General features: G+C 72.1%; 104 protein-coding genes, 1 tRNA gene and 1 other RNA gene (2 of these 106 cut by a window edge). 64 read left to right on the forward strand and 42 right to left on the reverse strand.

Going from position 1 to position 113,069, the window contains the following annotated elements:
* Positions 1–1,609: the 5' portion of a valine--tRNA ligase gene (valS, locus tag NE234_RS09250; protein ID WP_252778474.1), read on the reverse strand. It extends 920 nt beyond the left edge of the window; 1,609 of the gene's 2,529 nt are visible here — the first part of the coding sequence; the start codon lies at positions 1,607–1,609; the stop codon falls past the left edge of the window.
* A 116-nt stretch (positions 1,610–1,725) separates the two neighbouring features.
* Between valS and NE234_RS09255 the strand changes: the two genes are divergently transcribed.
* Complete coding sequence (locus NE234_RS09255; protein WP_252778475.1) at positions 1,726–2,034, forward strand: DUF4235 domain-containing protein; 309 nt, start codon at positions 1,726–1,728, stop codon at positions 2,032–2,034.
* A 93-nt stretch (positions 2,035–2,127) separates the two neighbouring features.
* Here NE234_RS09255 and NE234_RS09260 read toward each other — a convergent pair whose 3' ends face one another.
* Together NE234_RS09260 and NE234_RS09265 are read right to left on the reverse strand one after the other, a co-directional pair.
* Complete coding sequence (locus NE234_RS09260) at positions 2,128–2,880, reverse strand: hypothetical protein (protein WP_252778831.1); 753 nt, start codon at positions 2,878–2,880, stop codon at positions 2,128–2,130.
* A gap of 72 nt (positions 2,881–2,952) precedes the next feature.
* On the reverse strand, positions 2,953–3,249 hold the full coding sequence (locus tag NE234_RS09265) for a DUF4193 domain-containing protein (RefSeq protein ID WP_252778476.1): 297 nt from the start codon (positions 3,247–3,249) through the stop codon (positions 2,953–2,955).
* A gap of 332 nt (positions 3,250–3,581) precedes the next feature.
* On the opposite strand from NE234_RS09265, the gene NE234_RS09270 reads away from it, so the two are divergent.
* Both NE234_RS09270 and NE234_RS09275 read left to right on the forward strand, forming a co-directional pair.
* A complete protein-coding gene (locus tag NE234_RS09270; protein ID WP_252778477.1) occupies positions 3,582–5,165 on the forward strand; it encodes a serine/threonine-protein kinase in 1,584 nt (527 codons plus the stop codon).
* Positions 5,166–5,208: 43 nt separating this feature from the next.
* On the forward strand, positions 5,209–8,025 hold the full coding sequence (locus tag NE234_RS09275; RefSeq protein WP_252778478.1) for an ABC transporter substrate-binding protein: 2,817 nt from the start codon (positions 5,209–5,211) through the stop codon (positions 8,023–8,025).
* Positions 8,026–8,082: 57 nt separating this feature from the next.
* Here NE234_RS09275 and NE234_RS09280 read toward each other — a convergent pair whose 3' ends face one another.
* Both NE234_RS09280 and NE234_RS09285 read right to left on the reverse strand, forming a co-directional pair.
* Positions 8,083–9,210, reverse strand: coding sequence for a sensor histidine kinase (locus NE234_RS09280; protein WP_252778479.1), 1,128 nt, complete (start codon positions 9,208–9,210; stop codon positions 8,083–8,085).
* Complete coding sequence (locus tag NE234_RS09285) at positions 9,207–9,860, reverse strand: response regulator transcription factor (RefSeq protein ID WP_252778480.1); 654 nt, start codon at positions 9,858–9,860, stop codon at positions 9,207–9,209. The genes NE234_RS09280 and NE234_RS09285 overlap by 4 nt, the downstream gene beginning before the upstream one ends.
* Before the next feature lie 158 nt (positions 9,861–10,018).
* Here NE234_RS09285 and NE234_RS09290 point away from each other — a divergent pair, with 158 nt between their 5' ends.
* On the forward strand, positions 10,019–10,189 hold the full coding sequence (locus NE234_RS09290) for a hypothetical protein (RefSeq protein ID WP_252778481.1): 171 nt from the start codon (positions 10,019–10,021) through the stop codon (positions 10,187–10,189).
* A gap of 143 nt (positions 10,190–10,332) precedes the next feature.
* Here NE234_RS09290 and NE234_RS09295 read toward each other — a convergent pair whose 3' ends face one another.
* The 3 genes from NE234_RS09295 to NE234_RS09305 are packed head-to-tail and all read right to left on the reverse strand — an operon-like array spanning position 10,333 to position 13,382.
* Complete coding sequence (locus NE234_RS09295; RefSeq protein ID WP_308206864.1) at positions 10,333–11,130, reverse strand: inositol monophosphatase family protein; 798 nt, start codon at positions 11,128–11,130, stop codon at positions 10,333–10,335.
* A 59-nt stretch (positions 11,131–11,189) separates the two neighbouring features.
* Positions 11,190–12,173: a ferrochelatase gene (locus NE234_RS09300; RefSeq protein ID WP_252778482.1), complete on the reverse strand. Its 984-nt coding sequence runs from the start codon at positions 12,171–12,173 to the stop codon at positions 11,190–11,192.
* A 42-nt stretch (positions 12,174–12,215) separates the two neighbouring features.
* Positions 12,216–13,382, reverse strand: coding sequence for a lytic transglycosylase domain-containing protein (locus tag NE234_RS09305; RefSeq protein WP_252778483.1), 1,167 nt, complete (start codon positions 13,380–13,382; stop codon positions 12,216–12,218).
* 187 nt (positions 13,383–13,569) lie between these two features.
* Between NE234_RS09305 and NE234_RS09310 the strand changes: the two genes are divergently transcribed.
* The 4 genes from NE234_RS09310 to NE234_RS09325 all read left to right on the forward strand — a co-directional run bounded on the left by NE234_RS09310 (position 13,570) and on the right by NE234_RS09325 (position 18,935).
* Entirely contained in the window at positions 13,570–14,880 is a 1,311-nt protein-coding gene (locus NE234_RS09310; RefSeq protein WP_252778484.1) for a D-arabinono-1,4-lactone oxidase, read from the forward strand.
* 396 nt (positions 14,881–15,276) lie between these two features.
* Positions 15,277–16,692, forward strand: coding sequence for a septation protein SepH (sepH, locus tag NE234_RS09315; RefSeq protein WP_252778485.1), 1,416 nt, complete (start codon positions 15,277–15,279; stop codon positions 16,690–16,692).
* Positions 16,693–17,193: 501 nt separating this feature from the next.
* The gene (locus NE234_RS09320) at positions 17,194–18,432 is read left to right on the forward strand and encodes an IS110 family RNA-guided transposase (RefSeq protein ID WP_308206865.1); all 1,239 of its coding nucleotides are present in this window, start codon (positions 17,194–17,196) and stop codon (positions 18,430–18,432) included.
* A gap of 11 nt (positions 18,433–18,443) precedes the next feature.
* On the forward strand, positions 18,444–18,935 hold the full coding sequence (locus tag NE234_RS09325; RefSeq protein ID WP_252778487.1) for an SMI1/KNR4 family protein: 492 nt from the start codon (positions 18,444–18,446) through the stop codon (positions 18,933–18,935).
* Positions 18,936–19,726: 791 nt separating this feature from the next.
* On the opposite strand, the gene NE234_RS09330 is transcribed toward NE234_RS09325, so the two are convergent.
* Positions 19,727–20,329 (reverse strand): TetR/AcrR family transcriptional regulator, encoded by a 603-nt coding sequence (locus NE234_RS09330; RefSeq protein ID WP_252778488.1) that lies wholly within the window; start codon positions 20,327–20,329, stop codon positions 19,727–19,729.
* A 130-nt stretch (positions 20,330–20,459) separates the two neighbouring features.
* Here NE234_RS09330 and NE234_RS09335 point away from each other — a divergent pair, with 130 nt between their 5' ends.
* From NE234_RS09335 to NE234_RS09345, 3 genes are all read left to right on the forward strand, one after another.
* On the forward strand, positions 20,460–20,861 hold the full coding sequence (locus NE234_RS09335; RefSeq protein WP_252778489.1) for a nuclear transport factor 2 family protein: 402 nt from the start codon (positions 20,460–20,462) through the stop codon (positions 20,859–20,861).
* 276 nt (positions 20,862–21,137) lie between these two features.
* Positions 21,138–21,284 carry a hypothetical protein gene (locus NE234_RS09340; RefSeq protein WP_252778490.1) on the forward strand — a complete coding sequence of 49 codons (147 nt, stop codon included), beginning with the start codon at positions 21,138–21,140 and terminating at the stop codon, positions 21,282–21,284.
* A 93-nt stretch (positions 21,285–21,377) separates the two neighbouring features.
* Positions 21,378–22,349, forward strand: coding sequence for a M29 family metallopeptidase (locus tag NE234_RS09345; protein ID WP_252778491.1), 972 nt, complete (start codon positions 21,378–21,380; stop codon positions 22,347–22,349).
* A 146-nt stretch (positions 22,350–22,495) separates the two neighbouring features.
* Here NE234_RS09345 and NE234_RS09350 read toward each other — a convergent pair whose 3' ends face one another.
* The 3 genes from NE234_RS09350 to NE234_RS09355 form a co-directional block, all read right to left on the reverse strand.
* Positions 22,496–23,716, reverse strand: a complete 1,221-nt coding sequence (locus tag NE234_RS09350) for a SpoIIE family protein phosphatase (protein ID WP_308206878.1) — start codon at positions 23,714–23,716, stop codon at positions 22,496–22,498.
* A gap of 131 nt (positions 23,717–23,847) precedes the next feature.
* Positions 23,848–23,988 (reverse strand): DUF397 domain-containing protein, encoded by a 141-nt coding sequence (locus NE234_RS45860; RefSeq protein WP_406566962.1) that lies wholly within the window; start codon positions 23,986–23,988, stop codon positions 23,848–23,850.
* Positions 23,970–24,800 (reverse strand): helix-turn-helix domain-containing protein, encoded by an 831-nt coding sequence (locus tag NE234_RS09355; protein WP_252778493.1) that lies wholly within the window; start codon positions 24,798–24,800, stop codon positions 23,970–23,972. Before NE234_RS09355 ends, NE234_RS45860 begins: the two co-directional genes overlap by 19 nt.
* A gap of 94 nt (positions 24,801–24,894) precedes the next feature.
* Between NE234_RS09355 and NE234_RS09360 the strand changes: the two genes are divergently transcribed.
* The 3 genes from NE234_RS09360 (at position 24,895) to NE234_RS09370 (ending at position 27,240) form a co-directional block, all read left to right on the forward strand.
* Positions 24,895–25,338, forward strand: coding sequence for an ATP-binding protein (locus NE234_RS09360; RefSeq protein ID WP_252778494.1), 444 nt, complete (start codon positions 24,895–24,897; stop codon positions 25,336–25,338).
* 115 nt (positions 25,339–25,453) lie between these two features.
* Entirely contained in the window at positions 25,454–26,431 is a 978-nt protein-coding gene (locus tag NE234_RS09365) for an ATP-binding cassette domain-containing protein (protein WP_252778495.1), read from the forward strand.
* Complete coding sequence (locus tag NE234_RS09370; protein ID WP_252778496.1) at positions 26,428–27,240, forward strand: ABC transporter permease; 813 nt, start codon at positions 26,428–26,430, stop codon at positions 27,238–27,240. The genes NE234_RS09365 and NE234_RS09370 overlap by 4 nt, the downstream gene beginning before the upstream one ends.
* Positions 27,241–27,329: 89 nt before the next feature.
* Here NE234_RS09370 and NE234_RS09375 read toward each other — a convergent pair whose 3' ends face one another.
* Complete coding sequence (locus NE234_RS09375) at positions 27,330–30,566, reverse strand: BTAD domain-containing putative transcriptional regulator (RefSeq protein WP_252778497.1); 3,237 nt, start codon at positions 30,564–30,566, stop codon at positions 27,330–27,332.
* A gap of 233 nt (positions 30,567–30,799) precedes the next feature.
* Entirely contained in the window at positions 30,800–32,134 is a 1,335-nt protein-coding gene (locus NE234_RS09380; protein WP_308206866.1) for an NAD(P)/FAD-dependent oxidoreductase, read from the reverse strand.
* A gap of 360 nt (positions 32,135–32,494) precedes the next feature.
* Between NE234_RS09380 and NE234_RS09385 the strand changes: the two genes are divergently transcribed.
* From NE234_RS09385 to NE234_RS09430, 10 genes are all read left to right on the forward strand, one after another.
* On the forward strand, positions 32,495–33,073 hold the full coding sequence (locus NE234_RS09385; RefSeq protein ID WP_252778498.1) for a YbhB/YbcL family Raf kinase inhibitor-like protein: 579 nt from the start codon (positions 32,495–32,497) through the stop codon (positions 33,071–33,073).
* Positions 33,074–33,303: 230 nt separating this feature from the next.
* Positions 33,304–35,157 (forward strand): hypothetical protein, encoded by a 1,854-nt coding sequence (locus NE234_RS09390; RefSeq protein WP_252778499.1) that lies wholly within the window; start codon positions 33,304–33,306, stop codon positions 35,155–35,157.
* Between the two features lie 252 nt (positions 35,158–35,409).
* Entirely contained in the window at positions 35,410–35,652 is a 243-nt protein-coding gene (locus NE234_RS09395; protein ID WP_252778500.1) for a hypothetical protein, read from the forward strand.
* A complete protein-coding gene (locus tag NE234_RS09400) occupies positions 35,624–36,139 on the forward strand; it encodes a DUF6879 family protein (RefSeq protein WP_252778501.1) in 516 nt (171 codons plus the stop codon). The genes NE234_RS09395 and NE234_RS09400 overlap by 29 nt, the downstream gene beginning before the upstream one ends.
* Positions 36,120–37,022: a DUF5753 domain-containing protein gene (locus NE234_RS09405; protein WP_252778502.1), complete on the forward strand. Its 903-nt coding sequence runs from the start codon at positions 36,120–36,122 to the stop codon at positions 37,020–37,022. The genes NE234_RS09400 and NE234_RS09405 overlap by 20 nt, the downstream gene beginning before the upstream one ends.
* A gap of 178 nt (positions 37,023–37,200) precedes the next feature.
* Positions 37,201–37,512: a hypothetical protein gene (locus NE234_RS09410; protein ID WP_252778503.1), complete on the forward strand. Its 312-nt coding sequence runs from the start codon at positions 37,201–37,203 to the stop codon at positions 37,510–37,512.
* A gap of 128 nt (positions 37,513–37,640) precedes the next feature.
* Positions 37,641–37,817 carry a hypothetical protein gene (locus NE234_RS09415; protein ID WP_252778504.1) on the forward strand — a complete coding sequence of 59 codons (177 nt, stop codon included), beginning with the start codon at positions 37,641–37,643 and terminating at the stop codon, positions 37,815–37,817.
* Positions 37,818–38,028: 211 nt separating this feature from the next.
* On the forward strand, positions 38,029–38,694 hold the full coding sequence (locus tag NE234_RS09420) for a lytic polysaccharide monooxygenase auxiliary activity family 9 protein (RefSeq protein WP_252778505.1): 666 nt from the start codon (positions 38,029–38,031) through the stop codon (positions 38,692–38,694).
* 120 nt (positions 38,695–38,814) lie between these two features.
* Entirely contained in the window at positions 38,815–39,660 is an 846-nt protein-coding gene (locus NE234_RS09425) for a metallophosphoesterase family protein (protein ID WP_252778506.1), read from the forward strand.
* Positions 39,657–40,322: a 4'-phosphopantetheinyl transferase family protein gene (locus NE234_RS09430; protein WP_252778507.1), complete on the forward strand. Its 666-nt coding sequence runs from the start codon at positions 39,657–39,659 to the stop codon at positions 40,320–40,322. Before NE234_RS09425 ends, NE234_RS09430 begins: the two co-directional genes overlap by 4 nt.
* Positions 40,323–40,627: 305 nt before the next feature.
* Here the strand turns inward: NE234_RS09430 and NE234_RS09435 are convergent, their stop codons facing one another.
* The 3 genes from NE234_RS09435 to NE234_RS09445 form a co-directional block, all read right to left on the reverse strand.
* Positions 40,628–41,020: a VOC family protein gene (locus tag NE234_RS09435; RefSeq protein WP_252778508.1), complete on the reverse strand. Its 393-nt coding sequence runs from the start codon at positions 41,018–41,020 to the stop codon at positions 40,628–40,630.
* Between the two features lie 125 nt (positions 41,021–41,145).
* Complete coding sequence (locus NE234_RS09440; protein WP_252778509.1) at positions 41,146–41,733, reverse strand: DUF4126 domain-containing protein; 588 nt, start codon at positions 41,731–41,733, stop codon at positions 41,146–41,148.
* A 90-nt stretch (positions 41,734–41,823) separates the two neighbouring features.
* Positions 41,824–42,894, reverse strand: coding sequence for an acyl-CoA dehydrogenase family protein (locus NE234_RS09445; RefSeq protein WP_252778510.1), 1,071 nt, complete (start codon positions 42,892–42,894; stop codon positions 41,824–41,826).
* Positions 42,895–42,999: 105 nt separating this feature from the next.
* Here NE234_RS09445 and NE234_RS09450 point away from each other — a divergent pair, with 105 nt between their 5' ends.
* Both NE234_RS09450 and NE234_RS09455 read left to right on the forward strand, forming a co-directional pair.
* Entirely contained in the window at positions 43,000–43,905 is a 906-nt protein-coding gene (locus NE234_RS09450) for an AraC family transcriptional regulator (RefSeq protein WP_252778834.1), read from the forward strand.
* A gap of 9 nt (positions 43,906–43,914) precedes the next feature.
* Entirely contained in the window at positions 43,915–44,403 is a 489-nt protein-coding gene (locus NE234_RS09455; protein ID WP_252778511.1) for an AAA family ATPase, read from the forward strand.
* A gap of 25 nt (positions 44,404–44,428) precedes the next feature.
* Here the strand turns inward: NE234_RS09455 and NE234_RS09460 are convergent, their stop codons facing one another.
* Complete coding sequence (locus NE234_RS09460) at positions 44,429–45,985, reverse strand: hypothetical protein (RefSeq protein ID WP_252778512.1); 1,557 nt, start codon at positions 45,983–45,985, stop codon at positions 44,429–44,431.
* A 180-nt stretch (positions 45,986–46,165) separates the two neighbouring features.
* On the opposite strand from NE234_RS09460, the gene NE234_RS09465 reads away from it, so the two are divergent.
* Positions 46,166–47,017 carry a phosphotransferase enzyme family protein gene (locus tag NE234_RS09465; protein ID WP_252778513.1) on the forward strand — a complete coding sequence of 284 codons (852 nt, stop codon included), beginning with the start codon at positions 46,166–46,168 and terminating at the stop codon, positions 47,015–47,017.
* A 32-nt stretch (positions 47,018–47,049) separates the two neighbouring features.
* On the opposite strand, the gene rnpB is transcribed toward NE234_RS09465, so the two are convergent.
* From rnpB to NE234_RS09485, 4 genes are all read right to left on the reverse strand, one after another.
* Positions 47,050–47,433: RNase P RNA component class A (gene rnpB / locus NE234_RS09470), an RNA gene on the reverse strand.
* A 17-nt stretch (positions 47,434–47,450) separates the two neighbouring features.
* Positions 47,451–48,575, reverse strand: coding sequence for a bifunctional RNase H/acid phosphatase (locus NE234_RS09475; protein WP_252778514.1), 1,125 nt, complete (start codon positions 48,573–48,575; stop codon positions 47,451–47,453).
* A complete protein-coding gene (locus tag NE234_RS09480; protein WP_252778515.1) occupies positions 48,572–49,315 on the reverse strand; it encodes a zinc ribbon domain-containing protein in 744 nt (247 codons plus the stop codon). The genes NE234_RS09475 and NE234_RS09480 overlap by 4 nt, the downstream gene beginning before the upstream one ends.
* A complete protein-coding gene (locus tag NE234_RS09485) occupies positions 49,312–50,136 on the reverse strand; it encodes a Nif3-like dinuclear metal center hexameric protein (protein ID WP_406566979.1) in 825 nt (274 codons plus the stop codon). Before NE234_RS09485 ends, NE234_RS09480 begins: the two co-directional genes overlap by 4 nt.
* A gap of 111 nt (positions 50,137–50,247) precedes the next feature.
* Here NE234_RS09485 and NE234_RS45235 point away from each other — a divergent pair, with 111 nt between their 5' ends.
* Both NE234_RS45235 and NE234_RS09495 read left to right on the forward strand, forming a co-directional pair.
* Positions 50,248–50,598, forward strand: a complete 351-nt coding sequence (locus tag NE234_RS45235; RefSeq protein WP_252778517.1) for a DUF6191 domain-containing protein — start codon at positions 50,248–50,250, stop codon at positions 50,596–50,598.
* A gap of 31 nt (positions 50,599–50,629) precedes the next feature.
* Positions 50,630–50,998: a hypothetical protein gene (locus NE234_RS09495; RefSeq protein WP_252778518.1), complete on the forward strand. Its 369-nt coding sequence runs from the start codon at positions 50,630–50,632 to the stop codon at positions 50,996–50,998.
* Between the two features lie 25 nt (positions 50,999–51,023).
* On the opposite strand, the gene NE234_RS09500 is transcribed toward NE234_RS09495, so the two are convergent.
* Positions 51,024–53,894 (reverse strand): ATP-binding protein, encoded by a 2,871-nt coding sequence (locus NE234_RS09500; RefSeq protein ID WP_252778519.1) that lies wholly within the window; start codon positions 53,892–53,894, stop codon positions 51,024–51,026.
* A 151-nt stretch (positions 53,895–54,045) separates the two neighbouring features.
* On the opposite strand from NE234_RS09500, the gene NE234_RS09505 reads away from it, so the two are divergent.
* Together NE234_RS09505 and NE234_RS09510 are read left to right on the forward strand one after the other, a co-directional pair.
* Entirely contained in the window at positions 54,046–54,816 is a 771-nt protein-coding gene (locus tag NE234_RS09505) for a class I SAM-dependent methyltransferase (protein WP_252778520.1), read from the forward strand.
* A 105-nt stretch (positions 54,817–54,921) separates the two neighbouring features.
* Complete coding sequence (locus tag NE234_RS09510; protein WP_252778521.1) at positions 54,922–56,646, forward strand: serine/threonine-protein kinase; 1,725 nt, start codon at positions 54,922–54,924, stop codon at positions 56,644–56,646.
* Between the two features lie 21 nt (positions 56,647–56,667).
* Here NE234_RS09510 and NE234_RS09515 read toward each other — a convergent pair whose 3' ends face one another.
* Positions 56,668–57,555: an NAD(P)-dependent oxidoreductase gene (locus NE234_RS09515; protein WP_252778522.1), complete on the reverse strand. Its 888-nt coding sequence runs from the start codon at positions 57,553–57,555 to the stop codon at positions 56,668–56,670.
* Positions 57,556–57,582: 27 nt separating this feature from the next.
* On the opposite strand from NE234_RS09515, the gene NE234_RS09520 reads away from it, so the two are divergent.
* Both NE234_RS09520 and NE234_RS09525 read left to right on the forward strand, forming a co-directional pair.
* Entirely contained in the window at positions 57,583–57,939 is a 357-nt protein-coding gene (locus tag NE234_RS09520; protein WP_308206867.1) for a winged helix-turn-helix transcriptional regulator, read from the forward strand.
* Between the two features lie 212 nt (positions 57,940–58,151).
* Positions 58,152–59,729 carry an alkaline phosphatase D family protein gene (locus NE234_RS09525; protein ID WP_252778523.1) on the forward strand — a complete coding sequence of 526 codons (1,578 nt, stop codon included), beginning with the start codon at positions 58,152–58,154 and terminating at the stop codon, positions 59,727–59,729.
* Between the two features lie 121 nt (positions 59,730–59,850).
* On the opposite strand, the gene NE234_RS09530 is transcribed toward NE234_RS09525, so the two are convergent.
* From NE234_RS09530 to NE234_RS09540, 3 genes are all read right to left on the reverse strand, one after another.
* On the reverse strand, positions 59,851–61,224 hold the full coding sequence (locus NE234_RS09530; RefSeq protein WP_252778524.1) for an FG-GAP repeat protein: 1,374 nt from the start codon (positions 61,222–61,224) through the stop codon (positions 59,851–59,853).
* Positions 61,225–61,409: 185 nt separating this feature from the next.
* On the reverse strand, positions 61,410–62,615 hold the full coding sequence (locus NE234_RS09535; RefSeq protein ID WP_252778525.1) for a L,D-transpeptidase: 1,206 nt from the start codon (positions 62,613–62,615) through the stop codon (positions 61,410–61,412).
* A 191-nt stretch (positions 62,616–62,806) separates the two neighbouring features.
* Positions 62,807–63,589 carry a TenA family transcriptional regulator gene (locus NE234_RS09540; protein ID WP_252778526.1) on the reverse strand — a complete coding sequence of 261 codons (783 nt, stop codon included), beginning with the start codon at positions 63,587–63,589 and terminating at the stop codon, positions 62,807–62,809.
* Positions 63,590–63,699: 110 nt separating this feature from the next.
* Here NE234_RS09540 and NE234_RS09545 point away from each other — a divergent pair, with 110 nt between their 5' ends.
* Positions 63,700–65,049 carry an NAD(P)/FAD-dependent oxidoreductase gene (locus NE234_RS09545; protein ID WP_252778527.1) on the forward strand — a complete coding sequence of 450 codons (1,350 nt, stop codon included), beginning with the start codon at positions 63,700–63,702 and terminating at the stop codon, positions 65,047–65,049.
* Positions 65,050–65,139: 90 nt separating this feature from the next.
* Here the strand turns inward: NE234_RS09545 and NE234_RS09550 are convergent, their stop codons facing one another.
* Positions 65,140–68,178: a hypothetical protein gene (locus NE234_RS09550; protein WP_252778528.1), complete on the reverse strand. Its 3,039-nt coding sequence runs from the start codon at positions 68,176–68,178 to the stop codon at positions 65,140–65,142.
* A 208-nt stretch (positions 68,179–68,386) separates the two neighbouring features.
* Between NE234_RS09550 and NE234_RS09555 the strand changes: the two genes are divergently transcribed.
* Positions 68,387–68,989, forward strand: coding sequence for an RNA polymerase sigma factor (locus NE234_RS09555; protein ID WP_252778529.1), 603 nt, complete (start codon positions 68,387–68,389; stop codon positions 68,987–68,989).
* Positions 68,982–69,941, forward strand: a complete 960-nt coding sequence (locus tag NE234_RS09560) for a CU044_5270 family protein (RefSeq protein ID WP_252778530.1) — start codon at positions 68,982–68,984, stop codon at positions 69,939–69,941. The genes NE234_RS09555 and NE234_RS09560 overlap by 8 nt, the downstream gene beginning before the upstream one ends.
* Positions 69,942–70,027: 86 nt before the next feature.
* Here NE234_RS09560 and aceE read toward each other — a convergent pair whose 3' ends face one another.
* Positions 70,028–72,814 carry a pyruvate dehydrogenase (acetyl-transferring), homodimeric type gene (gene aceE, locus NE234_RS09565; protein ID WP_406566964.1) on the reverse strand — a complete coding sequence of 929 codons (2,787 nt, stop codon included), beginning with the start codon at positions 72,812–72,814 and terminating at the stop codon, positions 70,028–70,030.
* Positions 72,815–73,013: 199 nt separating this feature from the next.
* On the opposite strand from aceE, the gene NE234_RS09570 reads away from it, so the two are divergent.
* The 8 genes from NE234_RS09570 (at position 73,014) to NE234_RS09605 (ending at position 78,469) form a co-directional block, all read left to right on the forward strand.
* Complete coding sequence (locus NE234_RS09570) at positions 73,014–73,199, forward strand: DUF1918 domain-containing protein (RefSeq protein ID WP_252778531.1); 186 nt, start codon at positions 73,014–73,016, stop codon at positions 73,197–73,199.
* Positions 73,200–73,208: 9 nt separating this feature from the next.
* Entirely contained in the window at positions 73,209–73,622 is a 414-nt protein-coding gene (locus tag NE234_RS09575; protein WP_252778532.1) for a secondary thiamine-phosphate synthase enzyme YjbQ, read from the forward strand.
* A gap of 155 nt (positions 73,623–73,777) precedes the next feature.
* Positions 73,778–74,200, forward strand: coding sequence for a DUF3052 domain-containing protein (locus tag NE234_RS09580; RefSeq protein WP_252778533.1), 423 nt, complete (start codon positions 73,778–73,780; stop codon positions 74,198–74,200).
* Between the two features lie 149 nt (positions 74,201–74,349).
* On the forward strand, positions 74,350–74,811 hold the full coding sequence (locus NE234_RS09585) for a peroxiredoxin (protein WP_252778534.1): 462 nt from the start codon (positions 74,350–74,352) through the stop codon (positions 74,809–74,811).
* A 53-nt stretch (positions 74,812–74,864) separates the two neighbouring features.
* Positions 74,865–75,191: a hypothetical protein gene (locus NE234_RS09590; protein ID WP_252778535.1), complete on the forward strand. Its 327-nt coding sequence runs from the start codon at positions 74,865–74,867 to the stop codon at positions 75,189–75,191.
* Between the two features lie 184 nt (positions 75,192–75,375).
* Positions 75,376–77,475, forward strand: coding sequence for a PIG-L family deacetylase (locus tag NE234_RS09595; protein ID WP_252778536.1), 2,100 nt, complete (start codon positions 75,376–75,378; stop codon positions 77,473–77,475).
* Between the two features lie 65 nt (positions 77,476–77,540).
* Positions 77,541–77,613 (forward strand) — tRNA-Val (locus NE234_RS09600).
* 94 nt (positions 77,614–77,707) lie between these two features.
* Positions 77,708–78,469 (forward strand): glycosyltransferase family 2 protein, encoded by a 762-nt coding sequence (locus NE234_RS09605; protein ID WP_252778537.1) that lies wholly within the window; start codon positions 77,708–77,710, stop codon positions 78,467–78,469.
* Here NE234_RS09605 and NE234_RS09610 read toward each other — a convergent pair.
* Entirely contained in the window at positions 78,454–79,395 is a 942-nt protein-coding gene (locus NE234_RS09610) for an NADP-dependent oxidoreductase (protein ID WP_252778538.1), read from the reverse strand. The two genes, NE234_RS09605 and NE234_RS09610, sit on opposite strands and share 16 nt — an antisense overlap.
* Positions 79,396–79,498: 103 nt before the next feature.
* On the opposite strand from NE234_RS09610, the gene NE234_RS09615 reads away from it, so the two are divergent.
* From NE234_RS09615 to NE234_RS09625, 3 genes are all read left to right on the forward strand, one after another.
* The gene (locus tag NE234_RS09615) at positions 79,499–80,062 is read left to right on the forward strand and encodes a TetR/AcrR family transcriptional regulator (RefSeq protein WP_252778539.1); all 564 of its coding nucleotides are present in this window, start codon (positions 79,499–79,501) and stop codon (positions 80,060–80,062) included.
* A 104-nt stretch (positions 80,063–80,166) separates the two neighbouring features.
* A complete protein-coding gene (locus NE234_RS09620; protein ID WP_252778540.1) occupies positions 80,167–80,784 on the forward strand; it encodes a TetR/AcrR family transcriptional regulator in 618 nt (205 codons plus the stop codon).
* Between the two features lie 238 nt (positions 80,785–81,022).
* Positions 81,023–81,739, forward strand: a complete 717-nt coding sequence (locus NE234_RS09625; RefSeq protein ID WP_252778541.1) for a hypothetical protein — start codon at positions 81,023–81,025, stop codon at positions 81,737–81,739.
* Positions 81,740–81,749: 10 nt separating this feature from the next.
* Here NE234_RS09625 and NE234_RS09630 read toward each other — a convergent pair whose 3' ends face one another.
* Positions 81,750–82,451, reverse strand: coding sequence for a helix-turn-helix transcriptional regulator (locus tag NE234_RS09630; RefSeq protein ID WP_252778542.1), 702 nt, complete (start codon positions 82,449–82,451; stop codon positions 81,750–81,752).
* A gap of 189 nt (positions 82,452–82,640) precedes the next feature.
* On the opposite strand from NE234_RS09630, the gene NE234_RS09635 reads away from it, so the two are divergent.
* A complete protein-coding gene (locus tag NE234_RS09635; RefSeq protein ID WP_252778543.1) occupies positions 82,641–83,018 on the forward strand; it encodes a hypothetical protein in 378 nt (125 codons plus the stop codon).
* A gap of 18 nt (positions 83,019–83,036) precedes the next feature.
* Here the strand turns inward: NE234_RS09635 and NE234_RS09640 are convergent, their stop codons facing one another.
* The 3 genes from NE234_RS09640 to NE234_RS09650 form a co-directional block, all read right to left on the reverse strand.
* A complete protein-coding gene (locus NE234_RS09640; protein WP_252778544.1) occupies positions 83,037–84,038 on the reverse strand; it encodes a cation diffusion facilitator family transporter in 1,002 nt (333 codons plus the stop codon).
* A 48-nt stretch (positions 84,039–84,086) separates the two neighbouring features.
* Positions 84,087–84,710, reverse strand: coding sequence for an ACT domain-containing protein (locus tag NE234_RS09645; RefSeq protein ID WP_252778545.1), 624 nt, complete (start codon positions 84,708–84,710; stop codon positions 84,087–84,089).
* A 105-nt stretch (positions 84,711–84,815) separates the two neighbouring features.
* Positions 84,816–85,838 (reverse strand): PHP domain-containing protein, encoded by a 1,023-nt coding sequence (locus NE234_RS09650; protein ID WP_252778546.1) that lies wholly within the window; start codon positions 85,836–85,838, stop codon positions 84,816–84,818.
* Positions 85,839–85,944: 106 nt separating this feature from the next.
* On the opposite strand from NE234_RS09650, the gene NE234_RS09655 reads away from it, so the two are divergent.
* The 10 genes from NE234_RS09655 to NE234_RS09705 all read left to right on the forward strand — a co-directional run bounded on the left by NE234_RS09655 (position 85,945) and on the right by NE234_RS09705 (position 96,603).
* Positions 85,945–87,198: a sensor histidine kinase gene (locus NE234_RS09655; protein WP_252778547.1), complete on the forward strand. Its 1,254-nt coding sequence runs from the start codon at positions 85,945–85,947 to the stop codon at positions 87,196–87,198.
* Positions 87,199–87,237: 39 nt separating this feature from the next.
* Entirely contained in the window at positions 87,238–87,897 is a 660-nt protein-coding gene (locus NE234_RS09660; protein WP_252778548.1) for a response regulator, read from the forward strand.
* Between the two features lie 244 nt (positions 87,898–88,141).
* Positions 88,142–89,056, forward strand: a complete 915-nt coding sequence (locus NE234_RS09665; RefSeq protein ID WP_252778549.1) for an alpha/beta hydrolase — start codon at positions 88,142–88,144, stop codon at positions 89,054–89,056.
* Entirely contained in the window at positions 89,046–90,344 is a 1,299-nt protein-coding gene (locus tag NE234_RS09675; RefSeq protein ID WP_308206868.1) for an acyltransferase family protein, read from the forward strand. The genes NE234_RS09665 and NE234_RS09675 overlap by 11 nt, the downstream gene beginning before the upstream one ends.
* Positions 90,345–90,417: 73 nt before the next feature.
* Entirely contained in the window at positions 90,418–91,539 is a 1,122-nt protein-coding gene (locus NE234_RS09680; RefSeq protein ID WP_252778838.1) for a PucR family transcriptional regulator, read from the forward strand.
* Between the two features lie 102 nt (positions 91,540–91,641).
* Positions 91,642–92,574, forward strand: a complete 933-nt coding sequence (locus tag NE234_RS09685; RefSeq protein ID WP_252778550.1) for an ACP S-malonyltransferase — start codon at positions 91,642–91,644, stop codon at positions 92,572–92,574.
* Positions 92,571–93,536 (forward strand): beta-ketoacyl-ACP synthase III, encoded by a 966-nt coding sequence (locus tag NE234_RS09690; protein ID WP_252778551.1) that lies wholly within the window; start codon positions 92,571–92,573, stop codon positions 93,534–93,536. Before NE234_RS09685 ends, NE234_RS09690 begins: the two co-directional genes overlap by 4 nt.
* An 81-nt stretch (positions 93,537–93,617) precedes the next feature.
* Positions 93,618–93,875, forward strand: coding sequence for an acyl carrier protein (locus tag NE234_RS09695; protein ID WP_252778552.1), 258 nt, complete (start codon positions 93,618–93,620; stop codon positions 93,873–93,875).
* A 29-nt stretch (positions 93,876–93,904) separates the two neighbouring features.
* Entirely contained in the window at positions 93,905–95,158 is a 1,254-nt protein-coding gene (gene fabF / locus NE234_RS09700; RefSeq protein ID WP_252778553.1) for a beta-ketoacyl-ACP synthase II, read from the forward strand.
* Positions 95,155–96,603, forward strand: coding sequence for an acyl-CoA carboxylase subunit beta (locus NE234_RS09705; protein ID WP_252778554.1), 1,449 nt, complete (start codon positions 95,155–95,157; stop codon positions 96,601–96,603). The genes fabF and NE234_RS09705 overlap by 4 nt, the downstream gene beginning before the upstream one ends.
* 408 nt (positions 96,604–97,011) lie before the next feature.
* Here the strand turns inward: NE234_RS09705 and NE234_RS09710 are convergent, their stop codons facing one another.
* Positions 97,012–97,602 (reverse strand): class I SAM-dependent methyltransferase, encoded by a 591-nt coding sequence (locus NE234_RS09710; RefSeq protein WP_252778555.1) that lies wholly within the window; start codon positions 97,600–97,602, stop codon positions 97,012–97,014.
* Between the two features lie 161 nt (positions 97,603–97,763).
* On the opposite strand from NE234_RS09710, the gene NE234_RS09715 reads away from it, so the two are divergent.
* Positions 97,764–97,946: a hypothetical protein gene (locus NE234_RS09715; RefSeq protein ID WP_252778556.1), complete on the forward strand. Its 183-nt coding sequence runs from the start codon at positions 97,764–97,766 to the stop codon at positions 97,944–97,946.
* 118 nt (positions 97,947–98,064) lie between these two features.
* Here the strand turns inward: NE234_RS09715 and NE234_RS09720 are convergent, their stop codons facing one another.
* Positions 98,065–99,003, reverse strand: coding sequence for a DMT family transporter (locus NE234_RS09720; RefSeq protein ID WP_252778557.1), 939 nt, complete (start codon positions 99,001–99,003; stop codon positions 98,065–98,067).
* A gap of 82 nt (positions 99,004–99,085) precedes the next feature.
* On the opposite strand from NE234_RS09720, the gene NE234_RS09725 reads away from it, so the two are divergent.
* Complete coding sequence (locus NE234_RS09725) at positions 99,086–99,991, forward strand: LysR family transcriptional regulator (protein WP_252778558.1); 906 nt, start codon at positions 99,086–99,088, stop codon at positions 99,989–99,991.
* 52 nt (positions 99,992–100,043) lie between these two features.
* On the opposite strand, the gene NE234_RS09730 is transcribed toward NE234_RS09725, so the two are convergent.
* On the reverse strand, positions 100,044–101,267 hold the full coding sequence (locus NE234_RS09730; protein ID WP_252778559.1) for an amidohydrolase family protein: 1,224 nt from the start codon (positions 101,265–101,267) through the stop codon (positions 100,044–100,046).
* Between the two features lie 100 nt (positions 101,268–101,367).
* Between NE234_RS09730 and NE234_RS09735 the strand changes: the two genes are divergently transcribed.
* Positions 101,368–101,826: a MarR family winged helix-turn-helix transcriptional regulator gene (locus NE234_RS09735; RefSeq protein WP_252778560.1), complete on the forward strand. Its 459-nt coding sequence runs from the start codon at positions 101,368–101,370 to the stop codon at positions 101,824–101,826.
* Positions 101,827–101,977: 151 nt separating this feature from the next.
* On the opposite strand, the gene NE234_RS09740 is transcribed toward NE234_RS09735, so the two are convergent.
* From NE234_RS09740 to NE234_RS09755, 4 genes are all read right to left on the reverse strand, one after another.
* Positions 101,978–102,337 (reverse strand): cupin domain-containing protein, encoded by a 360-nt coding sequence (locus NE234_RS09740; protein ID WP_252778561.1) that lies wholly within the window; start codon positions 102,335–102,337, stop codon positions 101,978–101,980.
* Positions 102,337–102,771 (reverse strand): hypothetical protein, encoded by a 435-nt coding sequence (locus tag NE234_RS09745; RefSeq protein WP_252778562.1) that lies wholly within the window; start codon positions 102,769–102,771, stop codon positions 102,337–102,339. Before NE234_RS09745 ends, NE234_RS09740 begins: the two co-directional genes overlap by 1 nt.
* A 51-nt stretch (positions 102,772–102,822) precedes the next feature.
* Positions 102,823–108,066 (reverse strand): FHA domain-containing protein, encoded by a 5,244-nt coding sequence (locus NE234_RS44225; protein ID WP_256528501.1) that lies wholly within the window; start codon positions 108,064–108,066, stop codon positions 102,823–102,825.
* 584 nt (positions 108,067–108,650) lie between these two features.
* Positions 108,651–109,145 carry a DUF3145 domain-containing protein gene (locus tag NE234_RS09755; protein ID WP_252778563.1) on the reverse strand — a complete coding sequence of 165 codons (495 nt, stop codon included), beginning with the start codon at positions 109,143–109,145 and terminating at the stop codon, positions 108,651–108,653.
* Between the two features lie 224 nt (positions 109,146–109,369).
* Here NE234_RS09755 and NE234_RS09760 point away from each other — a divergent pair, with 224 nt between their 5' ends.
* Entirely contained in the window at positions 109,370–109,729 is a 360-nt protein-coding gene (locus tag NE234_RS09760) for an FxLYD domain-containing protein (protein WP_252778564.1), read from the forward strand.
* Here the strand turns inward: NE234_RS09760 and lnt are convergent.
* Complete coding sequence (lnt, locus tag NE234_RS09765) at positions 109,689–111,197, reverse strand: apolipoprotein N-acyltransferase (protein WP_252778565.1); 1,509 nt, start codon at positions 111,195–111,197, stop codon at positions 109,689–109,691. The two genes, NE234_RS09760 and lnt, sit on opposite strands and share 41 nt — an antisense overlap.
* Positions 111,198–111,376: 179 nt before the next feature.
* Between lnt and NE234_RS09770 the strand changes: the two genes are divergently transcribed.
* A complete protein-coding gene (locus tag NE234_RS09770; RefSeq protein ID WP_252778566.1) occupies positions 111,377–112,540 on the forward strand; it encodes a S8 family peptidase in 1,164 nt (387 codons plus the stop codon).
* 217 nt (positions 112,541–112,757) lie between these two features.
* On the forward strand, positions 112,758–113,069 hold the 5' end (the start) of the coding sequence (locus NE234_RS09775) for a GH12 family glycosyl hydrolase domain-containing protein (RefSeq protein ID WP_252778567.1). It continues 447 nt past the right edge of the window; the window shows 312 of its 759 coding nt (coding positions 1–312); it begins with the start codon at positions 112,758–112,760; its stop codon lies beyond the right edge, outside the window.

A 113,069-nucleotide genomic window follows, 5' to 3' on the forward strand; every position in this document is an offset into this window, starting at 1 on the left:
CGTGCCCCTGCGGCCGCAGGTCGTACGGGAAGACCCGGCCGAAGAGGTCCTGATCCCGCTCCCAGCCGCCCGCGATCTGCGGCGTCAGCGACGAGGTCGCCCAGGTGTCCATGACGTCCGGGTCGGCCGTGAATCCGTGCGGCTTGCCGCGCTGGTCCTCGGCGAAGCCGGGTGGGACGTCGGAGGAGGGGTCGACCGGCAGGGCGTCCTCCAGCGGCGTGATCGGCCGGTCGTAGACCGGCTCGCCGTCGGCGTCGAGGGGGTACCACACCGGGATCGGCACGCCGAAGAACCGCTGCCGCGAGATCAGCCAGTCACCGGCCAGCCCCTCGACCCAGTTGTCGTACCGTCCCTTCATGTACGCCGGGTGCCAGGCCAGCTCGGCCCCGCGGGCCAGCAGCCGCTCGCGCAGCTCCGGGTCGCGCCCGCCGTTGCGGATGTACCACTGGCGGGTGGTGACGATCTCGAGGGGCTTGGTGCCCCTCTCGTAGAACTTGACCGGCCGGGTGACGGGCCGCGGCTCGCCGTCGAGGTCGCCGGAGACGCGCAGCAGTTCGACGACGCGCTCGCGGGCCGCCTGGGCGGTGAGCCCGGCCAGCTCGGCGTACGGCTCCGGGGCGACGCCGGCGGGCGGCTCGGTCAGGATCCGGCCGTTCCAGTCGATGATCGCGCGCGTGGGCAGCTGCAGCTCCCGCCACCAGATCACGTCGGTCAGGTCGCCGAACGTGCAGATCATCGCGATGCCGGACCCCTTGTCCGGCTCGGCGAGGTGGTGCGCGACGATCGGCACCTCGACGCCGAACAGCGGCGTGCGCGCCGTGGTGCCGAACAGCTCGCGGTAGCGCTCGTCGTCCGGGTGGGCCACCAGCGCGACGCAGGCGGGCAGCAGCTCCGGCCGGGTCGTCTCGATGTAGATCGGGCGGCCCCCGGACCCGTGGAAGCGGAGCCGGTGGAACGCGCCGGGCTGCTCGCGGTCCTCCAGCTCGGCCTGGGCGACCGCGGTGCGGAACGAGACGTCCCACAGCGTCGGGGCCTCGGAGACGTACGCCTCGCCGCGCGCCAGGTTGCGCAGGAACGCCCGCTGGGCGGCGGCGCGGGCGGGCGCGCCGATCGTCGTGTAGAGCAGGGACCAGTCCACCGACAGGCCCACGCGGCGCCAGACGTCCTCGAAGGCCTTCTCGTCCATCCGGGTCAGCCGGTCGCACAGCTCGACGAAGTTGCGCCGGGACACCGGGATCTGCCGGCCGGGCTTGTCCGGAGGTTCGAACGCCGGATCGTAGGGCAGGGACGGGTCACATCGGACGCCGAAGTAGTTCTGGACGCGGCGCTCGGTGGGCAGGCCGTTGTCGTCCCAGCCGATCGGGTAGAAGACCTCGCGGCCGCGCATCCGCTGGAAACGGGCGATCGTGTCGGTATGGGTGTAGGAGAAGACGTGACCGACGTGCAGGGAGCCGCTGACCGTGGGCGGAGGCGTGTCGATCGAGTAGATCTCCGAGCGCGCCTTCGACCGGTCGAACCGGTAGGTGCCGCGCTCGTCCCAGAGTACGGCCCACTTCTCCTCGAGACCGTCGAGCGTGGGCTTCTCCGGCGGACGCGGCTTGTCAGTCATGGCGCCAATGGTATTGGCGTCGACGGCGGAGTCCGTCCTCGTCAGGTGATCGCCTGTGAGAGGGTCGGACGAGCAGAGCCGGAAACCACACCGATAACGCGGAAGAGGGAGAACGCATGCCGGACAAGGGAGAGCTGGGCTGGCGGCTGGTGGCCGGCGCGGCGGCCTTCGGCGCCGGATTCGCGGCCCGGAAGGCGATCACCTTCGGGTGGAAGCGGGCCATGGGCAAGGAGCCCCCGTCCAACCCGGAGTCGCCGGAGGTCGAGCTGAAGGAGGCGATCGCCTGGGCCGTCGTCGTGGGCGTCGGCATGGAGGTCGCGCGGCTGCTGGCCACCCGCGCCGCCGCGAACCGCTGGCACAAGAGCACGGGCGAGCTGCCCGCCGCTCTGCGCACGGCGGTGGACAAGGCCAAGAGCGTCGCCTGACCGAGGTCGGTCGCGTCCGGCGCCCCACGGATCTCCGGGGGCGCCGCTCTCATGTTCGCGGGGACCCGACCGCGAGGGGGACGGAGAGGCGGATCAGGCCGGATCGGCCGGGTCGTCGTCGACGACCGACGGGGGCGGGGGTGCGCCGATGGCGCGGCGGAGGTCCTTGCGCACGGTGTCGGCCAGCCGCTTGGTGGCCGTGCGGTTGAGCGTGGCGCCGGCGACGGCACCGGTCAGGAAGGGGCCCATCGTGGTCAGGTGCCGGCCGAGCGTGCGCATCAGGCGCTTGCGCAGGCCGGTTCTGGCCGCCAGGCCGAGCGCGGCGGCGACGCTACCGGGCTGGAGCGGGTCGAAACCCCGCTGCTGGGCCCAGAGCTGCAGGAAGACCGCGCCGCGGGCGGTGCCGCTGCCGGGCACCTGTACGCCGTAGACCTCGTGCAGCTCGGCGAGCAGCTTGATCTCGATCGCGGCGACCACGACGGTCTCCGCCACGATCTGGGCGGGCGCGGACAGCAGGAGCGGCGGCGCGACGAACTCCACCGCCGCCAGCGCGCCTCCGGCCGCGCCGACCGCGGTCGTCGCGTGCTGCGCGGAGCGCACGAGCGAGTCGGCCAGCCGCTCCCCCGTGAGCCCGCGGTGATGGGCGCGAAGGGTCTGCAGGTCGCGTACGGGGATGTGCGGTCCGATCTCCGCGACGACGTCCGTCAGCCAGCGTCCCCGCGCGAGACCCGCGGCCCTCGCCCGGCGCGCGCTCGCCGCCAGCAGGCGCGCGAGCCGGCCGAGCAGACGACCGCGGGTCTCATTGTCGATCTCATCGTCGGACAGCCGGGCGACCAGCTCCGCCATCTCCTGGCCGAGCCGGTCGTCACCGTTCTCCGGGCGGGCGAGCTCTCCCTCGGACACGGGTGAACCCCGGCGTCAGGCGGCGCACTCGCGGCAGATCAGCTGGCCGTTCTTCTCCTCCGCCAGCTGGCTGCGGTGGTGCACGAGGAAGCAACGAGCGCAGGTGAACTCGTCCGCCTGGCGCGGCAGAACGCGGAGGCTCAGCTCCTCGTTCGACAGGTCCGCGCCCGGCAGCTCGGTCACCTCACCGGCGTCCAGGTCCTCGTCGATGACACCCGTGCTCTTGTCCGCCCGGCGCGCCTGCAGCTCCTGCAGGCTGTCCTCGCTGAGGTCGTCGTCAGTCTTGCGTGGGCTGTCGTAGTCGGTGGCCATCTTCTGTCTCCATCCCCCTCGGTCCTTAGTTATGCGCCCCGTCGCGCGGGTCTAACGCTCGGGAGGCCCATCTTGTGCCCGATCCGGGCGGGAAATTCTGTCACGGGATTTGACCCCGAACACGCAAGGCGCGTCGTATCACTCCGTGACTCCCCTCACCGCGCTTCCGAGTTGTCCGATGTGGTGTAAATCACACGGCGCGTGGCGAAGCGGTGACCGCCCTCCCCCTGAACCGGATGATGACGGCGAACGTCACAGGTAACGCGATATGGTTTCCCGCCTGTACGGACCTGGCGGGTGCACAGGATAAGGGTTGTGGGAAGGGGTCACACATGCCGGATGCCGCTCCCCTGGAGCCGGGCGATCCGGCCGCGCTGGGGCAGTATCGCGTAGTCGGAAGGCTCGGAGAGGGCGGCCAGGGGGCGGTCTTCCTCGGCCGGTCCCCGTCGGGGGACCCAGTGGCGATCAAGCTGCTGCACGAGCAGATGAACTCCGACTCCTCCGCCCGGACGCGGTTCGCGCGCGAGGCCCAGGCGGCCCAGAAGGTCTCGGCCTTCTGCACCGCGCGGGTCCTGGACTATGACCTGAACGGCCGGCCGCCGTACATCATCAGCGAGTTCATCGATGGGCCGCCGCTGTACGACGTGGTCCTTCAGGAGGGCCCTTTCGAGGGGGCGGCGCTCGAGCGGCTGGCGATCGGCACGGCGACCGCGCTGGCGGCCATTCACGAGGCCGGCATCGTGCACCGCGATTTCAAGCCGAACAACGTTCTGCTGGCCTCCGACGGCCCGCGGGTGGTCGACTTCGGCATCGCCCGGTCCGTGAACTCCGAGCAGAGTTCGGTGACCGCGACCGGCATGGTCGTCGGCACGCCCGGATACCTCGCCCCGGAGCAGCTCACCGGTGAGCCGCTGACGCCGGCCGTGGACATCTTCGCGTGGGGCGCCACGATGGTCTTCGCGGCGACCGGGCGGTCGCCGTTCGAGGCCGAGACGCTCCCGATCATCATCAACCGGATCCTCAACGAGGAGCCGGACCTGTCCCGGCTGCACGGCACCATGCGTGAGCTGGTCGCCTCCGCCCTGGACAAGAACCCGCGCCGCCGCCCCGCCGCGCACCAGCTCCTGCTGCGCCTGCTCGGCCAGGTCGGCGCGGCGCCCGGCCCGGCGGCCGACCGCAACGACCTGCTCGACAAGGGCACCCAGATCGCCGCGCAGCTGCCGCCGCCTCCGCCGATCGTGACGCCGCCGCCCGCGATGCCGTCCATGGGTCCCGGCCCCTCCACCCCGCCGCCGATGATGCACCCCGGCCCCTCGACGCCGCCGCCGATGATGCATCCCGGTCCGGCGACGCCGAACCCGATGATGCGGCCGGGCCCCCAGACGCCTCCGCCGTGGCAGGGGCAGGGGCGGCCCACGTACCCGCAGGGCGGCGGGTACGTCCCTCCGCCTCCGCGGAAGAAGAGCAACGCCCCGCTCTTCGTCGGCATCGGCTGCGTCGCCGCGCTCCTGCTCGTCATCGGCGTGCCGATCGCGATCGGCGCGGGCCTGATGCACAAGGTCAACACGAGCGGGCTGCCGTCGGGCTTCGACGGCAGCTGGGCGGGCAACGCCAGGCCGACGAGCAACCTGGCGTTCGGCACGAGCAAGTCCCACGAGGTCGACCTCACGCTGTACCGCCTCATCAAGTCGGGCAACGTCCGGTACGAGACCTGCTCGGGCAGCCTGGACAACCCCCAGGTCTCCGACGACGGCAAGCAGGTGACGTTCCAGCAGACCCTCACGTCGTACGGGACCGACCAGTGCCTATCCCCCGCGTACGTGACGCTGATCCTGAACGGCTCGTCGATGACCTGGCAGATGAGCCAGACCGCCGGTGGCGTTCCGCTCGCCAACGGGACCCTCACCAAGCAGTAGGCCGCGAGAAAGGCCCCCAGAACCAGTCCCAGGGAGGACGCCCATGCCCGGAAGCCCGCTGCGGGCCGGCGACCCCGAACGCGTGGGGTCGTACACCCTCACCGGCCGCCTGGGCGAGGGCGGCCAGGGGGCGGTCTATCTCGGCGACGCCCCCGACGGCCGGCAGGTCGCGGTCAAGCTCCTGCACGCGCAGTTCAGCGGGGACGCGAAGGCGCGGGCCCGGTTCGCCGGGGAGCTGGCCAGCGCCAAGCGGGTGGCGCCGTTCTGCACGGCCCGGATTCTCGACGCCGACGTGGAGGGCGACACCCCCTACCTCGTCAGCGAGTACATCGACGGGCCGTCGCTGCGCCAGGTCGTCGACGCGGAGGGCCCCCGGTGGGGCGACACCCTGCAGCGCCTGGCGATCGGCATGGTCACCGCGCTGGCGGCGATCCACGAGGCGGGGATCGTCCACCGCGATTTCAAGCCCTCGAACGTGCTGCTCGCCTCCGACGGCCCACGAGTGATCGACTTCGGCATCGCCCGTGCCCTCGACGCCACCGGCACCCTGTCGAGCACGGCGGTGGGCACGCCGTCGTACATGTCGCCCGAGCAGATCTCCGGACTCGGGGTCGGCCCGGCGACGGACGTGTTCGCGTGGGGCTGCACGATCGTCTTCGCCGCGACGGGCTCGCCGCCGTTCGGCCAGGACTCCATCCCCGCCGTGATGAACCGCATCCTGCACCAGGAGCCCTACCTCGGGATGCTCACCGGGCCGCTCCGGGAGCTCGTCGCGGCCTGCCTGGCCAAGGACCCCGGCCGGCGGCCCACCGCCCAGCAGATCCTGCTGCGCCTGCTCAGCCAGGAGGGGCTCGTCCTGCCGGGCGCGGGCGCGCCGGCGCCCACGACCATGCTGCAGGAGGGCGCGCAGGTCGCGGCCGAGGGGGCGCCGTCCGGCGGGTCGGCGAGCCCCGGCCCGTTCGCGGCGCCGGACACCCCGCCGCCGGGCCCCTATCCCCCGGCGGGCGACACCCCACCGCCCGGTCCGTACGCCCCGGCCGGTGACACCCCGCCGCCGAATTCGCCGCCCGGGCCCGACACGGCGCCGTACGGCCGTGAGCCGGACACCGCGCCCGGCGGCCCGTACGGCCCACCGGCGCCCTACGGCCCCTATCGCCCCGGCGGCAACCCGGTGCCGTCACCGTACGCGCCGGCCGGGACCGCCCGGCGGAGGATCCGGCCCCGTGTCGCCGCGGCCATCACGGCGGGCGCCGTGGTGATGGTCTCCCTCACCGCGATGGGGGTGTACCGGGCGGTCGACGACTACCGCACGCACTCGGGGCCCGGCCCGACGCCCCGCCCGACGGGCCGGATGGGCGGCGGCTTCCGGATCGCGATGTACGCCCCGGAGTCCATCGACCCGTCCAACGCCGTGCTCACCTCGGACGTGTTCGTGGCCGAGAACCTCTTCACCGGGCTCACCAGGATCCAGCCCAACGGCTCGCTCGCCAAGGCGCTGGCGACGGAGATGACGCCGAACGCCGGCTGCACGCAGTGGCACTTCACGATCAAGCAGGGCACCACCTTCACCGACGGGAGCGCCGTCGACGCCGCCGCCTTCGTCCGCGGCTGGAACCGCGCCGCGCGCGGCCAGGGCATGGGCTACCTGATGACCGGCATCCAGGGCTACGCCGACGTCGCGGCCGGGAAGAGCAGCACGATGTCGGGCGTGGTGGCCGAGGGCGCCGCCGGGCTGCGGGTCACGCTGGCCAAGCCCGACTGTGACTTCGCCATGCGGGTGGCCACCCCGCCGTTCGCGCCGGTCCCGCCGTCCGCCGGCGCCCCGACCAACACCGCGTTCAACGAGCGGCCGATCGGGAACGGCCCGTTCAAGGTCGGTGGATACACCGCACGCCAGCGGCTGAGCCTCGTCCGGAACACCTCGTACGCCCTTGCCCGGCCCAAGCTCGACACGGTCGACGTCACCTTCGTCTCCGACCTCGACCAGGCGCTGACGGGCTTCGACGCCGGCCAGTACGACTGGGTCCAGGTCGACGGGGCGACGACGATCAACAACGCCCGGTCCCGCCACTCCGCGGACCACAAGCTCATCCAGGTCGCCTCGACCACCATGACGTACCTGACGCCGATCACGGATCAGGGGCCGATGAAGTCCAAGGAGGCGCGGCTCGCCGTCTCCTACGCGCTGGACCGCAACGCCCTGGCCGGGACGTTCGGCCCGGGCTACACCCCGGCCACCTCCCTGGTACCGCCGGCGGTTCCCGGCGCCTACGTGGGCGGCTGCACCGCCTGCACCTTCAACGCCGGCCAGGCCCAGTCGCTGGCGAGGCAGGCGGGGATGGGGCCGGGCACGAAGGTGACCCTCACCAGCTCCGACCTCCCCTCCTACACGCCGCTCATGACGCTGGTGCAGAACCAGCTGCACAACGTGCTGGGCTGGGACGTCCAGGTGCGGCGCCTGCAGACCGGCACCTTCTACAAGGACATGTCCGGCAAGAACCCGCAGGGCATGTACCGGCTGTCCTGGGCCGCCGACTACCCGTCGGCCGAGAACGTCCTCGATGCGCTGCTGTCGAGCGACGCCATCCAGCGCAAGAGCGACGGCTCCACCACCGGCTCGAACTACGCGCGTTACAGCAGTTCGGCCTTTGACGCCGCCATGAACACCGCCCGCGCCACCCTGGACCAGGCCCAGCGGACCGAGCGGCTGCACGCGGCGGAGAAGATCGCGCTGGACGACATGGCCATGATCCCGATCTGCTCGCATCCGGTGTACCGGGTCGCCGACACCGCGTCCTTCATCGGCATGGACCTGGACTACACCGGCTTCCCGGTGCTCACCACGACCGCGCACAAGTGAGGCCCACGACCGCGCACGTGAGACTTACGACCGCGCACGCGTGAGGCGCCGCGCGGGTTAGGCGAGCGGCAGCCGCACCGTCACGATCAGGCCTCCGTCCTCGCGCGGCGTGGCGATCACCGTGCCGCCGTGCGCGCCGACCACCGACCGCACGATGGACAGGCCCAGGCCCGCGCCCTTGGACGACTCGACCCGGTCGGTGTTGAGCCGGCGGAACGGCTCGAACAGGCTCTGCACCTCATAGGCGGGCACCACCGGTCCGGTGTTCTCCACCTGGCAGGTGGCCCAGCCGTCCAGCACTCCGGTGCGGACGACGACCATCCCGTCGTCGACGTTGTGCCGGATCGCGTTGTCGACGAGGTTCGAGACCAGGTGCTCCAGCAGCACCGGGTCCCCCACCGTCGGCGCCTCGGTGAGCTCCGGCTTGATGTCGATGTCCGGCCGGTCCGCCCGGCCTCCGGTCTTGAGGACCGTGGACGCGACCTCGCCCAGGTCCACCTCGGTACGGGTCGTCAGCTCGCGCTCGCTCCGGGCCAGGAGGAGCAGCCCCTCGATCAGGCGTTCGTGGCGGGCGTTGTTCGCCAGGAGGGTCTTGCCGACCGTCTTCATGTCCTCCGACGCCTCGGGGTCGGTGACCGCGACCTCCAGCAGGGTCCGGTTGATGGCGAGCGGCGTGCGCAGTTCGTGCGAGGCGTTGCTGACGAACCGGCGCTGGGTGTCGAACGCCTGGCTGAGGCGGTCGAGCATGGCGTCGAACGTGTCGGCCAGCTCCTTGATCTCGTCCTCGGGCCCCTGCATGGCGATCCGCTGGTGCAGGGTGCTCTCGGAGAGCTTGCGCGCGGTCGCGGTGACCTTCTGCAGCGGCGCGAGCGCCCGGTCGGCGACGAACCAGCCGAGGGCCAGCGCGATCAGGCCGACGCCGAGCAGCGCGAACGCCGACTGCACGATCAGCCGGTGCTGCACCTCGTCGATGAAGGCCCGCCGGATCGCGTCCGCCTGCTGCTGCGTCAGCCCCGGCTCGGCCGACTGCACGGTGAACGGGAGGCTCTCGAGAATGTTGGTGACCAGGACGTACGCGACCGTGAGCAGCAGGAACCCCGCCGCGAAGAACAGCCCGCCGTACAGCAGCGTGAGCCGCAGCCGCACCGTCAGGCGGCGCGGCAGCGAGCCGGGCGAAGGGATCAAAGACGGTACCCCGCGCCCGGAACGGTCTCGATGACCTGCGGCTCACCGAGTTTCTTGCGAAGCGTCATCATCGTCACCCGCACCACGTTGGTGAACGGATCGATGTTCTCGTCCCAGGCCTTCTCCAGCAGGTGCTCGGCGCTGACGACGGTGCCCTGCGCCCGCATCAGCACCTCCAGGACGGCGAACTCCTTGGGCGTCAGGTCCACCGGGCGGCCGTCGCGCGTGACGGAGCGGCGAGCGGGATCCAGCCGCACGCCGGAGCGCTCGAGGACGGGCGGCAGCGGCGGCGCGGAACGCCGGCCCAGCGCGCGGATCCGGGCGATCAGCTCGGCGAAGGCGAACGGCTTGGCGAGGTAGTCGTCGGCCCCGATCGACAGCCCCTCGACCTTGTCGTCCAGCTCCCCCGCCGCGGTCAGCATGAGGACCCGCGCCGTGGCCCCGTCGGCGACGAGGCTCCGGCAGACCTCGTCGCCGTGGACCCGCGGCAGGTCGCGGTCCAGCACGACCACGTCGTAGTCGTTGACGCTGGTCCGCTCCAGCGCGCTGGCGCCGTCGTACGCGACGTCGACCGCCATCGCCTCGCGCCGCAGCCCGGTGGCGATGGTGTCGGCGAGTACGCGCTCATCCTCGACGACCAGGACTCTCACCCGTTTCCACCCCCTGGAAAGCCACGCGCTGGACCGGCAGCATCAGTTATGTCACAGCGCGTGTAAGCCCCTGATAAGCCGCGTCCAGGATATTCGGAGGTTTACCGCGAAGACCGTCTTGGGTAGGGGTGCCTGGCGAACCATTGAAAGGAGACCGCGTGGGCGAGTTGACGGCCACGATCCACCAGCGCCTGTCCGATGCGTACGATTCGCTTCGGACGGCCCGCGACACGGGCGACGATCTCCTGATCGACGCCCAGCAGGCCGAGATCGACGACCTGCGGCGCACGGCCGCGGACCACGGGATCGACCTCCCGCGCTGCGACTGAGCGGTTCAGGCGCAGGCGACTTCGAAGACGTACGGGGGCCCCGCACCGGATCGGTGCGGGGCTCCGCGTACTCGGTGAAAGGGACCGGACCCTCCGACGGCCCGCGCCGTCGGCCCGCGGCGTCGCGGCGTCGGCTCGCGGCGTCAGCTCGCGGCGCCGGCCTCGTCGAGGAGGTCGTGCAGCGGGCCGAACAGGTCGGGCGCGGCGGCCATCGTGAGGTCGACGCTCGGCGGGCGGCCGTTCAGGCCGCCGATCGACCCGCCGGCCTCCTGGACGATCAGCCCGCCGGCGGCGAAGTCCCAGAGGTGGGGGCCCTGCTCGTAGTAGGCGTCGACCCGGCCAGCGGCCACGGAGCACAGGTCCACGGCCGCCGAGCCGCCGCGCCGGATGTCCCGGACGCGGGGCAGCACCTGGCGCAGGGTCTCGGCCTGCCGGGCGCGTCGCTCGGCGGCGTACCCGAACCCGGTCGCGACCAGGGCCTGGTCCAGGGAGACGCCGGTGTTGCACCGCAGCCGCCGGGTCGAGCCGTCCTCGCGCACCAGATGGGAGCCCCGGCCGCGGGCGGCGGTGTACAGCTCGCCGCGCGCGGGCGCCGCGACGACGCCGACCACGACCTCGCCGTCCACCTCGGCGGCGATGCTGACGGCCCAGTCGGGCAGGTCGTACAGGTAGTTGACCGTGCCGTCGATCGGGTCGATGATCCAGCGGACGCCGCTGGACCCGCCGGTCTCACCGCCCTCCTCGCCGAGGAAGGCGTCACCCGGCCGGGCCGCCCGGATGCGGTCCACGATCAGCCGCTCGGACGCCTTGTCCATCTCGGTGACGACGTCGGTCGAGCTGCTCTTGGTGTACGCGACGCCGAGATCGGCCGGCCGCTTGTCGATGAGCATGACGGCGGCGACCTCCGCCGTGCTGATCGCCAGCTCCAACAGGTCCTGCACGTTCCCCCCTCACGGATCGGGACTGGTACGGCGTCGGGCGCGCCGTGGTCGGCCGGTCGTCAGCCCGCGCGGCGGCAGTGGCCCGCGGCGCAGTGGTCCGGGCGCGGTCCGAGGCTCCCGAGCGCGGGGCGTTCGGCGCCGTCGCGCTCGAGGACCAGCTCGCGGACCATCGCGACGAACCGGGGATGCGTCCCCGGCGTGGCCGCCCGCTCGATTCGCAGGCCCAGGCGGCCGGCGAGCTCCGCCGCCTCGACGTCCAGGTCGTACTTGACCTCCATGTGGTCGGAGACGAACCCGACGGGCACGATGACCGCCGCGCGGACGTCCTTGTCGTGGATCTCGGACAGGTGGTCGAGGACGTCCGGCTCCAGCCACGGCACGCTCGGCGGGCCGCTGCGGCTCTGGTACACGAGGTCCCAGGGCCGGCCCTCCGCCACGACGGCGGAGATGTCGTTCAGCTCGGCGACGTAGTCCTCCCGGCCGGGCTGGGCCAGCGGCACGCTGTGCGCGGTGAAGACCAGGCGCGCGTCGTCCCGCAGCTCGGCGGGCAGCCGGTCGAGGGCGGCCCGGGTGTTCTCGATCATCGGCTCGACGAAGCCGGGGTGGTTGTAGTAGATGCGGAGCTTGTCCAGCTCGGGGGCGTCCCCGACCTCGGCGCAGGCCCGGGCGATGTCCTCCAGGTACTGCCCGCAGCAGGAGTAGCCGCTGTAGGCGGAGGTCACGAACACCACCGCCCGGCGTACGCCGTCGGCCTTCATCCGCCGCAGCGTGTCGGCGAGGAACGGGTGCCAGTTCCGGTTCCCCCAGTAGACCGGCAGGTCGAGGCCGTTCGCGGCGAAGTCGGCCTCGATGGCGGCCTTGAGGTCGCGGCACTGCTGGTTGATGGGGCTGGCGCCGCCGAAGTGGTGGTAGTGCTCGGCCACGCTCTCGAGGCGGGCGCGCGGGACCCCCCGGCCCCGCGTGACGTTCTCCAGGAACGGCATGACGTCCTCGGGCCCCTCCGGCCCACCGAAGGACAGCAACAGCAGCGCGTCGTACGGCATGTCCACCATCCAACCAGCCGTCCGGCGCCGCCCGGCACGCCCCTATGAGTACCGGCGGGCGTAGGCCTGGGCCAGGGACAGGACATTGTTCACGTACGCCTGCGAGTGGTTGTAGGCCCAGACCGCCCGGGACAGGCCGCTGCCGCCGCGGCCCGCGCCGCTCGCGCACAGGTACTTCGCCGCCGCGGGGACGGCGTCGTAGGGGTCCATGATGTCGGCCTTGCCGTCGCCGTCGCCGTCGACGCCGTAGATCCGCCAGGTGGCCGGCATGAACTGCATCGGGCCGAGCGCGCCCGCGCTCGACGGGCCGGTGTTGCGCCCGTGGTCGCTCTCGATCTGCCCGATCGCGGCCAGCACGGTCCACGACAGGCCCGGGCAGAGGCGGGCCGACTGCTGGTACAGGGCGAGGTACGTGCCGGGGCGCCCGGCCGACGTCCGTGGCTGCTGCGCGGGCTGTCCCTTCGGCGGCGTCGCGGACTGGTGCAGGTCGATGACCTGGCTGTGCGCACCGACGAGCTTGCGCAGCCGCGAGCCGAGGTCCGTGAGGTCGGCGCCGGGCGCGTTGACGAGGAGGGCGAGGTCGTGGACGAGGCCGATCCGGCGTCCCATCTCGCGGCCGACGAGGACGTTGATGCCGGGCAGGCCGAGCGGGCCGGAGCCGCCCATGGTGACGAACAGCTGCGTGCGGCCGATGACCGGGTACTGCATCGACTCGCGCAGCCCGTACTGCTGCTGCACCTCGTCGGTGACGACGAACCGGTCCTGGGCGAGGGCGTTCCACAACGCGTCGTTCTTCGCGGTGCCCGGCGGGGTCCAGGCGCGGAACGCCGACGGGTCGACGGCGAACATGTTCACCCGGCCGCCCTGCAGCTGTACGGCCCCGGCGTCGGCGGTGATCACATCCCGTACGTGCTTGACGTGGGACACCTCGCGCAGCCTGGCCGGGGTGACCGTACGGTCGGCGACGACGAGGAAGTCCGGGTCGACGACCCGTTTCAGCGCGGCGGGCTGCTCGGTGCTCGGCACGAGCGTGGTGACGGGCCCGCCCCTGCCGCCGTGGTCCGCGGCCGCCGCGCCGTCGTCCTTCGGTGTCGTCGTCCTCGGCGCGGCGGTCACGACGTACACCGCGCCGCTGGCGGCCGTCGCGGTGGCCGCCAACGCGATGGCCGCGACGGCGGCCGGGAGTCCTCTGCGCACGAAACGTCTCATCGCTACTCCCAACGATCGGACCCGGACGGTGGTTACCGAAGACCCACGAGGACTCGGACGGTAGTTACCCACGGCCTGCGGGGACTCGACAGGTGCGGGCCGACGGACGAGGATCGGGTCGCCTGGCTTACCGGACCTGGGCGGAACACTTGCCGGAGCCGGGCGGAACATGAGTAAATCTCGTGTTATGCCCCCCGTCACACCTCAGACCTGGCGAAACTGGGCCGGTAACCAGCGGGCAACGCCCCGCCGCGTGGTCACGCCCCGGTCCGCCGCGGACGTCGCGGCCGCCGTCCAGGCCGCCGCCGGAGCCGGCCTGACCGTCCGGATGACCGGCACCGGGCACTCGTTCACCGACACCGCCGCGACCGAGGGCCTGCTCCTGCGGCCCGAGGGCCTCACGGAGCTGCGGTCGGTCGACACCGCCACCGGCCTCGTGACCGCCGAGGCGGGGATGCCGCTCAAGGTGTTCAACGAGCAGCTCGCCCTGCACGGCCTCGCGCTCGCCAACATGGGGGACATCCAGGAGCAGACCCTGGCCGGGGCGACCCAGACCGCGACGCACGGGACCGGGCGCGACGCGGCGGGCCTGGTGTCGCAGATCGCCGGGCTCGAACTCGTCCTCGCGGACGGGAGCCTGGTCACGTGCTCCCGCGAGGAGCGGCCCGAGCTGTTCCACGCGGCGCGCGCCGGCCTCGGCGCGCTCGGAATCGTCACCGCGATCACCTGGCAGGCCGTCCCGGCGTTCCTGCTGCAGGCGCGGGAGGAGCCGATGCGGTGGGACGAGGTCCTGGAGCGCCTGGAAGAGTTCGCCGCCGGCAACGAGCACTTCGAGTTCTACTGGTTCCCGCACACCGACGGCTGCCTGACCAAGCGCAACAACCGGGTGCCCGGCCCGGCCGAGCCGCTCGGGCGGTTCCGGCACTGGCTGGACGACGAGTTCCTGTCCAACTCGGTGTTCGAGGTCGCCAACCGCGTCGCCCGCCGCCTCCCCGCCGCCATCCCGACGATCAACGGCGTCTCCGCCCGCGCCCTCGGCGCCCGGACGTACACCGACGTGTCGCACAAGGTGTTCACCAGCCCGCGCCGGGTGCGGTTCAAGGAGCAGGAGTACGCGATCCCGCGCGAGGAGCTGGCCGGCGCGCTGCGGGAGATCCGGGCCCTCATCGAACGCCGGGGCTGGCGGATCTCCTTCCCCATCGAGGTGCGCCTGCTGCCGCCGGAGGACGCCTGGCTGTCCATGGCGTACGGGCGGGACAGCGCCTTCATCGCGATCCACGTCTACCACGCGACTCCGCACGAGGAGTACTTCCGCGGCGTGGAGGAGATCCTGACGCCGCTCGGCGGCCGTCCGCACTGGGGAAAGCTGCACACGCGCGACGCCTCGTACCTGGAGGGGGCGTATCCCCGGTTCGGCGACTTCCTCGCGCTGCGCGACCGGCTCGACCCCGAACGCCGGTTCGCCAATCGCTACCTGACCCAGGTTTTGGGCACCTGAAGGCCGTAGACTCCCACTTGTCGCATCCCGCTCGCCCGGCGTGCGGTTCACCTCCACTCCGACCGGTAATCGCGCAGAACTCCTGGACCGTCAGCAGCCACCGATCCTCCGGCCACCTCCTCCGACACCGACCGCGTGAGCCACGCAAGAAGGACGGCATCACGCGGCAAAGGATCCACAAGAATGGTTAAGCCCCACGCCCCCGCGGCTTTCCAGCAGGCAAGCTGGGACGACACTGCGGGAACTTGACAAGGATCACGTCGCGAGGGCGGCGATGTTCGGACATGCCGGGTACGGTGCTGGCGGGCAGGTGCGTCCTGACGCGAGACTGGTAGGACCGGGGGAAGGGCACGCATGCGCCCCGAGCCGCGTCGGACAGGGCACGAAAGGACACGCATGCAGGAGCTGCGCCTCGTCGCGGTCAGCGAGGACGGGTCGTACCTCGTCCTCGCCACCGCGGGACGGGGCACCCGGTTCACGCTGCCGATCGATGATCGGCTGCGTGCCGTGGTCCGTGGACATTTCTCCCGCCTCGGCCAGTACGAGATCGAAGTGGAGAGTCCCTTGCGTCCCAAGGAGATCCAGGCTCGCATCCGCGCTGGAGAGACCGCGGAGGAGATCGCCGAGACGGCCGGCATCCCGGTGGAGCGTGTCCGCTGGTTCGAGGGACCGGTTCTCCAGGAGCGCGAGTACATGGCGCAGCAGGCGCAGCGCGTGCCCATCCGACGTCCCGGAGAGCCCTCGCCCGCCCCGGCCCTCGGCGAGATCGTCGAGGAGCGTCTCGGCCGGCGCGGCATCGACCTGGAAGAGGTCGAGTGGGACTCCCGCAAGTGCGAGGACCTCACGTGGCGGGTCAGCCTCTCCTTCTACTACGACGGCCGTCCCTACTCGGCGGAGTGGGCGTACGACCCGCGCCGCCGCCACATCTCCGCGGTGAACGACGAGGCCGCGCGCCTGTCCTCGCTCGACGTCGAGGAGTCCACCGACGACACGGTCACCCCGTTCCTGCCGCGCCGTGCCATGAAGGTCGTCGGCGACCCCGTCCGCGACCAGCCGCGCGACCAGGCTCCGCCGCCCCCGCCGCTTCCCGTCCCCATGCCGGGCCTGCGGGAGGAGCCGCCGGCCGAGCCGCCGGTCGTCCGCGACATCCCCAAGCCGGCGTCCGACGAGCCGGCGGCGCTCGCCCCGCGTCCGCGTGAGGCGCGCCCGGAGGTCGTCGCCCGGCCGCAGGAGGTCTCCGTCCCGAGGCCCGCCCCGGCCGCCGAGCGCTCTGCTCCCGCGCCGGAGCCCGCCCGGCCCGAGCCGGCCACCCCGCCCGCCGCCGAGATCCCGGCCGCCGAGACGCCGGCCGCACAGGCCCCGGCCGAGCCGGAACCGACCCCGAAGCCGGCCGAGCCAAAGCAGCCGGAGCGCCCCGAGGAGCCGCAGCGTCCGGAGCAGGAGCCCGCCGCGGCCGAGCCGCCGGCACCCGAGCCCGCCGCGCCGAAGCCGCCCGCGCCGAGGTCGGCACCCAAGCCGCTCGAGGCCGAACCGGCCGCCGTGGCCAAACCCGCCGTGGCCAAGCCCGCGGTGCCGAAACCCGCACCCCCGAAGCCGGCTCCGAAGCCCGCCCCGGTGAAGCCGGCCGCGCAGAAGCCCGCCGAGAAGCCTGCGGAGAAGGTCGCCGACCGCCCGGCGGCGGCCGCCGCCGCGAAGCCGGCCGCGCCGCCCGCTCCGGAGAAGCGCCCGCCCGCGCGGAAGAGGGCACGGAGCAAGCGCGCCTCGGTCCCGTCCTGGGACGAGATCATGTTCGGCGCCCGCCGCCCGGAGTGACCAGGAGGAGGCCCCGGCCGCTCGCCACCGGATCACCGGCCGCGCGCGATGCGCTGGCACCGCGTCTCAGTGCCACGGCAACAGGTTGAGGCACGATCGCCGGGGATACCGATCCCCGGCGATCACCGTCCCCCGGGGCCTTTCTGCGAAGCACCGACCCACGCAGGCCGACCGACAGACCCGGAAGGAAACGCCGAACCCCGCGACCACCCTCACACCAGGCCCTCCCGCGAAGCCCCATCCACGCAGGCCGACCGACAGGCTCAGGCACGTCGAGCCCTGGCGATCGCTCGTTAGGCGATCCTGTTCTGGCGGTCCTTTGAGGGCCGTCACCTCTCGGCCCGGTGGGTGTACGGCCTGCGATCGGTCAGCCGCTTGACGGCTTGGGACAGTGTTGCCGGCCCCGCCGGGACGAGGGCGTCGGGACTGGCATCAGGGAATCGCCCCACGAGGGCCGCAGTAACGAGCTTCCGGCAGGCGTCCTCTCCGCGACAGAGGGGTGTGGTTCTCTTCCCTCTGGAAGGACGCGAATTGCACACGGTCGGTTGGGACTGGGGTAGCCGGACCCATTCGGTGACGGTGCTGGACGCCATGGGCAGCAAGGCGGCTCGGTGGACGCTCCCGCACACTGAGGCCGGGCTCACCGGCACGCTGCGGCGCCTGGCGGACTACGGCGACGCCTGTGGTCTGCGGGTCGCGATCGAGACGAGCAAGGGCCTGGTGGTCGATCGGCTGCTGGCGGCCGGACATCCGATCGTGCCGATCCATCCGGGGATGTTCAACGCGATGCGGCCCCGGTGGGGAGCGTCTCGCGCGAAGAGCGACAGCGCCGACAGCTTCATGCTGGCCGACTTGCTGCGCACCGATGGTCATCTCCTGCGGTCGCTGGCACCGACCGAGACGACCACGCTGGAGCTTCAGGCGCTGTCGCGGCAGCGCAGCGATTTGGTCGCGACCCGCACCGGCTTGACGAACCAGCTGCGGGCCCTGCTGGAGGCGCATTGGCCGGGAGCGACCCGGCTGTTCAAGAACATCGATGCGGGGATCTCGCTCGCGTTCTTGGACCGTTTCCCGACCCCGCAGGCCGCCGCGAAACTCACGCCGGCCAAGCTGGACGCCTTCTTGCGCCGTCACGCCTACACCGGCGGCAAGACCGGAGCTGAGCTCCTAGAACGGCTGCGGACTGCGCCCAAGGCCGCCAGCAGGGTCAGCTCCGAGATCGTCACCGTCATGGTGAACACCCAGGTCGGGCAGGTCCGTGCGATTGCCGAGGCCATCAAGTCCCTGGAGTCGGCCATCAAGCAGGTCTTGGACGCTCACCCCTACGCCGAACTGTTCCAGGCACTGCCTCGAGTCGGGACGGTGAACCTGGCGCAGATCATCGGCGAGATCGGGCCCATGCTGGAGCGCGGCCTGACCGCTGAGCAGCTCGCGGCCGAGGTCGGCATGGCCCCGGTCACCCGGGCCAGCGGCAAGGTCCACACCGTGGGCTTCCGGCACGCCGCCAGCCGGGCTGCGCGCAAGGCCCTGCACACCTTCGCCGACAACAGCCGCCATGACGATCCGTGGGCCGCTGACCTTTACCAACGCGCTCGTGACCGAGGCAAACGCCATCCCCAGACCGTTCGCATCCTCGGCAGGGGCTGGCTCCGGATCATGCACGCTTGTTTCCGGGACGGCACACCTTACGATCCCGCCATTCACCACTCCCCCCATCGACCCGTGCCCACTGGAACATAGGCTTTCCGGCCATGGCGAATTTCGAGCACGTTAAAGCCTCCTTCTGGGGAGCGGGGACTTACGGGGTTCAACCGCCGTTGACCGATGCCTTGATCCACCAGGCCGAAGAACTCCTCTCGGTGGATCTGCCGCCCGAGTTGCTGGAACTGCTGCGCCTTCGCAACGGCGGCCCCGTCTCCGACGCGTGGAGTGCTTTCCCCACCCAGCGGCCCACCTCCTGGAGCCCCGACCATGTTCCCTTCACCGATCTGCACGGCATCGGTCACGACGGGCACGCAACGACCCTGCTCAACAGCCCATACCTGACCACGGAATGGGACCTGCCGCCCCGGCTGGTGCTGCTCTCCGGCGACGGCCACTACTGGATCGCCCTGGACTACCGCACCCAGCACGAACCATGCGTCACCTGGTTCGATACCGACCTGGAAGCCGAACTGCACCTCGCCGCCGACTTCCGCACCTTCATCGAAGGACTCATGCCAGCCGAAGACCTGGCCGGATGACTCAACGACGGTCAACGAAGAGCTGCCGCGACGCTTCCGGTCCTCGCTACGCTGCGGTCCGGATCACCTTGCCACCGATGACCCGGCTCCTCAATGTGGCACCTGAACAGCAGAAACCATTGACGACCGCGCCGCCAGCTTGACTCAGGGAACTGTCGCATCGGGGCGGTCTGCGAAACCCTGCGCAGAGTCCGGCCGGTGTGAATGCGCGAACTGGAGGCGGTGTAGCAATCGGTGAAGCCGCTGACAGCCTGCCCATTATCGGGACGAACCACCTGGCAGCCCCGGCTTTCACGAGCGCCATGCTCGTTCGGCCGCCGCGCGCCCGCGTCAGGGGGCGTGGAGTCCGTCCTGTTATCCGGCCAAAGGGCTCTTGAACCGGCTCGATCAACGACTGCGACGTCGTTAGTGACGTCCCAGGCCCGGCAAACCGGTCACCGTCCGTCCACAGCGACGCCACCGAGACAGCGGCGACGGCACAGCGACCGCGACGACGGCACTGAGGCCACGGCGACGGCACGGTGGCGGTTGCGACGGCGATGGCGGCGGCGTCGCCGCGGGTATGGACGGGGCGAGCGGGTCGCGGCCCGCCGCCGGTCGGCCCCTGCGATCCCACCGAGCCGGCCGACTCACGCAGCGCTCCCCAACGACGCGACGCAACGCCTTCCAACAGCGCAGCGCCTTCCCAACGACGCGGCCGGCGCACGCAGCGCGTTCCCAACGGGCCCCTGGGCCGCAGCGGGCGGCGGCGGCCCGCCGAGGCGCTCCGGCCGGTCGTGCTCGGTGACGGCCTACGGCGTTTCGTCAGGAGAGGCTTGGGTGCCCGCGAAGCCGTGCCGCATGATCCGGAGAAGGCGCCGTGCGTCCTGCGCGCCGGTGGCCGCGATGGCGGTCGCGTTCGTCAGGGCGAGCACGTCGTCCACGGTCAGGCCGACGTTCACGTCACCGCTTCGCTGGGCTCGGACGAGCAATTCCTGGGCCGTGTCCCGCATGGAACGGTGCCACTGGTCGAACAGCACGGAGCGCCGCTCGACGCTGGGCTCGGTTCCCGCGAACGCCAGGGCGCGTTTGGTCGCGACGTGAACGACGAGGTCGTCCAGCCACGCGAAGAGTGCGTCGGCCGCCGATTCGGCGTCGATCAGGGCGGCGCCCTTCTGGCAGAGCGTCTCCACCTCGTCCGCGTAGACCGCCACGATCAGCTCGCTCCGTGTCGGGAAGTGCCGGTAGAGGGTCGCGTTGCCGACGCCCGCGCGGCGCGCCACCTCGTCCAACGCGACGTCGGGTCCCCTCTCGTCGAAGAGTTCCCTCGCCGCCGTGAGCAGCGCCCGGGCGTTCCGGGCCGCATCCGTCCTCCGTGGCCGTCCTGAGGGAACCGCCTCGCCCGGCTCCGCCATTCTCACGCTCCCTGCTTGCAAAACGGGGAGTTCCCCGTTTACGGTGACGCCAGTCTAACCGGGGAGCTCCCCGGATCGGCGTCGTCCCTGAGCGGTGCGCCTCCCACACCACGCGAAAGAAAGAGATGCCATGGCTCTCACCTGCGAAGACCGCTTCCTCATCGCCGAGCTGATCGCGATGCACGGACACCTGTGCGACAGCGGAGAGCTGGAACGGCTGGGCGAGGTCTTCACCCCCGACGTCACCTATGACGTCACGGACTTCGGCCAAGCGCCGTTGCGCGGATTGAGCGCGCTCGCCGACGCGGCACGCGCCCTGGGGAACCGCAATCCCGTCGGGCACCACGTCACGAACGTCGTCCTCACCGAGCAGGCCGACGGCCGCGTGCACGCGCGGTCCAAGGGGATCGGCGTCAACGCCGACGGCACGAGCGGCAGCGTGACCTACGAGGACACCGTCGTGCGCACCGGCCAGGGTTGGCGGATCGACCACCGCACGTTGCTCGCCCGCCGGGCTCCCCTGGGCGGATGACCTCCGGTCGTCAGGGGCGCCGCCGGGCCGGCCTCGTACCGCCGAGGGGACGGCCCCGCCGGTCAGGCGCTCCGCCAGATGGAAATGGCGCGCTTTTCAACTCCTGACCAGGATGAATACTGACAGTTAATAACCGGTATACCGACAGCCCTTGAACTTCCCCAAGATCGGTATTGCATTCGTGGACCGTTCCGATGCACCATGACGAAGGCCCGCTAGACGATCTTGAGCGGTGGGTCCGACCGAGTGCCGCATCACGGAGAGGAGTCCACAGCGATGTCGACCGTGACCGCAGACCACCCCCAACTCGATGCCCTGAACCCATCACTCGACCTCAGTGAATTCATGATCGAAGGCACGACCGGAAGCAGCAAGGCGGGGACTTTGAGCAACTTCAACACCCCGCAGTATTTCTGGGTCTGAGCAGATCGGCGCGTGCACCGCGGGCTTCGGGCCGGCGGTGCACGCGCGACCTGATGGGCACCCGGATAGGACACCTGCTTCGGAGGCTGACGAGTGACTGAAATGTGGGAGAAGTCGGTCGAGCGTTTCACGGCGTACCTGCCGAAATCCGTGTCGACCTGGCTGGTGATCGTCGATGCCGCCGCCCACGCGCGCCTGGCGGCATCGCTGCTGCCCCGGCTCGACGGCGAGGTGCGCGTCCTCCGGCTCGGCGAGGTGTCCGTCGACGAGGTACGGGCGGCGGCGGTCGAGTACGTCGCCCAGGACCACGTCGGCCTCATCGCCTTCCACGCCCGGAACTATCCCGAGTACCAGGACGCGCTGGTGCGCTTCGCCGACTGGCCGAGCCGCCGGGTGAAGCTGTGCCTCGAGGTCTGGGACGACAACTTCGCCGCGCTCTTCGCCGAGGAGCCACAGGAGGTGGCCCGCCGGTGCGACGGGCTCCGCCGACGGCTGACCGGCGAGCGCACGCTCACCTATCGGGCCGCCGACGACGCGGCCGAACTGCTCTCCTTCGACTGCGCGCCGGACGACTGGGTCGCCTACAGCGGGCTGGAGGACTACGACTACCTTCTGCCGAGCGGAGAGGTCGCGTGCGTCCCGGAGAGCGCGAACGGCACCCTGCCGGTCGAAGGGTGGATCATCGGGACCATCCCCTTCGGCCGGAAGTACGGCCGGATCCGCCCGGGCGATCTCACCGTCCGCATCGCGAACGGCCAGGCGACCGGTGTCACCGGGCGTAACACCGAGCTCTGCCGGGACCTGGAGATGGCCTTCGACCGGCTGCCGGGGGTGCGTTCGATCGGCGAACTGGGGATCGGCCAGTCGAAGGCCGTCACCGAGGCGGCCAGATCGCACAAGGCGGCGTTCACCTGGCACGAGCGCAACTACGGAGTGCACATCGGGTTCGGCGCCGAGCTGAGCGAGACCGCCGACCCCGACCAGCGGGCGACCGCTCACCACCTGGACATCGTCCTGTCCCGCGGACGGCTGACCGGACAGGCGGGACTACTGCTGAGCTGGTGACCGCAGCAAGACGGCCGGCCCGGGTGTGGCCGCACAAGACCGCGGATCGGGGCGTGACCGCACGAGACCGCGGACCCGGGTGTGGCCGCACGAGACCGCGGGCCGGGGCGTGACCGCACAAGACCGCGGACCCGGGTGTGGCCGCCTCAGAGGCGTACGACGACGAGGGCCGTGTCGTCCGCCGCGCCGCCGGCCACGCCGAGGTCCGCGAGGAGCCGGTCGGCCAGTGACTCGGGGTCCAGCCCGCCGTGCCGGCCGACGCTGTCGGCGAGGCGGCGCAGGCCGTCGTCGATGTCCTCGCCACGGCGCTCGATCAGGCCGTCGGTGTAGAGCACGAGGATGGCGCCCGAGGCGTAGCGCTGCTCGGCCTGCGGCCGCGGCTCGCCCGGCGTGCGCAGGCCGAGCGGCGGGTCGGTGGCCTGGTCGAGGAATTCGACTGTGCCGTCGGGTTGGAGGAGGACCGGCGGCAGGTGACCGGCGCAGCTATAGGTGATCTTCTGCTCGGACTTGTCGATGACGGCCTGGACGGCCGTGCTGGCGAGCGCCCCCTCGACCGAGAGTGCGTACCGGCCGAGCGCCTGCAGCGCCGGGGCGGGTTGGGCGAGGGACTGGACGGCGGTGCTGAGCGCGCTGCGCAGCTGGCCCATGACCCCGGCGGCCGACAGTCCGTGCCCGACGACGTCTCCGACGGCCACCGCGAGCCGCTTCTCGTCCAGCTCGATCAGCTCGTACCAGTCACCGCACACGTGCAGCGAGTCGACCGAGGGCAGGTAGCGCACGGCGACGTCGTCGCGCTGTTCGAGATCGATCGCCGGCAGCATCGCCTGCTGGAGGGTGAGCGCGACCCGCCGTTCCCGCGCGTACGCCCGCCGCAGCTCCTCATTGATCTCGTGGAGCTCCTTGGCGCGGGCGAACAGCTCGGCCTCCATGGCCTGGTACCGCTCGGGGTCCTCCTTCGCGCGATGGGTGACGAACGCGGTCACGTCCTCGGTACGCACGACGAACAGCATCGCCTCGCCGTCCGAGCCGAGAACGGGGCTGGTGATCGTGCTCCAGTACCGCTCCTCGAACTCACCGGGGCGACCCGCCACGGGGATGTCGTACTTCATCGGCCCCTGGATGTCCCGCTGCCGCGTGACCGCGGCGCGACGCACGGACGTCTCCAGACTGCGCGAGCCCCGCAGCCCGGCGTCATGTTCCGTGGGGAAGGCGTCGAACATGTACCGGCCGACGAGTTCGTCCCTCGTACGCCCGGTGGTGTCGGAGTAGCACTGATTGGCCTCGACGATCACCAGCTCGGGTGTCAGCACCAGACACGGACTCGGAGTCGCCGCGAACAGCGCCTCATAGTCGATATAGGCGTGAATCTTGGCAGCCGTGACGCACCTCCGGGATGGGCGGGATTACCCAGAGTCTACGAGACCTATCCACGTGACCTGCGAAGACGCTCGTTCACCCCGGCCGTACCGACACCGTGATCACTAGCCGTTACCGCTCTCTATGGCCGGCGCATGCCAGTGATCTCGCGGTCAGCCCCGCCCATCGACCAGACGGCAGCGACTTCGACGCAACTGGTGTTCTCCTCGCCGCTGTGCGTCGACTTCCGCCACTCGGCTCCGATCAGGCCCGGTCGATCCATGTCTGCCCCATCGCTCCGACGATCATGCCGATCGATTCATCCGGCGACAATGCCGCCGCTCGCAAGCGATCGTAAGTCAAAGCGATCTCGGCGATCTCTTCCTTCCTGTCGATCAGCCATCCCCCCTGACGGCCTTCCGCGAAGGCGACCGGCGACTGATCGACGAACTCGAAGATGGTGAACGGCCCGGTGGCCCCGGTCAGCTGCGCAGCGGCGAAGGGCAGCACTTGCAAGTTCACGAATGGCAGGCGGGCCAGATCGACCAGTCGCCGCAGCTGGGCGAGGGTCATCTCCGCATTGCCGATCGGCTGCTTCACAACCGTCTCGTGCAACACGACCCAGAGCAGCGGCGGGTCGGATCGGTCGAAGAGCGATTGACGCCCGAGACGTCTCGCGACGCCGAGTCCGATGTCGTCGTCGCTGATCATCGGCCGGTTCGCGCGGATGACCGCCTGGGCGTAGTCCTCAGTCTGGAAGAGGCCGGGGATGAGGCTGTTGGCCCAGATGCTGATCTTGTTGGCCTGGGATTCGAGTTCGACGTAGTGCTCGAACCAGCGAGGGGCCGAGCGGACGAGCTCGGCGAGACGGGTGAGCATGTCGGGCAGGGCGAACAGCGTGTCCGCGCGTTCGGGGAAGCCGTCCGGTGGGTTGCGGCGGGCGGTCTCGACGCTGGCGACGGTGGACAGCGCCCAGCCGAGCTTGTGGGCGAGTTCGTCGAGGGTCCAGCCGTTCCGCTCGCGCAGGCGGCGCACCTCCGCGCCGAAGAACGCGCCGAGCGAGGAGAAGGCGTCGAGCTTGCGGGGCGGGGGCATGGGGCACCTCGATCGTGTAACCGGAATCCTTCCGCAGCGTAATCACGTGGCGACAGTCTGTCCCGGTGAAATCAGCAACCCACGGGAGGAAGTCGTGACACGGTGTGCGCTACCGGGAGAGGTCAGCGGGGTGCTGCTGGCCGACGTACGGCTGGTCAACGCCCCGGAGTCGGCGTCGGCGGCGCGGCGGATCGTCAAGGCCGTCACCTGCGCCTGGGGTGCGGCGGCGGTCGCCGACCGCGCCGAGCTGCTCGTCTGCGAGCTGGTCGCCAACGCGACCAGGCACGCTCGTGACCGGCTCGGCACGAACCTGCGCCTGGTCGTCTCACGCGACGCCGAACGGCTGCGAATCGAGGTCCACGACGCCGATCCCGCGCTCCCCCGGATCCGGCACGGCGGACTGATGGAGGAGACCGGCCGGGGTCTCCTGCTCGCCGAGACGCTGGCCGACCGGCTCGGCTGGCAGGTGCTGGCGCGGGGCAAGGCCGTCTACGTCGAGCTGATCGCCTGGCCGCCGTCGACGGCGGAAGTGCGCTGACGAGAGCCTTCTCAGACGCCTGTCAGGGGCTATCAGGCGGATGTGCGTGGGATGTCAGGGGTGCCGAGGACAGTGAGGGTCGTACGCACATGGACCTCACGGAAGAAGACCCCCCATGACTTACGCGATCCAGGCGGAGGGCCTGGTGAAGCGGTTCGGTGAGACGGTCGCCCTGAACGGCGTGAGCCTCACGGCGCGCGCCGGCACCGTGCTCGGTGTGCTCGGCCCCAACGGGGCGGGCAAGACGACCGCCGTCCGCATCCTCGCCACCCTGCTGCGTCCCGACGAGGGCCGCGCGACCGTCGACGGCCACGACGTCGTACGGGAGGCCCACCAGGTCCGCCAGCTGATCGGGCTGACCGGACAGTACGCGTCGGTCGACGAGATGCTGACCGGCACGGAGAACCTCGTCATGATCGGCCGGCTGCTCGGCCTGCCGCGGTCGGAGGCGAAGGCGCGCGCGGCCGAGCTGCTGGAGCGGTTCGAGCTGTGGGACGCACGGGACCGCCCGGCCAAGACCTACTCCGGCGGCATGCGCCGCCGGCTCGACCTGGCGGCCAGCCTGGTCGGACGGCCGTCGGTGCTGTTCCTCGACGAGCCGACCACCGGCCTGGACCCGCACGCGCGCGGCGGGCTGTGGGACACCGTTCGCGGGCTGGTCGACGACGGCGTGACGGTGCTGCTGACCACGCAGTACCTGGAGGAGGCCGACCAGCTGGCGGACGAGATCGCGGTGATCGACCGCGGCCAGGTGATCGCCAACGGCACTCCCGACCAGCTCAAGACGCAGGTCGGCGGGCAGGTGCTCCAGGTACGGCCGGTCGACGACCGGGACCGGGAGACGGTGGCCGGCCTGGTCAGCGTCGTGGTCGGCGACGGGATGCAGGTCGAGGGCGACCTGGTGACCGCGCCGGTGACCGACCCCGCCGTGCTGCCGACGATCGTCCGCCGGCTCGACGACGCGGGCGTGCAGGTGGCCGAGCTGTCGCTGCGCAAGTCGACCCTGGACGAGGTCTTCCTCGCCCTGACCGGCCACCGCGCCGAGCCGACCGACACCACCCCCGAACTCGTCACCGAAGGGAGCCGGGCGTGACCGCCTCCACCGTCACCGCACCCCGAACGCTGACCCGGCGCGTCAGCCCCGCCGCGACCCTGCGGCACACCGCGACGCTGGCCTGGCGCAGCCTGGTGCAGATCAAGCACAACCCGATGGAGCTGATCGACCTCAGCATCCAGCCGATCATGTTCGTGCTGCTGTTCACGTACGTCTTCGGCGGCCAGATGGCCGGTGGCCATCCGGTGCAGTACCTGCAGTTCGCGCTGCCCGGCATCATCGCGCAGAACGCCATGTTCGCCACGATGAACACCGGTTTCCTGCTGAACACCGACCTGACCAAGGGGGTGTTCGACCGGCTGCGCAGCCTGCCCATCGGGCGGATGTCGCCGCTCGCCGGCCGGATCGTCGCCGACACCGTCAAGCAGGCCTGGTCGATGGCGATCCTGCTCGCCGTCGGCATGATCATCGGCTTCCGCGTGAAGACCGACGTCGTCCACCTGGTCCTGGCCTTCCTGCTGCTCCTGGTCTTCGCGCTGGCGTTCTCCTGGATCGCCGTGCTGATCGGCGTCCTGGTGAGCGAGCCGGACAAGGTGATGATCTTCGGCTTCACGACGGTCTTCCCGCTCAGCTTCACGAGCAGCGCGTTCGCCCGCGTCGACACGATGCCGGGCTGGCTCCAGGCCTGGGTGAAGATCAACCCCGTGACGCACCTCGCCGACGCCACCCGCGGCCTCATCAACGGCGGCGCCGTCGCCTCCCCGGTCCTGTGGTCCCTGGCGTGGGCGGCGGCCATCGCCGTCGTCTTCGCGCCCCTCGCGGTACGCGCCCTGCGCCGCCGGGTGTGAGGGCCGCCCACCGCGTACGGGCCCGCCTCCGCGCGGGCCCGTACGCGCGCTCAGGTGGGTACGGGGCGCCGGCGGGAGGGCGAGCGACGTCAGGCGGGCGGGGCCGCTGTCTGCGGGCGGCGGGGCGGGCGGTCGGTGATCGGATCGATCCCCAGGCGCTCCGCGACGTCCTCGGCCCGCAGGGCGTGACCGCGCGCGTACGCCTCCGCGTACCGCTCGTCACCGATCGCCTCGCGTACGGCGCGCTCGATCCGCGGCGGGTCCGCGAGCGACCGGTCCTCGGCCCCGCGGATGCCGACGGAGGCCCCGAGGAGCAGGGCCGCGCCGGCGGGGTCGCCGCTGCGGAGCGCGTGGTCGGCCAGGCCGACGACGGCCTGGCCGATGATCGGGGCGTCGTGCGCCAGCCAGGCGTACCGGAACGCCTGGACGTGCCGGGCCAGCGCCGCGTCGAGATCGCCCTCCAGTCCGAGGATCATGCCGAGCTGGGTATTGATCATCGAGGCGAACTGCGGTGGCCCGCTCACCCACTCGCCGACGGCGATGTCCTCGAGCGCGGCCCGCGCCACGTCGAGGTCGCCGCGGCGCCGTGCCACGTCGGCCGTGTTGAAGCGGACGACGGCGATGTCCATGGGCGAGCCGCGGCGCTCGGCGCCGCGAAGGGCTGCGTCGAGTTCGGTGCGGGCCCTCTCGTCATCGCCGAGCGCGGCGAAGGCGTGGGCGAGGCGGACGCGCAGGTGGCTGGAGTCGTCGAAGCTCCCCAGGTCCAGCGAGTAGCGCAGGGCCTCCTCGATGTAGTCCTTGGCGGACAGCGGATCGCCCCGCCACAGGGTGAGCTCGGCGAGCCCGGTCAGCGTCAGCGACATGCCCCAGCGTTCGCCGAGGGCGCGGAACCGGTCGAGCGCGGCCGTGAAGCTCTCGTCGATCTCCTCTACCCGGCCGAGATTGATCAGCGCGTGCCCGCGCATCGTCTCCGCGGCGGCCCGGAGCCACGGGTCGCGTGCCTCCCGCAGGGCGTCCAGCGCCGTGAGGGCCTCCTCGATGCGGCCGTCGAACATCATGAGGCCCAGCGGAGCGACGCGGAGTATCGGGTGCAGATCGTCCGGCGGGATGGCGGCGCAGGCCGCCATCGCGGAGTCGATCCTGCGCCACACGTCGTCGTCGCGCAGCGTCGGATCGGCGTCGAGCTTTCCCATCAGCCAGTAGATCGTCGCCCCCGCGTACGCGCCGATCGGCCCCCTGCCGGGCACCGCCAGAGCCTCCCCGGCGAGCTGCTGTCCTTCGAGGCGCATCCCGCGCAGCAACCAGAACCAGCCCAGGGCCGCGACGTACCGGAGGGCGAGCGCGGCGTCCTGGATCTCGATCGCCCAGCGCAGCGCCGAGTGGAGGTTGTCGTACTCGGCGGTGAGGCGGTCCAGCCACCGCAGCTGGTCACGGGTGCGCAGCCTGGGCTCGGCCGTCTCGGCCAGCCCGAGGAAGTGGTGCGCGTGCGCGCGGCGGATCCGCTGGGCCTCGCCGGCCTCGGAGAGCCGCTCGGCGCCGTACGCCCGGATCGTCTCCAGGACGCGGTACCGCCCGGTCGCGTCGATCTCGACGAGCGACTTCTCGACCAGGCCGGTGAGCGCGTCGAGCACGTCGCCGCCGCAGACGTCCTCGATGCTCTCCAGGGTCGCGCCGCCCGCGAAGACCGACAGGCGCCGCAGCAGCGTGCGTTCGGGCTCGTCGAGGAGTTCCCAGCTCCAGTCGACGACGGCGCGCAGCGTCTGGTGCCGGGGCAGGGCCGTACGGCTGCCGCCCGTCAGCAGGCGGAACCGGTCGTCGAGGCGGTCCGCGAGCTGCGCGGCGGTCATCGTGCGCAGGCGGGCGGCGGCCAGTTCGATGGCGAGGGGCATGCCGTCGAGCCGGCGGCAGATGGCCTGGACCGCCGGCAGGTCGGCCGCGGGGTCGAAGCCGGGCCGCACCGCGGTGCCGCGTTCGACGAACAGGCGGACGGCAGGGTAGTCCATCGCCTCCGGCAGCGAGGAGACACGGCCGGGTTCGGCCGGAGGCCGGTGCGTCTCCGCCGGGTCCTCGGGCGGGAAGGCGAGCGGCGGCACCGGCCACAGGCTCTCGCCGATGATGCCCAGCGACTCCCGGCTCGTCGCGAGGACGCGTACGCCGGGGCAGTCGGCGAGCACCCGGTCCACCAGCCGGGCGCACGAGTCGATCAGATGCTCGCAGTTGTCGAGCAGGATCAGCAGCCGCTCGTCCGCCAGCGCGGCGACGAGCCGCTCCACCGGCTCGACGCTGGTCGGCGCCGAGCCGCGCAGCCCGGCGGTCAGCGCGGCCTCACGGAGCCCGAGCGTGTGCAGCAGCGCCTGCGGAACCTCCCCCGGGTCCCCGACCCCGGCGAGCTCGATCAGCCAGACGCCGCCCGGCATCCGCTCGGTCAGGCCGGCGGCCGCCTCCATGGCCAGCCGGGTCTTGCCCGCTCCCCCGGGCCCGGTGAGCGTGACGAGGCGGTTCTCCTCCAGGAGCTTGCCGACGCGCTCGATCTCCTCCTCGCGGCCGATGAAGCTCGTCAGCCGGGCGGGCAGGTTGTGACGGCCCCGTGACCGGGCCGGGGCCTGCTCGCCGCGCAGCACGGCGAGATGGACGGCGCGCAGGTCCGGCGACGGGTCGACGCCGAGCTCCTCGGCGAGGGTGCGGCGGGCGTCCTCGAAGGTGGCGAGCGCGTCGGCCTGACGACCTGCGGCGCACAGGGCCCGCATGTACTGCCCGCGCAGGCGCTCGCGGAGGGGATGCGCGGCGACCAGCGCCTCCAGCTCGGCGGGGTCGGCGCGGCCGAGTGCCAGCAACGCCTCGGCGTGGTCCTCGACGGCGGCGAGGCGCTGTTCGGTGAGGCGGGAGACGTGGCCACGGGCGAAGTCGGTGTCGGCGACGTCGGCGAGCGGGGTGCCACGCCACAGGCTCAGGGCCTCGGCCAGGGCGTCCGCCGCGCGCGCCGGATCGTCATGCAGCAGGCGCCGTCCGTGGGCGACGAGCCGGTCGAAGCATCGGATGTCGACCACGTCGTCCTCGATGACCAGCCGGTATCCGGCGGGCCGCGAGTCGATCATCGCGCCGGGCAGGGTCCTGCGCAGCCGGGAGATCAGCGACTGCAGGGCGTTCGGGGCTCCGGCCGGCGGGTCGCCGTCCCACACGCCGGCGACGAGCCGGTCGGCGGTCAGGACCCGGGGAGCCTCCAGGGCCAGCAGGATGAGGAGCGCGCGCAGGCGGGCGCCGCCCACCTCGACCGGGCGTCCGGCGTCATCGGTGACCTCGAGAGGGCCGAGCAACGAGATCCGCACGGGTCGATCCTCTCCTGTCCGCCCGGGTGAGCGCCGCCACTTTTCCGTCATCGCGAGATATATCTCGATGAGTCTCGCACAAAAAACGGCGGGTCGGCTTCCTGCCGACCCGCCGTCGATGCGGAAATGTGGACCCCGGCCCCGACCGGCCCGCGGGCACGAATCGTGCCCCCGGGTCCGCCGGACACGGACCGTACCTGGGGCGCCGTGGCCGGCCGGGACGGAGGCCCGGATCAGGCGGCGCGGTCCTGCCCGCTGGCCAGCTCGAACTCCGCGCGCGGCCGCTCGATCCCGTTGAGGGACACCGTCTCGCGGCGGAAGAAGAGCGCGAGCGTCCAGTCGGCCACCACGCGCACCTTGCGGTTGACGGTGGGCACCCGCGACAGGTGGTACGTCCGGTGCATGAACCAGGCGGCGAAGCCGCGCAGCTTCACGCCGTACACGTGGGCCACGCCCCGGTACAGGCCGAGGCTGGCGACCGACCCGGCGTAGGAGTGGCGGTACGGCTTGCGCTCCTTGCCGCGGAGGGTCGCCACGATGTTGTCGGCGAGCCGCCTGGCCTGGCGTACGGCGTGCTGGGCGTTGGGCGCGCAGTACTCACCGGGCCGGGTCAGGTCCGGGACGGCGCCGCAGTCGCCGGCCACGAAGGCGTCGTCGGCGCCCTCGACGGTGAGGTACTCGGTGGCGACGATGCGGCCCTGGCGGTCCAGGGGCAGGTCGGTCGAGCGGTTCAGCGGGTTCGGCTTGACGCCGGCGGTCCACACGAGCGTGCCCGCCTCGAACTCCGTGCCGTCGTCCAGCACGATGTGGCGGTCGACGGCCGACGTGAGACGCGTGTTCAGCCGTACGTCGACGCCCCTGCGGCGCAGCTCCTCGACCGTGTAGCGGCCCATCCGGTCGCCGACCTCCGGCAGGATCCGGTCGCTGGCCTCGACGAGCACCCAGCGCATGTCGCCTGGACGGAGGTCGGGGTGGTACTTCAGCGCGCCGCGCGCCATGTCCTCCAGCTCGGCCAGTGCCTCGACGCCGGCGAAGCCGCCGCCGACGAAGACGAAGGTCAGGGCGCGGCGGCGCACCGCCTCGTCGTCGGTGGAGCCGGCGGCGTCGAGTTGCGCGAGCACGTGGTTGCGCAGGTGGATGGCCTCGGCGACGTTCTTGAAGCCGATGCCGTGCTCGGCCAGGCCGGGGATCGGAAGCGTGCGGGAGATCGATCCCGGCGCCATCACCAGGTAGTCGTAGGAGATCTCGGTCGCCGGCCCGGACGCCGGGCGCACCGTCGCCACGTGGTTCGCGTGATCGACGGAGACGACCCGTCCGTTGAGGACGCGCGCCTTCGGCAGGACCCGCCGCAGCGGGACGACGACGTGACGCGCCTCGATGTGGCCGGCCGCCACCTCGGGGAGGAACGGCTGGTAGGTCATGAAGGACTGCGGGTCCACGATCGTGATCGTCGCCTCGTGCGACCGCAGTCGCCGCTGCAGGCGCAGCGCGGTGTACATGCCGACGTAGCCGCCGCCGACGATGAGGATGTGGGGAGTGGTCCGGCTCGGGTTCGGGCTCGTGGCCACGGGTTGCTCTCCTCGCTTGGCTTGTGAATACATTCACAAGCTACCGCATCCAGCCGGGAATGCCAGCGATTAATCGTGTTAAGAAACGCGAAAGTTCGTGTTACGCCAAACGAACGCGCTGGTTCCGCCGTGAAAACCGCCATGTCTTCCGGTCCGGCCGACCCACGAAAACCCTTCCGGGCCTGATCGCCTGCCGGCTGCGGGCCGGTCGAGACGGCATCGCCCGCCGGACCGCTCTAGTGTGAGCCGCAGCCCGGCGTCGGTCCGGCGCCGCATCCGGGAGCCGCGGCCCCTGATGCGCCGAATGCGCGGACATCCGCCGGGCGCGGCGTACGATCGTCCCCCGGGAGCTGTGTATCGATGATGACCACGTTGTGGCGGCCGGTGTGCCTGGCCGTCGTCGGGCTGCTGTCCCTCACGGGCTGCAGCCTCTTCGGGCAGAACAAACTCGTGCGCGGCAGCGTGCCGGACTCGATCACGGTGACCAGTCCGGCGTTCCGCGACGGCGCGCCGATGCCCGTCCGTTTCGCCTGCCCGCAGTACGGCGGCCGGTCCAAGACCCCGCCGCTGCGCTGGTCGGTCGCGCAGAACGGCGTCGGCTCCCTCGCGCTCGTCATCGACGACCCGGACTCCCCCAGCGGCGCGTACGTCCACTGGGTGCTGTACAACATCGACGCCACGGCGGCCGAGCTCCTGGAGAACACCGTCCCGCCGCACGCCGAGCAGGCGGTCAACACCGATCAGAAGGTCGGCTACTCCCCTCCCTGCCCGCCGAAGGGTGAGGTGCACCGGTACCGCTTCACGCTCTACGCGCTGAAGTCGAAGGTGCCCCTGAAGAACGGCGCCGACCTCGGCGACGCGCTCGCGGCGATCGCCTCCCGTACCATCGCCCGTGGCCGCATGTACGCGACCTTCCGGGGAGCGGTGGTGAAGTCCTGAGGGGCATGCGCCGCCGGTGAGCGCCGTGCGGCCGGAAGGTCCGTCGGGTTGATGGCACCGGCGGGCCCCAGGGCAAGTACTGTGAATGTAGATCTGTGCGAACCGTATGACAAGGGTCATAGCGGTCGGCGACAATCGGTCTAGCTCCTTGGGGGGCCCGGTGCCGGTGATCATGGGAAAAGGTCTCCGCGTCGGCGTCGACCGCTAGACCATGGCGTTGGGTGGTAGCTATGTGGGGTCTGATCGTTGTCCTCGGCTTGGTCGCGGTCGTCATCCTCGTCGGGGTGCTCGTCGCCCTCGGCATGAGGGCGAGCCGCGCCGGAGACGAAGACGACTGGATGTCCGACGAGGAGCAGCCTCGGGGCCGCCGCGCCGGCAGATCCCGCGGCCGCCACGGCGACGGTGACGACGCGGTGGAGGAGTCCTATGGCGGCGGGGACATGCGCGTGGCCGGGGCTCCGATGGGCCAGCAGCACCAGCTGCCCGCCGCGCCGATCGCCGGTCCCGGCGCCGGTCCGGCCCAGCTGCCGGCCCCGGTCCCCGCGACGCCTCAGGGCAGCCGGAACAGCGACGAGATGGACGACGACGAGTACTGGTCGACCATCACCTTCGACAAGCCCAAGTTCCCCTGGCGGCAGGACGCCGGGCAGCCGTCCGAGGCGCGGGGGCAGGACCCCCTGGCCCACCAGGAGGGGGCGCACCCCGAGCCGACGCCGCTCGCGGGCCCGCAGCCGCAGGGCATGCCCCTCGCCGGCCAGTCCCCGCACGGCGGATCCATCGACTCCCCCGCGCCGCCGACCAGGCCGCAGCCGGCCGTCCCGGCCCTCGACACGCCGTCGACGCCGCCCGGGCCGCTCGATGTCCCGTCGCTCCCGTCCTCGCTGGACATCCCGTCCTCCGACCGGGTCGCCGAGACCGTGGCGGGCGACGAGATCCCCGCCTACGGCTCGACCGACCAGAGCGGCGGCTTCGGCGCACCCGGCTACTCGAGCGAGCCGTCCTACTCCTCCGAGTCGCCCTCCTACCTGTCCGAGTCGCCGACCTACTCCTCCGAGTCGCCGTCGTACGGCTCCGAGTCCCCTTCGTACGGCTCCGAGTCCCCTTCCTACGGCTCGGAGGCGCCCTCCTACCTGTCCGAGTCGCCGACCTACTCCTCCGAGGCGCCGTCCTACTCCTCGGACGCGCCCTACTCGTCCGAGCCCTCCTACGGCAGCGACCGCCCGTACGGCGACGACCCGCTGAACACCGGCGAGCGCCCGACGTACGGCTCCGGCTCCCCCGCCGCGCCGACCCCGCCCCCCGCGGCGCCGGCCCCCTCGCCCCTGGGCTCGTCCTCGCCGCTCGGCTCCCCCTCGATCAGCGGCAGTGACGACGGCCCCGCCGTCCCGTCGGTCGACGAGCTGCTGGCCAAGATCCAGCGCCAGCGCGCCGGAGACGGCGACTCGGGGTCGGGAGGCTCCGCGCCGGCCGCGCCGGCCTCCGGATCGACCGGCTTCGACCCGCTCACCGACCCGCTGGACACCGGGGAGCGCTCGTACCGCTCGACGCAGGGCGGCTCGTCCACCAGCGGGAGCTGGCCGACCGGCTCCTACGGCTCGTCCGACTCCTACAGCGGCGGCTCCGGGGACTCCTACGGCTCCTCGACGAGCGGCTCGTACGGGTCCGACCCGCTGTCGGGCGGCTACAGCTCCACCGGTGGCTACACCACCCCCTCCTACGACAGCGGCTACGGCTCCTCCTCGGGCTACGGCGACTCGTCCTCGTCCTCGGGCTCGTCGTCGTACGGCTCGGGCTCGACGGGCCAGGACGACCCGCTGGGGGGCGGGTACACCGGCTCGTCGCCGTCGGACTCGTACGGGTCCTACGGCGGCACGTCCACCGGCGGCTACACGGGAACCGGCGGCTACCCGGCGTCCGGCTCCTCCTACGGCGGTCCGGCCTACCCCGAGTCCGGCCAGCCGTCCGAGGACGCCAACACGACGCAGGCCTATCCGAGCAGCCCGTACGGCACCTCGTACGGCGACCGGAAGACCGACGACAAGCGCCCCGAAGACTGGAACTACGGCGACCATCGCGGAAGCTGAGGCTCGCCGCCCGGCGAACGGAGACGGGCTCCGTGGTTCATACGAACCACGGAGCCCGTTTCCGTTCGAGGAGGGGTTTCATCCTCCTGGCGGGCGCAACGGGAGAAACGTCCACCGCGGGATATAAGGATCTCTCTCGGATCGCCCGCGAACGCTCGTTCGATTGCATGGCAACCGTTTGACCGTTCATATCACGCTGCGTGAATCTCTCCTACGCGATCCGTACACGCTCAGCGACGCAGGAGGTCAACCATGTCCCTCAGATTCGTCGGAATCGACCCGTTCACCAACGGGGATAACTGCCCCACCGTGTGGGTGGACGAGAAGACCAGCGAGATCGTCATTCAAGGATGGACAGCGGACCCGGATACTCGGAGGGAATGCCTGGCGACCGGCCCGATACCCGACCACGAGACGGTGCTGCGGCTACCGGCGCGGATGGCACCGATCCTGAAGGAGGCGTGCGATGTCGCCGGAGGTCCCATCGTTCAATGACCTGCTGGCCGAGTGCGACGAGTCGGCCGTCCACCTGGAGATGCGGGACGGCTACACGCCCGGTGATCCCGTCTACCTCGACTGGAGGGCGGGGCTCCGGATCGACGGGCCGGAGCGCTATCCCGAATGGTTCGCGCTCGTGCGGACCACCATCGCCCGCGGTGTCCGGATGCGGCGCGTCCGCATCGTGTCGGAACCCCTGGCGGACTTCATCCGTTTCGAGTACGACGTAACGGGAGGACTTAACGTCGCGGCCGGCGAGCAGGTACGGTGGCTGCCTCGCCGGCAGGCCTCGGACCTGACTCTGCCGGGCAACGACTTCTGGGTGTTCGACGGCCGGATCGTACGATTCGGCTACTTCGCCGGAGACGGGCACTTCGTCGGCCACGACGTCTGGGAGGATCCTGACGTGGTGAAGCTATGCACCTCCGCCTTCGAGGCGGCGTGGGAACGCGGGGTCGATCACGATGACTATCGCCCCGCCTGAGCGCCCCCGGCCATCACGGGGGACCGTCGCGTCCACGACATCACCGTCCTCGTCCGTCCAGGCGGCCCGCCAGGCCATCGCCGACCGGCTGCGGGAGATCAGGGTCGACGCCGGACTGACCGCCAAGGCACTCGCCGCCGCCGCCTCGTGGGACCGCACCAAGGTCTCCAAGATCGAGCACGCCTCCCGGCCGCCCTCCGCCGACGACATCCGCCGCTGGTGCGCCGTCTGCCAGGCCGAGGACCAGGTCCCCGACCTCGTGGCCTCACTGCGGACCGTCGAGGGCGCCTACGTCGAGTGGCGGCGGCTGCAGCGCACCGGCCTGCGCCGGCTCCAGGAGTCACGCGTCCCGCTGTACGAGCGGACCCGCAGCTTCCGCGTCTACTGCTCCCAGGTCGTGCCGGGGCTGTTCCAGACGCCCGCGTACGCCGGGGCGCTCCTGTCGGCCATCACGACCTTCCACGGCACCCCGAACGACGTCGAGGAGGCGGTGGCCGCCCGGATGTCCCGCTCCCACGTCGTACGGGACGGCGCCCACCGGTTCGCCGTGCTCGTCGAGGAGTCGGTGCTCCGCTACCAGGTCGGCGGCCCCGACACGATGGCCGGGCAGTTGCACCACCTCTTGGACGTCATGGCGCTGCCGTCCGTGTCCCTCGGCGTCATCCCGTTCGACCACGGCGGCCGCCGGATGTGGACGCTGGAGGGCTTCAACGTCTTCGACTCCGTCCAGGTCTCGGTGGAGTTGCTGTCGGCCGCGGTGACGGTCACGACGCCGGGCGAGGTGGACCTGTACGTCAAGGCCTTCACCGAGCTGTCCGCGATGGCGGTCTTCGGCACGGCGGCACGAACGCTCATCACCGCGGCGATCGACGCCCTCGACTGAGGTCGACCGAGTTCGGCACGGCGCGTACCGGGCCGCGGTTCCCGTGCCGTGTTGCGCGACGCCGGGCCGGTACGCCCTGAGCGTGTGCCACACTCGGGCACACTTCTCGCACGCGACCGGTCGGCGGTTCTAACGTCGCGGCAGGCGGCCGTACATCCCGCGCGATGAGGAGACGTACATGGGCGAGGAGACCGTCACCGCGTTAGTCGTCCGGCACTTGCGAGAGCTGCGCGGTGCGCTCGATCAGGCCGGCTTCGAGACCACTCTCGACCATCCCCACGGCTCGCCCCCGTATCTCCGGGCGACCAACCGGCACGCGCCTGTCATGTCGGAGACGATCCGGTGCGAACACCACATCGTCGACGGCGACGCGTACTGGTTCTTCTATTCCTGGGGCCAGCCCATCTGCCCCGCCGTCGACAAGTGCTTGGCGGCCCGGGAGATCAGCCGTGTCATCGGGAACCGAGCCCCCGGACGGCCCCATGAGTGAGCGAAGCGAGCGAGTCGTGAGCGCAGCGCCTCTGGTCACTCCTCCGACGAAGGAGGACGCATGAGCGAGCGAAGCGAGCGAGTCATGAGCGCAGCGCCTCTGGTCACTCCTCCGACGAAGGAGGACGCATGAGCTATGACCAGGAGCTGTCGGAGTTCCGGCAGATCCTCGACGAGATGCCCGTGGTCGGGCATCTCCGTCGAGACGCCGAGCTCGCCGAGTTGCACCGGCTGATCGGACGTTATCCCGCGGAGGCGCGGGAGATCTGCGCGAAGTACGACGGCGCGTTCGACAAGCCCGCGTGAGTGAGCGTTCCGGCCGCTCACGCGCACGAACCGGGCCGCGGTGGCGGTGACCACGCCCCCGTCACCGCGGCTCGACCCACGTTCGGGACCGGCGCTCGAACACTGTGAAAGTTTCATCGGTAAAGTTCGGTAAATTGATCTGTCAGGCTAGGATCCATCGCTAGGTGCGCTCCCACCGTCCGTTCTGTCCCCGCGAGACGGAGAAACGCGCATGCACCACCGAGGTTTCCTCTCCCGCCGGGCGCTCCGCGCCCTGACCCTGCTGTCGGCGGCGGTGTTGTTCCTGGTCCCCTGGGCCGACGCCGCCTTCGCCCACGGCTCGGTCGTCGACCCCGCCTCCCGCAACTACGGCTGCTGGCAGCGCTGGGGAAGCGACTTCCAGGACCCCGCGATGCAGCAGCAGGACCCGATGTGCTGGCAGGCATGGCAGGACAACCCCAACGCCATGTGGAACTGGAACGGCCTCTACCGCAACGGCCTCGGCGGCAACTTCCAGGCGGGCCTGCCGGACGGACAGCTCTGCAGCGGCGGCCTGACCGAAAGCGGCCGGTACCGCTCCCTGGACGTCCCCGGCGCGTGGAAGACGACCGACATCCACAACACCTTCTCGGTCCACCTGATGGACCAGGCCAGGCACGGCGCCGACTACCTTCTCGTCTACGTCACCCGCCAGGGGTACGACGCCCTCACCCAGCCCCTGCGCTGGAGCGACCTGGAGCTGATCCGCAAGACGGGCAAGTACGCGCCCGGCAGTGACTACATCGTCGACAACCTCAGCGCCCCCGGCCGTACGGGCCGCCACGTCGTCTTCACGATCTGGCAGGCCTCGCACATGGACCAGGCGTTCTTCTTCTGCAGCGACGTGAACTTCAGCTGATAACCGTTCCCCGGTCGGCGACCGGCCTGGGCCCGTCCGCGGGCGGCCCGGGTCCGGTCCGCCGGCGGCGCCGCCGAAGAGGGGGTCCGTTCGGGCGAGATCCGCCGTAGCATCGCGGATGTGATCCGCACGCCGGGAGATGACGCGAAGCTCCTCGCCCTCAGCGACCTTCATGTCTCCTACTCGGAGAACCGCAAGCTCGTCGAGGGACTGCGCCCGGGTTCCGACGACGACTGGCTGCTCATCGCCGGCGACGTCGGCGAGAAGCTCGACGACATCACCTGGGCGCTCGACACGCTGCGACGGCGGTTCGCGACGGTCGTGTGGGCGCCCGGCAACCACGAGCTGTGGACGCGCCGGGACGACCCGTCCGAGCTCCGCGGCGAGGCCAAGTACCTGCGGATCGTCGAGCTGTGCCGGGAGATGGGCGTGCTCACGCCGGAGGATCCGTACCCGGTCTGGCGCGGCCCCGGCGGCCCGGCCGTCGTCGCGCCGCTCTTCCTGCTCTACGACTACACGTTCCGCCCCGACGGCGTCACCACCCAGGAGGCCGCGCTCGCGCAGGCGTACAAGGAGGGCGTCGTCTGCACCGACGAGGTGCTCCTGCACCCGGACCCGTACCCCACCCGCGAGGCATGGTGCCGGGCCCGGCTGGCGGCGACCGAAGAGCGCCTGGCGGCGCTGGATCCCGACCTGCCGACCGTTCTGGTGAACCACTATCCCCTCGTCCGGGAGCCCACCCGCATCCTCCGCTATCCGGTGTTCGCCCAGTGGTGCGGCACCGAGCACACCGCCGACTGGCACCTGCGCTTCCGCGCGGCCGTGGCCGTCTACGGCCACCTGCACATCCCGCGGACCACCTACCACGACGGCGTGCGATTCGAGGAGGTCTCGGTCGGCTACCCCCGGGAGTGGCAGAAACGCCCGGCGCCGCCGGCCCTGCGGCAGATCCTCCCGACGCCGTGATCGAGGAGCTGTTGCCGCCGGAGGCGGTGGGTGAGGAGGCGTTCGAGGACGCGCCCGCCACGACGCTGTTCCCCGAAGAGGCGGCGCTGCTCGGCCGCGCCGTCGACAAACGCCGCAGGGAGTTCACCACCGTACGGGCGTGCGCGCGGGCGGCCTTCGCGCGGCTCGGCGTCGCCCCCGCGCCCCTCCTCCCCGGCGAACACGGCGCCCCGACCTGGCCCGACGGGATCGTGGGCAGCATGACCCACTGCGACGGCTACCGGGCGTCCGCGGTGGCCCGGGCGCGTGACGTCCAGACCATCGGCATCGACGCGGAGCCCAACGGCCCACTGCCCGACGGCGTCCTGGAGCACGTCTCCCGCCCCGAGGAGCGCGCCTGGCTGGCCGACCTGCGCGCCGCCGAACCCGGCGTGCACTGGGACCGTCTGCTGTTCAGCGCCAAGGAGTCGGTCTACAAGGCGTGGTTCCCGCTGACCCGCAGCTGGCTGGACTTCGAGGGCGCGAGCATCACCGTGGACCCCGAGGCCGGCACCTTCACGGCCGCGCTGACCGTCCCTCCCCCGCAGGTCGACGGCCGCCCCTTGAGAGGCTTCACCGGCCGCTGGCTCGCCCGCAAGGGCCTGATCCTCACCGCCATCTCCGTCCCCCACTCCCCCTCCTGACCGGCGGCCGCCCGAACAGCCGGATTCGCTAGGGAAGGCCGGCGGCAGCGTCGCCGCGCACCTGCCGTTGAGGGCTCGGTGCCAGGGCCGAAGCGATGCGTCGCGCGAGTCATTCGTAGGCGTACTCATCGACGTCCGGTTTCGCGCGGGTCAGCCGCAGGAACTCCAGGGCTCGGGCGTCGAGGTGCCAGCCGAGCGGCGATCTCGGCCGCCGGCACCTGCGTCGAGGTCAGAGCGAAGTAGGTGTACTGGGAGACGAGCACGCGGGCACCTTACCGGCGGTGCCGTGCGTCCGTCGGCGATCGTCAGGCCGGGCCGAGCAGGTCCCAGCGGTTGCCCGCGATGTCGAGGAACACGGCGACCCGGCCGTAGGACTCCGTACGTGGTGCGGTCACGAACTCGACACCGGCGGCCACCATCCGTTCGTAGGCGGCGGCGAAGTCATCGACGCGGAGGAAGAAGCCCACGCGCCCGGCGACCTGGTCCCCGACGACCGCGGCCTGCCGCTCACCGTCCGCACGGGCGAGCAGAATGCCCGTTTCGGCCCCCGGCGGCCGTACGACCACCCACCGCTTCGGACGGCCGTCATCGGTCAGCGACGGGGAGTCCTCGACCAGCTCGAAGCCCAGCACGCCGACGAAGAACCCGATCGCCGCGTCGTAGTCCTCCACGACCAGCGTCACAAGATCGACTCGCACCTCCCGAGCATACGGACCCGCCCAGGACGGGCGGTGACGGACGAGGCGGCTTCGGGACCGGGTTCTCGAGACGCCGTACGGCCGGACGCGCCCGCACGGCCGTTCCGTCGTCCGCGGAGCACGGATCAGCGGGCGTGCTCCGGCTTACGCCGCTTGCGGATCATTCGCGTCAACCGCCATCCGATCAGGACGAACACGATCAGGAACAGGATGACGAGCGCGGGGACGAGGACCGCGACGAAGCTCATCACCAGTGACATCGCGTCTTCCGCGGCGCTCACGAAGGGCGTTCCGACGCCGACCGTGCCGACGTTGATCACGGGACGCACGCCGGCCTTGGTGACGTGCACGCACAGCGCGACGACGATGCCCAGCGCCCAGCCCACCCAGGGATGATCGACCATCCACCCGGAGTGGTCGATCCGCGCGGCCGCGTCCGAGGCGGCGAAGACGGCACCGCCGGCCGCAGGCCGTACGAAGGTCTGGATCGCGTCGTTGACATGGTCGACGATGGCGACCTTGTCGAGGACGACCTCCGCGGCGAGCAGGACCGCCACGGCCGCGAGCGCCCATCCGTTGCCCATCCACGCGAACTGGTGCGGCAGGGCGATCACGTCGGTGAAGCGGGCGAGCAGGCCGACCACCAGGATCGGGATATAAGCGTTCAGACCGGCCGATGCGGATAGGCCGAGCCCGGTCAACGTCGCGAACATGCCAGGTAAGACGTCATCGTCGTAGAGGAAGGTTCCTCCGGGAACCGCCGCCTGTCACGTCACGCCACCGCCGCCGGCTGAAGACCCAGGTCAGCTCTCGGCGGCGAGGGCCCGGCCGTGGTCCTCCGCCGCGATGTAGGTCCGCAGGTGCGGGTGACGGCCGCCGACCGCGATGTCCCGCCAGTACCGCTGCAACGCGTTGTTCGTGGCGAAGCCGCTCGGTCCGTGCAGGTCCAGCATCAGCTCCACGGCGGCACGGCAGTCGCGGGCGGCGTACGACAGGTCCATCTCCAGCCGCGCGCGTTCGGCCGCCGAGACGTCGCCCGCGTCGACGGCCTGCGCGGCGGCGAGCATGGTGCGTTCGGCGCGGTCGACGAGCAGCGTCGCCTCGGCCAGCCAGTGCCGTGCCGCCGGCGAGTCGCCCATCCGCGCGTACGCCGTCATGAACGGCTTGCGATCCGAGGCGAACAGCGCGTGCACGACGTCGAGCGCGCCGCGTGCCGCGCCGACCACCGGGGCGAGGACCGTGAGCCCGTAGAAGACCTTGGCAGAGGGCGTCGGCGGCCCGGCCGGTCTCACCCGTTCCGCCGGTACCAGCAGGTCCTGGGCGACGACGGTCTGACTTCCGGTGCCGCGCATGCCGGCGGAGTTCCAGGTCCGTTCGACGGTCAGGTCGACCATGGGGATCACCGAGACCGAGTACGTACCGTCGACGATCAACCCGAGGAGGGCCCAGGCCGCGTCCTCGCAGCCGGAGACGTAGGGCCAGCGGCCGTTGATCCGGATGCCGCCCGGCTCGGCCTCTCCGGTGCCGTCCGGCCGGCCCGATCCACAGGCGAGCGCGTCCGGGTCGGCGTGGAAGTCGGCCGGTACCGCGCCGCGGAAGGCGTCGTCGGCGAAGGTCTTGCCGGTCGCGCAGGTACCGGCGATCCAGGCGGTGGACGGGCAGTACCGGCCCACATCCGCCAGGTGGCGGGCGACGGTGCAGGCGTCGGCCCAGGCCCCGCCGAACCGTTCGGGCGTCCTGAGCGCGAAGCCGCCGTGACGGCGTACCACGCCGAGGCTGTCGGCGGTCGGGCGATCCTGCTGCTCGGTCTTCTCGGCGTTCTCGAGAAGGATGCGGGCCTGGTCGTGAGGGATGGCGTCGAAGGTCACGTCCATCGACCCAACCAGTCGCGGCCGCCGGCGACCATGTCCGATCGGCCCAGACGCATACTCGGACGACCCGCTCCGGGGCGGCGTGCGGCCTACGATCTGTACGTGGACATGATCAGCGAGGTGATCGGTACCGTCCGTGCCGGCAACGCCTACGCTCGCCGGATCGCGGAGTCCGGGCCGTGGGGCGCCCGCTACCCCTCTTTCGGGGGCGTCGGGTTTCACCTCGTGCTGAGTGGCACCGGCTGGCTGATCCGGAGAGGCGGCGAGTCGATCCCGTTGCGGCCGGGTGACGTCGTGCTCGTCCCGTACGGCACCGAGCACGGACTCAGCCACGCGCCGTGCGCGCTCGGCGCGCTGCCGGTGGCGAGCATGGGCCCCGAGCCGCCGCGCCCCGGCCCGTCCGACTTCGAGTTCCTCTGCGGGTGCTACCGCCTGGACAACAGCAAGGTCCATCAGTTCCTCCGTGACCTGCCGGACGTCATCGCGATCTCGCCGGACTACGAACGCCACCCGCAGCTTCGGTCGCTGACGGCCCTGCTCGGCGACGACGTGTCCGAGGCCCGGCCGGGCGACGACGCGACCCGGTCCGCGCTGGTCGACCTCACGCTCGTCCACGCGCTGCGGCACTGGCAGGAGCAGTCCGGCGACGAGCCATGGCCGGGGATCACCGACCCGGGAATCGCCGCGGCGCTGCGCGCGATCCACGACGCGCCGGACGGCCAGTGGACGGTGCAGCGGCTGAGCGAGATCGCGGGCATGTCCCGTACGACCTTCGTCCGGCGGTTCACCGAGCTGGTCGGCAAATCGCCGGCGACGTACCTGACCGATTGGCGCCTCGGCCTCGGCGCCCGCCTGCTGCGCGAGACCTCGGCGACGTTGGCGGCGATCGCCCGGCAGATCGGCTACTCGACGGAGTTCGCGTTCGCGAACGCCTTCCGGCGGGAGTACGGCGTCTCACCAGGCCGATTCCGGCAGAACATGCGGATCGCCCGCTCGATGAAAGATCGGAACTAGGATGGCGCGGTGAACGACGCGCGGATGTACCTGGTGTGCGGGCTGCCCGGAGCCGGGAAGACGACCCGCGCGCGGCAGATCGTCAAGGCCGCGAAGGCCGTGCATCTGAGTCCGGACGAATGGATCGTCGGGCTCGGCATCAGCCTCGTGGATTACGAGTTCCGGTTCAAGCTCCAAGACTGCATGCTCGTCCACGCGAGCGATCTCCTGCGCTGCGGCACGAGCATCGTCGTCGAGTTCGGCTCCTGGTCGCGCGACGAACGCGAGAACATCCGGCAGGTCGCCGTGCGGGAGGGAGCCGTGACGGAGCTCCACTTCGTCGACGCTCCTCTCGACGAGCTCGTGCGGCGCGTTCGAGCGAGGGGCGGCCCGGAGGCCGAAGCGCTCGCCTCTCAGGTGCTGCTCGGCACCTCCGACCGATTCGAGCGCCCGGGCCCGGAGGAGATCGCGCGGTTCGATCGATACGTCGGGCCCGACGACCCCTGGTCGCCGCACTAGCCGGAGCAGGTCGTCGTGCCGCCCGTCAGTTCTTCTGCAGGGTGCGGGTGACACCCGCGATGACGGCGGTCGTCAGCACCCAGCCGAAGGCGATCAGCAGGTAGGCCAGCCCCTGAAGGCCGTCGTTCGACCAGTACCAGGCCGTGCGCTGACCCAGGCCACCGATGGGGATCAAGAGGTCGGGTGTGTAGACGAGGGGCTGGAACCGGGTGCCTTCGCCCGCCTTCACCGGGGTGGGAGAGTTCGCGCCGAAGACCAGGGTGCCCAGCAGGGTCAGTATCAGGAGCCAGATGCCCGCCAGCCATGGCCGATAGCCATAGCCGACGGTCGCGTCGAGCAGGTGTCCCCAGGCGCGCGGGGGCAGGGACAAGGTGCGGCGCCGGTGACGCTGTTTCGCCAGGAGCACCCGGCGGGCGTCGTCGTCGTGGCCGGCCTTCCGGTACCAGCTCGCCAACTGCTCATATGGCTGCGGACTGTAGGCCCGGGTGCGCCGTATCCACGCCAGACGGCGAGCCGCGGAGTTCCGTTGCCCCGCTGCCTCCCGCCGCTCCCCCGCCTCTGCCACCGTGATGGAGCCGTAGACGAAGCCGTCCAGCTCGACCACATCCGGCCAGCTGTGCTCGCTGTCGTGGAGGTAGGACACCTGCGCGCCCCACAGGTCCACGGTGCCGGACGGGGGCCGGGCGAGCGCGAAATCCAAGTCGACGGCATGCATCAGCGAGGCGACCAGAGATGGGCCGCGGCCGTCGGGCGGCCCGTTCAGGACGGCTCCTTCAAAGGTCAGGTTGTCCGAGATCCGGGCTCCCCGCAGCCGTACGGTCCCGTTCGCGGTGAACCCGTCGGAGAAGTCGAGCACCGAGGCCGCGGCATTGTCCAGGGCGAGCGCCACCGCACGCGGGCCGGGGCGCTCCAGTAGCGCGCCCCGCATGTGCAGTCCGCCGGGCAGCCGTGCCCCCATGAGACGGATTTCACCGTCCGCCACGAATCCGTCCACGCAGTAGACACCGCCCTCAGCGACCAGTCCGCCAGCGGAGATCGCCCATTCCCCGGCTGCGGTGATCCGGGCGCCGCTGAGGTTCACGGCCCCGCTCACATGGGCGTTGATGAGCGACAAGGCGGTGACCCTGCGGTGGAAGGGCGAGGCGGAGTCGCTTTCAAGGCGGGAGCGCCTCAGGTCGAGGCGTCCCTCGATACGGATCATGCCGGCTTCCACCCCCGGCACTCGGCTGCCCACTATCGCGATCGACTGGGTCGACGCGCCGGAGAGGTCCACGCCCGCCTCGAACCAGCAGTCCTCGATCCAGACGCCGTGAGCGATCTGCGCACCGGCCAGGTTGAGGCGCCCGGATATCCGCGCCCCGGCGAGCCTCAGACACGGGACGGCCCCCGGCTGCGCGGAGTTCGCGCCCAAGAGGAGCGCCACGATCACGGCGGCCCGAACCGTCCGCCCGGGGCCCCACCGCCCGCCTCCGGTGAGGAGGTCGTCCTCGGGCACACCCGTGCGCAGGTCCACGCGGTGTCCCTCGGAGAACGCGTCCCACAGCTCACGCTCCGGTGGGGTCAACTCGTCGTATGAGAGCACCCAGGCAGAGTAGTGATCTTCTTTCACGCCCGCCTTACCCCACCGCGCCGCGGATCGGAGGGCGGCTGGTCGCCGATCCAGCCGCGCCACGGCGGCTCTCTACCGACGGCTTGGTATGGTGCGCACGTTGCACCGCTTGGAGAGTCACGGCGGCGCTCAAGGGAGAGGGGCCAGGCGACGGTGCAGGCCTCAGAGCTTTCGCGTGCGGTGGCCGCCGCCATGTCCACCGCCTCATCACTTGGCCTGACAGCCGACGACGCCATCGTGCTTCAAGACTCGAACAAGCTGGCTCTGCGTCTGCTGCCTTCTGACGTCCTGGCCCGGGTGGCACCTGTGGCGCATCAGGTCGCACGGTTCGAGCTCGAGCTTGCTCGGCGGCTCGCCGAATCCGGGTGCCCGGTGGCCGCTCTCGAGCCTCGAGTGGAGCCACGCGCCTATGAGCGTGATGGCTTCGTGGTCACGCTGTGGACCTACTACGAGCCCGTGACACCTCGAGAGATCTCACCGGCCGACTACGCCGACGCGCTCCGGCGACTGCACGCCGGCATGCGCGAGCTCGACGTCCCGACGCCGCACTTCACGGATCGAGTCGAGCAGGCTCAGCGACTCGTGGCGGACCGCGACCGCACTCCGGCGCTCGCCGGAGCGGACCGGGAGCTGCTCGGCGACACGTTGGGAAGCCTGAGGCGAGTGATCGGCGAGCGCGGCGGCGCCGAGCAGTTGCTGCACGGCGAGCCGCACCCGGGCAACGTGCTCACCACAACGAACGGTCTGCTGTTCATCGACCTTGAGACGTGTTGCCGTGGGCCTGTCGAATTCGACCTCGCCCATGCGCCCGAAGAAGTCAGCGAACACTATCCCGGTGTCGATCGAGACGTGCTGCGCGCGTGCCGGATCCTCGTGCTGGCGATGATCACAACGTGGCGCTGGGATCGAGGTGACCAACTCCCCAACGGGCGCCGGCTCGGCGCAGAGTGGCTCGGCCAGATCCGAGCAGCGCTCGATCGCAACGGGCTGGATACCCATGGCTGACGCGCTGCGCTCCAGGTCAGCGGCACGGATGACGGACGAGTCGGCCTGTAGGCCGGGTTCTGTGCCTCCGCTCGCGCGGAGCGACGGTCATCCATCTAGGGCCGCCGTTGCCGGCGGCCTCGAGCGGTCTACCCGCAGGCTCGGGCGGGCCGCCCTCGAACGCCTGCGCGGACCCGCGTGGCGGGTCCTTCTTGACCTTGCTCCGGGTGGGGTTTGCCGAGCCGCCCCAGTCACCTGGGGCGCTGGTGGTCTCTTACACCACCGTTTCACCCTTACCTCCGCATGCGGAGGCGGTCTGCTTTCTGTGGCACTTTCCCGCGGGTCGCCCCGGGTCGGCGTTACCGACCACCCTGCCCGGTGGAGCCCGGACCTTCCTCGTCGGAGCGGAACTCCGACGCGACCGTCCGGCCGACTCGTCCGTCGTTCACCGACTTTACCAAAGGCCCGGTTCGGCACCCTGGCGGAGATGGTGGGTGTCGTTGAGGGACCGTACGACGGCGGGGCCGTCGGCGTACCAGTCGACGACCGACAGGGATGCGACGTCCAGGTGCATCCGGTACAGCGCGGAGGGCGGGGCGTCCAGTGCCAGGCGCAGGAGCGTCTTGATCGGCGTGACGTGCGACACGACGAGGATCTTCTGCTTCCGGAACCGGACGAGCAGCTTGTCGCGGGCGGTCTGGACGCGCTTGAGGGTGGCCGCGAAGCTCTCGCCGTAGGGCGGCGCGACGGAGGGGTCGGCGAGCCAGGCGTCCAGCTCGGCGGGCCAGCGTTCGCGCACCTCGGCGAAGGTGTAGCCCTCCCAGTCGCCGAAGTCGGTCTCACGCAGGTCGTCCTCCACGCGGACCGGGACGTCGAGGACCTGGGCGACCTCCTGGGCGGTCTGCCGCGTCCGCTTGAGCGGCGAGGTGACGATCGCGTCGATGCCCCGGCCGGCGAACGCCTCTCCCGCGGCGCGGGCCTGGGCCAGGCCCGTGTCGGTCAGGGGGATGTCGCCGACGCCGGCGAACCGCCGCTCCCCGGAGTACGGCGTCTCGCCGTGCCGGAGCAGCAGCGTCGTCGTCGGATCCGTGGTCGGCGGGCCCCAGCCCGTGGTCGCCGTGGGCGGGTCCGGCTCGTCCTCCTCGACGGCGGACGGCGCCCAGGTACGGCCCTCGGCGGCGGCGTCCATGGCCTCGTTGGCGAGCCGGTCGGCGTGCTTGTTGCGCTCCCGGGGGATCCACGTGTAGCGGACCGAACCGAAGCGGGAGGCCAGCCGCTGCGCCTGAAGGGCGAGCGGCTTCATGTCCGGATGCTTGATCTTCCACCGGCCGGACATCTGCTCGACGACGAGCTTGGAGTCCATCCGGACCTCGAGGTCGGCGTCCGGGGCGAGCTCGGACGCGGCCTCCAGGCCCGCGATCAGGCCCCGGTACTCGGCGACGTTGTTGGTGACCACGCCGAGGGACTCGGCCCGCTCGGCCAGGACCTGGCCCGTGACGGCGTCGCGGACGACGGAGCCGTACCCGGCGGGGCCGGGGTTGCCGCGGGACCCGCCGTCGGCCTCGATGATCAGCTTCACAGGCCGGAGTCCGGGGTGCGGACGAGGATTCGGCGGCACTCCTCGCAGCGGATGACGTCGTCCTTGGCGGCCGCGCGGATGGCGTTCAGCTCCACGGTGTTGAGCTGCAGGTGGCAGCCCTGGCACTGGCCGCGCAGCAGCGGCGCGGCGGCGACGCCCCGCTGCTGCTCGCGCAGCTTCTCGTAGAGCTTGAGCAGATCGCCGGGGATGTCGCCGGCGACTCCGGCCCGCGCGGTGCGGACCAGCTCGGCCTCGCCGTCGATCTCCCGGTTGGCGGCGTCGCGGCGCTCGGTGAGCTCGGCCAGATCCTTCTCGGCCGCCTCCTTGTCCGCCTCGACGGCGCGCAGGCGGTTCTCGGCCTCCTCGCGGCGCTCCATCACCTCCAGGACGATGTCCTCGAGGTCGGCCTGCCGCTTCTGCAGGGACACGATCTCGGACTGGAGGTTCTCCAGGTCGCGGGCCGAGGACACCTGCCCGGAGTCGAGCCGCTTCTGGTCCCGCTCGGCGCGGGCGCGTACCTGGTCGACGTCCTGCTCGGCCTTCTTCTGCTCCCGGTCGATGTCGCTGATCTCGGTCTGCGCGGCGACGAGGGCGTCGCCGACCCCGCCGAGACGCTCCTCGACCTTCGTGATCTCGGCGAGCTCCGGCAGGGTGCGCCTGCGGTGGGCCAGCCGGTCCAGCCGGGTGTCCAGCTCCTGCAGGTCGAGGAGGCGCATCTGGGCTTCAGGTGCTGCTTTCACGTACTTCCTTCAAGGGATCGAAAGGTCCACGCGTCGGTCACGACGGTGGAGATCCGGGTCTCCACGCCAGTCTGTCGCACCAGGGCCGCCGCGTCGCCGAGCCACGGCCATTCCGTCGCCCAGTGCGCGGCGTCGACGAGTGCGGTACTCCCATCCTCCCGGAACTCCGACGCCGGATGGTGACGGAGGTCGGCGGTGAGGTAGACGTCGGCTCCCACGGCGCGGGCCGCGCCGAGCAGGGAGTCGCCGGCACCGCCGCAGACCGCCACCGTACGGACCGGCGCCTCCGGGTCGCCGGCGACCCGGAGGCCCGCGGCGGTGGCGGGCAGGCTCTTGGCCGCGGCGTCCGCGAACTCCCGCAGCGTCACGGGTGCGGGCAGCTCGCCGACGCGGCCGAGGCCCCGGCGCGGATCGTCGGCGGACGGGCTCAGCGGCCGCAGGGGCCCGGTGAGCCCGACGGCGCGGGCGAGCGCGTCGGAGACGCCGGGGTCGGCGACGTCGGCGTTGGTGTGCGCGGTGTACAGGGCGGCGCCGGCGGTGATCAACCGGTGCACGGCGCGGCCCTTCGGGGTGGTGGCGGGTACCCCGTGTACGGGCCGCAGCAGTAGCGGATGGTGCGTGACGATCAGGTCGGCGCGCCAGTCCAGGGCCTCGTCGACCACGTCGCTCACCGGGTCCACGGCGAACAGGACACGGCGGACTTCGGCGTCCGGATCACCGCAGACCAGGCCGACGGCGTCCCAGGACTCCGCCCAGGCGGGATCGTAGCGATCCTCCAGGATCGTGATGATGTCGGCCAGTGTGGTGGGCACCCTCCGCAGGGTACCGCTCAAGGTCGCGGTGACCGCGCATTCAAGATCCCGGAAATCGCGCATAACATCGGCGGGGCGCCGGTGCGGAATCATGGCACTCGGCCGATCGTTGGAGGTTGCGTGAAATCACCGTTTCGACGGCGCCGTAGGCGTCCGCGTAAGCGCCCCGCCGCTGCTCCCGAGCCAGAGGTCATCGACTGGCCGAAGGACGGCAACGGTGGTGGCGGCGGCCTGATGTCGGCCATCCGGGGCGACTCCTCGTCCGGGGCCGGGTTCGGGCCCGGGATGTTCGCGGACCTGCAGGCGGCTTTCGGTGGTGCCGGAAAACAGATCCAGCTCGAGGAGCAGGAGAAGGAGAAGACCCGCCGCCACGAGCTGCACACCAACAGCGCCGGCGGGCGTGACGACCTCGACTCCGGCATGATCAGGATCACGAAGCGCCGTGATCCGGAGGAAGAGGAGAAGGAGTAGGCCGAAGCGGTGGTTCTCCCTTCCTGACGACGTGACCGCGAACGTGCCGCCCGGCTGGCCTTCGGGAGTGCATCCGCCGGGCACCGAGAGATTCGAGGACACGGCGGTGGCCTGGCTCTTCGACCTGGTGCCGCCCGAATACCGCCGGTACGGCGTGCTCCGGCGCCATCCGGCCGTGCTGTCGCGCATGGCCCGTCTTCACGTCGCCGCCGATCTGGAGGCGGCGAGGGAGGGCTTCCGCACCGCCCGCGCCGAGCTGGCGGACACGGTCCCCGCCCACGCCGTCGAGACGGTGCTGGAGATCTACCGTCGGGAGGGCACTCGCCTGGCGTCCGTGGCCCGGGCCGTCGAACTCGTCGACGCCGCCCTGCGCGGCGGCTCGTTCACCCCCGGCCCCTGATCGCGCCTCCAGGCTCCGGCCGGGTTCAGTTGGACGCGCGGAAGAGGTGGGCGGCGGCGCCCCGGTTCGGCACTCCGAGCTTGTGCAGGATGCGGGAGACGTGGACGCCGACGGTCCGTTCGCTGATGAACAGCGTCTCGGCGATCTGCCGGTTGGTCCGCCCGCTGCTCAGCAGCGCGAGCACCTCGGTCTCCCGCGCGGTGAGCCCGGGTACCGGCTCCTCCGCGGGTTCGGGCTCCTCGGCGGCCGGGACGAGATCGAGCCGGGCACGCCGGGCCAGGTTCTCGATCTCCGGCCGCAGCGCGTCGGCGCCGAGGGCGTCGGCGGTGGCCCACGCCGCGCGCAGCGCCTCCACCGCGTCCTCGCGCGGGCCACGGACGGCCAGGATCGCCTCGGCCTCGCGGGTCCGGCAGTACGCCGCGCGGTAGGTCTCGCCGAGCTCCTCCCAGAGCGCGGTGGCGGAGCGCCAGAGGGCCGGGTCCGGGGCCGCCGTCCGGGTCGCCTCCGCCTCGGCCTGGAGGCCGTACGCCTCCGGCTCCGGCATCTTGGGCATCGCCGCGAGCATCGCGCGGCACTCCTCCAGGAGCGGCGTCGCGTCGCCGTGCAGTCCCGCCTCCGCACGGATCCCCGCGGCGCACAGTTCGGGCCCGATCCGGATGAACTCGCTGCCGCGGATGACGTCGAGCCCCGCCCGTACGTGGCCGCGCGCGGCCGTCAGGTCGTGTTCGAGGATCGCCAGGCGGGCCCGGCAGGCGTGGTAGGAGCTGGCCAGGTCGAGGTCGTCGGTCCGGCCGGTGATCTCGGCGAGGGTGGCGAGGTGGCGCCGGGCGCCGTCGGAGTCGCCCCGGCGCAGCTGCAGCTCGGCCATGGCGAGCGTCACGCCCCAGCGCTGCCACGGCGGCGCCTCGATGTCCATGACGTCGTCGACGAGCCGGTCCGCGTCGGACCAGCGCCCGAGGCGGATCAGCGCGGCGAGCGTGTTGCCGGCAGCGCACATGCAGGTCGTCCGGCCGTATCCGAGACGCCGGCAGATGCCCACGCCCTCCATGCCCAGCTCCGCGGCCTTGGCCCAGTCCCCGGCCCACAGCAGCGCCTCGGTGTAGTTGACGTACGCGCGGCCGACCTCCCAGGCGTCCTCGCGCTCCTTGGCGCTGCGCAGGGCCTCGGCGAGTTCGGCGAGGCCGTTGGTCATCTCGCCGAGCATGGCGAGGCTGACGCCCATGGTGTTGCGGGCGTGCCCCTCGATGTCGCGGGCGCCGACGGCCACGGCCGCCTCGACGGCCTCCCGGCAGGACGCGACGGACTCGCGGAAGCGGCACTGGATCATCAGCGCGTGCCCCTGCAGCCCGCGGACGCGGGCGCGTTCGCGGGCCGACGCCTCGGCGGGCAGCAGCGCGATCGCCTTGTCGTACGCCGCGCAGGCGGCGGCCAGGTCCCCGGCCACCCAGCGGATCCGGCCGACCAGGGTCCACAGGCCCGCCGCGCGCGTCGGCTCGGCCGCCGGATCGACCTCGCCCATCGCCTCCTCGGCGAGCCGGGCGGCGCGGTCGACCTCCCCCGCCGCGGTGGCGACCTCGGCGGCGCGGCCCAGGAGTTCGGCGTACGGCATCCCGGTGCGGGCGGCGGCGTCGGGAACCTCCGGCCACAGGCGGAGGGCACGTTCGTAGTGCGCCAGCGCGACGGCCCAGGCGTAGCTGGCCTGTGCGGCGGCGGCCGCGGCCACGAAGCCGCTGAGCGCCCGGTCCGCGTCGCCGGCGGCGTGCCAGTGGCGGGCGAGCTCGGCGGACGGACCGTGTTTCTCCAGCGCCGTGGCGACGGCGCGGTGCAGCCGGCTGCGTTCGCCCGGCAGCAGTTCGGTGTGCAGGGCGTCGCGCAGGAGCGCGTGCCGTACGTCGTATCCGTCGTCCGTGACGACGAGCAGCCGGTGGGCGACCGCCTCGTGCAGGGCGTCGTCCAGCGACTCGGGCGGCAGCCCGGTCACCGCGGCGATCAGCTCCTCGTCACCGACCCGGCCGATCGCGGCGACGGCGCGCAGGACCCGCCGGGTCTCGGGGGCGAGGCGTTCGACACGGGTCAGCAGCACCTCGCGGAGGCTGGCGGGCACCTCGTTCGTGGTGGGCCCGGCCGCGACCAGTTCCTCGACGAAGAACGGGTTCCCCTCCGTCCGGGCGAACAACGCGCCGACCTGGCGGACGGCGGGGCGGATGCCGAGGATGCCGGCCACCTGGGCGGCCACCTCGTCCCGGGAGAGGCCGGCCAGCTCGATGCGCTCGGCGCGTCCCGAGCGCTCCAGCTCCAGCACCGTGCCGTGCAGCGGATGGCCGCGCACCACCTCGTCGCTGCGGTACGTCCCGATGACGAGCAGACCGGCGCGGCGCAGGTTCGCGCCGAGCAGCGCCAGCAGGTCGGCGGAGGCGGGGTCGATCCAGTGCAGGTCCTCCAGGACCAGGACGGCCGGGCGCAGCGCGGCCATCCGCTGGAACAGCCCGAGGGCGAGTTCGTACAGCCGGCCGCGTTCGGCGCCGTCCCGCCGGGCCGGCGGCCGCCCGCACAGCTCGGGCAGCAGCGCGCCGAGCTCGCGCGGCGCCTCGCCGAGGACGTGCCCCAGCTCCTCGGCCGTGAGCTCGTAGGCCAGCGGCCGGAGCGCGGCGACGAACGGCGCGTACGGCGCGGCGCCCTCGGCCAGGTCGAGGCAGCCGCCGGTGAAGACGAGGGCGTCACGGCGCCGTGCGTGCTCGGTGAAGGTCGTGACCAGCCGAGACTTGCCGATCCCGGCGTCGCCTGAGACGAAGAGCAGGACGGACGAACCGTTCTGCGCCTGGGTCAGGGCGGCGTCGAGTCGTTCGAGCTCGGCCGAGCGGCCGATGAGCGTGGGACACGAAACCCGCCTTGTCACATGGCGAGTATGTAGTACATAAGCCCTACAGGTGGTTGAAAAGTAAGCAATTATGCTGATGCGCCCGATCGGCCGGGTGATGATCATGAAGCCATCGGCATAAGCATCGGCATCGGCATCGGCATCGGCAGTCGACACGGAGGACGCGACGATGGGGACCGCACAGGTCCGTCAGCACCGCGGCACCACCCCCTACACGCGCCTGCGTGAGGAGCAGGTCCGCCCTCTCTACGCCGCGACGCTCGCGGCGCTGGGGCCACAGCCCGGCACCCGCCTGCTGCACGTCGGCTGCGGAACCGGCACGGCCCTGGCCCTCGCCGCCTTCACCGGCGCGGACGTCGCCGGGCTGGACCCCTCGCCGGATCTGCTGACGCACGCGCGTGACCGGCTGCCGGACGCGGACCTGCGCGCCGCCGAGATCACCGAGCTGCCCTACGACCGGGGCTGCTTCGACCAGGTCATGGCGTTCGACGCGATCCAGCACGCGCCCGCGCCCGCGGTGGCCATCGCGGAACTGGCCCGTGTCACCCGGCCGGGCGGCGTCGTCGCCGTCGGCCTGTGGCACAACTGGTCGGGCCGCGAGGCGAGCGCCTTCCTCAGCGCCGTACGGGGCCGGGTGCCCACGCCGCCCACGGACGGACCGCCCGTGCACGACCTGTACCGGCTGCGCGAGGTCATGGTGGAGGCGGGGCTCGACGTCTTCGCCAGCGCGGAGGTCACCCACCGGCACGACTTCGCCTCCCTCGACACCGCGTGGGAGTCGATGATGGCCTCGCCGAACATCGCCCGCGCGATCGACGTCATGGGCGTGGACGCCGCGCACGAGATCTTCGTCGCCAACTTCGCGACGATGCAGCGGTCCGACGGCTCCATCCAGCAGGAGCACCTGTACCAGTACGCCCTCGGCCGCGCCACGAGCTGAGCCGCTCCGGCACCCGCGAGGGCGGCCCATCGGCATGTCGGCCGGTGCGACCGGCGCTATGGTTACCTCTCGCGTGACCGACGGTAAGAGCGGGAGGACGACCAGATGCCCGAGGGTCATCCGCTGCGACCGGGCGATCCCACGCGGCTCGGGGCGTACCGGATCGTCGGACGCCTCGGCGAGGGCACGCAGGGCGTCGTCTACCTCGGCAGCGACGACGCCGGCACGCACGTGGCGATCAAGCTCCTGCACGCCCGCATGGCGGCCCACCCGCACGCGCGCGACCGCTTCGTCCGGGAGCTGGACGCCGCCAAGAAGGTCGCGCGGTTCTGCACCGCGCAGGTCATCGACGCCGACCTCGCCGGCGACCAGCCGTACATCGTCAGCGAGTACGTCGAGGGCCGGTCGCTGCGATCCCAGATCCTCACCGAGGGCCCCCGGTCGGGCGGCGCGCTGGAGCGGCTGGCGATCAGCACGCTGACCGCCCTCGCCGCGATCCACAAGGCCGGGATCGTGCACCGGGATTTCAACCCGCAGAACGTCCTGCTCGGCGAGGACGGCCCGCGGGTCATCGACTTCGGCATCGCCCGCGCCCTCGGGACCACCCGCAGGAACGAGAGCAACACCCTCGGCACGCCCGCGTACATGGCGCCGGAGCAGATCGCGGGCGGCGACATCGGCGCGCCGGTCGACATGTTCGCCTGGGGCTCGACGATCCTGTTCGCCGCGACCGGCCGCCCGCCGTTCGGCAACGACTCGGTGCCCAGGGTCATGGAGCGGATCGTGCGCGGCGACGCGGACCTCGGCCCGCTACCGGAGCCGCTGCGCTCCGTGGTCGCCGCCTGCCTGGCCAAGGATCCGGCGCGCCGCCCCACCGCCCAGGAGGCGCAGGCCGCGCTGCTCGGGCAGGAGCCGGTCGACGTGCCGCCGGCCCCCTCGGCGTTCGAATCCCCGCGCCCGGGCGCTTTCGACCCCCCGCCTCCGAATCAGACCACTTTCGACCCCTCGCGACCCGGCCCGTCGGCGTCCGAGCCCCTACGACCAGGACCGACGGCGTACGAGCCTCCGCGACCGGGCCCGTCGCCCTTCGGACCGGCGGGACCGGATCAGGGTGGTGAGTGGTCCGGCGCTGCCTCCGCCGTGCCGGACGGGGCGAACGCCGGGTCCCGCGCGGGCGCCCCGGCCGGGTCCCGGCGCTCGGCGGCGCGCTGGGCGGTCGGCGCCGGTGCGGCGACGGCCCTGGTGGCGCTCCTGCTCGCCCTGCTGCTCTGGCCCGACGGCGGCGGCGCCGAGAGTTCCGGGAAGACCATGGCCGTCGCCACGACGCCGTCGTCACGCCCGTCGTCCCCGGCGTCGGGCACGCCCACGGACGGCAGTCTGCGCGGAGGCCGGACCCCGACACCGACCCCGACCCCCGGCAGGACCAAGAAGAAGAGCTCCGCCCGCCCGAAGGCGCAGGGCTGCCGCGACTACTCCCGCGCGTACGGGCTGCCCGGCGGCGCCGGAACGGTGATCTTCAAGGGCACCGTCTGCCGGACGGCGTACTCCGGGACGTTCGTCCTGGCCGACACGAAGCCGAAGGACGGCTTCGAGGTCTGCGCGCAGCTGCGCGGCCATCTGAAGGGGTCGCCGGGCGGCTTCATCAGCACTCCGCTGATCTCCTCCAAGGGCCATGGCGTGCAGTCGGTCGACAACGGGCCGACGGTGCGGTTCGGGGCCACGACCAAGCGGACCGAGGACTGGGTCCAGTTGAACGCCGGCCGTTGCCGACGCTCGGGCTCGACCCTCACGTCGTCGTGGCAGACCCACGAGCGGCTCGCCACGGGCTGACTCCGCGCGGTCGGCCGCCGCTCAGCGCGGGTTCATGAGCTCGGTGATCCTCATGAACCCGTCCGTGCCGTGCCCCTGGTCGATCACCCGGCGCGTCAGGTCCTGGACCGTCCGCATCACGCCGGCCTCGATGCCGTGGGCCTCGGACGTGTGCACGATGTGGGCGATGGACGACGCCGCCGAGGTGATCGGATTGATCTCGCCGGAGAAGCTCCCGCCGTCGACGTCCTGCGCGAACCGCTCGAAGATCGACGGGAGGAAGGCGCTGATCCCCGTGGCGAACGGCGCCAGTTCCCCCGCGCTGACGCCCTCCGCCCGCGCCACCGCCAGCGCGTGCGCGTAGCCCGCCATCGTGGTCCAGAAGATGTCGAGCAGCGCGATGTCGTACGCGGCCGCCCGGCCGATCTCCTCGCCGAGATGGGTGTGCGTGCCGCCCAGGGCCTCCAGCGCCGGTCCGTGCTCCCGGTAGAGCTCCTCTGGGCCGCTGTGGATGAACGCCGCGGCCGGCGTTCCGATGGTGGTGGCCGGAGTCATGATCGCGCCGTCGAGATAGCCGATGCCGTGCTCGGCCGCCCAGGCGGCGGTGTCCCGGGCGCGATCGGGGGTGTCCGCGGTCAGGTTGACGACCGTGCGTTCCTTCAGCGCGGCGGTCACCGCGTCCTGCCGCAGGACGGCGTCCGCCGCGTCGTAGTTCACCACGCAGATCACGGTCAGCCCGCTCGCGGCGACCGCGGCCTCGGGCGACGGGGCCCCGACCGCGCCGCGACCGGTCAGCTCCCGGTCCCTGCCCGCCGTCCGGTTCCACACCGTCGTGCGCAGCCCGGCGTCGAGGAAGGCGCCGGCCAGCGCCCGGCCCATCGGCCCGAGGCCGAGTACGGTGACGGCAGAATCCGGGGTGTAAGAGGTCATGATCGGCTCCTGGGTCGTATAGGGGGGATGACGATGACGCGCAGCCGTGCTCGGGACACGAATGTCTGCGGAGTGACCGCGGCGATCGCGGTGATCGACGGCAAATGGAAGACGATCCTGCTCTGGCTGCTGGAATCGCGTCCGTACCGTCCCGGTGAACTGCGCCGGCGGCTGCCCGGCCTGACCGAAAAGGTGCTGACTCAGACGCTCCGGGAGATGGAGGCCGACGGTCTCGTCCATCGCGAGGTGCACGATGAGCGGCCGTTGAAGACCGTGTACTCCCTGACGCCTTTCGGCCGTGACCTGTCCGAGGCACTGGGGCCGCTGTCCGACTGGGGCCACCGGCGTCTGGAGAGACTCGCCGCAAGCGAGCCGGTTTCCTGATACACCGCCGTCCCTTCGTGTTCTCTTCTCCGGCCACGGAATTTCCACGACCAAGCTTCGGGCCCCTGAATCCCGCCGACAAGTACCCACAAAAAGGTGGGTATCCGCAGCCGTTCGGGACGAGGCGCGGGTCACGTGGCGTCAACCGGATGTTGACCGGCCGGTCAACGGCAGGTCTCACCGCCCTCAGCGGCGCGATCTGAACTGAGGGGGTGGATCTGACACGCAGGAGCCTCCTGATCGGCACGGCCGGGCTGCCGCTGGCCTCCCGGAGAACGGGCGACCCCTTCACGCTGGGCGTGGCATCGGGCGATCCCACGGCCGACGGCATCGTCCTGTGGACCCGCCTGGCGCCCCGGCCGCTCGCCGACGGCGGGCACGGCGGCATGCCGGACCGGGACGTGGACGTCGAGTGGCAACTCGCCGAGGACGAGCGATTCACCCGCGTCGTACGGTCCGGCACCGCGACCGCGCGGCCGTCGTGGGCGCACAGCGTGCACGTCGAGCCCGCCGGGCTGCAGCCGGGCCGGGAGTACTTCTACCGGTTCCGCACCGGCGGCCACCTCTCGCCGACGGGCCGGACGCGGACCGCCCCCGCCCCGGGCACGGCGCCGGACCTGGCGTTCGGCGTGGTGTCGTGCTCCAACTACGAGCAGGGCTACTTCACCGCCTACCGGCGCCTCGCCGAGCAGCAGCCCGACCTCGTGCTGCACCTCGGCGACTACATCTACGAGTACGCGCCGGGCGGCTACCGGAACTCCACCGGGACGATCGTCCGCTCCCACACCGCGCACCACTGCCAGACGCTCGCGCAGTACCGGCTCCGGCACGCGCAGTACAAGACCGACCCGGACCTGCGCGCGCTGCACGCCCTCGCCCCGTGGATCGCCGTCAACGACGACCACGAGGTGGAGAACGACTGGGCGGGCGTCCACCCGGGTACGTCGGGCCGGCCGGGCTTCGCTCAGCGCAAGGCGGCGGGCTACCGCGCCTACTACGAGCACATGCCGCTGCGCAGCTCGGCGCGGCCGCGCGGGTCCGCGATGCGGCTCTACCGGCGGCTGGCCTGGGGCGACCTGACGACGTTCCACGTCCTGGACACCCGGCAGTACCGGGACGACCAGCCGTGCGACGACGGCCTGCGCGCCGACTGCGCCGCGCGCCTGGCCACCGGCCGGACACTGGTCGGATCCGCCCAGCGGGCCTGGCTCGCCGCCGGGCTCCGCGCCTCCCGGACCCGCTGGAACCTGCTGGCCCAGCAGATCTTCATGGCCCAGCACGACTACCACCTCGGGCCGGGCAAGGAGGTCGTCGTCGACACCTGGGACGGTTACACCGCCGACCGGGACCGGATCCTGGGCGACATCGTCGCCTCGGGCGCGCGGAACCCGGTCGTCCTGACCGGCGACATCCACTGTCACTACGCGAGCGACCTGCTCGTCGACTTCGACGACCCGGACTCGCGGCGGGTCGGCGTCGAGCTGGTGACCACCTCGGTGACGAGCGACGGCGACGGCTACGACACCCCGGCGGCCCGCGCGATCGAGCTGGCCGAGAACCCGCACATCGCCTACGCCGACCAGCGCCGCGGCTTCATCGCCGCCCGACTGACGGCCACGGAGCTGCGGGCCGACTTCCACACGCTCCCGTACGTGACGAGACGGCACGCGCCCAGCACCGTCACAGCGAGCTTCACCGTCGCCGACGGCGCCCGCCGTCTCTCCCGGGCCGCCGCGCCGGCGCGACGCGCTCCCCGGGCCGCCGCGGCCGAAGCACCCCGCCGCCCCTGATCACCGCGACCGAAGCACCCTGCCGCCCTGACCACCGCGGTCGAAGCGCCGCCGTCGCCCCCTTGAGCATCGCGACCGAAGCGCCGCGCCGCTCCCTGATCATCGCGGCGCCCGGGAGCGCTCAGGAGACGGCGTAGCCCAGGAGCTCGCCCGCCGTGCCCGCCTGCACGGCGGTCGTCCGGGAGCCCCGTGTCAGGAACGCGGCGCCGCCGAAGCCGCCGGCGCCCGGCGCGCCGATCAGCAGGTCCCGGCCCCGGACCGCCAGGGACCACCCGAACTGGGCGGTCCCCCCGGCCGGGGAGGTGACGATGGCCCCGCGTCCCAGGCCCCGCCGGCGGCGGCCGTCGAGGATCTGGACGACGCCACCGCCCGGGGCACCGGCCGCGAGGTCGGCCGTGCCGTCGCCGGTCAGGTCGCCGGCCGCCAGCGCGGATCCCAGCCGGTCCTCGGGGCCGGGCCGGCGGAGCGCCCACACGTCCTCGCCTCCGGAGCCGTACAGGACGTACACCGCGCCCTGCGCGATGTTGTCCGGCATCGCCGTGTCGTCCTCGCCCGGCACCCCGATGGCCAGATCGTCGGTGCCGTCGTGGTCGAAGTCGCCGGCGGCCAGGGCCGCGCCGAACTCGTCGTAACGTTCGGGAACGCCCCGCACACCCGGGCTGTCCTCGGTGATCAGCCGGGACCGGTGCGCGGCCGGATCGATGACGGTCACCGCGCCCGACGCCTCGATGCCGTCGCCGGGTGCGCCGACGGCGATCTGCGTCCGCCGGTCCCGGCCGAAGGCGCCGAACGCGCCGACCGCCAGGGCCGTGCCGAAGCCGTCGGTCGGGCCCGAGGGCTGCCGCACCCAGGAGGTGTGCTGGGTGATCAGGCGGGCGGTGCGCAGACCGCGGCTGAACAGGCCGACCCCGCCTCCGCCCGCGAGGCCGGGGACGCCGACGACGAGGTCGTCCTGGCCGTCGTGGTCCAGGTCCGCCGCCGCGAGGGCGGCGCCGAAACGATCACCCGCCGGCGTACGGCCGAGGCTCCGCACGCTCAGGGTCATGCGCGGGCGCAGGCCGCCGGGTGAGCCGAAGTACACCGCCACGACGCCCGTACCGTCGGCCCCGGGACGCGCCCGTCCCTGGTCGGAGGCCGCCACGGCCAGGTCGTCGCAGTGGTCGCCGTCGAAGTCGCCGACGGCGATCGTGCCGCCGAACCCCGCGCCGGCCTGCGCGGGACTCGGCCGGAGCCAGGCGGGGCGGCCTCCGTAGCGGACGGCGACCGCTCCGGCCCGGCGGCGGCCCTCGCTCGTCGCGTACGGCGCACCGACGGCCAGGTCACGGACGCCGTCCCCGTCGAAGTCCGGGGCGGCCCCGGCGTGGCAGCGTCGGGCCGGTTCGAAGGCCGCGCGGACGACCCGGGCGCCCGGATGCCGGGCGGGGGCCTGCACCGTGGCCGCGGCGCAGGTGGGGAGCAGAACGACGGCGATCAGGCTCAGGCGGGCGATGCTCACTCACGCACGGTGCCCATGGGGCGGAACGACCGTCTTCCGGGCGAATGACCATCCGCTGACTTCTGCCGGTCGGTCCGGCGTCGCGGGCGTACGGCACCGGGCTCGGCGCCGCCGCCGGGGGGGCGCACGGCGCCCTGTTCAGGGCGGGGCGGCGGCCACGGCGCCGTGTGCTCGGGTCTCCGGCGTCAGCGGTGGAGGGCGCTGCCCTTGAGCCACTTCCGCCACGGCATCTGGTAGAACGACCAGCCGTTGTCCGGCTCGACCTGCCGGTCCGTTCCCGTGGCGATCACCGGGTCGCCGGGCTGGGAGTGCTTGTAGTACCAGATGGCGTCCTCGCGGGACTGACGGATGCAGCCGTGGCTGCAGTTACGGTTGCCGAGGCAGCCCTCGTCGCCCGGCGTCTGGTGGAGGTACTCACCGGCGTTGGAGACGCGGACGGCGTAGTGGATCAGTTCGCTGTAGTAGCCGGGGTCGCCGGGCCCGCGGCCCGGGGAGGTCATCGTGACGTCCTCGTCCTTCTCCATGTTGAGGTGGATCCCGCTGGTCGTGGTGTACTCGCGGGTCTCCCCGTTGCCCGCGCTGATCGGGATGGTCCGCACCGGCTTGCCGTCCCAGTCGACGCGCATGTGGTGGCCCGCGATGTCGAGGTGGGAGATCTGGGCCCGGCCGATCCGGTACGTCCGTGTGAAGTCCTTGGTGCCGTAGGTGTCGTCCCCGAACGGAACGCCGGTGAGGTGGGCGACGAGGCGCACCGTCTGGTGGGCCGGCCAGAAGAACTTGGGCCGGTAGACGACCTGTTTGCCCTCGTCGAACCAGTGCCACGCTCCTTCGATCGGCTTGTCGGCGATCACCTGGAGCGCCTTCTCGACCGCCGCCCGATCCTTGATCGTCTTGTCGAAGTTCAGGATGATCGGGAGCCCGACGCCGTAGGTCTCCTTCCGCCGGTCCTCCAGGACGGGGTCCTGGGACACCGTCACCGTGCTGGGCTTCCCCGTGGTGCGGAAGCTGCTCACCGCGGTGGACGTCCGCCCGTCGGCGTTCCGTGCGACGGCGTGGACACTGACGTTCGCCGCCGGTTCGAGCCCCCACCGGGATCGCCACTCCGTACGGTCCCTGCTGAAGTCACCGGAGACCCTCCGTCCGCCGCTGTCGAGCACGACGTCGGCCAGCCGGCCGCTCGTCGCCCGGACCACGACGGGCCGGTCGGGCCGTACGGCCGAGGTGCCGTTGCCCGGTGCGATCATCACGCGGGCCGCCGCGGCGTCCGCCTTGACCTTCTCGGCGCTCTCTCCGGCGGCCCGGTTACCGCCACTGCAACCCGCGGTCATGACCAGGGCGGTCCCCGTGACCGCGCTGAGCGCCAATTGCGTCCGAATGGCATCGACGTGCATGTCCAGCCCTTCCAACGGCCCAGCCGACGGCAAAAATTGATCCCCTACGAGATACCCATCGAGGATCGGGAGAATGCAGCCCACTTCGGCCGTCACCGCTGCGTCAGGGAGGAAAATGGCACGTCGCTGCCCGTTCTGAGCAGTGCGCTACGCTGGAGCTTAATGCCGTTTTACCCTGTTGAGGACCTCCATTACGTGACATTCACCGGAAATGCCCGATTTTCGTAACTGGCGTCGAAGGCCCTCCGGAACAACTCCAGCGACCGGCGCACCGCCGACTCGACCTTCGCGTGCTCGGCCTCGTCCCGCACGGTCAGCTTGATCAATTCGAACGCCTCCCGGGGATGCGCGTCGTCGTACTCCGCATGCTCGGTCAGCCAGCGGAGGGCGGCCGCGTCGTCGCCGTACCTGTCCCGGAATGCGGGCAGGGCCAGGCGCGTCCACTCCCCCGTGACCCCCTCGATCGCGTAGTTCACCGCGCCGAACGCCTCGGCCAGACCACCCCGGTAGCAGACCGACCACAGGTACTCGTACAGCGCGCCGACCTCCGGGCAGGGCCGGTGCGCGACCAGTTCGTCGAAGCCGATGCCGAGCGCGGCCGCCCAGTCGGCGTACCACTGGGCGTGCAGGGCCTCGGTCCGGATGTTCCCGATCAGCCAGTCGCGGGCGAGGTGATCCCCCGGGACCTGACCGAAGGTGGTCTTGGCCAGATAGACGCCCATGTACTTCGGGAACGCCTCGACCACGCAGAAGAAGTCAAGGAGAATCCGCCGCCACGCCTCCTCCGGGAACGGTCCGTGGACCGTCTCGGTGAAGATCTTCGCCTCGAGTACCGCGGTCCAGTCCGGCCGGAGCGAATCGACCATCGACCGAGCCCAGGCGGGATGCGGTGTCTCGGTGAGTTCGCTCTTCACCATGCGGTGATGGCGGGTCCGGGAGGGAACCTGTGAATGGCCGCCGACAGTGGTCGCCATGATCCGACTCCTCGCTCGTCCATACGAGTATCGGCGCGTCCTTCACATAGGGTCAATATCCGCGTTCTCATATGATTTCTGAGCGCACTCCCCGCCACCGGAGACCTCGAGTGAAACGCGAACACGCCATCGTCATCGGCGGAAGCATGGCCGGCCTGCTCACCGCCCGCGTCCTGACCGCCCACTTCGAACGGGTCACCCTCATCGACCGCGACCGGTTCCCGGCCGATCCGGTGTTCCGGCCGGGCGTGCCGCAGTCCCGGCACCTGCACGTGCTCTGGACCCGCGGCCTGGAGATCGCCGAGGCGCTGTTCCCCGGTCTGGAGGCCACGTTACGCGCGGCCGGCGCCGAAGAGGTCCGCGTGCCCGCCGACGTCCTCTGGCTCACTTCGGCGGGCTGGCGCGAACGCTTCGACGCGACGCGGCTGCTGACGTTCAGCCGCCCACTCCTCGACCATGCCGTACGGGACCGGCTCACCGGCCCCCCGGACGGCGGGCGCAAACCCGTCGACGTCCTCGACGGGCACCGGGTGACCGGCCTCCTCCCCCGCGGCGGGGACGTCGCCGGGGTGATCCTCGGCGACGACGGCGAACTCCATGCCGACCTGGTCGTCGACGCCACCGGCCGCGGGTCGCGGGCGCCGGAATGGCTCACCGCACTCGGTCACCCGGCGCCGCCGGAGACCCGGGTCGATCCGCTCCTGGGGTACGCCAGCCGCTACTACGCCATACCGCCCGGGTTCGATCCCGGCTGGAAGGCGCTGTACATCCAGGCCGACCCGCCCGCGACCCGGCGCACCGGCGGACTGTTCCCCCAGGAGGGCGGTCGCTGGATCTGCAGCCTCTCCGGCGCGGGACGCGACTACGGCCCGTCCGAGGAGGCCGCGTTCCTGGAGTTCGCCAAGGGGCTGCGCAGCCCCGTCCTGTACGACGCCATCCGCGACGCCGAGCCGCTGACCCCCATCGTCGCCTACCGCCGCACGGCCAACCACCGCCGGCACTACGAGCGGCTGCCCTCCTGGCCGCGCGGCTTCGTCGTCACCGGCGACGCCGCGTGTGCCTTCAACCCCATCTACGGCCAGGGCATGAGCGTCGCCGCCGTCGCGGCCCTGGCCCTCGACCGCTGCCTGCGCGACCCGCGCCCCGGCTTCGAACGGCGCTTCCAGCGCGGCGCCGCCCGCAGCGCCGCCGGGGCATGGCTCGTCGCCACCGGTGAGGACCTGCGCTACCGGGAGACCGAGGCCGCGCCCGTACGGCTGCGGACCCGCGTCATCAACGCGTACGTCGACGAGGTCGTGGCCACCGCCAACGTCGACCGGCGGGTGTGCGAACGCCTGGTTCACGTGCTGGCGCTGATGGCCGCGCCGACGTCGCTGTTCGCTCCCGGCGTGCTCGCGCGGGTCGCCGCCCACCGCATCCGCCGGCCCGCCCCGATCGCCATGCCGATCCGCCCGTCCTGACCCGCCCGCGTCCCGGCCGACCCGTTCCGGCCCACCTCAGGTCTCGGGCCCTGATCCGGTGTCCCGGGGCCGTGCCGACCCGACGCCCCGCTATCCGTCGGACGACGGGGGGAAACGGCGGCGGAAGCGGTCGAAGCGCCCAGGCGGCGCGGGAGGGGACTGCGTACGCGCGGGGTCGTTCGCCGCGTCGTCGGCGGAGGGATCGGGCTCCGGCCCTGGCGCGGACCCCTGTGGCGCGCCCGGCGTACCCGGCACGCCGGGACCGCCGGGTGCCCCGGGGGGATTCGCCCCGCCGGGGGTGTACGAGGTGCCGGGGGGACCCGGCCGACCGGGGAGGCCCGGTCCGCCGATGAGACCCGGCGACGGGTACGTCGCCCCCGTGTCCGGCCCGGCCGGACCGGGCGTGTGGAACGGCGTCCCGCCGTACGCCGATGAGGAGGGCGGGGTTCCCCCCGGAAGGGGCGGAGACGCACCGGGAGCCGACCCCGCGCCCGGAAACGTCGGCGGAGCAGGGGGCACCGACCGCTGATCCGGGGGTGGGGGGAACGGCGCCGGGCCGAGCGGATCGGCCGCCGCCCGGCCGGGTACGCGCGGGTCGGCCGGCGCCTGGGGAGGAAGGCGCGGATCGGCGGGCAGGCCGCCCGTCGCAAGCGGGTCGGCGGTCGGTCCATCCGTCGCGAGCGGGTCGCTCAGCGGATCCCTCAACCGCCGCCTACCGGCCAACGGGTCACTCGCCCCACGTCTGTCGGCCAACGGATCACTCGGCAGCCGCGGACCGGCCGGCGGGCCTCCCGGACGGCGAGAATCAGCCGACGGGGCGCCCAGACCGAGAGGGTCGGTCAACGGCCCACCCGGAGTCCAGCCGTCCGCCAACGGATCACTCGGCACCTGCGGACCGGTCGGAGGACCGCCCGGACCGCGAGAATCAGCCGACGGGCCGCCCACACCGCGCGAATCGGTCAACGGCCCGCCCGGAGTCCGCCCATCGGCCGGCGGGCCACTCGGCGGCACCTGCGGAGCGGCCGACGGGGCGCCCAGACCGAGGGGATCGGTCGACGGCCCACCCGGAGTGCGCCCGTCGGCCGCCGGATCGCCGGGTGCCGGGGAGACGGCAGGCGGATCGCTCGGTCTCCGCGAGTCGGCCGATGAGCCGGCCTGTGGCTCGACCACACCGTGCGGCCCGGTCTGCGACTCGGCCAAGGCGTGCGGCCCGGTCTGCGGCTCGACCACATTGTGCGGCCCGGTCTGTGGCTTGGCCACAGCGTGCGGCCCGGTCTGCGACTCGGCCAAGGTCTGCGGACCCGTCTGCGAACCGGCCGGAGCCTGCGGATCGGCGGCGTGCCGCGCATGCCGCGCCGAGGTCGTCGGTCCCAGGTGACCTTTCGCGAACTGCTCCACCTGTGCCTTGGCCTCGTCGGCCTCCGCCCGCGCGGCGTCGCGTTCGGCGATCATCGTGGCCAGCGCGGCGCGAAGCTGGCTCAGCATGCTGGACCGCTCCTTGGCCTGCAGCTGGTACTGCGCCAGCTTGGTCCGCGCCTCCTCCAGCTCACGGCGAGCGGACTCGATCTCCTCGGTGAGCCGTGCGGCCTCCTCCAGCCGGGGCCGTGCCGTTTCGAGTTCCCCGCGCGAGGTCTCCAGGTCGGCCCGGACCGTCTCCAACTCGTTCCGAGCACCGTCCAGCTCGGTACGGGCACGGTCCAAATCGGCACGGGCGCTGTCCGCGTCGCCCCGAGCGCCCTTCACCTCGGCGCGAGCGCTCTCCAGTTCCCCGCGGGTGCTCTCCAGTTCGCCGCGAGCGCTCTCCAGCTCGGCACGGGTGCTCTCCAGCTCGGTTCGGGTCTCGTCCCGCTCGGTACGGGTGCGTTCGAGCTCGCCGCGGAGCTCCTTGATCTCGGCCATCGCGGTATCCCGCTCGCCGCTCACCTCGTCGGCGTGCGCGCGTGCCTCGAGGGCCTGCCGGTCGGCCGCAGCTCGTGCCTGTTCGGCGGCCGCCCGAGCACTCTGCGCAAGCTCGGCCGTGGTGCGCATCTTGTCCAGCTCGGACTCGGCGGCCCGGAGCTGCGAACGCATCTCCTCCACCGCCACGGCCCGCTTCTGCAGTTCCTTGGCCTCGGCGAGCTCGCCGCGGTATCGCGCGTTCTCGTCGCGGGCCAGGTCCAGTGCCGAGGTCAGCTCGGCGATCCGGTGGGTGAGACGGTCACGCTCCTCGCGTACGGCCGTGACCGCCTCGGTCGCCGCCTCCGCCGTCCGGGTCGCCTGGTCGCCGAGGTCGCGCGCGGCGTCCCGTTCCGTATGGGCGGCCTCCAACCGCGAGGTCAGCTCGGCGACGGCGGTCTCGGCCCGCTCGGCCCGGCGCCGTACGTCCCCCAGCTGGGCGAGTACCTGTTCGGCGTCCAGCCGGGCCGCCTCGCGGTCCCGCTGCGCCTCGGCGACGGCGGCGGCCGCCTCCGCCCTCGCCTCCGCGATCCGCCGCTCGACTCCCGCGACGCTGAGATCCGCCGTCAGGGACATCGCCAGGAGCTCGGCGACGTCCTCCAGCCGTTCGACCATGTCCCAGGTCCGCGCGACCTGCCCGGCGAGGCCCGGAGAGTCCTGGTCGCGGCGGCGCCGCTCGGCCGCCGCCTGGGCGCAGGCGCCGTCGTTGTCGAGGCAGTACCGCAGGACGGGCCCCGCCTCGCCCGGCTGCGGGATCGGACGCCCGCAGTAGGCGCAGGGTCGCGTCACGGCATCGTCCCCATCCGTGGGCGGGAAGGGTCGTGTCACCGCGTCGTCCCCGTCCGGGGGCGGGATGTCTTCCCTCGCCGAGGCGTCGCCGGCCGGGTCGGCGTCCGGCTCCGGCGGGCGCCGTTCAGCGAGCCGATCGTCCTCGCCTTCGTCCGCCGGCCCGGAGGCCGTCTCAGGGGAATCGTCCGCCCCGGAGATCTCGTCCCGTCCGCCGTCCTCCGGCGCGGGAACGTTCTCCGGGGAGGCGTCCGCTGCCTCAGGGGCCGCATCGGCGGAAGCCGAAGAAGCGTCCGTCTCGGCCGCGGGGCGGTCCGTACCGGGCGGGCCGGCAGGGCCCGGGGCGTCGTCGCCGGAGGTCACGGCGGCATCGGGCTCGGGCACGTTGTCGTCCGTCGGGCCGGACACGCTCATCCCCCTTGCGATCCGTGATCGGGATGATCTCAATTGTCAGCCCGAAGACCGTATCTCCCTTCGTCCCCTCCGGGGAACGCAACGGCGAGGTTCGGTCCCCGGAGATGCCGCGACCGGCGCCGTGAAGAAGATTTCGGCCGGCGACTGAGTACGGGTGACCGCCGAACGCCTCGGAAAGGCCGGACATGACAAGGAGCCACGGATGACCGCCGCACACGGCGTCGCCGCCTCACAGGACGAGGACGCCGCGGTGATCGGGCGGTCGTGGCATGAGCCCGATCAGTTCAAGGTGATCTACGACAGGTACTTCCCGCAGATCTACCGGTACGTGGCCGGGCGGCTCGGCCGTGACGTCGCCGACGACGTCGCGGCGGAGACGTTCCTGACCGCGTTCCGCAAACGCGACCGGTTCGACCCGGAGCGCGGCGCCGTACGCCCCTGGCTGTTCGGCATCGCCACCAACCTGGTCGGGCAGTACCGGCGTGATGAGAGCAGGCGCTATGCCGCGCTGGCCCGCCTGGGCGGTGAGACCGCGGGCGGCGAGCACGAGGAGCGGGTCGCCGCCCGGGTCACCGCGGAGGGCGTGCGGCCAAGCCTCGCGCGGGCTCTCGCGGCGCTGCCGGAGGGGGACCGCGACGTGCTGCTGCTCGTCGCGCTGGGCGGCCTCGGCTACGAGGAGGCCGCGCAGGCGCTGGAGATTCCCGGGGGCACCGTCGGATCGCGGTTGAGCAGGGCTCGAAAGAAGCTGCGGGAGGCTCTGGGCGGGACCGACCCCACGTCTACGGAGGAAGAATTCCATGGATGACATTCAGGCGGTCTCCCGGCTCCTGGAGGAGGGCGACCCGTCGGCGGCGGTGACGGCGACGGGCCGGCGGCGGCTGGACGAGCTGATCCGTCAGGAGCCTGCGAGGGCTCCGCGCGACGTGCCCGCCGGCCGGAGGCGGCAGGGGCGCCGCCGGCTCCGCTGGGCTCTGCCCGGGCTCGGGCTGGTCGCCGCCGGAACCGCCGCCGCGATCGCCCTCACGGGCACGTCGGCTCCGTCACACGGCCCCCGGCCCGCCCCGGCACAGACGGAGCAGCGGTTGTCCGGCCGGGAGGTCCTGCTGGCCGCCGCGGCGAGCGCCGAGAAGACGCCGCCGACGGCCGGGAGGTACTGGCACGTCCGACGGATCCGTACGATCGCGGTCTCGGGCGGGCGACCCGTGGGGAACGTGCTGGAGACCTGGGCCGCCAAGGACGGCTGGTGGTACATGGGCTCGGCCGACCTGGAGAACCACGGGGACGCGCTGGACAAGAAGAAGTACAAGGACGGCAGGTCCTTCGAGCTGGAGGACCACATGCTGTCCTTCGACCGGCTCCGGGGGCTCCCGGCCGACCCACGGCGGCTCACGACCTGGGCGCGCGCGTTCTCACGCGGGCTGAACCCGCAGTGGCGGCCGAAGGACGTGGAGGATGCGACGACCGACACGCTGAGCACGCTGCTGTACGCGGTCCCCGTCTCGCCGAGCGTGCGCGCGGCCGCCTTCCGTGCACTCGCGCGGCGGCCCGGCGTGACGGCCGGTGGCCGGGTCGCGGACTCCCAGGGACGCGTGGGACAGGCCGTCAGGCTCGGGCCCTCCACCCTGATCATCGACACGAAGAGCTCGTTCGTCCTGCAGGAGACGGTGGAGACGGTGGACCACGTCAAGCGTGCGTCGACGGTCTACCTGGAGGTCGGCTGGACCGACGAGAAGCCTCACGTGCCGACCGCCTCCTGACCCGCGGAGAGGAGTCCCCGTACGCGACGACGGCCGGAGCGGCCCGTGAGAGCCGGTCCGGCCGTCGTCGCGGCGTCGCGTCGTCGTCAGCCGACGCTCATGCCGCCCGTCTCGCTCTCCGGCGGGGTGCTGCCGGCGCCGACGACCACCTCGGCGCCCTCGCCGAGCTGGTAGCGGTCGATGGCCTTCTGCAAGATCTCCTGCTTGATCTCGCCGCGCCGGGCGAGCCGCGTCAGCACGGCGAGGGTGATGGACGCCGCGTCGACGTGGAAGAAGCGGCGCGCGGCGGCACGGGTGTCGGAGAACCCGAACCCGTCGGTGCCCAGCGAGGACCAGTCGCCCGGCACCCACGGCGCGATCTGGTCCGGGACGGCGCGCATGAAGTCGCTGACCGCGACGACCGGGCCGGGCTGCCCGTCGAGCGTGCGGGTGACGTACGGGACGCGCTGCTCGCCGTCGGGGTTCAGGAGGTTCCACTCGTCGCAGGCGACGGCCTCGCGGCGCAGCTCGGTCCACGAGGTGGCCGACCAGACGTCGGCGGCCACGCCCCACTCCTCGGCGAGCATCCGCTGGGCCTCCAGGGCCCACCGGACCCCGACGCCGGAGGCGAGGATCTGCGCGCCCGGCGCCTCGCCCTCGACCTGCGGCGCCTCGGCGTAGCGGTACAGGCCCTTGAGCAGGCCGCCGACGTCGAGGTCGGCCGGCTCGGCGGGCTGCTGGTACGGCTCGTTGTAGACGGTGAGGTAGTAGAAGACGTCCTCGCCGTTCGGGTGCTCTTCGCCGGTGCCGTACATGCGCCGCAGCGCGTCCTTGATGATGTGGGCGAGCTCGAACGCCCAGGCCGGGTCGTAGTAGACGCAGGCCGGGTTGGTCGCGGCGAGCAGCGGCGAGTGGCCGTCGTTGTGCTGCAGGCCCTCGCCGGTGAGGGTGGTGCGGCCGGCGGTCGCGCCGAGCAGGAAGCCGCGGCTCATCTGGTCGGCCATCGCCCAGAGGCTGTCGCCGGTCCGCTGGAACCCGAACATCGAGTAGAAGATGTAGACGGGGATCATGTGCACGCCGTGGGTGGCGTACGCCGTGCCGGCCGCGATGGCGGAGCCGACGGCGCCCGCCTCGCTGATGCCCTCGTGCAGCATCTGGCCCTGCTCGGACTCCTTGTAGGACAGCAGCAGCTTGCGGTCGACCGCCTCGTACGTCTGACCGTACGGCGAGTAGATCTTCGCCGACGGGAAGAGCGAGTCCATGCCGAACGTGCGGTACTCGTCCGGGGCGATCGGTACGAACCGGGCGCCGATGTTCTCGTCCTTGATGAGGTCCTTGAGCAGCCGGACGAACGCCATCGTCGTGGCGACGTTCTGCTTGCCGGAGCCCTTCTTCAGCTCGACGTACACCGGGTCGCCGGGGAGCTTCAGGGCCTTGGCGCGGTTGACCCGCTTGGGCAGGTAGCCGCCGAGGGCCATGCGGCGCTCCCGCATGTACTGCACCTCGTCGGAGTCCTCGCCCGGGTGGTAGTACGGCGGCAGCTCCGCCTCCAGGGCCGAGTCGGGGATGTCGAGGTACAGCCGGTCGCGGAACTCCTTCAGCTCGGCCTTGGTGAGCTTCTTCATCTGGTGTGTGGCGTTGCGCGCCTCGAAGTCCGGCCCGAGCGTCCAGCCCTTGATCGTGTGGGTGAGGATCACGGTCGGCTGGCCGACGTGCTCACGGGCCGCCTTGAACGCGGCGTACAGCTTGCGGTAGTCGTGGCCGCCGCGCGACAGCTTGCGGATGTCGTCGTCGGACATGTGCTCGACCATCTTGCGCAGCCGCGGGTCGTCGCCGAAGAAGTGCTCGCGGATGTACTCGCCGGTCTCGACGGTGTAGGTCTGGAACTGGCCGTCGGGCGTGGTGTTCATCTTGTTGACGAGCGCGCCGTCGACGTCCTGGGCGAGCAGCGGGTCCCAGTCGCGGCCCCAGATGACCTTGATGACGTTCCATCCGGCGCCCCGGAAGAACGACTCCAGCTCCTGGATGATCTTGCCGTTGCCGCGGACCGGTCCGTCCAGCTGCTGCAGGTTGCAGTTGATCACGAAGGTGAGGTTGTCGAGCTCCTCGCGGGCGGCGAGGCCGATCGCGCCGAGCGACTCGGGCTCGCCCATCTCGCCGTCGCCGAGGAACGCCCACACGTGCGACCGGGAGGTGTCCTTGATCTTCCGGTTGTAGAGGTAGCGGTTGAACCGGGCCTGGTAGATCGAGTTGATGGCGGTGAGGCCCATGGACACCGTGGGGAACTCCCAGAAGTCCGGCATCAGCCGCGGGTGCGGGTAGGACGACAGCCCGCCGCCCGGGTGGGAGATCTCCTGGCGGAACCCGTCGAGCTTGTCCTCGGGCAGCCGGCCTTCGAGGAACGCGCGGGCGTAGATGCCCGGCGCGGCGTGGCCCTGGATGAACACCTGGTCGCCGGACTCGCCGTGGTCCTTGCCGCGGAAGAAGTGGTTGAACCCGACCTCGTACAGCGACGCGGCGGAGGCGTAGGTCGCGATGTGGCCGCCGACCGACAGCTCGGGGCGGTTCGCCCGCGACACCATGATCGCGGCGTTCCATCGGATGTAGGCGCGGATACGGCGTTCGACGTACTCGTCACCTGGGAACCAGGGCTCGCGCTCCGGCGGAATCGTGTTGATGTAGTCCGTGCTGCGCAGGCCGGGCACGCCGACCTGCTGCTCGCGGGCCCGCTCCAGCAGCCGCAGCATGAGGTAGCGGGCGCGCGAACGGCCCTCGGTCTTGATGACCGTGTCGAGCGACTCCAGCCACTCCCGGGTCTCATCGGGGTCGATGTCCGGAAGCTGACTGGGGAGGCCGTCGCTGATGATCGAAAAGCGCTGGCGTCCGGAAGCCACGGGTTCCCCTTCGCTTCGTGCCCACCCAGGTCAGGTGATGGATCGTTGTTGTCCCGACCATCGTCGTACGTCGGAACCGTTAACGCATCTCTACCGCCCGGTAACCGGCCGGTACGGCTTCCCATCGGCCTCGGAGCGTACGAGGCTGTGTGGAGAGCCACCGCTCAGGGGATACCCGCGGTCGGGAGGTGAAACGAGGATGGAAGCGGTCGTTGGCGACCGGTTGCACGTCCACGGGAACACCGTCGGGCAGGCCGACCGGACCGGCAAGATCATCGAGGTGCGCGGCTCCTCCGGGGGACCGCCCTATGTCGTCCGCTTCGACGACGGGCACACGGGCCTGGTATATCCGGGGCCGGATGCCGTGATCGAGCCGGAAGAGTAGACAGTACTCATGATGAGCAAAGTGATTAGCGTGGCCACTGGGAGCAAGGAGGCCGTGCACGACATCACCGGCGAATGCCTCAGATTCCTACGGGACATCGGGGCATCCGACGGATTGCTCAACCTCTTCGTTCCGCACGCGACCGCCGGGGTCGCGCTCATAGAGCTCGGCTCCGGCAGCGATCAAGACCTCTTGTCCGCGTTGAGCGAATTGCTCCCGGCCGACGATCGGTGGGAACACGCGCACGGATCCCGCGGTCACGGCCGTTCCCACGTCATGCCGGCGTTCATCGCGCCGTACGCCACGATCCCCGTGATCGACGGAAAACCGGCGCTGGGCACCTGGCAATCGGTGGCTGTGGTCGACCTCAACGTGGACAATGTCGTGCGCAAGGTGCGACTCAGCTTCATCAGCGGGAGTTGAGAGAAGTGGCCGGGTTCGCTCACTTGCGGGTCAGACACTTGCGCACGGGGTGGTCCGCCGTGTGAACTGTCCGGCAATGCCGCACCCGGAGGGGCGGGCGGTGAACAACATGGGCATGGTTGACAATCGCGGCCCACAACACAGGGAGGACGTTCGTGAGCGCGACCGCGGGTCAGGCGCAGAGCAGCCTGGCCGAACGGCTCGGCATCAAGCCGAACCAGGTGGTGCAGGAGATCGGCTACGACGCCGACACCGACGAGGAGCTGCGCAGCTCCATCGAGTCGGTCTCGGGTAACGAGCTGGTCGACGAGGATTACGACGAGGTCGTCGACGTCGTGCTGCTGTGGTGGCGCGAGGACGACGGCGATCTCTTCGACGCCTTGTCCGACGCACTCACCACACTGGCGGACGGCGGCCACATCTGGCTGCTCACGCCGAAGGCGGGGCGCGAAGGCCACGTCGAGCCGAGCGACATCCTGGAGGCCGCCCAGACGGCCGGTCTGTCGCAGACCAGCAGCATCAGCGCGGCCCGTGAGTGGTCGGGCACGCGCCTGGTGACGCCCAAGGCACGGCGTTGACCTTCTCCGCCGAGGAGCGGACCGTGCGAGGAGAGGGCTGACCGGCGTGCGTGTGAGGCGTGTCAGCCCCGGGGGCTCCCTCGATCCGTCGGGACGACGGGTGACAGACTGACGTACGGCCATACTCGGCGAGGGAAGGGTGCTATCACATGGCGGTTGAGGTCGGCGATGCCGCGCCGGACTTCGAGCTGAAGGACCAGCACGGCGCTCCCGTGCGCCTGTCGGACTTCCAGGGGAAGAAGACCGTTGTCCTGGTCTTCTATCCGCTGGCGTTCAGCGGCGTGTGCACGGGCGAGCTGTGCGCGATCCGCGACGAGCTCCCCACGCTGGGCGGAGACGACGTGCAGGTCCTGGCGATCTCGGTCGACTCGATGTTCTCGCACCGGGCGTGGGCCGAGCAGGAGAATTACGAGTTCCCGCTGCTGTCGGATTTCTGGCCGCACGGCGCGGTGGCGAAGTCCTACGGGATCTTCGATGAGGAGCGGGGCGTCGCGACGCGCGGCACCTACATCATCGACAAGACCGGCGTCGTGCGGTGGAAGGTGGAGAACGCCATCCCCGACGCCCGTGACCTCGACGAGTACCGCAAGGCGCTCGCCGACATCTCCTAGTCTCCTGCGACCGGGCCCGCGCGGGCCCGGTCCTGGATCACCCTGGAGGCGCCATGCCCTGCTACCGCTGCGGGGCCCGGCAGACGGACCCGGACCACGGCCCCAGTCCCTGGCGACGCGGCGTCCGTTCGGACCGGCAGGTGCTGATCTGCCCCGACTGCCAGCACGGCCGGGACTGGGCCGCGGAGCTCGATCACTGCGCGGCCTGCGGGGCCACCGCGCTGGTCTGCCGTCTCGGCGAGGTCGAGTGCCGTACGTGCGGGCGCGTACGGGCCGTCGAGCGCGCGCCCGAGACACCGGCGTCCTCCGACAGCCCGGGGCTGTCCGAGGAGGTCGCCGCCGCGCTCAGCCGCCTGCTGGGCAACGACCCCGCCACCTGATCCCGGGGAACCAGATCCCGCCACCTGATCCGGGGAGATCACATCCCGCCACCCGACCTTGGGTCAATTCCGGCAATGTGATCAAAACCCTAATGATCGCTTAATTAACGAAATGTCAACCCTCGGTGTGGCATGATCCTTCCGCTCCTGCGACGGGCGCTCGCAGGGCTGAAGGGGAACGAGCGTGGCGGGACGCCCTGCGCGTGCGATCGCGGGTCTGGCGGCCGCGGCGACCTGTGCCGGACTTCTGGGGATCACCGCCCCGGCCCGGGCCGCCGGGCAGCGGACTCCCTCGGTCCAGGCCGGATTCGTCCAGGTGGTCGCCCACCCCGATGACGATCTGCTGTTCATGTCGCCGGACCTGGCGAACGACATCCGGCGCGGGGAAGGCGTCACGACGGTCGTGCTGAGCGCGGGCGAGGGCCACGCCGGAATGGGGGACGCCCACGACCCCCTCACCTACGTCGCGCAACGCCGCCAGGGACTGCACTCCGCGTACGCCGCCATGGCCGGGGTCCCCGACGGCTGGCGGGTCGAGACGGTGCGTTCCGGGCGGGTGAACATCGAGGTGCACACGCTGACCGCGCGCCCGAACGTCCACCTGGCCTTCCTCAGCCTCCCCGACGGCCGCGACCCGCGCGTCCGCGTCGGCAGGCGGGCGATCGCGCAGCTGGAGGCGGACCGAGGCTCGGCCAAGTGCTCGCCGACCGTGACGCCGCCGCTGTCGCCGTACGCCCACTGCTACACCCATGCCGACGTCGTCCACGCCCTGGTGACCCTGTTCACGCTGTACCGCCCCACGGTCGTGCGGACGCAGGATCCCGCGCCGGACCCGCGCTATACCGCCGACCACACCGACCACAGGGCGACGGCGAAGTTCGCGACCGAGGCGGTCGCCGCGTACGGCCGGCCCGTGGTCCAGGTCGACTACCGCGACTACAACCTCGGCGACACGCCGGTGAACCTCGGCCGGGCCGTGTCGGCCGCCAAGCAGCGCTACTTCGCCGACTACCGGGCGAACGACTACCGGATCAACCCCGAGGCCAGGAACTTCGCCTCCTGGCAGCTCCGCATGCGCTACCGCTGGCCGCGGGGAGCCTCCTGGACGACCCGCGCGGGCAACGGGCGGCTCCAGGCCTTCGCCGTCCTGTCCGGCCGCCTCTACACGTGGTGGCAGACGCCCACCGGCTGGTCCGGGCCGGCGTCCCTCGGCGGCAGCGGCCTCGCGCCGTCCCTCACCACCGCCGGCGGCCAGGTCTTCGCCCGCCGTGGCGGCGAACTCGTCGCCGCCCGCCCCCGCTACGCCGGCGGCAGATGGACGGCGACCTGGACCGATCTCGGCGCCGCGGCGGGCGCGCCGATCGCCGTGCCCGGCCGTACGGGCCGGCCCGCCGTGTTCGTCCGCGATGCCAAGGGCGGCGTCAGCGTGCGGTGCCGGGCCACGGACGGATCGTGGACCTCGTGGCAGGAGCTGCGCGGCCCCGCCGCCGGGACCGCCCGCAGGCGCGCCGCGAAGCCCTCCTCCCCCAGGCCACGGCCGACCGGTTCGCCGTCGGCGTCGACCACCCCGACCCCGACGCCGACCCCGAGCGCCACGCCGTCGCGGCGGCCTCCCGTCCTGCCCTCCCTGCCGCTGCCCGGCGCCAAGACCACCCCGACCCCGAGCGCCACGCCGACGACCCCGCGGACGACGCCGCGCGGCTCCGCCTCCCCGCGGCGGACCACCACCCCGTCTCCCGGGAAGAAGAAGGCCACCACGGCGCCTGCCCGCAAACGCCCCCGCGTGATCCCGCCGACCCGGGACGTTCAGGACGGCATGGACGCCGTGGGCGGCGGCGCCGGGATCGAGCTGTTCGCGCCGACCCGCAGCCAGGTGCTGCAGTGGCGGCAGAGCACGGGCTGCTCGTTCGTGTACACGGGCGCGGTCCCCGGCGTACGGCCGAACGGCCCCATCACCGCCACCCGCGACGCCGATGGCAACCCGACCCTCGTGTACGAGGAGGCCGGTTCGACGGCGATCCGCCAGGCCAAGGAGACCGGCCGGACCTGGAGCGGCCCCGCGACGCCGCTGCGGGCGGTGTTCCACGAGACCGGCGAGGCCCCGGTGCCGACCGGCAGCCGCGTCCCGCCGCCCGCCCTGCCCCTCCCGGCGGTCGGCGTCCCCATGGTCGCCACCGACGGAACGGGGCAGGTGTACGCCGTGGCGCTGGCCGAGGACGGCCGCCTGTACGTCTCGTCCCGCGGCCCCGCCGGCATCTACGGCCCCTGGCGTCCCGCGGCCTGATTCCGTTTCGCGAGCAGGGGGATGATCCCGGTAGGCTGTGGCGCGCCGGGTCCTTCCCCGGCAGCGGGCGCATAGCTCAGTGGTTAGAGCACTGGTCTTACAAACCAGGAGTCGCTGGTTCGAATCCAGCTGTGCCCACCTCTCGGCGATCATACGGAGACGGCGTCTGACCTGCGATGACAGGGACAGGCGCCGTTCGTATGACGTCCGACCGTTGGAGCCGTGGAAGTCGATGACGCGCACCATCACCGTGATCACTCCGGTGCACCCGCCGAATGCGCCCTTCCTGCGTGAGGCGTACGAATCGCTACGAGACCAGGCGCTTCCGGCCGGCTGGGATTGGCAATGGGTCGTCCAGGAGGACGGCGAGAGCGGTCTGGTCGAGTCGGCGCTTCCCGAGGACCCGCGCATCAGCTTCGGCACCACCCGGCCCAGTGGGCCGGCGGTGACCCGTACGACCGCGTTGGCCCGCGCCACCGGAGAACTCATCCGCAACCTCGACTCCGACGACCGCCTGCTCCCCGGCGCGCTCTTCCGGGACATCGAACTGCTGGCGGGCCGACCGGAGATCGGCTGGACCGCGTCCCGGGCCCTCGACCTTCTCCCCGACGGATCGACGAAGAGCTGGGAGGCGAACGATCTCCCGGAGGGTGTCGTCGAGCGTGGGGCGGTCCTGCGCACCTGGGAAGAGCAGGGGTGGATCCTCCCGTTGGTGCCGGGAACCCTCTGTATGCGGCGTGGCCTCCTGCTGGCGCTCGGCGGGTGGATGGCGCTCGACACCTCCGAGGACACCGGGCTGGTGATCGCCGCGAACGCGGTGGCCGGCGGGTACTTCATCGGGGAGCCGAGCATGCTCTACCGCCGGCACCCGCACCAGACCACCGCCCAGGACTTCCACACCGACCCGCGGAGGAGGCAGCGGAAACGCCGGCTCATCATCGAGCGGGCACAGGCGCTCGCCTCGCTCGGCAACGTCCCTTATCGGCCGTGCTGAGGAACGACCAAGGCGACCTTGCCCTGCCGCGGTCCTCGATCGGCAAACGCGTGTGCTTCGGCCGCCTGTTCCAGAGGGAACACCCTCTGCAGTGGAAGGCGAAAGCGTCCCTGTTCGAAGAGCGTGGCCGCGGCGGCGAGACCGTGATGTCCGTTCGGCTCACCTCCGAACTCGCCGAGCGAGAGACGGGCCCCGAGTTTCGGAGCGGTGAAGTCGGCGATCGTGACCACCGATGACGCCGTGCCGGTGATGGCGATGAGTTCGGCGAGAGAGCCGGCACCGGCGACGTCGAGCGCGACATCGACTCGGCGGTCATGAAGCGCGCGGACCCGTTCCGGCAGCCCCTGACCGTAGGTGGTGGGGATGGCGCCCAGCCGGGCGATGAAGGCCTGGTTCGCCGGGCTCCCCGTTCCGATCACATGAGCACCCCGTGCGATCGCCAACTGTACGGCGACGCTGCCGACGCCGCCGGCCGCGCCATCGATCAACAACGTGGTCCCCTCGTGCACGTCGAGCAGGTCGAGCACCCGGGTCGCCGTCTCGATGCTCGTACCGCTCGCCCCAGCCTCTTCCCACGGCATCGACGCCGGCTTCGCCGCCCAGAACCGCAAGACGGCGAACTCGGCGCTCGCCCCACCGAGCCGTGAGACATCGACCGCCCCGAACACCTCGTCCCCGACCACGGTGCCGGTGACATCCGGGCCTACTTCATCGACGACTCCTGCCGCGTCGGCACCCGGGACGTGCGGCAGAGCGATCCTCTCGCTCGACGGCGACCGTCCTGCGCGAAGTGCGAGATCGACCGGTGAGACTCCGGCGGATCTCACCCTGACGCGCACTTCTCCCCGCCCTGCGTGCGGCTCGGGGTACGGGCCCACGAACAGCACCTCCGGAGGACCAAATCGATCGAACTGCACTGCGAACACGGCACTCCTCCAACGTCGAACGACGAGAACGCGCACTACCGTAAGCGCGGAAGAGGAACATCTGCTCCGGATCACGGTGAAGTGAGAGACGGACGAAGCGACAATGACTCGGAAACGCCGTTCGGACGCCGAACACAATCAACGGCACATCGTGGAGGTGGCGCGTGCCGCCTTCGCCGCAGACGGTCTGGACCTGCCGGTACGTGAGATCGCCCGGCGCGCGGGAATGGGCGTCGCCACGATCTATCGGCACTTCCCCTCACGCGAGGATCTCATCGCCACTGTGCTCGCCGAGCAGGTCAGGCGCTGCGAACAGGAGATGCGGGCCACTCTCGCCGACCCGGACTCCCGGCGTGCGCTGCGCGGCGCCATTCTCCGTTTCGCCGAACGGCAGGTGCTCGACCGCGGCCTCAACGAAGCACTGCTCGGTTCGCACGCGACGGGAGCCGCCTTCACCGAACAACGCCGCGCGCACGCCGAGGCGTTCGCACACCTGGTGCAACGCGCACGACAGGACGGCGCCGTCCGCCGGGAGGTGTCCGTCGGCGACGCACGCCTCGCCTTGAGGGCGATCAGCTCGTTCCGCACCCTCCCAGCCGAGAGAGCGGCCGCCGCCATTCCGAGACTGGCGGATCTGCTGCTCAGCGGGATACTGACCGAGGAATAGCCGAGGCCACGGCCGAGCACCGTCCCGCGCCGGCGGCGCACCGGGCCGGTGGCCCCGACGGGGCGCAGTAGGGTACGAGCGGTATCGAGCCTGCCGAGGAGAGCATGAGCGGCGAGCGGACTGAGCCGGGCCCCACCGGGCCATCGAGGCGGCGTGGGGCCGTCCTGGAGGAGGCGATCCTGCGCGCCGCGGCCGACGAGCTCCTCGAGTCCGGCTACCCGGGCCTGACGATGGACCGGGTCGCCAAGCGGGCGGGCACCAACAAGAACGCCATCTACCGCCGGTGGCCGAACCGCGCGGCGCTCGGAGTCGCCGCCTACCGCCGGCTGGTCAAGGCGCAGACGCAGCCACCCGACACCGGCACGCTGCGCGGCGACGCGCTGGCGCTGCTGCGCCAGATCAACTGCGATCGGTCATCGCCCACGGGCGAGATCCTCCGGAGCCTGCTGTCCAGCATCGGCGACGAGCCCGAACTGCTCGCGGAGCTCCAGAGCCAGGTCGGTGACGGCGGATCCGCCGCCTGGCTGACCGTTCTCGGCCGCGCGGTCGCCCGCGGCGAGGCGCCACCCGAGGCACTGCACCCGAGGGTCGCCACAGTGGCGCTGACCCTGCTGCGGAACGAGTACGTCACCCAGGGGATCGGCGCGATCCCCGACGCCGTCATCACCGAGATCGTCGACGAGGTCTACCTGCCCCTGATCCACGGCCGAGCGATCGGCTGACCCGGACCGACCCGGCCCGCGTCCGGCCTCGCGCGATGGCTTCGCCGCCGCTGTGGTCAGCTTTCCGTCGCCGTTGACGGATCGACGACCGATTCGCCGGTTTCAGCACGTCAATGGGGACGTCAAGGCGCTTGGAGGGAGTTCGCGCCGGGGGCCGGGCAGGCCGGGCCTCGAAGAAGATCTGGCCTGAAGTGGACACGGTGTGATCCTTCGGTGGGTCCGGAGCGTCGTAGTTGTCGTGAAGAAGCTATTCGCCGCCACGGCGGTGTCCGTGGCGGTCGCCGCCGTGCCCGCCGTCGCGTACGCACGGGACGGCGGCAAGCTGCCCACCTGCACGGCCACGTTCGTCGATCACCCCGAGAACGCCCCGTCCGCGTGGGCGCTCGACGACTTCACGCGGACGACGACGTTCGCGCCCGGGGACACCGACGGGACGTGGAAGGTCCACATCCACGATGAGGGACATTTCACGACGATCCCTGGGACCACGTCCGACAGCGGCGACCCGATCCAGCTGAAGGTGACGGGGTCGCTCGACGGCGACGGCGACTACACGGTGACGAGCACGGCCGGGCCGAAGTGCGTCGACGCGGAGCAGTACAAGGGCACGGACGGTCCCAAGACCGCGCAGTGGCCGCTGCACTACTTCACGGCGGACGCCGACGCCAAGACGAGCGACATCGACCCGTGGCGGTGGGTGTACCAGACGTACTGCGAGAAGATGGTCGAGGACAGCCGGTACGCCAAGGTGGACGGCCACCTCACCGGCAAGGACTGTCCGACCCCCACGCCGACGCCGACGCCGACGGACACCACTCCGGAGCCGGATCCGTCCTCGGCGGATCCGGAGCCGTCGGCGAGTGAAACGACGCCGACCGACGAGACCACGGCGTCGCCGGCGACCGAGGCCCCCGCGGCGTCGCCGGTGAAGAAGCAGCCGCACTTCACCGGCTGAGCCCGCTCCCTCAGTCGACGCGGAGTGCGGCGGCGAGGAGATCGGTGACGTGCGGGGTCGCGCCGGAGTAGTCGCGGGGCGGCGCGACCTCCTCCAGCAGCGCGGCCTGGCGGATGCGGTCGATCCGGAAGATCCGGGGCGCGTCGCGGAGCCGGCACCAGCCGATGAGGTGCCAGTCGCGGGCGCCGGCGACGAACGCGACCGGTTCGACCTCGCGCTCGGTCCTCGTGCCGTCGCGACCCGCGTAGGCGAACCGTACGACCTTGCGGGTCGCGACCGCCTCCTCGACGACCGCCGCGGCGGGAACGTCCGGCGCGCCGTCGGCGAGAATGAGCGCGCGGATTCGCTCGGCCAGCCGCCGGTCCTCCGGGCTCTCCGCCATGGACATGGCGGAGATGATCTTGAGTAGCGCGGTGCGGCCGGAGTGGGCGAAGGGCGACGCGCCGTCGCGGCCGACGGCGGTGGCCAGGGCCACGGCCTCGGCCGGGGAGAGGACGACCGGCGGCAGGGTTCCGACGGTGTCGAGGAACCAGCCGGTTCCGGCGGTGTCGGCCTTGATGGGGACGCCGGCCTCGCGCAGGTCCTCGACGTCCCGCTCGACGACCCGCTCATCGACCTTGAGGCGCCGGGCGAGCGACCTGGTGCTGGAGGACCCGGGGGCGCCCGCACGAAGCTCCTCCACCAGGGCGAGCAAGCGGTCCGTACGGGTCACGAAACCGACCGTAGATCATCGAACGCCCGATTCAAGGTGACGCGCCGGTTGGGTCACGGTATCGGCAAAGTCGCACAGGCCGGCACCACGGGATCGCAATGACGGCCCCGGTGCGGGCTCGGCCGGACGTACCGGAATGATCTGAACCGTTCCCCGAGAGAGAGGCGAAGGACGTTGCTCGCGGTATCGATGGACACGGTGCGTGTGTTCCTGCACGTTCTGGCGGCGACCGTCTGGGTCGGCGGCCAGCTGACCCTGGGCGCGCTGGTTCCCGCCCTGCGCGGATACGAGGGGGTGACCAAGGTCGCGGCGCGCCGGTTCAACGCGGTGGCGTGGCCCGCGTTCGCGGTGCTCGTCCTCACCGGCGTGTGGAACATCATCGCTCTCGACCACCCGAGCGACGCCTACCGGATGACGCTGAACGTCAAGATGGTCTTCGTGGTGCTGTCCGGAGTGGCGGCGTTCCTGCACATGCGGGCCACGTCCAAGCGGGGGCTGGCGATCTGGGGCGCCCTCGGTGCGCTGGGCGCGCTGGTCGCGCTGTTCTTCGGCGTCCAGCTCGGCTGAACCCTCCCGAGTGCGGGGCTATCGTTCTCCCGCCGCCCAGTGGTACGGCGGGCGGCCGTACCGTTCGATGACGCGCCGGCGCAGGCCGGGGTCGTCCCGCGGCACCGGTTCCAGGAAGACCTCGTAGATCTCGGGGTGGCTCACGCGGAGCTCCTCGCTGAGGCGTACGCAGGCGCGTTCGACGTCGGCGGCGCCCAGGTCGTCGCTGAAGTCCAGCCGGGCGCAGACGAGCACCTCGCCGGTGCCGATGGTCATGGTCATCAGGTCGACCAGCGCCTCGATCTCCGGCGCGGCCGTGAGGAGGCGCTTGACCCCCTCCAGGATCCTGGGCTGGGCCTGCCGGCCGATGAGCAGGTCGAGGTTGGTCCGCCCGAGGAAGAAGGCCGCCACCGTCAGCACGACCCCGATGAGCAGCGAGGCGACGCCGTCCCAGACCCCGGAGCCGGTCACCTGGTGCAGGCCGAGGCCGGCGGCGGCGAGGACGAGGCCGATCAGTGCGGCCGAGTCCTCGAACAGCACCGACTTGGTGGTCGGGTCGTCGGTGCTGCGCAGGAACGCCAGGAGCGACTGCCCGTCGGCGCGTGCCTCCTGGCGGGTCTGCCGGAACGCCTGCCGCCAGGAGATGGACTCCAGCACCGCCGACACGGCCAGCACGAGGTAGCCGACGAACGTGTTCTTGTGCTCGGTCTCCCCGCCCAGGATCGCCTGCGCGCCCTGGACGAAGGCGAACAGCGCGCCCATGCCGAAGATGCACACGGCCACCAGCAGCGACCAGATGTAGCGCTCGGTGCCGTGCCCGAACGGGTGCCGCCGGTCGGCGGGGCGCTTGCTGCGGCGCAAGGCGGTGAGCAGCAGGATCTCGTTGGTGGTGTCGGCGAATGAGTGCCCCGCCTCCGAGGCCATCGACGCCGATCCGGTGAGCACCGCGGCGACCGTCTTGGCGAGCGCGATGCCGAGGTTGGCGGCGAGCGCGAGGACGACGGTGAGGCGGCTTTCCTGCTGTTGCTGTTCCTCGACCACCCGCTCAGGGTTTCATGGCACGACTCGCGTTCCGGAACCGGCCGTCCGTCATACCGACGTCCCGACGCCGAGGACCGCCTCGGCGGCGGTGGCCAGCTGGATGAGCCGTTCGAGCTCGGTCCGGTGGAACGGCGGGGCGGCCACGCGCGCGAGCAGCAGCGTCTGCCGGGACCGGCCGACCGGGACGGACGCGTAGCGGATCCCGTCCTCGCCGGTGAACGCACGGGCGCCGGACGCGGGGATGACGGGGAGCGTGAGCGGATCGGGGGCCTGCCAGCTCGCGTGGACGACGATCCCGTCGCGGCCCAGCATCGCGGCCCAGTCGCCGCCGAAGATCTTGGGGACGGCCTCGACGAGGGCGACGACCCCGTTCGGCGGGTTGGCGGCGATCTGGCCGACCACTTCGACGTCGGAGAAGACGCCGGGCGCCTCGTGGGTCCGCCAGACGCCGTCGACCTCGACGCCGCGGACCGAGACCAGGGCGTCGCAGAGGACGTCGAGGGACGCGCCCTGGGACCACGAGACGGTGATGTCGTCGACCGCCCGGCCTCCGGAACGCTCCAGAACGACGACCTGCACGATGTCGGCACCCGCGGCGCCCAGTGTCCGAGCGACCGTGCCGAGCGAACCAGGGCGGTCCGGCAGCCTGAGTCGTATCCGCAAAAGCGGCATACCGCTCACCTCCTGGACGAACAGGCTGCCATAGTCACGTTTCAGGCATGTTGCCGGACGATGTCGGCCCCCGTCTCCGGGTGCCCGGGGCTTCCGGCGCGGGCGTCACCTGCCGGTCCAGGCGAGAAGGTCGTCCGCGGTCAGGGTGTTCACGATCCGCGCCGGGTCGACACCGCAGCGGGCGGCCCGCTCGCACCCGTACGGCTGCCAGTCGAGCTGGCCGGGGGCGTGCGCGTCGGAGTCGATCGAGAACCGGCAGCCCGCCTCGACCGCCAGCCGCAGCAGGCGCTTCGGCGGGTCGAGGCGCTCCGGCCTGCTGTTGATCTCCACCGCGGTGTCGTTCGCGGCGCACGCGGCGAACACGCGCTCGGCGTCGAACTCCGACTCCGGCCGCTTGTTCCCCCGCCGTCCGCCGCCCTGGACGATCCGCCCGGTGCAGTGCCCGAGCACGTTGACCCGGGGATTCGCGACGGCGGCGAGCATCCGGCGGGTCATGTCCGGGCCCGGCATCCGCAGCTTGGAATGGACGCTGGCCACGACAACGTCCAGCTCGGCCAGCAGCGCCGGGTCCTGGTCGAGCGACCCGTCGTCGAGGATGTCGACCTCGATGCCGGTGAGGACGCGGAACGGCGCGAGCCGTTCGTTCAGCGCGGCCACGATCTTCAGCTGCTCGCGCAGGCGGTCCGGGGACAGGCCGTTCGCGACCTTCAGGCGCGGTGAGTGGTCGGTGAGCGCGATGTAGTCGTGGCCGATCCCGATCGCCGCCTCGGCCATCTCCTCGATCGGCGAGCCGCCGTCGGACCAGTCCGAGTGGGTGTGCAGGTCGCCGCGGAGCGCCGCGCGCAGGGCGGCGGCCGCCTCGTCGATCGGGGTCCCCTCGGTGGCCTCGAGCCGGCGCAGGTACGTGGGCGTCTCCCCGCGCAGCGCCTCCTCGACGACCAGCGCCGTCACCTTGCCGACGCCGGGCAGCGCGTCGAGGGTGCCGGCCTGCGCCCGGGCGGCCAGCTCGTCGGCGGAGGTCCGCTCCACCGTCTCCGCGGCCCGCCGGAACGCCCGCACCCGGTACGTCGCCTCATGCGACCGTTCCAGCAGGAACGCGATGCGCTTCAACGCCTCGATCGGCTCCATGCCCGACTCCTACCCGCTCCACGGCGACCACCCATACCTAGGTAGCATCCGCGAATCGGTCCGCAGAGGTACGAGCCGGACCTCTGCCGGGCCGTACGCTTCGCCCATGGCCGGTGAACGACGCGGAGCGCTCTATGAGGCCGTGCGCCCGGTGCTGGCCCTTCTCGTCGGAGGCCGCACCGATCCACCGGGACCCGGACCTCGCCGGCTGAGGATCGGCTCGGTGCGCATCCCGCTCGCGCTGGACCCGCCGCTGGCGCTGGTCCTGGCTCTCACCGGATACGCGCAGCTGGAGTCGCCCTATCCCGACTCCGGCGGACCGGCCTCCCCGCTCGTCCTGGCGCTGGTGGCCTTCGGCGGCGTGGTCCCGCTCCTCCTACGCCACAGCCGCCCGCTGGCCGCCTGGCGGCTGTCCTTCCTGATGATGCTCGTCGCGGCCACCGTCATCCGTCCGCGCGTGACGCACGGCGCGCCGTACCTGCCGACGCTCGGCATCGTCTACCTGCTGTGCCTGTACTCGCTGGCGGTGCGCTGCGAGCGCAGGGTGACCGTTCGCGCCATGATCGTCTCGACGCTCGCCTGCGCCGTCCTCGATCCGCCGACCAAGGCGTTCGCGCTGCTGTGCGCCGTGCCGCTCCTGCTCGGCTACATCGTGCGGCTGCGCCGTACGGCCAAGCGGGAACTGGCCGAGCAGGAGGCCCGGCACGAGGCGGAGACGGCCGTGCTGCAGGAGCGGCAGCGGATCGCGCGGGAGCTGCACGACGTCGTCGCCCACCACATGTCGGTGATCGCCATTCAGGCGGAGGCCGCGCCGTACAAGGTCGCCGATCCGCCGCCGGAGCTGGCCGAGAGCTTCGCCGACATCCGGTCCAGCGCGCTGGAGGGGCTCACCGAGCTGCGCCGGATCCTCGGCGTGCTGCGCACCGATCCGGCCGCGCAGACCGCGCCGCAGCCGGGCCTGGAACGCCTGGAGGAGGTCGTCGCCTCCGCGCGCGCCGGCGGGCTCAGCGTCGAGACGTCCGTGACCGGGGAGCCGCCGATCCTGCCCGGCGGCGTCGGGCTGTCGGCCTACCGGATCCTGCAGGAGTCGCTGAGCAACGCGATGCGGCACGCGCCGGGCGCGTCGGTGCGCGTGGAGATCGCCTACGAGCCGGACGTGCTGCGGCTGCTGGTGCGCAACGGGCCGGGGACCCGGCCGGACGGAGACGTACGGGCGGGCGGGGGTCATGGCCTGGTCGGCATGCGCGAACGGGCCGCGATGCTCGGCGGCGAGCTCAGCGCGGGTCCCACCCCCGACGGTGGCTTTCTCGTCACCGTGGCCCTCCCGCTGAGTCCGGTGTCCGTGCCATCGACCGACTGAGCATGCCCCCCTGAGCGGAACCCCCGGAGAAAGGGACCCATGAGCATCCGCGTACTCATCGCCGACGACCAGGGAATGGTGCGGTCCGGCTTCTCGATCCTGCTGAACGCCCAGCCGGACATCGAGGTGGTCGGCGAGGCCGTCAACGGGGAGGAGGCCGTGCGCAAGACCGCCGACCTGCGGCCCGACGTGGTGCTGATGGACGTCCGGATGCCGGTCCTCGACGGCCTCGCGGCCACCCGCCGGATCACCGGGTGGCCGGACCATCCCGGCGTCCTGGTGCTGACGACGTTCGACCTGGACGACTACGTGTACGAGGCCCTGCGTGCCGGGGCCAGCGGCTTCCTCCTCAAGGACGCCTCGGCTCAGGAACTGTCGGACGCGGTCCGCGTGGTCGCGGCGGGCGAGGCGCTGCTGGCGCCGACCGTGACCCGGCGGCTGATCGCGGAGTTCGCGCGGCTGGGCGCGCCGAAGGCGCCGGACCGCAAGCGGCTGGAGGGCCTGACGGACCGGGAGACCGAGGTGCTCGGCCTGGTCGCGCGCGGTCTGTCCAACGCCGAGATCGCCGAACGCCTCGTCGTCGCCGAGCAGACGGTCAAGACGCACGTCGGCCGCATCCTCATGAAGCTGGGACTGCGCGACCGCACCCAGGCCGTGGTCTACGCGTACGAGACCGGACTGGTGCGCCCCGGCGAGTGACCGGCCCGCCGGCAGGCCGCCCGCCGAGTGACCGGCCTAAGCCCGGCAGGCCGCCCTCCGCTCGGGCGAGACCGGCCCGGCCGGCAGGCCGCCTCCGCCGGGCGCGTGACCGGCCCGGCCGCCCGGAAAGGTCATCCACCCCCTACCGGGGATGTACGCGGCAAGTGCGGTCTCCGGGGGGACGCGGGCGACAACGGACGATCCGTAGCTTCCTGATCATTCGCTGATCAGGAAGGACGGGCCCGTGAACAAGCGCCGGGCAGCACTCGTCACCCTCGTCGCCGGCGGCGTCATGCTCACGACCGCGGCCGCCGGCGGCCACGCCTCCGTGCCGCCACCGCCCGTACAGCCGCTGCCCGCGCTGACCGGTCCCGCGCTCGCCGCGCGGTACGCCGCGGAGCGGCAGGCGATCGAGGCCGCCGCCCGGCGCGACCCGCGGCTGGCGCCGCTGGCCGCGCCGGGCCGGACGTTCGTCGCGTTCGACCCGCGCGGCCGTGCCGTCGAGGTCGTCGGCGACCTGGCCACGGCACGACGCGTGGCGATCCTGGTCCCCGGCTCGGACACCACGCTGCACAGCTTCGACTCCCGGGGCACCGCCTCCCCCGGCGGCGGGGCGCGGGCGGTGCTGGCCGAGGCCCGGCGGATCGACCCGCACGCCCGGCTGGCCGTCATCGCCTGGCTCGGCTACAGCGCCCCACGCACCATCAGCCTGGACGTCGCGACCACCACCCGCGCCGACCAGGGCGCCCGCGCCCTGCGGCCGCTCGTCGACACGCTGAACGCCCATGGCGCCGCGGTGAGCCTGCTGTGCCACAGCTACGGCTCGGTGGTCTGCGGGCGGGCCGCCCATGACGTCGAGGCGGCCGACATCGCGGTCTTCGGCAGCCCGGGGATGGCCGTCTCCTCCGCGGCGGACCTGCGCACCCGGGCGCGGCTGTGGGCGGGACGCGGGTCCGGCGACTGGATGGCGTACGTGCCGAAGGTCCGGGTCCTCGGGCTGGGCTTCGGCGCGGACCCCGTCGGCCGGAGCTTCGGCGCGCGCGTGTTCGCGGCCGGGAACGGCGGCCACAGCGACTACCTCCGGCCGGGCGGGATCGCCCTGCGCAACCTGGCCCTGATCGCCCTCGGCCGCGGCGCGGAGGTGTCCCGTGTCCGCTGAACCCGCCCTCGGCGCTCCCGCCGCACCCGGCACCGAACCCGCCCTCCGTACCTCCGCCCTGCCCGACGCCGAACCCGCCCTCCGTACTCCCGCCGCACCCGACGCCGGGTCCGGCCCGGCGCCCCGGCGGGAGGGGTGGTCACGGCGCGGGTCGTTCCGCGCCCTGGCCGGGCGCCTCGACGCGGCCACTCCCGAGCAGCGCGACCGGGCCGTGGACGCGCTGCGGGCCTACGCCATCCTCGGGGTCGTCCTCGGGCACTGGCTGGTCACCGCGCTCGTCGTCTCGGCGGCTCCGGGCGGCGGGCGGACGTGGAGCGCGCGCAGCCCGCTGGCGTTCCTGCCGTCGCTGGCCCCGGTGTCCTGGGCGCTGCAGACGCTCGCGCTGTTCTTCTTCGTCGGCGGGTACTCCGCGGCCAGGAGCCTGCGCCGCCCGCAGAGCACCGGCGCGTGGGTCCGCTCCCGCGTCGTGCGGCTGTGCCGGCCGCCGGCCGTGCTGGTGGCGGCCTGGGCGCCGCTCGCCCTCCTGCTCGCGGCGACCGGGACGGACCCGATGCCGCTGGTCCGTCTCATGTACAGCCCGCTGTGGTTCCTGTGCGTCTTCATCGGCCTGACCGCGCTCACCCCGCTGCTCGTCCGCCGCGGGCCGTACGCGGCGGCGGTGGCGGCGGCCGTGGTGTGCGGGGTCGACCTGGTCAGGTTCGGCCTGGGCGGTCCCGCCTGGCTCGGCTGGCTGAACGTTCCCGCCGCGTGGGCGGTGCCGTACCTGCTCGGCATCTCCTGGGCGAACGGCCGGCTCGGCGCGCGGCGTACGGCCCTGGCCCTCCTCGCCGGCGGGGCGGCGGCCGGGGTGGCGCTCGTGGCGTTCGCCGGCTATCCGGCGAGCATGGTCGGCGTGCCGGGCGCGCGGGTGTCCAACCTCAGCCCGCCGACGGCGGTGGCGGTGGCGTTCGGTCTCGCGCAGGTCGGCGCCGCGCTGCTGCTGCGGGACCGGCTGGCGCGCTGGATGCGGCGGCCCCTGGCCTGGGCGCCCGTGGCGCTCGTGAACCTGTCGGCGATGACGGTCTTCTGCTGGCACCAGACCTCGTTCATGCTGGTGACCTTGGCGACCAGGCCCTTCGATAGGCTGCCCGGACTGCACGACGTCCCCGACCACTGGAGCTGGATCGCGGCCCGGATGGCGTGGCTGCCGGCGTTCGCGTCGGTGCTGGCCGTGTGCCTGGCGATGTTCCGCAGGTTCGAGGGGACGCACGTGACACGTGGTCGGAGGCGCTGCCGACGACGCGGCTGAGGAGTGGGAGGCTGTTCGCGTGCAGAAAGACCTCGACACCCGCGAACAGACCACTGAGCGGCTCGAACAGGCCATGGGGGCGCTGGGCACCGCCGCGACGGCCAGCATGGAGGAGCGCCTCCCGTGGTTCCGCGCGATGTCGGCGGAGTACCGCTCCTGGGTCGGCCTGGTCGCCCAGGCGGGCATCGCCGGGTTCGTCGAGTGGTTCAAGCACGAGGAGAAGATCCGGCCCGCCATCGCCGGCGAGGTGTTCGGCACCGCGCCGCGCGAGCTGATGCGGGCCGTGCGCCTCCAGCAGACGGTCGAGATCGTCCGGGTCGTCATCGACGTCGTCGAGGCGCAGGTGAACGAGCTCGCGGCGCCCGGCGGCGAGACGCAGCTGCGCGAGGCCATCCTGCGCTACACCCGCGAGGTCGCCTTCGGCGCGGCCCAGGTGTACGCGCGGGCGGCGGAGACCCGTGGCGCGTGGGACGCCCGGCTGGAGGCGCTCATCGTCGACGCGCTGCTGCGCGGCGAGGTCGACGAGTCGCTGCACTCGTGGGCCGCCGCGCTCGGCTGGGCGTCGACGTCGGTGGCGGTCATGGCGGGCAACACCCCCGAGGACGAGCCCGAGGCCATCATCGACGACATCCGCATCGCCTCCCGCCGGGCGCGCGTCGACGTGCTCGCGGGCGTGCAGGGCAGCCGCCTCATCGTCATCGTCGGCGGCGTCGAGGACGACCCGCTCGCGGCGGCCAAGCCGTTCACCTCCAAGTTCGGTCCGGGCGCGGTGGTGATCGGGCCGCGCGTCGACGACCTCTACGCCGCCACGATGTCCGCGCGGGCGGCGCTGGCCGGGCTGCGGGCCGTGGCGGGCTGGCCGGACGCGCCGCGGCCGGTGTTCGCCGGGGACCTGCTCGCCGAGCGCGCCCTCGACGGCGACCCGGACGCGCGGGCGTTCCTGGTGGAGGAGGTCTACGAACCGCTGCGCGCGGCCGGGGCCCCGCTCCTCGACACGCTGACGACCTACCTGGAGCAGGGCTCGTCGCTGGAGGCGACCGCGCGGCTGTTGTTCGTGCACCCCAACACGGTCCGGTACCGCCTGCGCCGGGTCACCGAGCTGACCGGATACGTCCCCGCCGACGGCCGGGCGGCGTTCACTCTCCGCATCGCTCTGGTTCTCGGACGTTTCGCGGACCGGCCCGCTTCACTGTGACCGGCCGAGCGGCGCCTTGTAGAACCCTCACAAGGCTCGCCGCCGGAGATTCGTACCTCACCGCATGAACATGGCGGAGTCCTACAGTGCATGGTTGAGTGCGTGCTCGTCATCGCCGCGCCCGGGCAGGGCGCCCAGACCCCGGGATTCCTCAACGCCTGGCTCGAAGTGCCCGGCGTCGCCGACCGTCTCGCGTGGTGGTCCGCCGTCACCGGCCTCGACCTGATCCGCTACGGCACCACCGCCGACGCGGATGAGATCCGCGACACCGCCGTCGCGCAGCCTCTCCTGGTCGCCTCCGCGCTCGTGGCCTACGAGGCGCTGGGCATCAAGCCGGACGTGACGGCCGGGCACAGCGTGGGCGAGCTCGCCGCCGCCGCGATCGCCGGTGTCATCTCCCCCGAGTCCGCCATGGTGCTCGTACGGGAGCGGGGACGGGCGATGGCCGAGGCGGCCGCCGTCACCGAGACCGGCATGACCGCCGTGCTCGGCGGCGACGCCCAGGAGGTCCTCGCGGCCATCGAGAAGCACGGCCTCACCCCGGCGAACGCCAACGGCGCCGGTCAGGTGGTGGCGGCCGGCACGAAGGAGCAGCTGGCCGCGTTCGCGGAGGAGCCGCCCGCCGGCGCGCGGCTGCGTCCGCTGTCGGTGGCCGGAGCCTTCCACACCCATCACATGGCCCCCGCGGTCGACACGCTGCGGCGGATCACCCCGGGCATGCCGGTGGCCGACCCCGTCACCCGGCTGCTCTCCAACCGCGACGGCGCCGTCGTGGACCACGGCCCCGACTTCGTCGCCCGTCTCGTCGAGCAGGTCAGCGCACCGGTGCGCTGGGACTCATGCATGGCGACGATGGCGGACCTCGGCGTCACGGCGATCATCGAACTGCCCCCCGCGGGCACCCTCGTCGGCCTCGCCCGGCGCGCGCTGCCCGGTGTGCAGCTGGTCGCGCTGAAGACGCCCGGCGACCTCGACAAGGCGCGCGCACTCATCGAGGAGACGCGCGCCGGCGACGACACTTTGGAGAACGCGTGACGTCATTCCAGCTTCCTACCGGCGCCCCCGGGGCGCGCATCCTCGCGTTCGGCCACTACCAGCCGTCGAACGTCGTCACCAACGACGACCTCGCCAAGACGGTGGACACCAACGACGAGTGGATCCAGAGCCGCGTCGGCATCAAGCAGCGCCGCATCGCGGGCCCGGAGGAGTCGGTCGTCGACATGGCCGTCCAGGCCGGCGGCAAGGCCCTGGCCGGCAGCGGCCTGTCCCCGGACGACATCGACCTGGTCATCGTCGCGACCTGCACCCAGGAGGCGCAGATCCCCAACGCGTCGGCGAGCGTGGCCGACCGGCTCGGCATCACCGCGCCCGGGGCGTACGACGTCAACGCGGCCTGCGCGGGCTTCTGCTACGCGCTGTCCAACGCCTCCGACGCGGTCCGCGCCGGCTCCGCGCGCAACGTGCTGGTGGTCGGCGCGGAGAAGCTGTCGCAGTGGGTGGACTGGACGGACCGCTCGACCTGCATCATCTTCGCCGACGGTGCGGGCGCCGCGGTGGTGACCGGCTCCGAGGACGCGGCCGTCGGCCCCGTCGTCTGGGGCAGCGCCGGTGACATGGCGAGCCGGATCTACATCAAGGACCGGAACAGCTTCCTCTACCAGGAGGGGCAGGCCGTCTTCCGGTGGGCGACGACGGCGCTGCACCCGATCGCCCGGGAGGCGTGCGAGCGCGCGGGCGTCGACCCGTCCGAGCTGGCCGCGTTCATCCCGCACCAGGCGAACCTGCGCATCGTCGAGGCGATCGCGCGTAAGCTCAAGGCCGAGAACGCCATCGTCGCCGACGACATCGTGAACGCCGGCAACACCTCGGCCGCCTCGATCCCCCTGGCGCTGTCCCGCATGATCGAACGCGGTGACGTGCCGTCCGGCGCGCCGGCCCTGCTCATCGGCTTCGGCGCCGGCATGACCTACGCCGCGCAGGTGGTCCGGATCCCGTAGGGCCGGGCCGTCCGCGCGCGTCGTTCCCCTGAACTCCCTTCGAAGCACACATCGCAACAACAGGAAATGGAGAACTACCCCATGGCTGCTCTTTCCGAGAAGGAGATCCTCGACGGCCTCGGCGAGATCATCGAGGAGATCGCGGGCGTCGACCCGTCCGAGGTGACCCCGGACAAGTCCTTCGTCGACGACCTGGACATCGACTCGCTGTCGATGGTCGAGATCGCCGTCGCCGCGCAGGACAAGTTCGGCGTCGAGATCCCCGACGACGAGCTGAAGAACCTCAAGACGGTCAAGGACGTCGTCGTCTACGTGCAGAACAAGGGCGTCTCTGCCTGAAGTCGAGCAGCAAGGGAGAGCGTGACCATATGAGTACCTCCGTCGTCGTGACCGGACTCGGCGCTACTACGCCTCTCGGCGGCGACGTGGCATCGACCTGGTCCGCTCTGCTGGCGGGCCGGTCCGGCGTGAAGCGGCTCACCGCCGAGTGGGCGGAGAGCCTCTCGGTGCGGATCGCGGCTCCGATCGCGGTGGAACCCTCCGAGGTCCTGCCGAGGCACCGGCTGCGCCGGCTGGACCGTTGCCAGCAGTTCGCCCTCATCGCCGCCCGCGAAGCCTGGCTGGACGCCGGCTTCGCGTTCGGCGACGAGGCGGGCTTCCAGGTCGACGGCGACCGGGTCGGCGCAGTCGTCTCCTCGGGAATCGGGGGGATCATCACGACCCTCGACAACTACGACATCCTGAACGAGAAGGGCTGGCAGCGGGTCTCGCCGTTCGCCGTGCCCATGCTGATGCCGAACGGCGGCGCCGGGGTCGTCAGCATCGAGTTCGGGGCGAAGGCCGGGGCGCACGCGCTGGCCAGTGCCTGCGCGTCCAGCGCGGAGGCGATCGGCTACGGCATCGACATGATCCGGTCGGGGCGGGCCGACGTCGTCATCGCCGGCGGCACCGAGGCCGCGATCCACCGGCTCAATCTCGCCGCGTTCGGGTCGATGCGCGCGATGTCCACGCGCAACGACGACCCCGACCACGCCTCGCGCCCGTACGACAAGGACCGGGACGGCTTCGTGCTCGGCGAGGGCTCCGGGATCGTCATCCTGGAGTCGGAGGAGCACGCGCGGGCCCGCGGCGCCCGGATCTACGCCATCGCCGCCGGTGTCGGCTACTCCGCCGACGCGGTCGACATCGTGTCGAACGACCCCGAGGGCATGTCGAAGGCGATGGTCCGCGCGCTGGCCGACGCCGGCCTGGAGCCGTCGGACATCGTGCACATCAACGCGCACGGCACGTCGACCCCGGTCGGCGACACGGGCGAGATCAAGGCGATCAAGCTGGCGCTCGGCGACGCCGCCCACCAGATCGCGATCACCAGCACCAAGTCGATGACCGGCCACCTGCTCGGCGGTACGGGCGCGGTCGAGTCCATCGCCACGATCCTCGCCCTGCGCGAGGGACTGGTGCCGCCGACCATCAACATCGAGAACCTCGACGACGAGGTCGACCTGGACATCGTTCGAGACGAACCCCGGAAGCTGCCCGGCGGTCCCGCCGCCGCCCTGAACAACTCGTTCGGATTCGGCGGCCACAACGTGACCGTCGCGCTGAGGAGGCATGAGTCGTGACCGTTGTCGACAGCAGGTCCGCCACCCGGGCTCCCGAGCCCACGGCACCCCCCGAACCCGCCGCGCCGGACCCGCGCGACCCGCGGGTACGCCTGGAGGCGCTCTTCGACGAGGGGTCGCTGCGGCTCCTCACCGAGGAGGACACCAGCGGCGCCCTCGCGGGCGTCGGCCGGATCGAGGGCATGCCGGTCGTGGCGTTCGCCAGCGACCCGCGCATCCAGGGCGGCGCGATGGGCTCGGAGGGCTGCGAGGCCATCGTCCACGCCTACGACCACGCCGTACGGGAACGGCTGCCGATCATCGGCCTGTGGCACTCCGGCGGGGCGCGCCTCGCCGAGGGCGTCGAGTCCCTGCACGGGGTCGGCCGCGTCTTCGCGGCCATGACCAAGGCGTCGGGCGTCGTCCCGCAGATCTCGGTCGTGCTCGGCGCCGCCGCCGGCGGTGCCGCGTACGGCCCGGCGCTGACCGACATCGTCATCCTGTCCGAGGGCGGCCGCATCTTCGTGACCGGTCCGGACGTCGTACGGTCGGTCACCGGCGAGGTCGTCGACATGGCGGCCCTCGGCGGGCCGGAGCCGCACAGCAAGCGCAGCGGCGTCGTGCACGTCGTGGCCAAGGACGACACCGAGGCCCTGGTCAAGGCCCGGCGGGTCGCGTCCCTCCTCGGCCACCAGGGCCGCATGCGGACCGAAGAGGTCGAGGAGATCGACCTGGGCGGCGTGCTGCCCGACAACCCCCGTCGCGCGTACGACGTGCACCCGATCATCAACAAACTGCTCGACGACCCGGCGGAGGCCATCGAGCTGCACCCGAAGTGGGCGCCGAACATCGTCACGACGCTCGGCCGCCTCGGCGGCCGTACCGTCGGCGTCATCGCCAACAACCCGATGCGGCTGGGCGGCTGCCTGGACTCCACGTCGGCGGAGAAGGCGTCGCGGTTCGTGCGGATGTGCGACGCGTTCGGAGTGCCGCTCGTCGTCATCGTGGACGTCCCCGGCTACCTGCCGGGCGTCGGCCAGGAGCACGACGGCGTCGTACGGCGCGGCGCGAAGCTGCTGCACGCCTTCGCGGAGGCGGTGGTGCCGCGCGTCACGCTCGTGACCCGCAAGTCGTACGGCGGCGCGTACATCGCGATGAACTCCCGTGCGCTGGGCGCGACGCGCGTCTTCGCCTGGCCGACCGCCGAGATCGCGGTCATGGGCGCGGTCGCCGCCGTGCGGATCCTGCACCGCCGCAAGCTGGCCGCCGTCCCGGAGGAGGAGCGGCACGCGCTGGAGGAGCAGCTCGCCGCCGAGCACGTGAAGATCGCCGGTGGCGTGGAGCGGGCCCATGACCTGGGCGTGATCGACGAGATCATCGAGCCGGCGAAGACCCGGCGGGCGATCGCACAGGCCATCGCCGAGGCGACCCCGGCTCGGGGCGCCCACGGCAACATCCCCCTGTAACCCGCGAGACCCGAGCGCCCCGTCCAGGAACCGACCTGGGCGGGGCGTTCGTCATTCGCAGGGCGCCTTGGGGCGTCCTGGATCCAGGCGGCTGCACGAGCCACTCGGCCGGCGTCCCGGCGCACGCTGGAGTGCCTGATTCGATGGCGTTGGTCGGCTTTCGGCGGCGCGCAGAACAGCAGCAGGCCGTCGCCGAGGCACCGCTTCGCCGCCGCAGCGACCAGGTCGCCGCCGATGTGGCCGCCTTGCCGCCGCGTGAACCAGGTCTCGTCCTGTTCACGCGTTCTGGCCCGTCAACATCGACGGCAATGCGTTCCGCCGCCTCGCGTTCGGGTTCCTGGGCTCGCCTATGGGTTCGCGGGTCCAGCCGCACAGGCCGTCGACCATGTCGGCACGGGCCCGCGCGCCCTACCGACGGTTGATCGTCGCGAGGTGGGCCGGCGCGCCGTCGTCGTGGATCATCGTCTGGATCCGGTCCGGTCGGATGGCGGCGACACTCCATCCGCTGCCAGGGGCGAAAGCCGCTTCCAGGTCCTCCCGGCTGACGGGGTGCGGGCCGGTATCGGGACCGTCGTCGCTGAAGCACAGCACATACAGGGTTCCACCGCGCTCGGTCACCGACGCCAGGCTCGCGACGTACTCCGGCCGCTCGTCGCGGCCGAAGGTGTGGAACAGCCCGCAGTCCAGCACCGTGTCGAACCTGCGTCCCAGACGCTCCAGTTCGAACGCGTCGGCCGCGACGAACTCGGCCTCGATCCCCCGGTCCTCGGCCTTCTCACGGGCGATCGCCAGTGCGGTCTCGGCCACGTCGACACCCAGAACCGGCAGTCCCAGCGAGGCGACGTGCAGAGCGTTCTCGCCGGTCCCGCAGCCCGCGTCGAGCACCGCCCCGGCGAATCCGCCCTCGGACGCCACACGCACGATCGCCGGCTGCGGCCTGCCGATGTCCCACGGCGCAGGACCGTCGTGGTACGACGCGTCCCAGGGCAGCCCCGTCATCCGCTCATGACTGGTCGGACGCCGACCGCCGAACGCACCTCCGGCCGGCTCTCCTGATCGGTCCGACATCTTCACACCCCCGCGAGCGCATCCCTCACCGTTGGAATCATGCCCGCTCATCCGCGCTAGCCGACTGGGTTAGAAAAAAGGACGTCCGGGCGATGCTCCGGCCCCCGCTGTACCGGACCGCCTACGAGGCGGGACTGGGGACGGTCTACACGGCCCACTACCGTCCGGCCGAGGGCCGGGTGACGTATCACTGGCCGGACGCCAGTTGGGAGCAGTCATTCGGCGACTTCACGCCTGATCATCGCACCGTCACCCTCGGCCGATCCGACGTGTAGCTCCCGAGGCCGGACACGCGAAGTAGCCGGCCGCGATGGAACCGCGCGCGGCGGCGGCTCGCCCGCGCCGCCGAGCCGCGGACCCCGAGGGGCGGCGTTGAAACGTCGAGCAGGGCGGTCAGGCGTTCGTAGGTGTCATGGTCGGGCGCGCTTCGTTCGCCTTCCCGGATCTTGCCGTGGTGGTGCGGTGGGCGCGTTCGATGGCCTGGCCCCAGTAGGTCCCAGCGACCATGAGCACGGCGCCGAGGGTGGCCCAGGCGGTGAGCCGTTCGCCGCCGAGGCCGATCCCGATCACGACGGCCCAGATCGGTTCGGTGCCCAGCAGAAGGCTGGCCCGGCTGGCGGAGGTGTTCTGCACCGCCCAGGTTTGGGCGAGGAAGGCGAACACGCTGCAGAACAGGGCGAGGTAGAAAAGCCGGGTCCAGGTGGTGGCACTGCTGTGGACCAGGTCGGGCAGGTGGGTGAGGGCGGGCACCAGGAACAGTGCCGAGCCGACGACGGTCTGGACGGTGGTCAGGTGCACTGGGTCCATCGGGAGGCCCGCGGTGAGCCGTCCGACGAGCGCGACGTGTCCTGCCCGTACGATCGCAGCGGCCAGTACCAGGACGTCTCCGAGCCGGGGCGCGTGCAGCCCGGCGCTGGAGGTGAGCAGCCCGACGGCCAGGACGCAGAGACCGGCGGCGAGGAAGAATCGCCCGGGCAGCCTTCGGCCGCCACCGGTACGGTCCAGCAGCGGCGTCAGCACAATGGTCAGACTGATGATCAGCCCGGCGTTCGCGGCGCTGGTATGTGCCACCCCGTAGGTCTCCAGCACGAGCACGGCCGCCTGCGTGAATCCCAGCAGCGATCCGACGCGGACCTCCGCACGGGTCCAGCGGTGCGTCCGGCGGCGGAAGACGGCCAAGGCGCCGCACGCGACCGCGGAGATCGCATACCGGGCGAACAGCACCGCCATGACGGGGAGCGCGACGGTGGCCGTCTTGGCCGAGAGGTAACTGGAACCCCAGACGAGTGCGACCAGGAGAAGTACCGCATCGGTACGCCGTGCTTCAGGCATGCCCCCACGCTGCACCATCCGCGACGATGAAGGCCACCACCAGCTTCTTACGTGAAGCTGTAGTATCTCTACACTATCGAGGGTGGACGAACGGCAGCTACGGATCCTGCGCGAGCTGGGAGACCTGGGCAGTGTCAGTGCCGTGGCCGAGGCACTGCACGTGACGCCGTCCGCGATCTCACAGCAGCTGCGCCTGCTGCAGCGCTCGATTCCCGTCCCACTCACCGAGCGCGCCGGACGCCGAGTGGTGCTGACCGACGCCGGGCGTGCCTTGGCCGCGGCAGCCATCGAGGTGGAGACCGCCCTGGCCCGGGCACGACAGGCCATCACCGACTTCGCGGAGCAACCCGACGGGAACGTATCGGTGTCCGCGTTCCACAGTGCGGCCTCCGCGTTCTTCCCGCTCCTGCTGCGCGGCCTCACCGGCCCGTGCCGGCCCCGCTTGACGCTCGCTGACGAGGACGTCGCCCAGGACCGCTTCCCCGCGCTCACCCGTGACTACGATCTCGTGCTCGCTCACCGCCTCGACCATGGCCCGCAATGGCCGCGCACGGTGACCAGCGCCACGCTGCTGCGCGAACCCCTCGACGTCGCCCTGCCGGTCGGCCACCCGCTGGCCTCGAAACCGCTGCTTTCGCCACGGGACGTGGCGGACCAACCCTGGATCACGGTCCACGACGGGTTCCCGCTGATGGCCACCATCGAGGCCATCGCCGGCGTCGCCGACCGCCGGCTGGACATCATCCATCGCATCAACGACTTCGCGGTGGCCGCCGAGGCCGTGGCCGCCGGCGGCGGCCTCGCGCTGATGCCCCGCTGGACCGCCCGCGCCCACTCCGGCGTCGTCCTCAGGCCGCTGCGCGGAGTACACGCCCGACGCCACATCGACGTGCTCCACCGGCCCGAGCACGCAGCCCGAAAGGCCGTCCGGACGGTCCTCGCCGAGTTGCACCGCGCCGCCGCGACGATCCAGGGCCGAGGCCTCTGACGCGTGCCCGACTCGCGGCCGGTGCTGAGCCGAGCCATCCGCGCGAACCCGGTCAGCCGTCGGCGAGCCGTACGCCGCGGCGCCATACGGCGCGGATGTTGAGCGTGTCGGAGATGTCGGCCGTGGGGTCACCTTCGACGAGGAGCAGGTCGGCGCGGCGACCGGCCGCGATGCGGCCCCGGTCGCCGAGGCCGAAGCGGCGTGCGGGTGTGCTGGTCGCGGCGCGCAGGGCCTCGACGGGAGTCAGGCCCGCTTGGACCAGGTAGCGCAGCTCCTGGTGGACGCTGGCACCGTGGGCGAGCCCGCCCAGGAAGGGCAACGGGAACGAGGCGTCGGTTCCGACGATGAGGTCGACGCCGGCGGCGTGCAGCGCCCGGACCGAGTCCAGCACGTCCTCGATGCGCCCCTGCGGGTACCGGTCGAAGCTGCTGCGCAGCGTCGTCAACCACGCCTCGTCAAGGCGCGTGCTGACGCGCGGGTCGTCCGCCAGGGCGGCACCGGTGATGCCCATCATCGACGCGTCGAGGACGACGCAGGGCACGACGAACGCCCCCGATTCCCCGATCAGCTCGATGATCTCCGCATCGTGCGGTCGGTCCATGAACAGGTGGACGAGGCCGTCGATGCCGGCCTCGATCGCCATGCGCGTCGCGTCGACGGTGAGCGTGTGCGCGACGGTCAGCATCCCGTGCCGGTGGGCTTCGGCGACACCGGCGTTCAACGTGGCCTGGTCGAGCATCGGCAGGCCCGGATGGCCCTCGACCGTACCGTCATCGACCATGAACTTGATGTAGTCCGATCCCGCGGCCACCAGCTTCGGAATGAAGCTCACCGCCTCCTCCGGGGTGGTCGAGAACGGCATCACGACGTCGGCGAAGGCGGAGCGATCGTCCCCTCCCGGGCGGAATCCCTCGGGGAACAGCTCACTGGGGTGTCCGCCGGGCGGGGTGATGCCGAACCCCGCGGAGCGGACGTCCGCCAGGGAGTCGTCCTCGCCGATGTGGGCCCGGTTGTGCTTCGTCCACCGTCCCTGCATCTCCAGCTCGGTCGTGACCCCGAACCTCAGCGCGTACGCCAGCGCCTGCTCGGAGGTGTGGACATGGGCGTCGAACAGGCCGGGCAGCAGTGTCCCGCCCGTCGCGTCGACGATGTCCGCGCCTGCGGGCACGTCGCCGCCGACGGAGACGATCCGTCCTCCGTCGACCAGGACGGTGCTCTCTGGGAGCACCCGTTCCCCATCGAAGACACGCGCGCCGGTGATGGCTGTAGTGCTCACTGTTCCTCGCTCCTTCGCAAGTACATGCCGTTCGGCATAAGTATGACCTATTGCATGCACTTGCACGACCGCAAGCATGTGCTCGCCGTAAGATGTCCGCGTGACGAGCGGTGCGGACCCGGAGGACGACGCCATACTCGACGGCATCGGACCGGCCTTCTCCCGATTGCGGCGGCGCGTCCCCACTTCGCGCAGGGACGGGTCCCGCAATCTCATCCTCAACATCGTCAGCGCCGGGGACGGCGAGATGACCGTCGGCGGCGTGGCCGAGGAACTCGGCGTGGACCAGTCGGTGGCGAGCCGCATGGTCTCCGACTGCATAGCGGCCGGATACCTGCTCCGTACGGCCTCGCAGGAGGACGGCCGGCGGACCGTCCTCGAGATCACCCCGGAGGGTGCAGCCGCGCGGGACGGTTTCGCGAAGGCTCAGCGCAAGGCGTTCGAGCAGATCACCGGGGACTGGCCTGTGGAAGAGCGGCTCCAGTTCGCCCGGCTGCTGCTCAGGTACGTCGAGGACAGCGCGCGGCTGCGCCGGCAGGAGCGCGACCGGCTCGCTTAGGCGTGGTCCTGCCCAGGGGGCGCGGAGGCGCGCGACGCCCGACAGGTGGTCAGCCGCGGTCCCGCCGGTGTTCCGCGACCGAATCCGTCCGTCGCCGTCGGCGGTGCGGCGGGTGGCGGGTGCGCCAGGTGGTGCACCCGCCGTACGCACGTCAGACCGGGAGGAAGAGCGCTTCGAACGGCGGGGGGCCGACGCCGGTGGTGACGTGGCCCCGACCCTCGGTGTCGGTGGCGAGGACCATGTCACCGGGGCCGAAACGGCGCCGGTCACCGCCGCTGACCTCCACCTCGATCGTCCCGCGCAGCATCACCACCCACTGCTCGCGCGGCGCCGGGTGCGGTGCGCTGTCGAACTCGGCGCTGCGCAGGAACAACACGCCGCCCGCGGACGGCAGGCCGCCGACGGCCATGGGCGGCATCCCCTCGGCGACGTGCCGCTCGGCGAGGGCGATCTCGTCCTCCTCGAAGGCCGAACCGCCGTCCTCGGTACGGACGATCCTGGTGAAGCGCATCAGCCCACTCCGATGAACTGGTAGTCGGCGCGGATCCTGCCGTCGTCGTCCAGGGCCAGGACGTCCAGGCCGCCGCCGACGGCCTCACCGCTGCGCGTCGACGTCATCGACCACCGGACGCCGATCACGTTGGACAGCAGGACGCAGGGCTCGGCCGCGGCCTCGAAGACGTGCTCGCCCGGCGCGACGAACATCTCGTACGCGCGGGACACCCGGGCGTCCATGGCGGCGTGGCCGCGAACCTCCAACGGCGGCGCCGGGAACGCGAGGGCGGTCGCGGCCTGGCGGATCTCCTGGGGCGGGTCGGCGAGGACCTGGAATCCGTCCTGCGCCCACAGTTCGCGGATCATCGCGCTGCGCGTCGCCGGATCGGGCTCGTTCCACTGGGCGACATAGCGGCCGGCCAGTTCCTTCACATCGAGTTCGTTGCTCACGCAGGGCAGTCTGCGCCACCGGCCTGCGCCTTTGCGATTCCCTCGAAGGAATCACGCGTCGCGGCGGCGCGTGCTCGGGCGGGATTCCTCCTCTGGTCGGTAGTGGGGGTTGGGGATCCACTCGGCCTGGTCCTGCGGCCGGTCGGGGAAGAAGACCCGGCCGTCGTAGGTCACACCGGCTCGCATCGGCACGTCGGCCGGAATGCGCAGCGCCCCGACGATGTACCGCCGGTCGATGCCGCCGATGAACGTCACCTCGTCCTGCCCGCCGCCGATGTCGTAACCACCGGGGGCATCGATCACGTACACCCACCGGTCGTCGCCTTCGCGCCTGAACTGCCTGGCGAACTCCATCGCGGTGTCCACCAGGCGAGAGGTGCAGATGAGCTCCGGGTGGGAGGCGTAGCCCCGCTTCGGCATCGCGAAGCCCTCTTCGAAGATCACTTCCGGTCCGCGGCGGTCTCCGCGGAACAGTGCGTTCCGGTCGAGCCGCCAGCCGACCTCCAAGGGCCTCATCAGCTCACCCCAGTAGTCACCGCTGTCGCCCCAGTAGTGCGGTGCCTCCTCTTCCTCGCGGTACGTCCTGATCCAGCGGTCGAGACCGGGGGCTCTCCGCTGCGCGGCGGCGGTGTAGTCGATCGGACCTGACGGCGGGGGACCCGCCGACAGCGGTCGGCGTTCGACCGGACCGGCGTCGTCCCGCAGGAACCGTGGGCTCGCCGGCACCCGCGGCAGTGCGCGCAGCGCCGACGGCGGCTCCGTGGCCGGGGACGCGGGATGCAGCTCGCCGTCCGCGCGCCGCAGCGCCCGCACCAGGTCCGACAGGTCGCCATGCCGCCCGCGCACCTCGGCGCCGGCGTGCCGGTACACAGCGATCAGGTCGGTCACCGAGAGGCCGGGACGGACCTGGTTCGCCAGCCAGTCGAGGTGGCCGACGCCACGCGGCAGGCTCCGCTCCCCATCGGGGTCGGTCGCGTGATTCAGCTCGGCCACCGCGCGCACGGTCGGCTCGTCCTTGCCGAGGCCCAGGCTGCCGGCGATCCGGCGGGCGATCAGCAGGTCGGGGCCCAGCTCGCGGTGGGCGCGCCGCAAAGCCGCGAGCACGTCCTCGTAGTCGCCGCTCAGACCGGGGAACGACTTCTCCTCGGCGTACTTGTACAGCTCGATCATGTCCCGCACGGCCAGATCACGGGACACACCGCGGGCCAGAGCGTAGAGGACGGCGTCTCCCGTCCGCGGCCCGCCGTAGGCCATCCTCTCCTGGGTTCCCACCCCCAGCTCACCGTCGTGCGCCGCGAACTCGAGGTCCCGCTCGGCCGCTCCGCGATCCGGTACCTCGACCCGTTGGAGGGCGCTCACCACCCGGACCGTGTGATCGTCCCGCTCCGGGATCCCGAACGTGTCCTGGGTGGACCGGAACGCCTCGCGTTGCCGATCCAGCCGGAAGCCCGGCAGGTCGTGGCGGGCCAGCGTGAGCAGGTCGGCGAGTTCGGCGCGACTGCGCGCGTACGACGGCTCGAATCCCATCTCGAGGGCGCCCTTGTGGAGGGTCAGCAGGTCGGGGACCGTGGCATCGGGCCCGATGACGTCGCGCGCGAGGTCGCGCAGCGGGTGAGAGTCACGCGCGGGACCTCGCACAGGGTCGTACCCCGGATCGCTGAGCACGGTCAGGTCGTGGACCGCGCGTGTCATGCGGCCGTCGGCGTACCAGAGCCCGTAGTGGTCCGCGAGGACCCGTGCCGAGGTCCCGCCCCCGGCCGCGGCAGGCACGCGGACCGGCTCGGGGACGGGACGGGCCTCCTCGCCGCGCACCCGTTCGATGAGATGCTCCGGCCCGAACCTGACGGCACTGGAATCGCCGTCGACCAGCCGCGCCAGGCGCAGCACCGCCTCCCGGTCGCTCCGCTCACCGAACCCCGCCTCGTGCGCACGCGCGTCGCCGAGCCCGGCCGCGTGAGCGACCTCGACCAAGCGGCGATAGCTGGCCGGCGTCGCCGGGGAGCCCTGAGTGAGGTGGTTCTGGATCATGCCCAGACTCCTCGCCTCGGCGGAGGTCAGCCCGTGCATTCCAGCGGTACGGGCGAGCCTGCGTCCGATGCGCTCGAACGCGTCGTCGACCGGCGGGTCGTAGGCCGAACTCAGGATCTCGACGAGCTCGTCGCGGTCCTGGGCCCGCCACGGTTCGTGCCCCATCAGGACGGCGTCGTGGTGGAGGTTCAGCAGGTCGACGATCGAGGCGTCCGGTCCGATGACCTCGTGGGCGAGGTCGGTCAGCGGACCGGCGCCCAGCGGGTGTTCTCCGCCGGGGCCGACGATCTGGGTGAGAGCGTGGAAGAAGTGGGCCGCGTCCTGGCCGGAGACCGAGGTCAGACCGTACTGTTCGGCGATCCGCCGTCCCGCGGCCTCGGTGCCGCGGTCCGGCGCCGCCGAGGCGTGCGCCGCGGGCACCGGTGCCGCCGGGCCGTGTCCGTCCTCGTGGCCGGCCGAGCCGTCGTCGTGGCGGTGTTCCCGGGCGGCGCCGTCCCGCTCGGCCGGGCCGGCCTGCCGGGACTGCGCTTCCGCCGGGGCCGGCGCGTGCTCCGGGACCTTCAGCTCGTAGCTGTTGCTGAGCCGCAGGCGGTCGCCGGGATGCAACGGCACCCGCGTGTGCGGCTCGATCCGCCGGCCGTTGATGTAGGTGCCGTTGCTGGAGCCGATGTCGCGGACCCACATCCTCCCCTCGTCGTCCACCTCGAGCACCGCGTGCCGGCGGGAGACGGAGGTCGCGCTTCGGGAGTGCGGGTACAGCGGCGATTCGGATGACCGGCCCAGCAGCACCTCGTGCCCGGGCCCGACGCGCAGGACCTCCGAACCTCCGGCGGTGAACACCACCTCGCGCCCGGGCCCGGCGATGCCGGGCGCCCCGAGAGCGTCCAGTTCCGCGCGGCTCCGCACGATCGCCTCGTCCAGGGCGGCGATCTGTGGGTCGGGATCGTGATGGTGCAGCACGGCGGCGCCGGCGAGCGCGTCCCCGTCCCGCTCCATCGCCAGCCAGAGCCGTTCCAGCTCCAGGCGCGCGATCTCCCGCTCGAGGACCTCACGGGTCCGTGCCGATCCGGTCGCGGGACCGGAGTCCGGGGCCGCGCCGGGGGCATCGGACGTACGGTCCGGTGCGGAGGGTCCCGGATCCCGGGTCTCCGGTTGACCTGCCGGGCCGTGCGGCCGGTCCGAAAGCTTCTCATCGAGGATGATCTCGGAGGTCCGCGCCGGGTCTTTCCGGCCCGCTTCGGGTGCTCCGCCGGGGCGGGATGCGGTACCGGAGCCGCGGTCCGGGGACGACGCGGCGGCGTCCGGCCGGGCCGTCTCCACCGTCGTCGCCGTCGTCATCTCGGGGGCGGCCTCCGCCCGTACGATCCCCGGCCGACCGCCCTCGGGAGCGCCGGAGCGACCGGAGGCGCGAAGCGGACCTTCCACGTCGGCCGGTCGGCCCGCGGAGGCCAGGCGATCGGCCGCCGGGTCCGGTGCTGCGGGCACGGCCCTGGACCGCCCGTCCGGTCCCGCACCGGCCGGCTCGGTGGGCTGCCAGAGGGCCTGAGCCTCGTTCCGGGCCACGCCGGGGTGATCGTCGTTCGGGGCCGTCTCGAACGTCGGGGAAATGGCGCCTGGCCCGGTCGCCGTCGTGGGGACGCTGCCAGGTCCGCCGGCCGGTGTGCCGGGGGCGGGGGGCGTCGGCCGTAGGTTCGCCAACGTGATGCCCGCGGCACCGGGCGGGATGGCGTGGGATCCGGAGTAGGGCGTCAGCGGACCCGGCCCTTCCGGTGTTCCGCTTGATCCGTTCGTGCTGATCGGAGGGTGAGGAGCGGGGGTGTCGTTCCGGGCGGGAAGCCGAAGATGCGCGGTGGCGGAGTCGGGGCCGGCTCCGGCCAGGGAGCCGGTGGATCCGCTGTGGCCGGTCCCGGACGAGGAGGGTGCCGATCCGCCGTGTCCGGTGCCGGCGGAGGTGACGGGTACGGTCTCCCCGCCGTCATGTCCGCCGCCGCCGGTGGTGACGGTCGGGTCGGACCGGCCGACGACTTCGCCTCGCAGGTGGAAACCCACCCCGCGGGCTGAGACCTCGGTGTAGTCGTCACGGGTATTGACGATGCCGTCCTCGGACACCGGCGGGACGTCGACCCGCCCGCCCTCGTTCCCGGACCGGTCGCCGTCGCCGGTGGGGTGCGGCGCGCCGGGCAGGTGGATCCCGGCCTGTCCGAGCAGATGCCTGCCGGCCTGTCCGAACGAGCCGAGCCCGGCCATGCCGAACCCGAACTCGGCCGCGTGTTTCCAGTCGGCTCTGCCCTCGACCGCGTACTGGGCGGCGACGTTCCCCGCGGTGCCGGTGAGCCCGTTGAAGGCCAGCTGAGACGACCAGCCCCGGATCCCGCCCGCGCCCAGCCACTTGTCGCTCAACGCCGCGGCCAGGCGATCGATCCGGGCCACCTGCCTCCCGGCCTCGGCCGCACCGGCCGCGTGAGCGGCCCTGGCGCCCAGCGTCCCGGCCACCCCGTGCATCAGCCCGCCCGCCAGCGCGCCCTCACCGACCGCCGTGAGGAACTCCCGCCAGCTGAACTCGCCCCGAGTGCCCTGCCCGATCAGATCCAGCACGCCGCTGTACATCACCGCCTTGGCGATCGCCAGCAAGAACGCCTGGAGCGTCAGCCCTTCCCGCTGGATCGCCGCCAGCGCCTCCGGAATTCCCCCCGGATTCCACACGGAGATGAACAGGACCGCGGCCATGAACGCGAACGACAACGAGAACTGCCACCGCGCCGCCTTCTTCGACGCGATCAGGTGATCGACCGAATCGGCCAGCCGATCGCAGCTGCCGGCCAGCCACAGCAGTCCGCTCTCCTCCCCACCACCCCGCAACGCCGCGGCGAAGGAGGCGAACCGCTCCACCGCCTCCCCCGCGTTGTTGTCCGTCACCCTCCGCGCGTGACCGTCCACCTCATCGGCACATCTCACGCACGCCCGCCCGGTCTCCCGCAACGCGTCCCGTATCCGCGCCAGGCCCTCCAGGTGCCCATCCGGCCACTGGACACCCCCGACCAATACCTCGAGCAAGCCGAAGATCTGGTCGTACCAAGGCGGCGCCGGATCCGAGACGGCCCACGAATCCGCCTGATCCTTCAGAACGTACGGGTCGTCGACCGACGTCGCTCCCGCGTCGGCCCCCTTCGGGATCGCCGCCCCCACCGTCGCGGCCTCTTCGGCCAACGCGAACACGTGACCGGCCAACCGCAACGACCCACCCGTCGCCTGCAGCAGATTGACCATGTCCGCCAGATCCGACAACAACGCCCGCCGGGAGACACCGAACCCGGGCGATCCCTCCGCTCCGTTGAAGAAGGCGGCGCCGATATCGTCGCGGCCCCACGATCCCCCTGCCGCGGACAATTCATCACACAGCAAGTCCACTTTCCCCCGCAACGCCTCCGCCGCCCCGGAGACCCCGGCACCCGACGCCGTCCACGTATGCGGGACGGCGACATGGACTCCAGAGACCACTGCTACCCCTCACCTGTGTTCGATGCGTCGGGCACGCCGACCGCACAGGGGCATCAGGGCGGACCGCCATCGCCGGATGTCAGGGGTGTCATATGACCGGTCACGTGCTGTGCGTCGTCAATGGGGCGGGGGCGTGGTCAACCCGGCCGACACGCCGTGTGCGGTCGTTCTCGCCGAGCCATCCGTCATGATAGGAGCCATTCGCCACCAAGATCGACTTCTTCTAGAGAAATGTCGCCCCGGGGCAGGACCATTTGATTCCGGAACCCCGTCACTCGCTCGGCGGAGGTCGGCGGGCATCCGTGGGGAGCCCCCGCCGTGTTCCCGACCGGCGAGGGCTCCTGGTGGAGACGTCAGCCCGCCGCGTGCAGCCAGCGGACGGGAGCGCCGTCGCCGGCCCGGCGGAAGGGCTCGAGCTCGTCGTCCCAGGGCTTGCCGAGGAGGCGGTCGACCTCGTGCTCGAACGTCGCCTTGCCGGCGAGCGCGTTGGCCATGGCGGCGCGGAGGCGGTCCTCGGGCACGTGGATGTCGCCGTTGGCGCCGATGACCGCCGCGAACACGCCGAGAGACGGCGTGAAGCTGTAGCGGACACCGTCGCAGCCCGGACTGGCGTCCTCGGTCGCCTCAAAGCGCAGCAGCCGCCATTGGCGCAGCGCGGAGACGATGCCGGCCGCCGTGCCCGGCTGGCCCTCCCAGCACAGCTCGGCGCGCATCGTGCCCGGTGCCGCGGGCTGATCGCTCCACGGCAGTGACACGGGCACGCCGAGTACACCTGCGGCGGCCCACTCGATATGCGGGCACAGCGCAGGTGGCGCTGAGTGGACGTAAAAAACGCCACGTGCGGACACCGGACCTCCTGGGAACGTTGCGAGGTTCGTCTTCCCCTACGTCCTCGGCGCTCCAGGTAGATGACCGCTTGGTTATTGTGCCTCATCATCACCAGTCGCACCAGCCCGGATCCCCCTCACGGCCGGGCTCCGAGCGTTTCCTACTCGTTGGTAGGCTCGACGGCCGGGCGCGATCAACAGGCGCCATTGCGTAGTTCGCTGATGACATCCGAGGAGACTGCCGCATGCGAAGAGCCCTGGTCCTGGCCGCGATCGCGGGGCTCGTCGCCGGCTGCGGTGGTGAACACGGCGGCTCGCCCGCCGGGCCGCCGGAAAAGGACGTCCGACTCACCTCTTGTGTGCTCAGCCGAAAACTGCACGCCGGCCTCATCCACGGTGTGATCACGAACACGGCCGGCCGTACGGCGGGCTACGTCGTCCAGGTCGACATCCTCGACGGCGGCGGCAACCCCGTCGACACCGCGCTGCACGCCGAGACGAAGGTCGCGCCGGGCGCGAAGGTCAGGTTCTCCGCCAACGGTGTGCAGACCTACAGCGGGAAGATCACCTGCCGCGTCGCCTCCGTACAGCGAACCCTCCACTGACGAGCACGACTCCGGCGGCGAGCCAGGGCACGTAGTCGCCGAACCGGTCGTACGGAGTACGGCCCCCGGCGGGCGTGATCTCGGCCACCACCGACCCGCGGCGCGAGGTGTCGAACCAGGCGAGCCGGCGTCCCTTCGCGTCGAAGGCGGCCGACACCCCGGTGAGCGCGGCCTGCACGACCGGACGCCCGGTCTCGGCGGCCCGGAGCGCGCCGAGCGACGCGTGCTGCGCCGGAGACCAGCTGTCCTGGAACGACGAGGTCGCCGACTCGTACACGATGAGCCGCGCCCCGCGCCGTACGACGGCCCGGCTCAGGTCCGGGAACGCGGACTCGAAGCACACCAGCGGCCCGAACGTCACGGCGTCCGGGCCGCCGCCCGCGCGCATCAGCACCAGGCCCGTGCCGGGGAGCCGGTCCTCCTTCGCCGCCTGGCTGACGCGGGCGATCCAGCCGAGCTCCCGGCGCAGCGGGATGTACTCCCCGAACGGCACGAGCAGGTTCTTGACGTACCGGCCGCGGACACCGTCCGGCCCGATGAGCACCGCGCTCTTGGCGATGCGCCCGGACGCGTCGCGCGCGTCCTGGTTGACCAGCAGCGGGCCGTGCGCCCGCGCGAGGGCCGTCAGCCGCGCGACCAGGTCGGGCCGCCGGTCGAGGTCGAAGCCGACACTGCTCTCTCCCCAGACGACCAGGTCGACGGCCGGCAGCCCGGACGTGATCCGCTCACCGTCCGCGAACCGGCGGTCCGGGCCGTCGACGACGCCCGGCTGCACCAGGGCGACGCGCAGCGGCCGGCCGGCGGCCGCCGACGACGGCGTGTACAGGACCGGCCCGGACAGCGCGAGGAGCACGGCGAGGATCGCGGCGGGCGCCGACCGGGTGACGAGGACCACGGCGACCGCGACGTTCACCGCGACGAGGGCGAAGGTCACCAGCCAGACGCCGCCGAGGGAGGCCAGGCTCAGCACCGCCGGATGCCGCCACTGCGTCGCGCCGTACAGCGCCCACGGCCCGCCCAGGGCGTGCCAGGAGCGCGCCCACTCCCCCACGACCCAGGCGCTCGGGACCACGACCGCCGCCGCGAGGAGCCGCCCCGGCCGCAGCAGCGCCCACGCGGCGTAGCCCCACCCGGCCCACAGGACGCCGGCGCCCGCGGCCACGAGCACGAGCGCCGGGCCGAGGTCGGGGATCAGCCAGTACAGCGCGGCGGCGAGGAAGCCGGCGCCGAACCACCAGCCGCGGACGGCGGCCTCCCGGCCGGACGCCGCGGCCCGTACGAGCAGGAGACCGGGCACGAGCGCGACCCAGGCCAGCCAGTCGAGCCCCGCCCGGGGGAACGCGAGGACCGGCAGCGCCCCGGCGACCAGGGCCGCCAGCCGGGGCCGGGCGCGCGCGCCCCTCGCGGTGGGCGGTTGTTCGTCCGGCGCGGGACCGCTCGGCCCCGCGCGCTCCGCCGCCGTTCTCATCACCCCAGAGTCCCCTCCGGCCGCCCCGGCCACAAGGACCCGCCACGGCCGGACCCGCTCGCGATCCTCGGCGGACCGGCCCGGCGGCGAGGACCGGTCCCGCCGCCTGGCTCGCACGGAAACGCGGGATCGTCCGGCGACGATGAGTAATCACACGGACACGCCGAGAAGGTGCCCCAGTGACCGACCAGGACGCACGGCTCGAACGGCTCCTCAGCCGCCACCGGGACGCGGCCGTGGTCGAGGCGCTCCCCGGCCGTCCGGCGCTCGTCCGCCGTGACCAGATCCTCGTCGCGACCCGTGACGCGCCGGCGGTCGAGGACGCCGTACGCCGCTGGCACGACGCGCGGCACGACGGGCCCGGAGTGGTCCGCCTGCTGCTGCGTCCCGGCGCGAAGGTGGACGTGTGCGACCTGGCCGCCCGGCTGTCCGGCGGCACGCCGCACCGGCGGCCGGCCGTCGCGCCCAACCACCTCGTCCACGGGCAGCCGATGTGGTGGAGCGGCCCGGCGGGGGCACCGCGGCCCGCCCCGGCGTCCGGCGCGCCGGTCGCCGACGGGACGGCCCGCCGTACGGTCACGGTCGCCGTCCTCGACACGGGGCTGTCACCGCACCCCTGGTACTCCTCCGCCCCGTGGTACGCCGAGCAGCGCGAGGAGGTCACCGAGGTCCTGGACGCCGACCTGGACTACACGCTCGACGCGCAGGCCGGGCACGGGACGTTCGTCGCCGGCGTCGTGCTGCGCCGCGCGCCCTCGGCGCGGATCCGCGCCAAGCGCGTGATCGGCGGCGATGGCGTCGGCGACGAGTTCGGTGTCCTGCACGCACTGGCCTGGCTGGCCGGCTGGGGACGCGCGGAGGTCGTCAACCTCTCCTTCGGGTGTCACACGTACGACGACCGCCCCTCGCCCCTGGTCGCCCGCGCCATCGCCGCACTCGGCCGCCGTACGGTCGTCGTGGCGTGCGCGGGCAACCACGCGAGCGACCGGCCGTTCTGGCCCGCCGCCCTGAAGAACGTGATCGCGGTCGCCGCGCTCGACGGCGACGAACGCGCGGCGTTCTCCGACCACGGCCCGTGGGTGGACGCCTGCGCGCCCGGCGTCGACGTCCACAGCTGCTTCGTCCGCTTCGACGGACCCCGGCCGCGCGTCGCCGGGAAAGACCCCGACGACTTCACCGGATACGCCGTCTGGAGCGGCACGTCCTTCGCGGCCCCTGCCGTCGCCGGCGCGATCGCCGCGCTCGCCGCCGCCGAGGACCTCCCCGCTTCGGTCGCCGCCGCCCGCCTCCTCGACCCGGCGACCCACCGCGTCCACCCCGGCCTCGGCGTGGTCGTCCCCTGACGTGAAGAGACTTTCACGGCGGCCCGCGGACACGCTGAGCGATCCGGACTGGTCGGGCCGCCCGTGACCCGCCGTCGCCGGGAGGCGAGGCCGTGGAACCGTGCGCCCCGCCCGGTGCCGGGCTAGCATCCCGGGCGTCTGAGAGCGCTCCCAGCCCGACCGGACGCCCGGCGTCCGGACGGGTCCCCGTACCCGCTCGCGACCCCCGGAGGTCACCATGAGACGTCGAGCCATCGCGGTCGCCCTGGCGCTGGCCGGCTCGGTCCTCACCCCGGCGATGGCCGGCATCCCGGCGCACGCCGACACCCAGATCTGCGCACAGTACGGTTCGACCAAGATCCAGAACAACCGGTACGTCGTCCAGAACAACAACTGGGGCGACAGCACGACGCAGTGCATCAACGTCACCAACACCGGGTTCTCGGTCACCACCGCCAGCCACAACAAGCCGCAGAACGGCGCGCCCGGCGCGTACCCGTCGATCTACGCCGGCTGCCACTACGGGAACTGCTCGACCGGAAGCGGCCTG

Source organism: Actinoallomurus rhizosphaericola, from assembly GCF_024055675.1.
GTDB classification, from domain to species: domain Bacteria; phylum Actinomycetota; class Actinomycetes; order Streptosporangiales; family Streptosporangiaceae; genus Actinoallomurus; species Actinoallomurus soli.

What these genes read in the sequence shown, in the direction of transcription:
- NE234_RS09255 (WP_252778475.1), top strand. Translation starts at nt 1,726, where the DNA reads ATGCCGGACAAGGGAGAGCTGGGCTGGCGGCTGGTGGCCGGCGCGGCG.
- NE234_RS09260 (WP_252778831.1), bottom strand. Translation starts at nt 2,880, where the DNA reads ATGGCGGAGCTGGTCGCCCGGCTGTCCGACGATGAGATCGACAATGAG.
- NE234_RS09265 (WP_252778476.1), bottom strand. Translation starts at nt 3,249, where the DNA reads ATGGCCACCGACTACGACAGCCCACGCAAGACTGACGACGACCTCAGC.
- NE234_RS09270 (WP_252778477.1), top strand. Translation starts at nt 3,582, where the DNA reads ATGCCGGATGCCGCTCCCCTGGAGCCGGGCGATCCGGCCGCGCTGGGG.
- NE234_RS09275 (WP_252778478.1), top strand. Translation starts at nt 5,209, where the DNA reads ATGCCCGGAAGCCCGCTGCGGGCCGGCGACCCCGAACGCGTGGGGTCG.
- NE234_RS09300 (WP_252778482.1), bottom strand. Translation starts at nt 12,173, where the DNA reads ATGCCGTACGACGCGCTGCTGTTGCTGTCCTTCGGTGGGCCGGAGGGG.
- NE234_RS09305 (WP_252778483.1), bottom strand. Translation starts at nt 13,382, where the DNA reads ATGAGACGTTTCGTGCGCAGAGGACTCCCGGCCGCCGTCGCGGCCATC.
- NE234_RS09310 (WP_252778484.1), top strand. Translation starts at nt 13,570, where the DNA reads ATGCCCCCCGTCACACCTCAGACCTGGCGAAACTGGGCCGGTAACCAG.
- sepH (WP_252778485.1), top strand. Translation starts at nt 15,277, where the DNA reads ATGCAGGAGCTGCGCCTCGTCGCGGTCAGCGAGGACGGGTCGTACCTC.
- NE234_RS09325 (WP_252778487.1), top strand. Translation starts at nt 18,444, where the DNA reads ATGGCGAATTTCGAGCACGTTAAAGCCTCCTTCTGGGGAGCGGGGACT.
- NE234_RS09330 (WP_252778488.1), bottom strand. Translation starts at nt 20,329, where the DNA reads ATGGCGGAGCCGGGCGAGGCGGTTCCCTCAGGACGGCCACGGAGGACG.
- NE234_RS09335 (WP_252778489.1), top strand. Translation starts at nt 20,460, where the DNA reads ATGGCTCTCACCTGCGAAGACCGCTTCCTCATCGCCGAGCTGATCGCG.
- NE234_RS09340 (WP_252778490.1), top strand. Translation starts at nt 21,138, where the DNA reads ATGTCGACCGTGACCGCAGACCACCCCCAACTCGATGCCCTGAACCCA.
- NE234_RS45860 (WP_406566962.1), bottom strand. Translation starts at nt 23,988, where the DNA reads ATGGATCGACCGGGCCTGATCGGAGCCGAGTGGCGGAAGTCGACGCAC.
- NE234_RS09355 (WP_252778493.1), bottom strand. Translation starts at nt 24,800, where the DNA reads ATGCCCCCGCCCCGCAAGCTCGACGCCTTCTCCTCGCTCGGCGCGTTC.
- NE234_RS09365 (WP_252778495.1), top strand. Translation starts at nt 25,454, where the DNA reads ATGACTTACGCGATCCAGGCGGAGGGCCTGGTGAAGCGGTTCGGTGAG.
- NE234_RS09385 (WP_252778498.1), top strand. Translation starts at nt 32,495, where the DNA reads ATGATGACCACGTTGTGGCGGCCGGTGTGCCTGGCCGTCGTCGGGCTG.
- NE234_RS09390 (WP_252778499.1), top strand. Translation starts at nt 33,304, where the DNA reads ATGTGGGGTCTGATCGTTGTCCTCGGCTTGGTCGCGGTCGTCATCCTC.
- NE234_RS09395 (WP_252778500.1), top strand. Translation starts at nt 35,410, where the DNA reads ATGTCCCTCAGATTCGTCGGAATCGACCCGTTCACCAACGGGGATAAC.
- NE234_RS09400 (WP_252778501.1), top strand. Translation starts at nt 35,624, where the DNA reads ATGTCGCCGGAGGTCCCATCGTTCAATGACCTGCTGGCCGAGTGCGAC.
- NE234_RS09405 (WP_252778502.1), top strand. Translation starts at nt 36,120, where the DNA reads ATGACTATCGCCCCGCCTGAGCGCCCCCGGCCATCACGGGGGACCGTC.
- NE234_RS09410 (WP_252778503.1), top strand. Translation starts at nt 37,201, where the DNA reads ATGGGCGAGGAGACCGTCACCGCGTTAGTCGTCCGGCACTTGCGAGAG.
- NE234_RS09415 (WP_252778504.1), top strand. Translation starts at nt 37,641, where the DNA reads ATGAGCTATGACCAGGAGCTGTCGGAGTTCCGGCAGATCCTCGACGAG.
- NE234_RS09420 (WP_252778505.1), top strand. Translation starts at nt 38,029, where the DNA reads ATGCACCACCGAGGTTTCCTCTCCCGCCGGGCGCTCCGCGCCCTGACC.
- NE234_RS09440 (WP_252778509.1), bottom strand. Translation starts at nt 41,733, where the DNA reads ATGTTCGCGACGTTGACCGGGCTCGGCCTATCCGCATCGGCCGGTCTG.
- NE234_RS09445 (WP_252778510.1), bottom strand. Translation starts at nt 42,894, where the DNA reads ATGGACGTGACCTTCGACGCCATCCCTCACGACCAGGCCCGCATCCTT.
- NE234_RS09450 (WP_252778834.1), top strand. Translation starts at nt 43,000, where the DNA reads ATGATCAGCGAGGTGATCGGTACCGTCCGTGCCGGCAACGCCTACGCT.
- NE234_RS09505 (WP_252778520.1), top strand. Translation starts at nt 54,046, where the DNA reads ATGGGGACCGCACAGGTCCGTCAGCACCGCGGCACCACCCCCTACACG.
- NE234_RS09510 (WP_252778521.1), top strand. Translation starts at nt 54,922, where the DNA reads ATGCCCGAGGGTCATCCGCTGCGACCGGGCGATCCCACGCGGCTCGGG.
- NE234_RS09515 (WP_252778522.1), bottom strand. Translation starts at nt 57,555, where the DNA reads ATGACCTCTTACACCCCGGATTCTGCCGTCACCGTACTCGGCCTCGGG.
- NE234_RS09520 (WP_308206867.1), top strand. Translation starts at nt 57,583, where the DNA reads ATGACGATGACGCGCAGCCGTGCTCGGGACACGAATGTCTGCGGAGTG.
- NE234_RS09535 (WP_252778525.1), bottom strand. Translation starts at nt 62,615, where the DNA reads ATGCACGTCGATGCCATTCGGACGCAATTGGCGCTCAGCGCGGTCACG.
- NE234_RS09540 (WP_252778526.1), bottom strand. Translation starts at nt 63,589, where the DNA reads ATGGCGACCACTGTCGGCGGCCATTCACAGGTTCCCTCCCGGACCCGC.
- NE234_RS09555 (WP_252778529.1), top strand. Translation starts at nt 68,387, where the DNA reads ATGACCGCCGCACACGGCGTCGCCGCCTCACAGGACGAGGACGCCGCG.
- NE234_RS09560 (WP_252778530.1), top strand. Translation starts at nt 68,982, where the DNA reads ATGGATGACATTCAGGCGGTCTCCCGGCTCCTGGAGGAGGGCGACCCG.
- NE234_RS09570 (WP_252778531.1), top strand. Translation starts at nt 73,014, where the DNA reads ATGGAAGCGGTCGTTGGCGACCGGTTGCACGTCCACGGGAACACCGTC.
- NE234_RS09575 (WP_252778532.1), top strand. Translation starts at nt 73,209, where the DNA reads ATGATGAGCAAAGTGATTAGCGTGGCCACTGGGAGCAAGGAGGCCGTG.
- NE234_RS09585 (WP_252778534.1), top strand. Translation starts at nt 74,350, where the DNA reads ATGGCGGTTGAGGTCGGCGATGCCGCGCCGGACTTCGAGCTGAAGGAC.
- NE234_RS09590 (WP_252778535.1), top strand. Translation starts at nt 74,865, where the DNA reads ATGCCCTGCTACCGCTGCGGGGCCCGGCAGACGGACCCGGACCACGGC.
- NE234_RS09605 (WP_252778537.1), top strand. Translation starts at nt 77,708, where the DNA reads ATGACGCGCACCATCACCGTGATCACTCCGGTGCACCCGCCGAATGCG.
- NE234_RS09615 (WP_252778539.1), top strand. Translation starts at nt 79,499, where the DNA reads ATGACTCGGAAACGCCGTTCGGACGCCGAACACAATCAACGGCACATC.
- NE234_RS09620 (WP_252778540.1), top strand. Translation starts at nt 80,167, where the DNA reads ATGAGCGGCGAGCGGACTGAGCCGGGCCCCACCGGGCCATCGAGGCGG.
- NE234_RS09635 (WP_252778543.1), top strand. Translation starts at nt 82,641, where the DNA reads ATGGACACGGTGCGTGTGTTCCTGCACGTTCTGGCGGCGACCGTCTGG.
- NE234_RS09645 (WP_252778545.1), bottom strand. Translation starts at nt 84,710, where the DNA reads ATGCCGCTTTTGCGGATACGACTCAGGCTGCCGGACCGCCCTGGTTCG.
- NE234_RS09650 (WP_252778546.1), bottom strand. Translation starts at nt 85,838, where the DNA reads ATGGAGCCGATCGAGGCGTTGAAGCGCATCGCGTTCCTGCTGGAACGG.
- NE234_RS09655 (WP_252778547.1), top strand. Translation starts at nt 85,945, where the DNA reads ATGGCCGGTGAACGACGCGGAGCGCTCTATGAGGCCGTGCGCCCGGTG.
- NE234_RS09660 (WP_252778548.1), top strand. Translation starts at nt 87,238, where the DNA reads ATGAGCATCCGCGTACTCATCGCCGACGACCAGGGAATGGTGCGGTCC.
- NE234_RS09680 (WP_252778838.1), top strand. Translation starts at nt 90,418, where the DNA reads ATGGGGGCGCTGGGCACCGCCGCGACGGCCAGCATGGAGGAGCGCCTC.
- NE234_RS09695 (WP_252778552.1), top strand. Translation starts at nt 93,618, where the DNA reads ATGGCTGCTCTTTCCGAGAAGGAGATCCTCGACGGCCTCGGCGAGATC.
- fabF (WP_252778553.1), top strand. Translation starts at nt 93,905, where the DNA reads ATGAGTACCTCCGTCGTCGTGACCGGACTCGGCGCTACTACGCCTCTC.
- NE234_RS09710 (WP_252778555.1), bottom strand. Translation starts at nt 97,602, where the DNA reads ATGACGGGGCTGCCCTGGGACGCGTCGTACCACGACGGTCCTGCGCCG.
- NE234_RS09715 (WP_252778556.1), top strand. Translation starts at nt 97,764, where the DNA reads ATGCTCCGGCCCCCGCTGTACCGGACCGCCTACGAGGCGGGACTGGGG.
- NE234_RS09720 (WP_252778557.1), bottom strand. Translation starts at nt 99,003, where the DNA reads ATGCCTGAAGCACGGCGTACCGATGCGGTACTTCTCCTGGTCGCACTC.
- NE234_RS09740 (WP_252778561.1), bottom strand. Translation starts at nt 102,337, where the DNA reads ATGCGCTTCACCAGGATCGTCCGTACCGAGGACGGCGGTTCGGCCTTC.
- NE234_RS44225 (WP_256528501.1), bottom strand. Translation starts at nt 108,066, where the DNA reads ATGGTCAATCTGCTGCAGGCGACGGGTGGGTCGTTGCGGTTGGCCGGT.
- NE234_RS09760 (WP_252778564.1), top strand. Translation starts at nt 109,370, where the DNA reads ATGCGAAGAGCCCTGGTCCTGGCCGCGATCGCGGGGCTCGTCGCCGGC.
- lnt (WP_252778565.1), bottom strand. Translation starts at nt 111,197, where the DNA reads ATGAGAACGGCGGCGGAGCGCGCGGGGCCGAGCGGTCCCGCGCCGGAC.